Consider the following 115343-nt stretch of genomic DNA (forward strand, 5'->3'; position numbering starts at 1 on the left):
CCGGCCAACCCGCCCTCGGGCTGCCGGTTCCGCACCCGGTGCTGGAAGGCCCAGGACAAGTGCGCCGAGGAGGTGCCGCTGCTGGCCGTGCCCGAGCGCTTCCAGGGCAGCGACACCCCGGCGGCCCACGAGTCGGCCTGCCACTTCGCCGAGGAGAAGGACGTGGTCCACGCCTGACCCGCCCCCCGCCCCCCGGCCCGCCGGGTTCCCGGTGCCCTTCCGCGTGGAGGGTGCCGGGAACTCGGCGTTTCCGGGGCCCTGTGGGGTCATGCTCACGCGGTCACCTGTGCGTGCACCCAGTGGCAGGCCGCCTGGGCGGTGGGGCCCGCGTCGAGGACGGCCGGGTCCTCGGTACGGCACGCGCCGGCCACGCCCGCCCGTTCCGCCTCGCCGCTCGCCAGCACCGGGCAGCGGGCCCGGAAGCGGCAGCCGGTGGGGATGCGGGAAGGGTCCGGGGGCTCACCGGTGAGGATCACGGGGTCGCCGGGCGCGTCCGGGAGGACGGACAACAGGGCCTGGGTGTACGGGTGCCGGGGCGCCGTGAGGACCTGCTCGACCCGGCCCGTCTCCACGATCCGGCCCAGGTACATCACCGCCACCCGGTCCGCGATGTTCCAGGCGAGGCCCAGGTCGTGGGTCACCACCAGCGCGGCCAGGCCCAGTTCGGTGCGCAGCCGCAGCAGCAGGTCCAGGATCTCGCCGCGCACCGAGGCGTCCAGGGAGGCCACCGGCTCGTCGGCGACGAGGAGTTCGGGCTCCAGGACCAGCGCGCCCGCGATCACCACGCGCTGGCGCTGGCCGCCGGACAGCTCGTGCGGGTAGCGCAGGAAGAACCGCTCCGGGGGCCGCAGCCCGGCCCGGGAGAGGGCGCCCGCGACCGCCGCCCGCTCGTCGCCGGAGTGCCCGTGGATGCGCAGCCCCTCCGCCACCGCCTCGTACACCGTGTGCCGGGGGTTGAGCGAGCCGATGGGGTCCTGGAGGACCAGCTGCGCACGCCGGCGGTAGGCGCGCAGGGCGCGGGTGGAGTACTCCAGCGGGCGTCCGGCGAACGACACCTCGCCCGCCGTCGGCTTCACCAGGCCGAGCAGGGCGCGGGCGAGCGTGGACTTGCCGCAGCCGGACTCGCCGACCAGCGCGACGATCTCGCCCGGGCGGATCTCCAGTTCGACCTGGTCGACGGCGCGTGCGGGGGCGGCCCCGGAGCGGCCGGGGAAGACCACCCGCAGGCCGTGGGCGCCGAGCAGGGCGGGCGGCTCGGTGGCCGGCATGGGGTGCTCACCGGTCGTCGTCATGAGGTGCTCCCGGTGTTCTCCGGCTCCGTCGCGTGGTCGGCGGCCGCGTCGTCCCGTACGGTCCCGTCGTCTCGTACGGCCGTGTCGTCCCGTACGGTCCCGGCGGTCCGTACCGGCCCGGCGGCCCCGTCCGGCGCCCTCACATGGACGCACGCCGCCACCCGTCCCGGCTCCGCCGTCCGCAGCGGCTGGTCCTCGGTGGCGCACTCGGGCAGCGACACCGGGCAGCGCGGGTGGAAGGCGCAGCCGGCGGGCAGCGCGAACGGGTCGGGCGGGTCGCCGGGCAGGCCGCGCGGGGCGAACCGGGAGGCCGGGTCGCCGATGCGCGGGAAAGCCCCCGACAGGGCCTGGGCGTAAGGGTGTTGAGCGTTCTCGTGGACGGCGCGGGCGGGGCCCTCCTCCACGACCCGGCCCGCGTACATCACCGCGAGCCGGTCGCAGGTGTCCGCGAGGACCGCGAGGTCGTGGCTGATCATGACCAGGGCCACGTTCTGCTCGCTGACGAGCCGTTCGATCAGCCGCAGGATCTGTGCCTGGATCATCACGTCCAGGGCGGTGGTCGGCTCGTCCGCGACGACCAGCCGGGGGTCGCAGGCCAGCGCCATGGCGATCATGACGCGCTGGCGCTGGCCGCCGGAGAGCTCGTGCGGGTACGCCGACGCGCGGGCGGCGGGCAGGCCGACCTGCTCCAGGAGTTCACCGGTCCGCTTCCTCGCGGCGGCCGGGGTCGCCCCGTTGTGCAGCAGGATGGGCTCGGCGATCTGCTCGCCCACGCGGTGCACGGGGTTGAGCGAGTGCATGGCGCCCTGGAACACGATGGACGCGCCCGCCCAGCGCACCGCGCGCACCCGGCCCCAGCGCATCGTGAGGATGTCCTCCCCGTCGAGGAGGATCTGCCCGCCCACCTCGGTGCCGACGGGCAGCAGCCGCAGCGCGGCGAGCGCCAGCGTGGACTTGCCGCAGCCGGACTCCCCGGCGATGCCGAGCTTCTCGCCCGCCGCCACCGACAGGTCCACCCCCCGGACGGCGGCGGCACCGCCCGGGTACGTCACGGTCAGGTTCCGCAGTTCGAGCAGGCTCAACGGGCCACCCCCAGCCGGGGATTGAGGACGGACTCCACGGCGCGCCCGCACAGCGTGAACGCCAGCGCCACCAGGGCGATGGCGACGCCGGGCGGCACCAGGTACCACCAGTCGCCCGCGCTGACCGCGCCCGCCTCGCGCGCGTCCTGGAGCAGCCCGCCCCAGGAGACGACCGACGGGTCGCCGAGCCCGAGGAAGGCGAGGGTGGCCTCGGCCAGGATGGAGGAGGACACCATCAGCGTGGTCTGCGCGAGCACGAGCGGCATGACGTTGGGCAGCACGTGCCGGGTCATGACGTGCCAGTGGCCGCCGCCGAGCGCCCGGGCCCGCTCGATGTAGGGGCGGGACTCCACGGCCAGCGTCTGGGCCCGCACCAGCCGGGCGGTGACGGGCCAGGTCGTGACGCCGATGGCGAGGATCACCGTGCTCAGGGAGCGGGACATCACGGTGGCCAGCGCGATCGCGAGCACCAGCGTGGGCATCACCAGGAACCAGTCGGTGATCCGCATCAGCACGGTCGACCAGGCCCCCCGGAAGTGCCCGGCGACGATCCCGACGACGGTGCCGATCGCCACCGACAGCACGGCCGCGAGGAGTCCGACCAGGAGGGAGACCCGCGCGCCCCAGACGACCAGGCCCAGCAGGTCGCGCCCGAACCGGTCGGTGCCGAGCGGGAAGTGGCCGCTCGGCGCCTCCAGCGGGTTGCCCGGCGCGTCGGTCACCCGGGCCACGTCCGGGCCGACGGTCAGCGGCGCGGTGAGGGCGATCAGCGCGAACAGCACGAGGGCGGCGAGCCCGATCACCCCGGCGCGGTGGGTGCGGTACTGCCGCCAGAACCGCAGGGCCGAGCGGCGGCGGCGCTGCCAGGCGAGCGTCCGGGGGCCGGGGCCTGGGCCGGCTCCGGTGCCGGGTCCGGTGCCGGGTCCCGGCTCGGCGACGGTGGAGGTCATCGGCCCACCCGGGGGTCGAACAGCGGGTAGACCAGGTCGGCCAGGGTGTTCATGACGATCACCGCCGAGGCGAAGAGGAGGAACAGCCCCTGCACCAGGGGCAGATCGGGCACGCTGAGGGCCTGGTAGAAGAGGCTGCCGAGGCCCGGCCAGGAGAAGACGGTCTCGACCAGGATCACGCCCGCGACGGTCCGGCCGAGGTTGACGAAGACCAGGGTGACGGTGGGCAGCAGCGCGTTCGGCACCGCGTGCCGGCGGCGCACCAGGTCGTCCCGCAGGCCCTTGGCGCGCGCCGTCGTCAGATAGTCGCTGCCCATCTCGTCCAGCAGGGCCGAACGGGTGACCAGCAGCGTCTGGCCGTACTCGACCGCGATCAGGGTGAGCACCGGCAGGACCATGTGGTGGGCGACGTCGAGGACGTACGCGAAGCCGCTCGTGTCGCCCGACTCCATGCCGCCCGTCGGGAAAAGCCCCGGGATCGGGCCCATGCCCACCGAGAGCACGATGGTGAGCAGCAGGCCGAGCCAGAAGGACGGCAGCGAGTAGAGGGTGAGCGCCAGACCGGTGTTGATCCGGTCGCCGAGGCCGCCGTGCCGCCAGGCGGAGCGGGTGCCCAGGTACATGCCGAGCGCGGTGTAGAGCACGAACGCCGTGCCGGTGAGCAGCAGGGTGTTCGGCAGTGCCTCGCCGATCTTGTCGGTGACCGGGGTGTGGAACTGGTACGACGTGCCCAGATCGCCGCTGAGCGCCTTGCCGCAGTACTGCGTGAACTGCTGCCACATCGGCAGGTCGAGCCCGAACTCCCGCCGGTAGGCGGCGAGTTGCTCCGCCGAGACCCGGCGGCCGCCGGTCATGGCCTTGACCGGGTCGCCGGGGATCAGCCGGAACAGGAAGAAGCCGGTGACGAGCACGGCGAACAGCGAGACGACGGCGCCGCCGAGCTTGCCCGCGACATAGCGGGCGTACCCGGGCCAGGTGCGCGCCCGGGGGCCGCCGATGTCGGGTGCGACGGCGGCGGGACCCGGGGCGCCGGCCTCGGCGGGGGAGAGGTCAGCGGCCATCGGGCACCGCCCGCCGCCGGGCCGGGTGGTTCATCGGTTCCATGGGCTACTCGCGGTCGTCGGCGGAGGCGCGGCGCCGCCGGGTGAGCAGGAAGGCGGCACCGGCGAGGACCACCACGCCGACGACGATCCCGATCACGACACCGGTCGAGTCCGACCCCTTGGACTTGGCGGAGGCGGCCGGGACCGCCGACCACCAGCTCCAGTAGCCGTCCTGGCCGTAGATGTTGCCCGCCGCCTTGGGCATGGTCTCGATGGACTTGATCTGGTCGGTGCGGTAGGCCTCCACCGCGTTCGGGTACGCCATGACGTTCATGTACCCCGTGTCGTACAGCCGCGACTCCGCCTGCTTGACGAGTTCAGCCCGCCGGGCGGGGTCGTACTCGGCCAGCTGCTTCGCGTACAGCTCGTCGAACTTCTTGTCGCAGATGAAGTTGTCGGTGAGCCCGGTGTCCTTCGGGGTGGCGGGCAGGGCGCCGCAGGTGTGGATGGCCAGGACGGCGTCGGGGTCGGGGCTGACCGACCAGCCGTCGAAGGCGAGGTCGTACTTGCCGGCGAGCCAGGGGTCGGTGACGTTGTCGAGGCAGTCGAGCGACATGCCGACGCCGAGCTTGCCCCACCACTCCTTGAGGTACTGGCCGACCGCCTTGTCGTTGGGGTCGGTGGCGTGGCACAGCACGCGGTAGTCCAGCGGCTTGCCGTTCTTGCCGGTGCGCTTGCCGTCGGCGTTCTTCTTGTACCCGGCCCGGTCGAGCAGCCGGCCCGCCTCGGCGGGGTCGTAGGCCCGCTCCTGGCCGCCGGAGGGCTTCCAGAAGTACGAGGAGAAGCGGGGCGGCAGATAGCCCTGGCCCTGGACGGCGTGGCCCTGGAAGACCTTGTCGACGAGGGCCTTGCGGTCGACCGCCATGAAGAGGGCCTGGCGCACCCGGGGGTCGAGCAGCGAGGGGTCGCCGTCGCCGAACTTCTCGCCGTTCTTCGCGCGGGCGCCGGGGTTGACGGCGAGGGCGTAGAAGCGGCGGCCCGGTGCCTCGTTCAGGTGAATGTTCGGCTGGCCCTTGAGGGAGGCGGCCTGGGCCGGGGTCAGGGAGGGCGACCCGGCGACGAAGGAGACCTCGCCCTTGCGGAGGGCGGCGACGGCGGCGTCCTGGTCCTTGTAGTACTTGAAGACCAGGTTGTCGAACTGGGGGGCACCGCGCCAGAAGGTCTTGTTGGCCTTCAGCCGGACGTAGCTGTCGGCCCGGTAGGAGGTGACGGTGAAGGGGCCGTCGCCGACGAGGGGGAAGTCCTTGGCGTTGGTGAACTTGCCGATGTCGCCGACGTTCTTCCAGATGTGCTCGGGCACGATCGGGACGTCCAGCGCGGTCATCGTGGCCTGCGGCTTCTTCAGCTCGATGACCAGCTTGTCGGGGCCGGGCGCCGACACCTTGCGGAAGTTGGTGACGAAGCCGCCGTTGGCGGTGCCGGCCGCCTCGTCGGTCATCATCTTGTTGAAGGTCCAGGCCGCGTCCTGGGCGGTCACCTTCTGCCCGTCCGTCCACTTGGCGTCGGAGCGGATGGTGTAGGTCCAGGTGAGCTTGTCGGCCGAGGGCTCCCACTTGGTGGCGAGGCCCGGGACCGGGTGGCCGTCGGCGGGGTCGTAGTCGTTCAGGTACTCGTACGTCAGCCGCATGACGCTCGTGCTGAGCAGGCGTATGGCCAGGAAGGGGTTGAGCGAGTCGACGCTCTGCGCGACCGCCACGGTGAGCGTCCTGTCCGCCGGAGCGGCCTCGGCCGGCTGGGGCGCCGGGCCGAGCGGCGTGACGAGTCCCGCCGTGACCGTCAGGGCGGCCGCCGCGGCGGCGCCCAGCCGGCGGCCCGGGGACCACGGGCGTCTTGGCGTCAACTTTCGTCCTCCGTACTGGCCGTGTGTGCTCATAGGTCGTGACCTCACGTCATCGCTCGCACGGAAACCGCTTGTTGGACTGCCCGGTCACGGCCGTCGGTATGCCGTCGGCCGAAAGTGATGAGCTTGTCTATCAGGGTGATCTGCACGCGTCAACGGTGGTGAGAACCGCTGTGGCCTGCGGAAAAGCCCAGGTGAGCGGGGGTCTCGCGGACATTGGTCCAGTCCTGTGAAGACCTGCTGGTGAGGGGCTGGCGGCACACGCGTACGACACGGTTCGCCCGGTCGGAGCCGGCGTGCGACGGCTCGGAGCAATCGCGCAACCCGAACGAGCTAAGCGGCACCGCAGACGGGCGTCTGCGCGTGCGGGGGGTGCGGTATGTGCCGATATTCGAATCCGAGACGGCACCCGCGGAGTCCGGGACGGCACCCGCAGGTTCCGGGACGGCACCCTCAGGAGGAGGCATCATGCGCCCATCCGCGCGCCCCCGGCTGGCCGCCGGTGTTCTCGCGCTGGCGTTCACCGCCACGGGCTGCGCGGGCGGCGGCAGCGGCGCCGGGAGCGGCGGGGTGCTCAGCTCCTCCTGGGGCGACCCGCAGAACCCGCTGGAGCCCGCCAACACCAACGAGGTGCAGGGCGGCAAGGTGCTCGACATGATCTTCCGGGGGCTGAAGAAGTACGACCCGAAGACCGGCGCCGCCACCGACATGCTCGCGCAGAGCATCGACACCAGCGACTCCCGGCACTTCACCGTCAAGGTCAAGGACGGCTGGACCTTCTCCAACGGCGAGAAGGTGACCGCCCGCTCCTTCGTGGACGCGTGGAACTACGGCGCGAGCCTGAAGAACAACCAGAAGAACGCGTACTTCTTCGGCTACATCGAGGGCTACGACAAGGTCCACCCCGAGAGCGGCAGGCAGAGCGCCGACACCCTTTCCGGGCTGAAGGTGGTGGACGACCACACCTTCACCGTCGCCCTCGGCCAGAAGTTCTCCGGCTTCCCCGACACCCTCGGCTACGCGGCCTTCGCCCCGCTGCCGCGCGCCTTCTTCACCGACCACGCGGCCTGGGTGAAGCGACCGGTGGGCAACGGCCCGTACACGATCGAGGCGTACACCAAGGGCTCCCAGATGAACCTGAAGAAGTGGGACGCCTACCCCGGGCCCGACAAGGCGCTCAACGACGGCGTGGACCTCAAGGTCTACACCGACAACAACACCGCCTACACCGACCTGATGGCCGGCAACCTCGACCTGGTCGACGACATCCCCGCCGCCCAGCTCAGGAACGTCAAGACCGACCTCGGCGACCGGTACATCAACACGCCCGCCGGGATCATCCAGACGCTCGCCTTCCCGTTCTACGACGCCCGCTGGAACACGCCCGGCGCCGAGAAGGTGCGCACCGGGCTCTCCATGGCGATCAACCGCAAGCAGATCACCGACACGATCTTCCGGCAGACCCGCACCCCCGCCACCGACTGGACCTCACCGGTGCTCGGCAAGGAGGGCGGCTTCAAGGAGGGGCTGTGCGGGCACGCCTGCGAGTACGACCCCGCCGAGGCGAAGCGGCTGGTCAAGGAGGGCGGCGGCATCCCCGGCGGCCAGGTGAAGATCACGTACAACGCCGACACCGGCTCCCACAAGGAGTGGATCGACGCCGTCTGCAACTCCGTCAACAGGGCGCTGGGCAAGGACGACGCCTGTGTCGGCAACCCGGTCGGCACCTTCGCGGACTTCCGCAACCAGCTCGGGCAGCACAAGATGACCGGCCCCTTCCGCGCCGGCTGGCAGATGGACTACCCGCTCATCCAGAACTTCCTCCAGCCGCTCTACTACACCGACGCCTCCTCCAACGACGGCAAGTGGGACAACGCCGAGTTCGACCGGCTCGTGGACCGGGCCAACGCCGAGACGGACACCGCCACGTCGGTCGCCACCTTCCAGCAGGCCGAGGAGGTGGTGCGGGACCACATGGCCGCCATCCCGCTCTGGTACCAGAACGGCAGCGCGGGCTACTCCGAGCGGCTCTCCGGTGTGGAACTCAACCCGTTCAGCGTGCCCGTCTACAACGAGATCAAGGTCGGCTGACCCGCCATGGGGCGCTATGTCGTCCGGCGACTGCTCCAGATGATCCCGGTGTTCTTCGGCGCCACCCTGCTGATCTTCCTCATGGTCAACGTGATGGGCGACCCCATCGCCGGACTGTGCGGGGAGCGCGCCTGCGATCCGGCCACCGCCGCCCAGCTGAAGGCGGAGTTCGGCCTCGACCGGCCGCTGTGGCAGCAGTACGCGACCTACATGGGCAACGTCTTCACCGGCGACTTCGGCACCGCCTTCAACGGCCAGCCCGTCACCGAGCTGATGGCGGCCGCGTTCCCGGTGACGATCCGGCTCACCCTCGTGGCGATCGTCTTCGAGATCGTCGTCGGCGTCACCCTCGGCGTCCTCACCGGGATGCGGCGCGGGCGGCCCGTGGACACCGCCGTGCTGCTGCTCACCCTGGTCGTCATCTCCGTGCCGACCTTCGTCACCGGCCTGGTGCTCCAGCTGCTGCTCGGCGTCGAGTGGGGCTGGATCAGGCCCTCCGTCGCCCCCGAGGCGCCCTTCGGCCAGCTCATCGTGCCCGGACTGGTCCTCGCCTCCGTCTCACTGGCGTACGTCACCCGGCTCACCCGCACCTCCCTCGCCGAGAACCGCCGCGCCGACTACATCCGCACGGCCGTCGCCAAGGGCCTGCCACGGCACCGGATCGTCGTCCGGCATCTGCTGCGCACCTCGCTGATCCCGGTCGTCACCTTCATCGGCACCGACATCGGCGCGCTCATGGGCGGCGCCATCGTCACCGAGCGGATCTTCAACATCCACGGCGTCGGCTTCCAGCTCTACCAGGGCATCCTGCGCCAGAACACCCAGACGGTCGTCGGCTTCGTCACCGTGCTCGTGCTGGTCTTCCTCGCCGCCAACCTGCTGGTCGACCTGCTCTACGCCGTGCTCGACCCGAGGATCCGCTATGCCTGAGCAGGGGTACGACAACGGCGGCGCCATCGCCGGGACCGGCATGGGCGGCGCGATGGACCTCGCGGCGGGCGAGGCGAGCGCCCTGGAGCGGGGTGCGGGCGGCGGACCCGGGGGCGCCGGACCGGGCGGCAGACCCCGCTCGCTGTGGTCCGACGCCTGGCGCGACCTCAGGCGCAACCCGGTGTTCGTCGTCTCCGCGCTCGTGATCCTCTTCCTGGTCTTCATCTCCCTCTGGCCCTCCGCCATCGCCTCCGGCAACCCCCTCGACTGCGACCTCGCCGACGCCCAGCGCGGCTCCGCGCCCGGCCACCCCTTCGGCTTCGACGGCCAGGGCTGCGACGTGTACACGCGGACCGTGTACGGCGCCCGTACGTCCGTCACCGTCGGCGTGTGCGCCACGCTCGGGGTCGCCCTGCTCGGCTCGGTGCTCGGCGGGCTCGCCGGGTACTTCGGCGGGGCGGGGGACGCGGTGCTGTCCCGGATCACCGACATCTTCTTCGCGATCCCGGTCGTGCTCGGCGGACTCGTGCTGCTGTCGGTGGTCACCAGCAACTCGGTCTGGCCCGTCGTCGGGTTCATGGTGCTGCTCGGCTGGCCGCAGATCTCCCGCATCGCGCGCGGCTCGGTCATCACCACCAAACAGCACGACTACGTGCAGGCGGCGCGCGCGCTCGGTGCCTCCGACACCCGCATCCTGCTGCGGCACATCGCGCCCAACGCCGTCGCGCCCGTGATCGTCGTCGCCACCATCGCGCTCGGCACCTACATCTCCCTGGAGGCCACGCTCTCGTACCTCGGCGTGGGGCTGAAGCCGCCCAGCGTCTCCTGGGGCATCGACATCTCCGCCGCCTCGCCGTACATCCGCAACGCCCCGCACGCCCTGCTCTGGCCCTCCGGGGCGCTCGCGGTCACCGTGCTGGCGTTCATCATGCTCGGCGACGCGGTGCGCGACGCCCTCGACCCGAAGCTGAGGTGACGGCGCGATGCTGCTCGACGTCCGGGATCTGCGCGTGGAGTTCCGTACGCGGGACGGGGTGGCGAAGGCGGTCGACGGGGTGTCGTACACCGTGGACGCGGGGGAGACCCTGGCGGTGCTCGGGGAGTCGGGCTCCGGCAAGTCGGTCACCGCGCAGGCCGTGATGGGCATCCTCGACACCCCGCCCGCGCGGATCACCGGCGGGCAGATCCTCTTCCAGGGCCGCGATCTGCTCACCCTCAAGGAGGACGAGCGGCGCCGGATCAGGGGCGCCCGGATGGCGATGATCTTCCAGGACGCGCTGTCCGCCCTCAACCCCGTGCTCACCGTGGGCGACCAGCTCGGGGAGATGTTCGTCGTCCACCGGGGCATGTCGAAACGGGACGCGCGCGCCCGTGCCGTCGAGCTGATGGACCAGGTGCGCATTCCCGGCGCGGCCCAGCGGGTGCGCGACTACCCGCACCAGTTCTCGGGCGGGATGCGCCAGCGCATCATGATCGCCATGGCGATCGCGCTGGAACCCGCGCTCGTCATCGCGGACGAGCCCACCACCGCCCTCGACGTCACCGTCCAGGCTCAAGTCATGGATCTGCTCGCGGAGTTGCGGCGCGAGTATCGCATGGGGCTCGTGCTCATCACCCACGACCTCGGCGTGGTCGCGGACGTGGCGGACCGGATCGCGGTGATGTACGCCGGCCGGATCGTGGAGTCCGCGCCCGTCCACGACCTCTACAAGGCCCCGGCCCACCCCTACACCCGCGGCCTGCTGGACTCCATCCCGCGCCTGGACCACAAGGGCCGCGAGCTGTACGCGATCAAGGGCCTGCCGCCGAACCTCACCCATGTCCCGGCCGGCTGTGCCTTCCATCCGCGCTGCCCGATGGTGCGCGACATCTGCCGTACGGATGCGCCGCCGCTGTACGAGGCGGGTGAACTGCGGCGCAGCGCCTGCCACTTCTGGAGGGAGTGCCGGGATGACCTCGGTGACGTCGGGGGTACGGGGGCCGGCGGGGGTGCCGGGGGCCTCGGTGGCCTGGGTGGCCTCGATGGCTGAGCCGGTCCTTGAGGTCCGCGACCTCGTCAAGCACTATCCGCTCACGCGCGGAGTCGTCCTGCGCCGCCAGATCGGCGCCGTACGGGCCGTGGACGGCGTGGACTTCACCCTCGGCCGGGGCGAAACCCTGGGTCTGGTGGGCGAGTCGGGGTGCGGCAAGTCGACGGTCGCGCGGCTGCTGTGCCATCTGGAGCGGCCGACGGCCGGCACGATCCGCTTCAAGGGTGAGGACGTGACCCGGCTCTCCGGGCGCGCGCTGAAGGCCGTGCGCCGCTCGGTGCAGATGGTCTTCCAGGACCCGTACACCTCGCTCAACCCCCGCATGACGGTGGGCGACATCGTGGGGGAGCCGTACGAGATCCACCCCGAGGTGGCACCGAAGGGCGAACGGCGGCGCCGGGTGCGGGAGTTGCTGGACGTGGTGGGTCTGGACCCGGACTTCGTGAACCGCTACCCGCACCAGTTCTCCGGCGGCCAGCGCCAGCGCATCGGCATCGCCCGCGCCCTCGCGCTGCGCCCGGAGGTGATCGTCGCCGACGAGCCGGTCTCCGCGCTCGACGTGTCGGTGCAGGCGCAGGTGGTGAACCTGCTGGAGCGGTTGCAGGCGGAGTTCGGTCTGTCGTACGTGTTCATCGCGCACGACCTCTCGGTGGTGCGGCACCTCGCGGACCGGGTCGCGGTGATGTACCTCGGGCGGATCGTGGAGACCGGCACGGACACCGAGATCTACGAGCACCCCACGCATCCCTACACGCAGGCGCTGCTCTCGGCGGTGCCGGTGCCCGATCCGGAGGCCAGGTCGCGCCGCGAGCGGATCATCCTCACCGGGGACGTGCCGTCGCCGGCCGACGTGCCCTCGGGGTGCCGCTTCCGGACGCGGTGTTTCAAGGCGCGGGAGCGGTGCGCGCGGGAGGTGCCGGAGCTGGCGGTGCCGGAGGAGTTCCGGTACGCGGCGGGGCCTGCGGCGCATCCGTCGGCGTGTCTGTTCGCGGCGGAGCGGGGGGTGGTACCGCACGGCAACGGGCCGGGGTGACATGGCCACCCCGGCCCGTACACGGCACCCGCACGGCCGTACGTTCTTCAGTCTGGCGCGTCCGTATATCGGTGCCACTTCCGTGGAGTTGCTGGAGTGTTAAACACCGTTCACTCGGGTTGAGCGGGCGTCAGGGCCCGCTTGAGGAAGTCGACCTGGAGCAGCAGCAGGTTCTCCGCGACCTGTTCCTGCGGGGTCATGTGGGTGACGCCGGACAGGGGCAGCACCTCGTGCGGGCGGCCCGCGGCCAGCAGGGCCGAGGACAGCCGCAGGGTGTGTGCGGCCACCACATTGTCGTCGGCCAGACCATGGATGATCATCAGCGGGCGGTGCGGCTCGGCGGGCTCGGACAGGCCGTCGTCGGTGACGAGGGCGCTGCGGGCGTAGACCGCCGGGTCCTCGGCGGGGTCGCCCAGGTACCGCTCGGTGTAGTGGGTGTCGTACAGCCGCCAGTCGGTCACCGGCGCGCCCGCGATGCCCGCGTGGAACACGTCCGGGCGGCGCAGCACGGCGAGCGCGGAGAGGTAACCGCCGTACGACCAGCCCCGGATGGCGACCCGGCCGAGGTCGAGCGGGTAGCGCTCGGCGAGGTCGTGCAGGGCCTCGATCTGGTCGTCGAGGGTGAGCGTGAAGTCGTGGTGGACCGCCTTCTCCCACGCGGGGGAGCGGCCCGGGGTGCCCCGGCCGTCCGCGACGATCACCGCGAAGCCCTGGTCGGCGAACCACTGCGAGGTCAGATACGGGTTGTGGGCGGCGGTCACCCGCTGGCCGTGCGGGCCGCCGTAGGGGTCCAGGAGGACGGGGAGCGGTGCGTCACCGGGGTAGTCCGTAGGCATAAGCACGGCGCACGGAATTCTCTGTGCGCCCCCCTCGGTGAGGGTCACGCGGGGGGACATACCGGGATCTTCGGCGTACGAGGTGACAGTGGCCGCCGCTTTTCCGTCACGCAGCACCTGGATACGGGTGCCGGGGCTGGCGAGCGTGGCGGAGAGCAGCACGGTGGTGTCGCCGCCGCGAACCGCCGTGTGGACACCGGGCACTTGGGACACCCGCTCCACGCCGAGTTCGTTCACCCGGTACACATGGATCTCGCCGATTTCCGGGTCCTCGGCGGCCTCGCCGGCGGAGGCCGAGACGAGCACCTCGCCGTCCGCCACATCGAGTACCGAACGGATGTGCAAATGCGGTCCCGTCAGCGGACGTTCGCCCACGACGAGGACCCGCGCACCGCCCTCGTCCGCGATCCGGACCAGCTGTCCGGAGGGGGTCCAGCACGGCACGGAAGGGAAAAGATCAAGCCAAACTGGATCATCGTCGGCGTGCACCGTGCGGGTGGTGCCGGTGTCCGGGTCCACGGCCAGGACGAGCTGGGAACGCTGGTCCCTGGACTGCACGAGCAGCAGCGGCGCACCCGCCGCTGACCAGTGCACTCGCGCCAGATAGGGGTACCGCTCGCGGTCCCAGGCGACCTCGGTGCGCTCGCCGCCGAGCCCGATCACGAACAGCTGTACGTCCGCGTTGGCCGTGCCCGCCGCCGGATAGCCGACGTGGTGTGGCTCACGCTCCGGGTGGGCCGGGTCGGCGATCCACCAGCGCCGTACCGGCGTGTCGTCCACGCGCGCGACCAGCAGCCGGTCGGAGTCCGGGGACCACCAGAAGCCTCGCGAACGGTCCATCTCCTCGGCCGCGATGAACTCCGCGAGGCCGTAGGTGACGTGGCCGGACTCGGGGGTGGCGAGGGCGCGGTCGTCGGCGTCCTCCGTGCCGACCACGCGCAATCGCCCCTCCGCGACGTACGCGATGTGCCGGCCGTCGGGGGAGGGGCGGGGGTCGATCACGGGCCCGGGAACGGGGAGTTCACGTGCCGTCCCCGCCCGCAGCTCGGCCGCGAAAAGCCGCCCCGACAAGGCGAAAGACGCCAACTCCACCGCCGCGTCGGTCGCGTAGCCGACGATGCCCGCACCGCCCTCCCGGCTGCGCTCGCGCCGGGCCCGCTCCTCGGGCGACAACTCCTCGTCGCCGCCCGCGAGCAGCGCGCGGGGGTCCGCCGCGAGGCGCTCGGTGCCGTCCGAAGTATCCAGTACCCAGAGCGAGTTGGTCCGGTCGGTGCCGGACTCCGACCGGAGGAACACGACACGCGAACCGTCCGGCGCCACGGTGAAGGCGCGCGGCGCGCCGAGCGTGAACCGCTGGGTACGGGCGTGCCGTCGGGGGAAGGACTCAGCCTCGGTTGTCATACCCCGACCATATTGGCCATGCGCCCCCTTGTGCGGCCGTGCGCCGAGCGATGCGCGAGCACGGATAGTTATGATCACTGTCGCAGCGTGGGTATGAACCAGGCGGCGTCCGCGTGGACTTGCTCCACCGGTGCAGAACCCGAACGACAACCCCCATAGTCCGAACCCCCCGCGTCCCCGGGACCCTTTGGAGGTGAGCCGCCGTGGCACTCTCGATTTCGGCGGTGGTGCTGCTGGCGATCATCGTCTTCCTCCTGATCAAAAAGTCAGGCCTGAAGGGCGGTCACGCGGCGATCTGTATGCTCCTCGGCTTCTACCTCGCCTCCTCGACGATCGCCCCGACGATCAGCGAGCTGACGACGAACGTGGCGAGCATGATCGGGAGCATCAAGTTCTGACGGGCCCCTGCGGGGCACCGAGTGGACCGCCGGCCTGCTGAACGAGGGCTGCCGTAGGGCCGACATGGCGACGGAGCGGCGGGATCTGGCTGCGCGGCTGGAGCGGGGTGGCGTGCTCGTCAGTCCGGGGCGGCGAAGGTGCCGCCGACGGTGCTGGACGAGTGGATGCCGGCGGTCCTTGCCCAATTTGCCTCTCCGGGGGCTCAGTTCGTACGGGCCGTCGCGGGTGACGGGAGCCCGCTGCTGTACCTCTTCGACCCCGAGCGGGAGTCGTTCGCCCGGTTCACTCCGGGAGGGTCACTTCTGTGACTCCTCCAGCAGCAGGTCGTGCAGTGCCGTTGCCGGGGCCGTCGGGGCGGGCGGGGTCAGGAGGATCTGGTCGGCTGTGGTGGAGGGGCCGGTGAGGGGGATGAGGCGGAGGCCGGGGAGGGGGGTGGGGAGGGCCGGTTCGAGGGTGATGCCGATGCCCGTGCCGGCGGCCACGTGGGCGGCGATCGCGTGGACGTCGTCGGCGGTGCGGATGATGCGGAGGTCGGCGCCGTCGCTCTGGAAGGCGGCCAACAGGCGGTCACAGAGGCCGCTGTTGAGCTGGTGGGGCCAGGTCAGCAGGTCGGCGGTGGAGAGCTCGGACGCGGTCAGCGCGGGGCGCCCGGCGAGGGGGTGGGTCGCGGGGACCAGGGCCATGAACCGCTCGGTGGACAGCACCCGCGCGCGTACGCCGGTGATGCCGTCGCTCGCCCAGCCGATGCCCAGCCCGACCGTCTCCGCCCGCAGCGCGCTGAGCTGGGCCGTCGTCGGCATCGCCGCCGGCACGATCGTCACGTCCGGGAAGCGCTCGCGCAGCTGCGGCAGGCAGCGCAACAGCAGCTGACGGTCGGTGTATTCGGCGTGCGCCACGGCGAGCGTCGTACGGGCCCGGTCCCCGGCCGCCAGCGCGCGGCCCCGCTGCTCGAAGCGGCGCAGCTGGGCCAGCGCGGCGCGGGCGTCCGGCAGCAGCGCCTCGCCGAGTTCGGTCAGGGAGACCCGGCGGCTCGTACGGTGGAACACCCGCCCGCCCACGGTGGTCTCCAGCCGCCGGACGGCGTCGCTGACGGTCGGCTGCCCCCGGTGCAGACGTACGGCCGCTCGCCCGAAGTGCAGTTCCTCCGCGACGGCGACGAACGCCTCCAGCTCCATCCTGTCCACGGCCCCAGGCTAACGCGATCGATCGGTGCGACCGATCGCTGCGTGCCGAAGTTCGGCGTTGATGCCCCGGCGCGCGGCGGGTGGGATGGAACTCGTGAGCAGGGATCCCCCTACGAGGTCCCCGCACCCGAACCCTCTACCACCGGAAGCAGTGAACACACATGGCAATCAACGGCGTTGACGCCCCCCAGGCCACCGTGACCGTCGTCCACCACTCCGTGCACGGCCACACCCGGGTCCTCGCCGAACACCTCGCCGACGGCGCGCGCGTCGTCCCCGGCGCCGAGGTGCACCTCGTCGAACTCCGCCCCGAGGACGTCGTCGAGGGCCGCTGGCGCAACGCGGAGGTGATGGCACTGCTCGACCGCTCCGACGCGATCGTCCTGGGCTGCCCGACGCTGATGGGCAGCGTGTCGGCGGTGTTCAAGGCGTTCATGGAAGCGGCGTTCACGCCGTTCGTCACGCAGGGCTGGAAGGACAAGCTGGCCGGCGGCTTCACCATGTCCGCCTCGCAGAGCGGGGACAAGCTGACGGTCCTCCAGCAACTGTCCGTGTTCGCCGCACAGTTGGGCATGCAGTGGATCGGCGTCGCCGACATGCCGGGCAACAACTGGAGCGGCGGCTCCCGCGACGACCTGAACCGGCTCGGCTCCTGGCTCGGCCTGATGAGCCAGAGCCACGCGGACCTCGGCCCGGACCAGGCCGGCTCGCGCGGCGACCTCCTCACGGCGGAGCGGTACGGCGAGCGGATCGCCCGGCTGACCCAGCGCTGGGTCAACGCCGTCCCGTACGAGACCTCCCGGATGACCGAACACGAGGCCCGCGCCCTGTCGGCGTCCCTCAGGGAGAAGGACGGCGCCCCCGCATCCCTGTGACGAAGGCGGTCCAGGTACGGCGCGTGAGGGCGAGGCCGGCGACTCCCCCGCCACGCCCCGGCCGCCGGTCTCCCCGACGGCCCCCTCCACCGCCCGGCCGCCCTGCTCCCGCCCCACCCCGCCGACACCCCGCCCCCGAACCCGCCTCCTGAGCCCCGCCGCCCGGGCTCGTACGCTGGACCCATGACGGATCTCCCCGCCCGGCGGCTGCTCCTGGTGCACGCGCACCCGGACGACGAGTCGATCAACAATGGCGCGACCATGGCGAAGTACGCGGCCGAGGGAGCGGGGGTGACGCTGGTCACCTGCACGCTCGGGGAGCGGGGGGAGGTCATTCCGCCGGAGCTGGGGCAGCTGAGCGGGGAGGCCCTCGGGGAGTACCGGCGGGGTGAGCTGGCGGCCGCCATGGGCGAGCTGGGGGTCACCGATGTGCGGGTGCTCGGGTACGGCGACTCCGGGATGATGGGGCTGCCCGACAACGACGAGCCCGGGGTGTTCTGGCAGGCCGACGTCGAGGAGGCCGCCCGCGCGCTGGCCGACGTGATTCTGGAGGTACGGCCGCAGGTCGTCGTCACGTACGACGACAACGGCGGGTACGGCCACCCGGACCACATCCAGGCCCACCGCGTCGCCATGCGGGGCGTGGAGGTGGCCGCCGAGCGCGGGTACGAGGTGGCCAAGGTGTACTGGAACCGGATTCCGAGGTCCGTCGCCGAGGAGGGCTTCGCCCGGCTCGCCGAGGAACTGCCGAACCTGCCCTTCCCCAAGAGCGCCGCCGTCGGGGACCTGCCCGGTGTCGTGGACGACGCCCGGATCACGACCGCCGTCGACGGCACCGCGCACGCCGCCGCCAAGGCCGCCGCCATGCGGGCCCACGCCACCCAGATCACCGTGGCCGGACCGTACTTCGCGCTCTCCAACGACCTCGCGCAGCCGCTGTTCACCACCGAGTACTACGAGCTGGTGCGCGGCGCGGGCGAGCCCGGGGAGAGCGACCTGTTCGCCGGGACCGAGGAGGCGTCGTGAGCGGGGACGGACGCGGGCCGATGCTCGCCCAGCCGCTGCGGCCGCCCTCCGCGGGGCGGGCCGTCGCGCTGTTCGGGCTGTTCGTGCTCGGTGCCATCGTGGGGCTCGCCGGATCGCTCATCCAGGACGCCTGGTTCCCGGGCGGCCTGCTGCTCGCCCTCGCGGGCGCGGCCGGCGCGTTCCTCGGCGGGGCGTACGCGATGGGCGCCCGCTCCGGCGCCGTCGCCCCGGTCATCGGCTGGGTCGTCGCCGTCATCCTGCTCACCGCCAGCCGCCCCGAGGGCGACTTCCTCTTCGGCGCGGGCGGCGGTTCGTACTTCTTCCTGCTCGGCGGCATGGCCATCGCTGTGATCTGCGCCACCCTCGCGCCGGGGCGGCAACCCCCGGGCGGCTCCAGTCGACTTGGCAAGTGACGTACCACTTCGTGCCGCAAGCGTGCGGGTCCGTGCGGGTCCCGTGCGGGTTTCCCCGACGGTCGTGGGATACGCGCCAGAAGTGGCCAGTATGGTGGTGCGCGCCGCCGAGAAGCCCGCTGAGGTCATGACGGGCGGCGGAGCCAACCGGGAGAACCTGCCTTGAGTCGTGAAACTGACACTCCGTCCTCCGGGAGCAACGGGCGCGGCGGAGCCGCATATCCCTCCGGAACGCCGCCGTACGGGACCTCCTCCGCCGCCGACGGCGGTACGGACGCGAGCCGTTCGGGCGCGCGCTCCGAGGAGCGCAAGACGGAGACCACGCTGACCACCCGCATCCGGATCAACATCCCCGGATCGCGGCCCATCCCGCCGGTCGTCGTGCGCAAGACCGTCGGGGACGGCGAGAGCGCCGGGGACGAACCGGCCACCGAGGCCCGGCCCGAGGCCGTCGCCGCGCCGGACACCAGCGCCCCCGAACCCGCTCCCGAGCCCGCCGCGCCGCAGGCCGAGGAGAAGACCAGCGACTGGTTCGCGCCTCGCAAGTCCGGCGGAAAGGGCGGCGGTACGAACGGTGCCGGGATGCCCGGCGGTGCCGCCGCCGGTGTCGCCCCCGGCGCCGGTGGTGCCGGTGGTGCTGGTGGTGCCGGCGGTGCCGCTGGTACCGCTGGTTCCGCGCCCGCGCTGCCGTCCGGCGGCCAGGCCGCGCTGCCGACCCGTCCGGCCGGTGGTGCCTCCGGCACGCCCCCGCTGCCGACCCGTCAGAGCGGCGGCAGCACGCCTCCGCTGCCGACCCGGCCGGGTGCCGGCGCCGGTGCCGGCCGTCCCGGCGGTACGAACGGTGCCGGGCTGCCCGGTGCCACCGGCGGTCCGGTCGCGCCCGGGCACGGCGGCGGCACCGGTTCCTTCGACGTGACCGAGGCGCTGGCCTCCGGCCCGCTCGGCGCCGGGTCGCGGCCCGGCGCTTCCGGCGGGCCGGGTGCCTCCGGTGGTCCCGGTGCTTCCGGTGGTCCCGGCGGCGAGCCCACCCGGGACGACCTCCCGTACTTCTCCGACGGTCCCGCCCGTGGCGGCGCCGCCGGTGGTGCGAGCGGCCGCGGTCCCGGCGGCACCGGCGGCTTCAACGGCCCCGGCGGCCCGGGCGCGCCCGGGCCCAAGGGCCCCGCGGGCCCGACCGGCGGCCCGGTCACCGGCGACGCGCCCCTCGGCGGCCGCCCCGGCCGCCCCGGTGGTCCCGGCGCCCCCGGCACCCGTGGCATGGAGCCCGGCGAGCCCTTCGCCGGCGAGCCCTTCGACGGACCGCCCGCCTTCCGCGCCCCCGGCGCCTCCGGCAACGGCCCGTTCGCGCCCGCCGGTGCCCTCGGCGAGGACACCGCGGTCCTGACCCCGCAGCCCCAGGCGGCCCTCGGGGCCCGTCCGCCGGGTGTCTCCGGACCCACCGTCAACAGCGGCGCCCCGGCCACCGCCGGCACCCCCTTCGCGCCCGGCGCCCGCCCCGGCGGCCCGGCCGCGCCCCAGCCGGCCGCCCCCGCCCCGCAGTCCAAGGCGGCGGCCAAGCCGAAGAAGAAGGGCCGCAGCAAGCTCGTCCTGCTCGTCGCCGCCGTGGTCGTCGTCGCGGGCGGTGCCTACGGCGCCGGGCTGCTGATGAACCGCAGCGACGTGCCCAGCGGCACCACCGTGCTCGGCGTCGACATCGGCGGCGGCACCCGCGACGACGCGGTCAAGAAGCTGGACGACGCGTTCGGCAGGAACGGCCTCAAGCCGCTCCGGCTCGAGGTGGGCGGCAAGACCGTGACCCTCACGCCGGACAAGGCCGGGCTCCAGTTCGACTACCAGGCGACCGTGAGCAAGGCCGCCAAGAGCGACTACAACCCGGTCTCCGTGATCGGCTCGCTCTTCGGCCAGAAGCGCGTCGTCGAGCCGGACATGCCGGTGGACGAGGAGAAGCTCCAGGCCGCGCTGGCGAACACCGGCGGCGGTTCCGGCTCGGTCGTCGAGGGCGGCATCAAGTTCGAGGCGGGCAAGGCGGTGCCGGTGTACGGCAAGGCGGGCCGGGCCATCGACGTGGCCCGCTCCACCGACGCCGTCCAGCGGGCGTACCGCACGCTGGTCGAGACCGGCGACGCGATCCCGGTGACCGTGCCGACCATCGAGAAGCAGCCGACGGTCTCCAACGCCGAGGTCGACCGGGAGATGAAGGAGTTCGCCAAGCCCGCGATGTCGGGCCTCGCGACCGTCCGCACCGACGCCGTCCACCAGGTCACCTTCAGCCCGCAGAACTCCCTGTGGAAGTTCCTCAGGGTCAAGGCGGTCTCCGGCGGCAAGCTGGTCGACGCCCCCGACCAGGCGGCCCTGACGGAGCTGTACGGCAAGACCTTCGACGGCGTCCTGATCACCCGGGCCACCGGCCAGAAGACGCCGGTCACGGTCCAGGACGTCTACGGCGCCCTGCGCCAGGCCCTGCTGAGCACCGGCAACCGGACCGCGGTCATCGAGAAGAACCCGAGCTAGCGGCCACGGCCGAAGAGGGGGCCGTCCGGCAGAGCGCCGGGCGGCCCCCTCGCCGTATCCACATGGGCGGCTCGCACATGGGCCGGCCCTATACGTGCGGTTCGCACATGGGCTGGTCCCATACGTGCGGTTCACACACAGGTTGGCCTCATGCGTGCGGCTCCCACATGGGTCGGCCTCATACGTGCGGCCCCCACATGGGTCGGCCCCACATGGGCCGGCCCCACACGTGCGGCCCCCACACGTGCCAGCCCCACACATGCCGCCCCCGCACCCCCCGCCCCCACCCGCCCCGTCACAGCATCCGCATGACAGATGTCATCCCGCACCATGGACCCCCGACACTGCCCCGCCCCCACCCCCTCCCGCCACCATGGTCGGCATGACGACGACAGCGGCACCCCCGGCCACCGCCCCCGCGGCGGTGGCCGGGTTCGACCAGGTGACCAAGACCTACGGCAGCGTCCGGGCCGTCGACGGCCTCTCGCTCACGCTGCACCCCGGCGAGACCGTCGCCCTGCTCGGCCCGAACGGCGCGGGCAAGTCCACCACCCTCGACCTGCTCCTCGGGCTGAAGAACCCCGACGGCGGCACGGTCCGCCTGTTCGGTACCACCCCGCGCGAGGCGATCACCGCCGGGCGGGTCGGCGCCATGCTGCAGAGCGGCGGGCTCATGGAGGACGTGACGGTCGCCGAACTGGTCCGCCTGGCCTGCTCGCTGCACCCGAGGCCGCACCAGCCCGCCGACGTCCTCGCCCGCGCCGGAGTCGCGCAGATCGCGGACCGCAAGGTCAACAAGCTCTCCGGCGGCCAGGTCCAGCGCGTCCGCTTCGCGCTCGCCACCGCCGGGGACAGCGACCTGATCGTCCTGGACGAGCCCACCACCGGCATGGACGTCTCCGCCCGCCAGGCCTTCTGGGCCACCATGCGCGAGCAGGCCGACCAGGGCCGTACCGTCCTCTTCGCCACCCACTACCTCGAAGAGGCCGACGCCATCGCCGACCGCGTGCTCGTGCTGCACCGCGGCCGTCTCCTGGCCGACGGCACCGCCGCCGAGATCAAGGCCCGCGCCGGCGCCCGCCGGATCGCCTTCGACCTGGAGGGCGAGATCGACGAGACCGCGCTCGCCGGACTGCCGTTCATGAGCGCGTTCGACGTGTCCGGGCAGACCGTGCGCATCCAGTCCACCGACGCCGACGCCACCGTGCACGCGCTGTACGGCCTCGGCCTCTACCCCCGCAATCTCGAAGTGGCCGGACTCGGCCTGGAGCAGGCGTTCGTCGCCCTCACGGCGGCCGAGGAGGCCAAGCAGGCATGAAGTCGCTGATCAAGCTGGAACTCACCCGCGCCCTGCGCAACCGCAAGTTCCTGTTCTTCTCCGTGCTCTACCCCTCGGTCATCTTCCTGATCTTCTCCAGCAGCGGCGGCCCGAACGCCAAGGTCGACGGCAGCGGCGGCCTGACCGTGGCCACCTATCTGATGGTCTCCATGGCCTCCTTCGGCGCCCTGACCGCCGTCCTCATGGGCAACAGCGAGCGCATCGCCAAGGAGCGCGAGAGCGGCTGGGTACGGCAGCTGCGGCTGACCTCGCTGCCCGGCCACGGCTACGTCCTCGCCAAGACCGCCAGCGCGGCCGTGGTGAGCCTGCCCTCCATCGTCATGGTGTTCGTGGTCGCCGCCGCCGTGAAGGACGTACGCCTCGACGCCTGGCAGTGGCTCGCCCTCACCGGGGTCATCTGGGCCGGCAGCCTGGTCTTCGCCGCGCTCGGCGTCGCCATCGGCTACCTCGCCTCCGGCGACGCGGTACGCCCCATCACGATGATCGTGTACTTCGCGCTGTCGCTGCTCGGCGGCCTGTGGATGCCCTCCACCGGGTTCCCGAAGCTCCTCCAGGACATCGCCGACTGGCTGCCGACGCACGCGTACGCTGCCCTGGGACGCGCGATCGAGCAGAGCCAGGCCCCGCACGCGCGGGACGTCGCCGTCCTCGCCGCCTACTTCGTCCTCTTCGCGGGCGGGGCGGCCTGGCTGTACCGGAAGGACACGCTGAAGGCGTGAGCGGCATGACGGAAGACCGGCAGACGTACGACGCGCTGGACACCCCCATGGGCCGTCCGCCGCGCACCCGGCGCGAGCTGTGGGTGAAGCTGCTGTGGATCGGCGTCTGGCTGGTCTTCCTCAGCTCACCCGTCCAGGACCTGGCCGACGGCCACCACGGCACCGCCGCCACCTGGGGCGGAGCACTCGGTCTGACCGCCTTCGTCGGGGTCTATCTGGGCCTGGTCTTCCGCACCATGGGCCGACCGTACTCCGGGCGCGTCGTGATCGTGCTCCTCCTGGTCCTCGCCGTCCTCGCCCCGCTCCTCGCCTACACCCTCGGCGGCGCCTGGCTCGGCCTGTTCGTCTATCTGTCGGTGGCCTGCGGCGCGACCCTGCCGCCCCGGGCCACCTACTGGGCGATCCCGGCGTCGGCGGGCCTGATGTACCTGGTCGGACTGCACACCGACAAGGCCGAGGCCCGCGATCTGCTGCTCCTGGTGGTGCTCATCGGGTTCGCGATGGTCGGCGTCGGACAGCTGGTCCGCACCACCGTCGAGCTGCGCAAGGCACGGGCCACCGTCGCCCAGCTCGCCGCCAACGAGGAACGCCTCCGCCTCGCCCGCGACCTGCACGACCTGCTCGGCCACTCCCTCTCGCTGATCACCCTGAAGAGCGAGCTGGCCGGGCGGATGCTGCCCGGAGAGCCAGAGAAGGCCGCGCAGCAGGTCGCCGACATCGAGCGGGTCAGCCGGCAGGCGCTGGTGGACGTGCGCGAGGCCGTCACCGGGTACCGGCGCCCCCGGCTCGCCGCCGAACTCGCCGGCACCCAGGTCGCCCTGACCGCCGCCGGAGTGGTCTGCGAGGTCCCCGCCGAACCCGACCTCACCGGCGTCCCCGAGGACGCCGAGGCCGCGCTCGCCTGGACCCTGCGCGAGGCCGTCACCAACGTCGTACGGCACAGCGGCGCCGACCGGTGCGCCGTAGAGCTGCTGCGCCGCCAGACCCTGGACGGCCCGGTCCTCGAACTCACCGTCCAGGACAACGGCTCGGGCGGCTCCGGCGCGGTGCCCGGCAACGGGCTCACCGGGCTCACCGAGCGCCTGGAGACGGCCGGCGGCACCCTGGAGGCGGGCCGGGCCGGGCGCGGTTTCCGGCTGGTCGCCCGCGTCCCCGCTGCTTCTGTGGCGGACGTAGGATCCGGGGCATGACGCGCACGATCAAGGTCCTCCTCGCCGAGGACCAGTCGATGGTCCGCGAGGCGCTCGCCGCCCTGCTCGGCCTGGAGGACGACATCGAGGTCGTGGCCCAGGTGGCACGCGGCGACCAGGTGCTGGCCGCCGTCGCCGAGCACGGGGTGGACGTGGCCCTGCTCGACATCGAGATGCCCGGCTGCACCGGCATCGAGGCCGCCGCCCAGGTGCACCGCGCGCACCCCGGCGTGAAGCTCGTCGTCCTCACCACCTTCGGGCGCCCCGGCTATCTGCGCAGCGCCATGGAGGCCGGCGCCGACGCCTTCCTCGTCAAGGACGCCCCCGCCGCCCAACTCGCCGCCGCCGTAAGGAAGGTGCTCGGCGGGGAGCGGGTCATCGACCCCACCCTCGCCGCCGCCGCGCTGGCCGAGGGCGCCAATCCGCTCACCGACCGCGAGCGCGAGGTGCTGCGCGCCGCCGCCGACGGCTCCACCAACGCCGAGCTGGCCCAGGCCCTCCACCTCTCCCAGGGGACCGTGCGCAACTACCTGTCCACCGCGATCCAGAAGCTGGCGGTACGCAACCGGGCGGAGGCGGTACGGATCGCGCGCGAGAAGGGGTGGCTGTGAGCGGTGCCTTCAGGGGCCCTCGGCCGTGAAGCCCGCGCCCGCCCCCGCCCCCGCCCCCACCCCCGCGCCCGCCCCCGTCGTCAGTTGAGCAGCGCCCGCGCCGCCCGCGCCTGCGCCCGCGCCCGTTCCTCCGCCACCGGATCGACCACCGCCACCAGCTCCGCGTACGCCTCCAGCTCCGCCGCGCCCTCCGTGAACGCGCCCCGCTGCACGAGCAGCCGCGCCCGGTCGTAGCGCAGCCGCGCCGGATGCGCGGGCAGCAGCAGCCCCAACTCCACGGCCAGCAGGGCGATGTCGGAGCGCTCGGGGCGGGCGGCGGCCCACGCCCGCACGTTGTTCAGAATCCGCTGGACCACCTCGACGGGCGTCGCGGGCACCAGCGCGGCCGGGTCCAGCGGCGCCCCCGTCGCCCCCACCACCAGCAGCTCGGCGTCCGCCCGGGTCAGCAACCGGCCCCCGTCGAACGGGTCCGCCAGCACCATCTCACCGCCCGAGGGCCCGAACCCCACCACGAAGTGCCCCGGCAGCGACACGCCGTACACCGGCGCGCCCGCCCGCCGGGCCACCTCCAGCCACACCACCGACAGCAGGATCGGCAGCCCGCGCCGCCGCCGCAGCACCTCGTGCAGCAGCGAGGACTCCAGCCGCTCGTAGTCCCCGGCCGTGCCCCGGAACCCGCACTCCTCGCCGAGCAGCCGGGCCAGAGCCCCGGCCCACGCGCGTGGACCGCCGGGGCGGTACGGCACCCGTCCGGCCAGCTCGTCCAGCGCCAGCTGGGCCGCGTCGAGCCCGGCCTCGTCCAGCGAGCCGTCCGCCTCCGCGCCGAGCAGCAGGCACAGCGCGGACAGGTCGGGGCGGGACGAGCGGGCCTCCTCGGCGAACCTGCGCCGCAGCTCCGCCGACCGCTCGGCGGGCGGCGGGTACGGGGGCGGGAGATAGGGCGGGCGCTTCGCCGGTTCCTGGCCGTCCACGGCGCCTCCTACGGCTCCCCGGCGCCGGAGCCGTCCGGTGCCCGGTAGTGGTGGTAGGCGTGGTGCGGGGCGAAGCCCAGGCGCTCGTACAGCGTCCGCGCGCCCGCGTTGGACTCCTCCACCTGGAGCCAGGCCGCCGAGGCGCCCTCGTCCAGGGCGCGCCGGGCCAGCGCGGCCATGACCTCGGTGGCCAGCCCCTGCCGCCGGCGGGCGGGATCGACCTCGACGGCCGCGAAACCGGCCCAGCGGCCGTCCACGACACACCGCCCGATCGCGGCAGGTGCCTCACCCGCCGCGCCGGGCACCGTCGCGAACCACACCGAGGCTCCTCGGCCGAGCACCCGCAGGGCCACGTCGCTCACTCCCTTGCGCTGGTACCGCGCGAGCCACGCCTCGTCCGCCTCGCGGGAGAGGACCGCACCGGCGCCCTCCGCCCGGTCCGCGACCGGCGCCAGGCCCCCGGTCCACAGCTCCGCCGTGACCTCCCGGCTCCAGCCGCGCTCCGCCAGCTCCGCGCACAGCGGCTCCGGCACGCCGTCGGGGCCGCTCGCGGTCTGGACGTAGGCGGGCAGGCCGCGCTCGTCGTACCAGCGTCTTACGGCGAGCAGGGCCGCGTCGAGCGGAAGCCCCGGATCACCCAGGGGAAGCACACTGTTCGCCCGCCGGGTGAACCCCCCGGCAGCACGCAGCTCCCACCGCCCCAGCCACTCGCTCTCCACCGGCCGCCACGCCCGCGCGGCGACCTCGGCCAGCTCCGCGTACCCGGCCGCCGGACCGCGCCGACGTGCGGGAACGGCCGGTACGACCTTGCCCGCCACGAGCACGGACTCCTCGATCCGCACCGTTCGGCCGTCCCGCTGTGTGATCATGAGCACGCCGTTGTCCCATGATGTGAGAACACCCACCGTGTCGGTGAACTTCTCGCCCGGCCTCCCGGTCTGCGTCAACCGTCGTACCGATACCCGTTTGCCCACGTCAGCAGGGGCAATTCGGACTTCGAGGCGTCCTGGCGCCGATATTTCCACTGGTCGGTCCACCCCTCCTGTTCGGATCACGTCCCGGAACGGAGATACTAGGGGCGGGCATCGACGACGCCGCGCTCCCGCGCGCCAGGCGGCGGAGCCTGAGGAGGCCCGCCAGCGCCCTATCGAGGAGGAACGACAGCGTGACCTACGTCATCGCGCAGCCTTGTGTCGACGTCAAGGACAAGGCGTGCATCGAGGAGTGCCCGGTCGACTGCATCTACGAGGGCCAGCGGTCCTTGTACATCCACCCGGACGAATGCGTCGACTGTGGTGCCTGTGAGCCGGTCTGCCCGGTCGAGGCGATCTTCTACGAGGACGACGTCCCGGACGAGTGGAAGGACTACTACAAGGCGAACGTCGAGTTCTTCGACGAGCTCGGCTCGCCCGGCGGTGCCAGCAAGCTGGGCCTGATCGAGCGCGACCACCCCTTCGTCGCCGCGCTGCCGCCGCAGGGCGAGTGACGCCGGGGCCGCTCCCGCGCGGCCCGCACGAAGACAGCACCGCCTCGGTCCCGTACGGCCCGGCCCCTCGGGGGGCACCGCCGTACGGGACCGAGGCGTTCGCCGTATCCACGAAAGCGAGCAAGCCCCGTGTCCGCAGTCTCCGACCGGCTCCCCACCTTCCCCTGGGACAAGCTGGAGCCGTACAAGAAGACCGCCGCCGCGCACCCCGGCGGCATCGTCGACCTCTCGGTCGGCACGCCGGTCGACCCGGTCCCCGAGCAGATCCGGAAGGCGCTGATCGACGCGGCCGACTCGCCCGGCTACCCGACCGTGTGGGGCACGCCCGCGCTGCGGGACGCGATCACCGGCTGGCTGGAGCGCCGCCTCGGCGCCCGCGACGTCACCCACCGGCACGTCCTGCCGGTCGTCGGCTCCAAGGAACTCGTCGCCTGGCTCCCCACCCAGCTCGGCCTGGGCCCCGGCGACCGTGTCGCCTACCCCCGCCTGGCCTACCCCACCTACGAGGTCGGCGCCCGGCTCGCCCGCGCCGACTACGAGGCCTACGACGACCCGCGCGACCTCGACCCGGAGGGCCTGAAGCTCCTCTGGCTGAACTCGCCCTCGAACCCCACCGGCGCGGTCCTCTCCACGGAGGACCTCAAGGGGATCGTCGCGTGGGCCCGCGAACACGGCGTGCTGCTCGTCTCCGACGAGTGCTACCTGGAGCTGGGCTGGGAGGCCGACCCCGTCTCGGTGCTGCACCCGGACGTCAACGGCGGCTCCTACGACGGCATCGTGGCGGTCCACTCGCTGTCCAAGCGGTCCAACCTGGCGGGGTACCGTGCGGCCTTCCTCGCGGGTGACCCGGCGGTCCTGATGCCGCTGCTGGAGATCCGCAAGCACGGCGGCATGATGATTTCGGCGCCTACGCAGGCGGCGATGGCGGCGGCGCTGTCCGACGACGAGCATGTGCGCTTGCAGCGGGCTCGCTACGAGGGTCGGCGTACGCGGCTGCGGGAGGCTCTGCTCGCGTACGGGTTCCGTATCGACCACAGTGAGGCGAGCCTGTACCTGTGGTCCACGCGGGGGGAGTCCTGCTGGGACACGGTGGCTCGGCTCGCGGAGCTGGGGATTCTGGTGGCGCCCGGGGACTTCTACGGGGAGGCCGGGGCGGAGCATGTGCGGGTGGCTCTCACGGCCACGGACGAGCGGATCGACGAGGCGATCCTCCGGCTGAAGGCGTAACCAGCCGGGCCCGGCTGCCGCCATGCCTGTGCCCACCCGTTCCGCCCTGCGGAACGACTGCCCACAGGCATGGCGGCAGCCAGCCGGTGCGGTGTCGGTCAGCCGAGCGGCAACCCGCTCTTGGAGACGTTGCCCAGGAGGCCGCCGGCGGTGCCTGTCGCCTTGGTGGCGGTGGGGGCCGCGTTCTTGATCGCGCCTGCCGCCGGCACGGCGTCCTGGACGACCTTGTTCCCGGCGAGGTGGGACACCCCGTCCAGCGCGCTGAGCCCACCGAGGCCCGGCGCCGCCGAGGGGTGCTGGGCCGCCGCTCCGGCGGTTCCGGCGACACCGACCCCGGCCACCGCACCCACGGCGGTGAGAAGCACGGCACGGGCAATCCGACGGCTCACAGGCAAAGACATGGTCGCTCCAATCGACGGCGATGAACTCCGCCGTGACTACCGCGCGAACCCGCCGAAGGTTGCGGACACCCAAGGTAAAAAGACAATAACTACGGCCCGGTGACGATCCGTACGCTCGCCGGAGAGGACTCGGAGCCCGCCGTCCCGCCACCCGGCGCCGGATGCCAGTCGCCCCCGCCGTTGGACGCCGTCCACTCCCGGCCCGCGTACGTCACCCGGGAGATCCGCAGCGCGGAGGAGTTGGCCACCGCCCACTGCGCGAGCTGCCACCCCCGCGCCCGCTCGTCCCGCCCGCCGGCGTCCGTCTTCGTGCCCTGCGGCACCGGGACCGTCACCGTCCGCCCGTGCGCGGTCGCGGTCACGCTCGGGGACGGCGAGGGCGAGGGAACGGCCGTACCGCCCACCTCCGCGCCGGTCTCCTGGAGCGCGTCGCGCCCGAAGTCCCGTACCAGCGCGGTCCGTACGGCGTCGGGGTCCACCGGTCCCGCCGCCTGCATGGAGCGCCCGTCGCAGGTCAGGGTCGCCGCCGAGTAGCCGGTGAGCGCGTTGGCCAGCAGCGTGGCGTCCGTCTCGTGCTTGGCGTACGCCTCCGGGAAGCCGCTGCGCTGGACCTTCTGCGCCGCGACGGTGAGGGGGAGTTCGGTGTAGTCCGGCACGCGCGCGAGGTGCGCGTAGAAGATGCCGGCCGCGTACGCCGGGTCCATGATCTGCTGCTGGGAGCCCCAGCCCTGCGAGGGGCGTTGCTGGAAGAGGCCGAGCGAATCGCGGTCGCCGTGCTCGATGTTGCGCAGCCCGGACTCCTGGAGCGCGGTGGCCAGCGCGATCGTCACCGCCCTCAGCGGCATCCCGCGCCCGGTGCCGACGGCGGCGATGGTGGCCGCGTTGACGGCCTGCTCGGGCGTGAACGCGTACGACACCCGTTCGTCGGTCGCCGAGACCACCTTGCAGCCGCGCGCGGTCCCGCCTCCGGTGACGTACTGCACCACGAGGTAGGCGGCGACGCCGGACAGGACGAGCAGCGCCGCACAGATGCGCACGACACGGCCGCGGCGCCTGGGACGGGAGGGGGACGGCTCTGACACGCGTACAAGGTACTGGAGTGCGCAACCCCGTTCGCACGGGGACGGCGGCGGAGCCCGCGTTAGGGTCGGGAGCATGGCCGAAACCTCGCTTGACCTCACGCTGGACGCAGCCGAGCTGACCGCGCGGCTCGTGGACATCCCCTCCGAGAGCGGCACCGAGAAGCCGCTCGCCGACGCGATCGAGGCCGCGCTGCGCGCCCTGCCGCATCTGACGGTCGAGCGGTTCGGCAACAACGTGGTCGCCCGGACCGCCCTCGGCCGCGCGCAGCGGGTGATCCTCGCCGGGCACATCGACACCGTGCCGATCGCGGACAACGTGCCCTCCCGGCTCGACGAGGACGGCGTGCTGTGGGGCTGCGGCACCTGCGACATGAAGGCCGGTGTCGCGGTCCAGCTGCGCATCGCGGCCACCGTGCCCGAGCCCAACCGCGACCTGACCTTCGTGTTCTACGACAACGAGGAGGTCGCCGCCGAGCTGAACGGGCTGAAGAAGCTGGCGGAGGCTCACCCGGAGTGGCTTCAGGGGGACTTCGCGGTCCTGCTCGAACCGTCCGACGGGCAGGTCGAGGGCGGCTGCCAGGGCACGCTGCGGGTCCTGCTGAAGACCAAGGGCGAGCGGGCGCACTCCGCGCGCGGCTGGATGGGCTCCAACGCCGTCCACGCGGCCGCCCCGATCCTGGCCCGCCTCGCCTCGTACGAGCCCCGCTGGCCGGTCATCGACGGGCTGGAGTACCGCGAGGGCCTGAACGCGGTGCGCATCGGCGGGGGAGTGGCGGGCAACGTCATCCCCGACGAGTGCGTGGTCACGGTCAACTTCCGTTACGCGCCCGACCGCACCGAGGAGGAGGCGATCGCGCACGTCCGCGAGGTGTTCGCGGACTGTGGCGTCGAGGAGTTCGTGATCGACGACCACAGCGGCGCCGCACTGCCCGGCCTCTCCCACCCGGCGGCGGCCGCCTTCATCGACGCGGTGGGCGGTGTCCCGATGCCCAAGTACGGCTGGACGGACGTCTCCCGCTTCGCCGCGCTCGGCATCCCGGCCGTCAACTACGGCCCCGGAAACCCCCACTTGGCCCACAAGCGGGACGAGCGCGTGGAGACGGCGAAGATCCTCGCGGGCGAGGAGCGGCTGCGCGGCTGGCTCACGGCGTGACGCCCGCATCACACGGCGCCGTATCCCGGACATGCTCACGTCCCCCCGCCGTAACGGATGCGGATCTAGGCTGAGGACGGAATACCGGCAAGTGGAGGGAGCGCACATGGCCACGGGAAACCCCGAGGGGAAGAAGCGCCCGCCGGACGAGCAGCGGCTCGGCCCGGTCCTCAGGCGGCGCGGCCAGGTGCAGGCCAGCACCACCGACCAGCGGCTCCTGGACGAGCGCGCCCCCACCGACTGGGTGCACACCGACCCCTGGCGGGTACTGCGCATCCAGTCGGAGTTCATCGAGGGCTTCGGCACGCTCGCCGAGCTGCCGCCCGCGATCAGCGTGTTCGGCTCGGCGCGCACCCCGGTGGACTCGCCGGAGTACGACGCCGGTGTACGGCTCGGACGCGGCCTGGTGGAGGCCGGCTGGGCGGTGATCACCGGAGGCGGCCCCGGCGCCATGGAGGCGGCCAACAAGGGCGCCCTGGAGGCGGGCGGACTCTCGGTCGGCCTGGGCATCGAGCTGCCCTTCGAACAGGGGCTGAACCCGTACGTCGACATCGGCCTGAACTTCCGGTACTTCTTCGTACGGAAAATGATGTTCGTGAAGTACGCCCAGGGCTTCGTCGTCCTGCCCGGCGGGCTCGGCACCCTGGACGAGCTGTTCGAGGCGCTCACCCTGGTGCAGACCCAGAAGGTGACCCGCTTCCCGATCGTCCTGTTCGGCAGCGCGTACTGGGGCGGCCTGGTCGACTGGCTGCGGGGCACCCTGGTCGCCCAGGGCAAGGCGTCGGAGAAGGACCTGATGCTCTTCCACGTCACGGACGACGTGGACGAGGCGGTCGCGCTGGTCTCCAAGGAGGCGGCCCGCTGAACCCCGCCCCGGGGACGGCCGCGCGCCGTCCCCGGGGCGCCTTCCTCAGGCCAGGCCCCGCCGCGCCACCGCCGGCGGGCGGTGCCCGGCGATCGACGCGACCATGTCGAGCACCTGGCGGGTCTCCGCGACCTCGTGCACCCGGTACACCTGCGCGCCCAGCCAGGCCGACACCGCCGTGGTCGCGAGCGTCCCGATCAGCCGCTCCTCGACCGGCTTGTCCAGGGTCTCCCCGACGAAGTCCTTGTTGGACAGCGACACCAGCACCGGCCAGCCCGTCGCCACCATCTCGCCCAGGCGGCGCGTGGCCTCCAGGCTGTGCCGGGTGTTCTTGTCGAAGTCGTGCCCCGGATCGATCAGCACCGACTCACGCGGCACCCCGAGCGCCACCGCCCGCTCGGCGAGACCCAGGGTGACGTCCAGGATGTCGGCCATGACGTCGTCGTACGCCACCCGGTGCGGGCGCGTACGCGGCTCGGCACGGCCCGCGTGCGTGCACACCAGGCCCACGCCGTAGCGCGCGGCGACCTCCGCGAGGCCGGGGTCGGCGCCGCCCCACGCGTCGTTCAGCAGATCGGCGCCCGCCGCGCACACCGCCTCGCCGACCTCGGCGCGCCAGGTGTCCACGCTGATCACCACGTCCGGGAACCGGCGCCGCACCTCGGCCACGAAACCGACCGTGCGCCGCGCCTCCTCCTGCGCGGTGACCTCCTCGCCGGGGCCCGCCTTCACCCCGCCGATGTCGATGATCGCGGCGCCCTCGGCCACCGCGCGCTCCACGCGCGCGAGCGCGGCCTCGTCGGAGAACGTGGCGCCCCGGTCGTAGAAGGAGTCCGGGGTCCGGTTGACGATCGCCATCACCACCGGCTCGTGCGGCCCGAATTCCCGTGTGCCCAGCCTGAGCATCCCCTGTGACCTCTCCTCACCCGCCCACGGCGATCCCGTCCGTGGGCCCTGACTGTCAGCGTCGCATGGCACGATCGGACCCAGACACATTGGGCCACCGGCACCGCGCCGGGCACATCGAGCTTGGGGAACCCTGGCGATGCTGATGTTCTTGTTCCTGGTCGTCGCACTGGCCGTCGTGGTGGCCGCGGTGACGCTCGCCGTGGTGGGCGGCGGGGAGAGCACCCCGCTGCCGGAGGCGGCGCCGGAGCGGCTGTCGGACCCGCTGCCCGCGGACCGTCCGGTCGGCGGCGCCGACGTGGAGAGCCTGCGCTTCCCGCTGGCCCCGCGCGGCTACCGCATGGCCGAGGTGGACGACGCGCTCGGCCGCCTCGCCGCCGAACTCGCCGAGCGCGACGCCCGGATCGCCGACCTGGAGTCCGCCCTCGCCGGTGCCCGCGGCACCGGTCCCGGCCTGGACGAGCCGGGCCCCGAGGAGGCGTGATGAGCGACGGCAGCGCACGCGCGGGCTCCGACGGCAGGCTCCGCTGCCCCTGGGCCCTGTCCGCCGAGGAGTACGTGGCCTACCACGACGAGGAGTGGGGCCGCCCGGTCCACGGCGACGACGCCCTCTTCGAGCGGCTCAGCCTGGAGGCCTTCCAGTCCGGGCTGTCCTGGATCACCATCCTGCGCCGCAGGCCCGGCTTCCGCGCCGCGTTCGCGGGCTTCCACATCGAGAAGGTCGCCGCCTTCACCGACGAGGACCGCGAACGCCTGCTGGAGGACACCGGGATCATCCGCAACCGCGCCAAGATCGACGCCACGATGGCCAACGCGCGCGTGCTCGCCGGCTGGTCCGAGGGCGAGCTGGACGAGCTGATCTGGTCCCACGCCCCGGACCCGGCCGGACGCCCGGTGCCGAAGGTCCTCGGGGACGTGGCCGCCGTGACGCCCGAGTCCACCGCGCTGTCCAAGGCGCTGAAGAAGCGGGGTCTGCGCTTCGTCGGCCCGACGACCGCGTACGCGCTGATGCAGGCCTGCGGGCTGGTCGACGACCACCTGGAGGCCTGCGTCGGCAGAGGGGGCGCACCGGGCGCCTGAGGGGGTTCTCCGGGGCGGCCGGCGGTCAGCGGCCCAGGTACTCCGGCTTCCGCTTCTCCACGAACGCCCGGACCGCGATCGCGTGGTCCTCGGAGGTGCCCGCGCGGCTCTGGAGCTCGTCCTCCTTCTCCAGGGTCTCGGCGAGGGAGTGCGTCAGGCCGTAGGCCACCGACTCCTTGAGCGCCGCGTACGCCACCGTCGGGCCCTCGGCCAGCCTGCGCGCCACCCGTTCGGCCTCGGCGCGCAGCTCGGCGGCGGGCACCAGGCGGTTCGCGATGCCCAGCTCCAGCGCCTCCTGGGCGGTCAGGGAGCGCGGGAAGAGCAGCAGGTCGGTGGCGCGCCCGGGGCCCACCACGCGGGGCAGCGTCCAGGAGACGCCCGAGTCGGCGGTCAGCGCGACCCCAGCGAAGGAGGTGTTGAAGGACGCCGTGTCCGCGACCAGCCGGTAGTCCGCCGCGAGCGCGAAGCCGAAGCCGGCCCCGGCCGCGACCCCGTTCACCGCCGCGACCACCGGCTTCGGCGCGTCCACCAGGGCCCGCACGATCGGGTTGTAGTGCTCCTTGACCGTGCTCATCGTCTGCCCCGAGCCGGACTCCCGGTCGGCGGCGAGCAGCCCGATGTGCTCCTTGAGGTCCTGGCCCACGCAGAAGGCCCGCTCGCCCGCCGCCGTCAGCAGCACCGCCCGTACCGCCGGGTCGGAGCCGGCCGCCTCCGCAGCCTCGCGCAGGGCGTTCTTGGTCGCGATGTCCAGGGCGTTCATCGCCTCGGGACGGTTCAGCTCGATCGTCGCGAGCCCGTCGTTCACCTCGTAGAGCACGGTGTCGGCCATGGCGCGTCCCCTCCGGTGTCGCGGCTGTGACGTACCGGTCGGTACGCCCCTGTCCGAGGACAGCATGGCGGAGATCGCCGTCCCCGGGCCCGGGTGTCCGTGTGACCTGCGTCAAAGAAAACCGGTACGGAGTCGCCCGGTCACCGTCCGCGCGGCGGCGAAGTATCGCAGGCACATCCCCGAATTGGGTGGTTTTGCTCGCGCGCGTTGCCCAAGCGATGCCGACCGATGTTGGTCATCGGGTCCTGCGATGCGGGATAATGGCTGGGAAGCAATGTGTTCGATGCCGGTGTCGCGTGTCCCTCCTGGACCGCGGGTGCCCTCCGTGGGGTCGTCGGCAGACGATGAGCCTGGTTTCAGGAAGGGGTACGAGCATGGCGGCCATGAAGCCGCGGACGGGTGATGGCCCGCTCGAGGTGACCAAGGAGGGGCGGGGCATCGTCATGCGCGTTCCGCTCGAAGGCGGCGGTCGACTCGTCGTCGAGCTGACCCCTGACGAGGCCGAGGCGCTCGGCGACGCCCTCAAGAAGGTCGTCGTCTGACGCGTTCCCGATCTCCTGATGGCCCCGGTACCGTTCGCGGTGCCGGGGCCATCGCGTTCGGCCCCCGGCCTCGGGGACGGTTCAGCGCTTGACGGCGCAGAGCAGCCCGTCGCCCACGGGCAGCAGCGAGGTCACCAGCTCCTCGCTCTCGCGCACCGTGCGCAGCAGCTCCCGCAGGCGCAGCACCTCGGTCGGCTGCGGGCCGGAGCCGACCGTACGGCCGCCCGCGAAGACGCCCTCGAAGACCACCAGTCCGCCGGGGCGCAGCAGCCGCAACGATTCAGCGAGGTAGCTGGAGTACTCCAGGCGGTCGCCGTCGCAGAAGACGAGGTCGTAGCCCGCGTCCGCGAGGCGGGGCAGTACGTCGAGGGCGGGGCCGGGGATGAACCGGGCCCGGTTGCTGGCGAAGCCGCAGGCGCGGAAGGCCTGCCGGGCGAACTGCTGGTGCTCCGGCTCCGGATCGACCGTCGTGAGCACCCCGTCCGGGCGCATTCCGTACAGCAGATGGATGCCGGACACGCCGCAGCCGGTGCCGATCTCGGCGACCGCCTTCGCGTCCACCGAGGCGGCGAGCAGCCGCAGCGCGGCACCCGTGCTGGGCGTCACCGAGCGCAGCCCCGCGTCCCGGGCCCGGTCGCGGGCCCAGAGCAGCGGCTCGTCCTCGGCGACAAAGGCGTCGGCGAACGCCCAGCTCGTCTGCCGGTTGCCGGTAATGGCCCTCTCCTGTCCCCGTGATTGCCTCGGCGTGACTGTATCCGTTGGGGGCGGGAACCCGCAGATGGGACCGAGCGTTCAACAGGAAGAGCCGGCACGCGGCCGGACCGGTGGAACGCGACGGGGGGCGAACGGTGACGCAGGGTGCGGAACACGTGCGCACGCAGCCGGATGACCCGGGGCGGCGCGCGTCAAATTCTCGTAAAACCGCTTATCCGGAGCTAACGGGCGAGGTGGCTATGGTAGGGGCTCCACTGGACACCACCAGAGCCGACAGGGGAGGTGCGGCCGCGCCCGGGGACCGGGGAGGAGTGCTGCGGCGCTTTCTCGGGTCGGGCAGGCCGAAATCCGTGACCGACACCGCTGCTGACCGTCCCGCCGGAATCGCCGCGGGCGACTCCCAGACCGCGACCTTCGCCACCGACGCGGACGCACAGGCGTGGACTCCGCCCAGCTGGGAGGAGATCGTCAGCACCCACAGCGGCCGGGTCTACCGGCTCGCCTACCGCCTCACGGGCAATCAGCACGACGCGGAGGACCTCACCCAGGAGGTCTTCGTCCGGGTCTTCCGCTCCCTGTCGACGTACTCGCCCGGCACCTTCGAGGGCTGGCTGCACCGGATCACCACCAACCTGTTCCTGGACATGGTCCGGCGCAAGCAGCGCATCCGCTTCGACGCCCTCGGCGAGGACGCGGCCGAGCGACTGCCCAGCCGTGAGCCCACCCCCCAGCAGGTCTTCAACGACGCGCACTTCGACGCGGACGTGCAGCAGGCCCTGGACACCCTCGCGCCCGAGTTCCGCGCGGCCGTCGTGCTGTGCGACATCGAGGGGCTGTCGTACGAGGAGATCGCCGCGACGCTCGGCGTGAAGCTCGGCACCGTCCGCTCCCGTATCCACCGCGGCCGCTCCCAGCTCCGCAAGGCGCTGGCCCACCGCTCGCCCGAGGCGCGCCGGGCCGAGCGCCGCTCCTTCATGGCCCCGGTGCCCGCACTGGGGGGAGGGGGCACGCCCGCGTGAGCGCATCCCGGCCCGAACCCGCGACGGCACACCTCGCGGAACAGCATCTGGGGGACCGGCTCTCCGCCCTGGTCGACGGAGAACTCGGTCATGAGACGCGTGAGCGCGTCCTCGCGCACCTGGCCACCTGTGGCCGGTGCAAGGCGGAGGCGGAGGCGCAGCGGCGGCTGAAGAACGTGTTCGCGCAGGCGGCCCCGCCGCCGCCCTCCGAGAGCTTCCTCGCCCGTCTCCAGGGACTGCCCGGCGGCGGACCCGACACCGGGGACCGGCTGCCCGGCGGCACCTTCGGCACCGGCCCCGACACCGGGGTCTTCGGTGTTTCCGACCCCGACCGGTTCGCCTTCGGTTACGTCCCGGCCCATGCGGCCGCCCCCGAGGAGCAGGGCTTCCGTATCCACCCCGTGGGCGAGCGGTCCGCCTCGCGCGGGCTGCGCTTCGCGGTCGCCGCCGCCGGTGCGGTCTCCCTCGCGGCCGTCGCCCTCGGCGGTGTGGGCGGCGCCCTTCCCGGCGACCTCACGGCCGACGCGCGGGGCGGCTCCGGCGCGGGCAGCAACGTGGCGCCGGCCCGCTCGGCGGGCACCGGCACCGGCACGCCGGGTACGGGCAGCGCGCCCGACACCCAGCGCCGTCGCGCCACGGCCCCGTTGCTCGCCCAGGGCGCCGGACAGCTCGGCCAGGCCCCCGCGGTGCCCACCTCCGTCTCCGCGCCCCTGCTGCCCGGCGTACCGTCCCCGGCCGACGGGCGGGTCCAGGACACCGCGCGCGCCCTCGCCCTGCCGCAGGCGCCCTCGGCGGCCGGCACCCCGCTGATACGCCCGCTGGACGAGATCACCCCCTTCTCCGCCAACTCGGCCGCCCCCACGGCGAGCTGGGCCGCCGTCCCCGGCCCCTCGGCCGCCCCCGCCCCCGTCCAGCAGACCCCCTGACCACCCCCTGCGCGCCCTGCGGCGAACCTGGTTGAATCCTGTGAAGCCGTGCCCGGACCGCTTCACCCCGGGCACCGCCAGGGGATCGACTTCCGCGGCCACCACCGACACGCGGCCGCGACCAGCCGTGGGGAGAGCATGAACGAGGGCAACCCGCCGTACGTCCCGAAGGACGAGCGGGAGGAACGGCCGACGCCTGCGGCTGGGCTTGACGGTGCGGAACCCGAGGCTTCTCCGGCCGCCGGGCCGGATACCGGTGGCGTGGTGGGGGGCGCGGCCCGCCGGGAGGACTTCCTGACCGGGGCGCCTGCGGCTGGGCTTGACGGCGCGAAACCTGAGGCTTCTTCGGCTGCCGGGCCGGGTGCCGGGGGCGTGGTGGGGGGTACGGAACGGCTGGGGGGCTCTCCGGTCGGGTCCGCGCGGGAGGCGGAGCCGGTGGATGGGCTGGTCGTGCCGGCGCGTGGACCGGAGCCCGTGGACGGGCCTGACGGGCTCGTGCGGGAGGCGGCGCTGGTGGATGGGCCGGTTGTGCCGGGATGGGAGCCGGTGGACGGGCCGGCCGGGTCGGCGCGTGCGGCGGAGTCGCCGGATGGGCTGGTCGTGCCTACGCGTTCGGCAGAGCCGGGGGACTTCCCGGTCGTACCGGCGTGTGCGGCGGAGTCAGGGGACTTGGTCGTGCCGGGGCGTGGACCGGAGACGCTGGACGAGCGCGCGTACGCGCCGGCCCGTACCGCGCCCGTCCGTCCCACCCCCCTGCACGACCCCGACCCCTACAGCACCCCGCCCTACGGCGAACCCGGCCCCTGGGCGCCTGCTCCGCCCTTCCAGGGCCCCGGAGTGACGCCCGCCCACGGGACGCCCCTCGTGCCCCCGCAGGCGCCGTACACCGCCGCCGAGGCCCTGCCGGACCCGGCGGTCCAGGCCCAGCCGCACGCCGGCGCCGAGCCGTACCCCCGTGCTGAGCGGTACGCCGGCGTCGAGCCGCTCGCCGGTACCGATCCCTACGCCCACGCCGAGCCCCCCGCCCCCACCCAGCCCCACCCCCAACCGCCCCACCCCGACCCCTGGGCCCGTTACGACCCCTGGGCCGTACCGCACGCGCCCCTTCAGCAGACCGGTGCTGGCGGGCCGGGGCCGCGGTGGCGGGGGTTGGTTGGGTGGGGGGTTGTTGTCGCGCTGGTGGCCGGGGGGCTCGGGGGGTTCGCGGGGGCGGCGTTGGAGCGGGCCGGGATCGGGGACGTGCATCTGCCGGGGGCGGGGAAGGTGCCTGCCGGGCGGGCGGCGGACAGTGTGGCCGGGATAGCCGCGCGGGCGCTGCCCAGTGTCGTCACCCTGCATGTCAGCGGCGACCACGAGGCCGGCACCGGCACCGGGTTCGTGCTCGACACCCGGGGGCACATCCTCACCAACAACCACGTCGTCGCGCCCGCCTCCGCCGGCGGCGAGATCACCGTGACGTTCAGCGGCGGCCAGACCGCCCGGGCCCGCGTCGTCGGCCGGGACAGCGGATACGACCTCGCCGTGGTCCAGGTCAGCGGGGTCAGCGGCCTCACCCCGCTGCCGCTCGGCGACTCCGACGACGTCCGCGTGGGCGACCCGGTCGTGGCCATCGGCGCCCCCTTCGACCTGGCCAACACCGTCACCTCCGGCATCATCAGCGCCAAGGAACGCCCCATCACGGCGGGCGGCGAGAAGGGCGACGGCAGCGACATCTCCTACGTCGACGCGCTCCAGACCGACGCGCCGATCAACCCCGGCAACTCCGGCGGCCCGCTCCTCGACGCCCACGCCCAGGTCATCGGCGTCAACTCCGCCATCCGCTCCGCCGACAGCGACACGGACTCCGGCGGGAGCCAGGCCGGCTCCATCGGCCTCGGCTTCGCCATCCCGGCCAACCAGGCCCGACGGGTCGCCGAGGAGCTGATCGACAAGGGGCACGCCACCCACCCCGTCATCGGCGTCACCCTCGACATGGACTACACCGGCGACGCCGCCCGCGTCTCCGCCAGGGGCGGCACCGGCGGCCCCGCCGTGCAGCCGGGCGGACCCGGCGACCGGGCCGGGCTCAAGGCGGGCGACCTCGTCACGGCGGTGGACGGCCACCGGGTCCACTCGGGCGAGGAGCTGATCGTGAGAATCCGCGCCCACCGCCCCGGCGACCGGCTCCGTCTCACCGTCGAACGCGCCGGGGCCCGGCACACCGTGTCCCTCGTCCTGGGGGCGTCAGGGCGGAACTGACCGAAGTCTCACCCGGCGCGGTACCGGACCGCCGACCGCGCCGGGTACCGTTGAGCGACCGAGGACATCCCAAGGAGCTTCAGGTGTTCAATGACATAGGGCCGCTTGAGCTGGTCACGCTCATCGTCCTCGCCGTGCTCGTCTTCGGTCCGGACAAGCTCCCCAAGCTCATCCAGGACGTCACGCGGACGATTCGCAAGATCCGCGAGTTCTCGGACAGTGCCAAGAGCGACATCCGCAGCGAGCTGGGCCCGGAGTTCAAGGACTTCGAGTTCGAGGACCTGAACCCCAAGACCTTCCTGCGCAAGCAGCTGGAGAACGACGACCTGGGGCTCCAGGAGATCCGCAGCGGCTTCGACCTCAAGCGCGAGATGACCGACCTCACGGACTCGGTCAACGGCCACGGCGCGGCCGTACCCGCCGCCCCGCAGGCATCCTCGGCCGGGCGGATCGACATGACCAAGCGGCCCGACATGACCAAGCGTCCCGACACGCCGGCCCCGGACGAGCGCCCGCCCTTCGACGCCGACGCCACCTGACCCGTACGGCCCACCCGTAGCGAGCCCCGTCTCACCCGTACGGCCCACCGCGCGACACGCGGCCGTATCCGCCCCGCGAGGCCCGTTCCACGGCGTGTACCTGCCGCCCATCGCGTCGGCCCGTTTCCCGCACGCCCCGGGAGCAGGGCGGTTTCCCGGCGGCTCCCGGTGGTGTGGATATGCTGCCGAGTTGTTGTGCGGACCGGGCGCGTACGCCCGAAGGGGGGCGGGCAGCCCCGGTCCGACGAGAGCGAGGAGGCGTCCGGGCATGGAGACGACGAGTCGGGTGGGCGCGAAGACGCCGGCCGCGGCGGGCGGACAGCGGGGCCCGTCCGGCCACCGATCGGTCGACGGCTATCTGCGGGCGCCCTTCCCGTGGTACGGCCTGGACGAGGCGTTCACGGGCGCCCGCTGGCTGATGCAGGTCGGCACGGCGGCCGACGGGGCCGTGGAGCACGGGTCGATCGGCCACGGCGACGAGCCCTCGGTGCTGGGCGAGTACAGCGCCTCGGCGGCCGACGAGGCCAGGGAGAAGTTCGCGGTCGTGGTGACCGTGCCGGTGAACCCCTCCCGGCGCAGCGCGGACGGCACCGGGCTCCTGGAGGCCACCTCGGTCTCCTCGGCGGCCTGGCTGGCCGGTGTGGGCCTGCTGTCGGTCACCTGGCCGGGCCAGATGGACCACACCCTGCGCGACGACTGGCTGGACCAGCAGACCGAGACCGCCTGGGCGCTCGCCGACGACCTCCAGGGCGAGGAGTGGTCCATGCTCTCCCTGCCCGTGGACGGCGTGGCCACGCCCTTCCACTACCGGGAGTCGGAGTTCGGCTGGGTGCTGGCCGGCTCCACCGGCTCCGGCGTCCACCTGGGCGCCTACGGGCGGGGCATGAGCGCGTACGGCCTCGGCTTCGCGGTGGTCAAGGACATCGGCGCGTACGCCTGACCCGCGACACGCCGTACGCGACACGCCGTACGCGTGACGGCGCCGGCCGCGTGACGTGACACGGCCGTACGCATGACAAAGGGGCGCCGATTCCTTCCCGGCGCCCCCGTCGCTTCCCGCGGTCTAGAACTTGTTGCGGGGCGTGATCCCCAGCGACAGCCCCGCCAGGCCCCGCTGGCGGCCGCCCAGCTTGCCCGCGATGGAGCGCAGCGCCGAGCCCGCCGGGGACTCGGGGTCGGTCAGGACGACCGGCTTGCCGTCGTCGCCGCCCTCGCGCAGCCGTACGTCGATCGGGATGCTGCCGAGGACCGGCACCGTCGCGCCCGTGGTGCGGGTCAGGCCCTCGGCGACGCTCTGGCCGCCGCCGGTGCCGAACACGTCGACCATCTCGCCGCAGTGCGGGCAGGGCAGCCCCGACATATTCTCGACCACGCCGACGATCTTCTGGTGCGTCTGCACCGCGATCGAGCCCGCGCGCTCGGCCACCTCGGCCGCCGCCTGCTGCGGGGTCGTCACGACCAGGATCTCCGCGTTCGGGATCAGCTGGGCCACCGAGATCGCGATGTCACCGGTGCCCGGCGGCAGGTCGAGCAGCAGGACGTCCAGGTCGCCCCAGTACACGTCCGAGAGGAACTGCTGGAGCGCGCGGTGCAGCATCGGGCCGCGCCAGACGACCGGCGCGTTGCCCGGGGTGAACATGCCGATCGAGATGACCTTCACGCCGTTCGCCGACGGCGGCATGATCATGTTCTCGACCTGGGTGGGACGGCCGTCCGCGCCCAGCATGCGCGGCACGCTGTGGCCGTAGATGTCGGCGTCCACGACACCGACCTTCAGCCCGTCGGCGGCCATCGCGGCCGCCAGGTTCACCGTCACGGAGGACTTGCCGACACCGCCCTTGCCGGAGGCGACCGCGTACACCCGGGTGAGGCTGCCCGGCTTGGCGAAGGGGATCTCGCGCTCGGCCTGGCCGCCGCGCAGCGCGTTGGCCAGCTCCCGGCGCTGTTCGTCGCTCATCACGTCCAGGGCGACGTCGACGCGGGTGACCCCGGCGACACGGGAGACCGCCGTCGTCACGCGCTCGGTGATGGTCTCGCGCATCGGGCAGCCGGAGACCGTCAGGTACACCGTGACCGCGACCGCGCCGTCCGCGCCGATCTCCACCGATTTGACCATGCCGAGTTCGGTGATCGGTCGGTTGATCTCGGGGTCGTTCACCGTCGCCAGTGCCTCGCGCACCGCGTCTTCCATAGCCATAAGGTCGATGGTACGGCGCGGGGTGGTGCCGTCGCGTAGCGCCTCAGCGGTCGTCTGCGTCACGTCCGGACGGCCGTTCCGCCCGTTCCGCCGGGAATGCGATACGGGACGGATGGCCGTCGTGGCGCCGCTCCTCCTCCAGGTCCCGGATCAGGTCCTGCAGCTCGGAGCGGATCCAGTCGCGGGTGGCGACCTCGCCGAGACCCATGCGCAGCGCGGCGATCTCCCGCGTCAGGTACTCGGTGTCCGCGATCGACCGCTCGTTCTGCTTGCGGTCCTGCTCCAGGTTGACCCGGTCGCGGTCGTCCTGCCGGTTCTGCGCGAGCAGGATCAGCGGGGCCGCGTAGGACGCCTGGAGGGAGAGCATCAAGGTCAGGAAGATGAACGGGTACGGGTCGAAGCGCACCACCGCCGGCGCCGCGATGTTCCACAGCACCCAGACGATGATGACGACCGTCATCCAGACCAGGAAGCGGCCCGTGCCGAGGAACCGGGCGATCCGCTCCGAAAGCCGGCCGAACGCCTCCGCGTCCCACTCCGGCAGCAGCCGGCGGCGCGGCGGGCGCGGCTGGTCCAGGCGGGGCACGCGGGGGCGCGCGGTGGCCGTGGCGCCCGCCGGGGAGCGCTCGCGGCCGCCGTCCCGGCTCCCGTCGCGCTCAGCCCCCATGGCTCGCGGCTCCCTGCTCCACCGCGCCGTCCAGATGGAACTCCGTCTCGCGCCAGTCGTCGGGCAGCATGTGGTCCAGTACGTCGTCCACGGTGACCGCGCCGAGCAGTGAACCGGACTCGTCCACCACGGGCGCGGCGACCATGTCGTACGTGGCGAAGAACCCGGCGATGACCGGCAGCGTGGCGTCCGGCTCCAGGGACTGCAGATCGTCGTCGATGAGCGAGCTGACCAGGGTGTACGGCGGGTCGCGCAGCAGCCGCTGGAAGTGCACGGTGCCCAGGTACTTGCCGGTCGGCGTCTCGTCGGGCGGGCGGCAGACGTAGACCTGCGCGGCCAGCGCGGGGGAGAGGTCGGGGTTGCGGACCCGGGCGAGGGCGTCCGCGACGGTGGCGTCCGGGCGCAGCACGATCGGCTCCGTCGTCATCAGACCGCCCGCCGTGTGCTCCTCGTACGACATCAGGCGCCGCATGTCGGCCGCGTCGTCGGGCTGCATCAGGCTCAGCAGGCGCTCCTTGTCCTCCTCGGGCAGCTCGCCGAGCAGGTCGGCCGCGTCGTCGGGGTCCATGGCCTCCAGGACGTCGGCGGCGCGCTCCTCCTTGAGCTTGCCGAGGATCTCGATCTGGTCGTCCTCGGGCAGCTCCTCCAGGACGTCCGCGAGCCGGTCGTCGTCCAGGGCGGCGGCGACCTCGGCACGGCGCTTGGGGGAGAGGTGGTGCAGCACGTTGGCCAGGTCGGCCGGGCGCAGCTGCTCGAAGGTGGCGAGCAGGCTCTCCGCGCCCTGCCCGTGCTCCTCCAGGGAGAACCCGGTGACGTCCGACCACGGCACGGTCAGCGTCTCGCCCTTGGCCCGCCGGAAGGCGCCGCCCTTCCTGCCCTTGCGTACGAAGACGCGGTCGACCTCCCAGTCCCGGCGGGCCGGGAGCTGCTGCACGGACAGGTCCAGGACGGTGACCTCCTCGCCGGTCTCCACCAGCGTCACCCGCCGGTCCAGGAGTTCCCCGAAGACCAGCCGTTCGGTGGGCCGCTGCTCGAAGCGGCGCACGTTGACCACCCCGGTGGAGATGACCTGGCCGGAGTCGAGTCCGGTCACCCGGGTCATCGGCAGGAAGATACGGCGCCGGTTGGACAGTTCGACGACCAGACCGAGGACGCGCGGGGGCCGCCGCCCGACGCGCAGCATGACGACGAGGTCGCGGACGCGGCCCACCTGGTCGCCGGTCGGGTCGAACACGGGAGCCCCGGCCAGGTGCGAGACGAAGATCCGGGGAGCACCGGCTGCCATGGCTTCGCTTCCTTTGCGTGGGGATGCGTGGGGATGCGGGGGGACGCGGGGAAGAGGCGGGGAAGTGGCGGGGGAGGGTGTGCGGAACGGGGTCTGAATTGCTCGGTTTTGCCGACTCGCGTGCGCTTCAGGCTAGCCCGTACCGATCGGACACGCCTTGGCGGACGGTCCGGACGGACTCGCTCCGTCGCCGCCCAAAGCCCCCGGTACGCTGCCGTACGCCGTTCGGAACGTCAGAGAGGCAGCCCCACCTGTGACCGCGATTTCCCGGACCCCCGCCCGCCGCCGTACCGCGCTCGGCGCGTGCGTCCTGGCCCTCGCGGCCATGGTGCTGACGGGCTGCGGCGACGATCCGGACGCGGGCACGAACGGCGTCGGCAAGCTGCCCCCGGACACGATCCAGTCGCGTGCCCGCGCGGCGGCGGACGCGGCGAAGGACGTCCACCTGGCCGGCACGGTGGTCACCGGCAAGGACACCTACCGGCTGGACGTCCGGCTCAAGGCGGGCGGCGCCAGCGGCTCGGTCACCGCCAAGGGGTCGGCGTTCCGGCTGCTGCGCGTCGGCGAGGAGCTGTATCTGAAGGCCGACGCCGGCTTCTGGAAGCGGGCCGGGGACGCCTCGGCGGCCTCCAAGCTCCAGGGCAAGTACGTGAAGGTCCCTCAGACGGACGCGGCGTACAAGAAGTTCATCGGCTTCACCGAGAAGGACGTGCTGATGTCGGGGCTGCTGCCCCTGCACGGCAAGCTCGCCACCGCCGGACACCACGAGCAGGGCGGCATCCGCACCATCCGGGTCACCGGTGACGGCGGCCTCGGCGGCACCCTCGACGTGTCGCTGGAGGGCACCCCCTATCCGCTGCGCCTGGTACGCGCCGGCCGGGCGGGCACGCTCACCTTCTCCGAGTGGGGCAAGGACTTCCGGCTCTCCGAACCGCCCGCGTCGGAAACCGTGGACTACGGCAGCAGCCTGCCCGCGTCCTAGGGGGTGTCGTCACCTTCCCGTCTGCGGGGCCTCCGGGCGGACGACGGGAAGGTGACGGCAGGCCCTAGCCCTTCCTGCGGCGCCGCGACAGCAGCTTGGGCAGCGCGGCCGGGATCGGCTGCCGGGTGGTCGCCGGGGTGGGCAGCGGAGGGGCGGCCAGGCTGCCGGTGGGCGGCGGCTCCACGGCGCCGGTCGGCACCAGGCGCACCACACGGCACTCGCGGGCCCAGCGCTCCGTCATCGTCTCGCTGTCGGGGGCGTTGAGCCGCTTGCCCTTCAGCTCGGCCACCGTCGCCTCCCACTCGGGCGAACCCGGGGCGAGCGCGTGCACGGTCGCGGGCCAGCTCACCAGCCGGCCCCCCTTGTCCTTGCTCCGCACCGTCACCTCGGCCCGGCCGCCGTCGGTGAGACCGGGCAGCGGCTGCTCACCGGGACCGTCCCCGATCAGACAGGCGGCGCCCTCGTGCCACACGTGCCACAGCGGGCGCGCGGCGGCGACCTCGGCCCCCCGGACCCAGATCAGCCCCGACTTCTTGGTGGCCTCCTCGATGAGGGCCTGGTCGAAGAGGTCCTGGCCGGGCAGCTCGCTAGTCATGCGCCCAGGTTAACCAGGGGCGGAGACGGCCCCGGCCGGGCGCGGGCACGGCGGCCCCGGCGCGCTCACCGCACGCCGGCGCGCCTCACAGCCAGCCGTTGCGCTTCAGCGTGCGGTGGATGCCGAGGCAGAGGACGGCCGTGACGGCCATGACCACCGGGTAGCCGTACCGCCAGTGGATCTCGGGCATGTACTCGAAGTTCATGCCGTACACCCCGCACACCATGGTGGGCACGGCGATGATCGCGGCCCAGGCGGTGATCTTGCGCATGTCCTCGTTCTGCGCGACGGACGCCTGCGCCAGGTTGGCCTGGAGGATGGAGTTCAGCAGCTCGTCGAAGCCGACCACCTGCTCGTGCACCCGGGCCACGTGGTCGGCGACGTCACGGAAGTACTTCTGGATGTCGGGGTCGATCAGCCGCATCGGCCGCTCGCTCAGCAGCTGCATCGGGCGCAGCAGCGGGGCGACCGCGCGCTTGAACTCCAGCACCTCGCGCTTGAGCTGGTAGATGCGCGCCGAGTCGACACCGCGCGAGACGCCGCCGCCCCGGCCGGGGGAGAAGACCTCGGTCTCCACCTCGTCGATGTCGTCCTGCACGGCGTCCGCGACCGCGAGGTAGCCGTCCACCACGTGGTCGGCGATGGCGTGCAGCACGGCCGAGGGGCCCTTGGCGAGCAGCTCCGGGTCGTCCTGGAGGCGGTGGCGCAGCGCCCGCAGCGAGCCCTGGCCGCCGTGCCGGACGGTGATGAAGAAGTCCCGGCCGGTGAAGCACATGACCTCACCCGTCTCGACGACCTCGCTGTTGGCGGTGAGGCGGTCGTGCTCGACGTAGTGGATGGTCTTGAACACCGTGAACAGGGAGTCGTCGTAGCGCTCCAGCTTCGGGCGCTGGTGCGCCTGCACCGCGTCCTCCACGGCCAGCGGGTGGAGCCCGAAGACGTTCGCGATCCCGGCGAACTCGGCCTCGTTCGGCTCGTGCAGACCGATCCACACGAACCCGCCGTCGCGCCGGACCTGACGCATCGCCTCCTGCGGGCCGAGCGGCTTGTCGCTCTCCACGCGGGTGCCGTCGCGGTAGACCGCGCAGTCGACGATGGCCGACGGGGTGGCCGGGTCACGCGTGGTGTCGTACGCGGGCGTCGTCTCCTTGCGCAGGGTCGGACGGGACGACGGGCGGACCACGGCGCGCAGGTCGCGGATCATCGACATGGGCAGGCTCCTTCGCGGGCAGGCAGCGCAAGCGCGGCTCGCGACGGCTGGAACTACCCGGAATGGGGACGTCCTGACTCCGTTGGTGTGGCACGTCCACAAAGCGGGGAGCACCGCACCGTCGCGGTGGCGACTTCGCTACTGATGCAGAACTGATGCGGATCAGGCAGATCAGGCAAAGCGAAACGAAGTGCTCTTCCGAACGGCGAGGCGAACGTGAAGGTGGCAGCCGGCCAGGAATGACATCAACGGCCGGAAGAGCGAGTGGTACTGCACGGTCGACTTCGATCCATGACAGCCCCACCTCCTCCGGCCGGTCCCTCGTAAGGGAGTCTCATCGGCGTCGGGACTCGACAGCGTGCTTCTGCACGCGGCCCCGAACCACCGGCTCAGCGTAGCAGCCGCCTGTGGTGTCAAGGCGCGGCTTTGCCTCCCGGTGACGAGTTCTATGCTCACGGCATGGTTGATGTTCTTCCTCTGGTCGAGGCCCGGTTGACCACCGCCCTGGGCGAACCGGACGCGCGCGCCTCGGTCACCTTCCTCGGCGCCGACCGCGTCGAGGTGCTCCGCTTCGTGGAGGGAGACCTCGTCCGCTACGCCAGCCTCGGTATGTCCGCGCACCCCATGACCGACCCCACGGCGATGGTGGCCGACCCCATTAAGGGGCCGCGCGCCGAGCTGGTCCTCACCGTCCGCGCGGGGCGCGCCGGCACCGACCAGGTGCTCAGGCCGCTCGCCGTGCTCGCCGCGTCCCCGCAGGTCGAGGGCGTGGTCATCGCCCCCGGTGCCTCCCTGGACGTCGGCGAGCCGCTGTGGCCCGGCGCGCCCTTCACCTCCGTCCTGGTCGGCGAGCCGGGCGGCCTGGTGGAGGACCTGGACCTCGACGCCCCGCTCGACCCCGTACGGTTCCTGCCGCTGCTCCCCATGACCCCCAACGAGGCCGCCTGGAAACGCGTCCACGGCGCACAGGCCCTCCAGGAACGCTGGCTGACCCACGGCACGGACCTCCGCGACCCGCTGCGCGCGGGCGTTCCGCTGGACTGAGCGCCGGGGTGAGCAACCTCACCAAGCTGCCGGAGCCGCACTGGAGTTGACCCGCACGGGCCGCAGTCGTACGGACCGGGTCCCCTCGGGGTACCGCCCGGGCACGGGGCTGTCGGCGGGGACCCGGGCCGCCCGGCCCCGGCCGTCGGTGGCTGCTCCGCCTCGGGCCGTTGGCCGCCGCGCCGCCTCGGGCCTTGGCGACTGCCCCGCCCCGGCCCCTCGGCGGCCACGCCGATCCGGCCGTTGGCCGCCCCACCCCGCCCTGGCCGTCGGCGGTCACCCCGACCCGGGTCTTCGGGGTGCGGGCCGGGCCCCCCGGGCGTCGCCCGGGCACGGGGCTGTCTGCGGCGGCCCGGGTCCTCGGCCGCCTCCGGCCCGGTCCTTCGGTCCGCCACCTCCGACCTGCGTCCTCGGCCCGCCACTCCGTCCCGGGCGCTGGGCCGTCATCCCGGCCGGGCCGTCGGTGGCGGGCGGGGTGCGACGGTCGCGGCCCCTTCCGTGGAAGCGGTGGCGGCGCCCGCCGGGCGTGCTGCCGGGGCCTTCGCGGCAGCGGTGGCCGCTGGCCGCCGGGTGCGATGCCCTTCGTGGGAGGGGTCGCGGCGGGCCGGCAGGGTGTGATGGCGGGCCCTGTGCGGCAGTGGGTGCGGCGGGCCCGCCAAGCCGCGATGCCGGGCCGTGCGGCGGTGGGCGTGTGGGGCCGTCAGGGTGTGATGCCGGGCGCCGTGTGGTGGTGGGTGTGTGGGGCCGCCAAGCCGCGATGCCGGGTGCCGTGCGGCGGTCGGCGTCGGGGGCCGCCGGATGGGTGATCGTCCTTGACGTGGGGCGGTGGGGGTAGGACCGTGGGGCTCTATGAGGGGCGAACCCAGTTGCCCGAGGTGTGGTGGCCGGGTCAGGGCTCCCGGTCTCTTCGCCGACTCGTGGCAGTGTGCCGCGCACGGGTCGGTGCAGCCGCTCCAGCCCGTGATCCCGCCGAGTGTCGAGGCGCTCACCGCCGTCGTCCAGCGCACGCACGTCCCGGTGTGGATGCCGTGGCCGCTGCCGGTCGGCTGGCTGTTCACCGGCATCGCCTACGCCGGTGACGACCGGGGCGGGGGCCGCGCGAGCGCCGTCGCCTGCTCGGGTCCAGGACCGCTCGGCGGCCCCGGCGAGCTGATCCTCGTCGCCGAGGAACTGGGTGTGGGACTCGGCGCGCGGTACGCCGGCCTGGAGGGCCCCGACCCCGGCTCGTATCTGAACGTGGAGAAGCCGCCGCAGACCAAGGTGCTCGCCGCAGGCCGCCCGACCCCGCTCTGGCATGTCTCCGGCACCCCCACCGACCGCGCCGCCTTCGCGGGCGAGGCGCTCGGGATGTGGCTGTGGGCGGTGATGTGGCCCGAGCAGTCGAGCCTGCTGATGTACGAGGAGCTGGTGCTCACCGACCTGAGGGACGCGGGCGCGGAGATCGACCTGGTGCCGTGCGGGGCGCTGTCGCCCCGGCTGATGCGGCCCTGAAGGACCCCAGATAAGGACCCCATAGGACCCCACATAGGGCGGCGCCACATGTGGAGCGGGCCCATGTGGTCCCCGCACACTGTAGGGGGCGCCCGGCCCGTGCGGGTGTGACAGGGCATCGGGTGCGCGCGGCTATCCTTAGGTGTTCCCTCCACCCCCGTCATCGTCTGGAGTCGCCGTGCGCATCGACCTGCACTGCCACTCCACGGCCTCGGACGGTACGGACACCCCGGCCGAACTGGTGCGCAACGCGGCCCGCGCCGGGCTCGACGTCGTCGCGCTGACCGACCACGACACCACCCGCGGCTACGCCGAGGCGACCGCCGCGCTGCCCGAGGGGCTCACCCTCGTCCCCGGCGCCGAGCTGTCCTGCCGTACCGACGGCGTCTCGATGCATCTGCTGGCGTACCTCTTCGACCCCGAGGAGCCCGCCCTGCTCGCCGAGCGCGAGCTGGTCCGCGACGACCGGGTGCCCCGCGCCCAGGCGATGGTCGCCAAGCTGGCCGCCCTCGGCGTGCCGGTGACCTGGGAGCAGGTGGAGCGGATCGCCGCCGGAGGCTCGGTGGGCCGGCCGCACATCGCGTCCGCGCTGGTCGAGCTGGGTGTCGTCGCCACGGTGAGCGACGCGTTCACGCCCGAGTGGCTGGCCGACGGCGGCCGGGCGTACGTCCCCAAGCACGAGACCGACCCGTTCGAGGCGGTCCGGCTGGTCAAGAACGCGGGCGGGGTGACCGTCTTCGCGCACCCGGCCGCCGTCACGCGCGGCCGCACGGTCCCGGAGGCCGCGATCGCCAAGCTGGCCGAGGCCGGTCTCGACGGCATCGAGGTCGATCACACCGACCACGACCCGGCGGCCAGGACCCGGCTGCGGGACCTCGCGGGCGAGCTGGGGCTGCTGGTCACGGGCTCCTCCGACTACCACGGCGGCCGCAAGACCGTCGCGCTCGGCGCGAACACCACGGACCCCGAGGTCTACGGGGAGATCATCCGCCGAGCGACCGGCGCGTTCCCCGTCCCGGGCACCGGCGGAGTCTGACCCACCGGGCCCCCTCAGCCCTTCCCTTCCCCCAGCAATTCCGCACGTCCGCCGCGCGCAGCGCCGTGGCCGGGGCTCTTCACGGCCCGGTCCCGGACGCCCGCGCGCGGTGGTGGCTCGTCATGCAAGGCACACAAGGCACCCCATGTTCGACCTCGCCGTCTTCGGCTCCCTGTTCCTGACCCTCTTCGTGATCATGGACCCCCCGGGAATCACCCCGATCTTCCTCGCCCTGACCGCCGGACGCCCGGCCAAGGTCCAGAAGCGGATGGCCTTCCAGGCCGTCTGCGTGGCGGGCGGGGTCATCACGGTCTTCGGCCTGCTGGGCCACCAGATCCTCGACTATCTGCACGTCTCGGTCCCGGCCCTGATGATCGCGGGCGGACTGCTGCTCCTGCTGATCGCGCTGGACCTGCTCACCGGCAAGACCGACGAGCCCCAGCAGACCAAGGACGTCAACGTCGCCCTGGTGCCCCTCGGGATGCCGCTGCTCGCCGGACCCGGAGCCATCGTGTCCGTGATCCTGGCCGTGCAGAAGGCCGGCAGTGTCGCCACGCAGGTGTCGGTCTGGTCGGCGATCCTCGCCATCCATGTCGTGCTGTGGCTGGTGATGCGTTACTCGCTGCACATCATCAAGGTCATCAAGGACGGGGGCGTGGTCCTCGTGACGCGGCTCGCGGGCATGATGCTCGCGGCGATCGCCGTGCAGCAGATCATCAACGGAATCACTCAGGTGATCCGGGGGAGCTGAGGCGGGGCCTCGGCTCCCCCGGAAGGCTTGAGTGCCGTGCGTACGCCCTACGAGGCCGTGGTGTCGGCCGGGCGGATCCACAGGCGCTGCCCGATGGCGGCGGCCTGCTGCACGATCCGATTGACGGAGGCGGCGTCCACGACGGTGGTGTCCACGGTCGTGCCGTCCACCTCGTCGAGTCGCATGATCTCGAAGCGCATGGCTTCTCCCTTCGTCTGGTCATCCTCCTGCGGAGAACTACTGGGTGCGACGTGTGGTGTCGCGGTGTTGCATACCTAGACAACGGACTGCGTGTTACAAACATTCCCTACGCTAAAGAAAATTTTCGAACGACTAATTACCCAACGGTAAGAACCCGCCCGGCACAGCGCTTTGATGGACTGAACGAGACCGGTTGTGTTCGCAGCGTGACGGCCGGGACAATGGACGTGATGAACGACGACCTGGCGGACCTGGGCGCCCGCATCGACCACACCAACGAGCTGCTCCAGCGGATGCTCGCCGAGGTGGCGAAGACGCCCTCCACCCACGCGATCTTCGTCGACGCGGGCTATCTGTACGCGGCCGCGGGCCGGCTCGTGGCCGGTACGGAGGACCGGCGCGCCTTCGACCTCGACGCCGAGGGCCTGATCGACGCGCTCATCGACAAGGCCCGCTCGATCTTCGCCGACAGCCGGCTGCTGCGCGTCTACTGGTACGACGGCGCCCGCCGCCGTATCCACACCGGCGAGCAGCAGTCCATCGCGGAGCTGCCGGACGTCAAGGTCCGCCTCGGCAACCTCAACGCGCACAACCAGCAGAAGGGCGTCGACTCCCTCATCCGCACCGACCTCGAATCCCTCGCCCGGCACCGCGCCATCAGCGACGCGGCGCTGCTCGGCGGCGACGAGGACCTGGTCTCCGCGGTCGAGGCCGCGCAGGGCTACGGCGCCCGCGTCCATCTGTGGGGCATCGAGGCCCCCGAGGGCCGCAACCAGGCCGAGCCGCTGCTGTGGGAGGTGGACAGCCAGCGCACCTTCGACCTGGAGTTCTGCAAGCCGTACGTCTCGCGCCGTACCGCCGCCGCCTTCGAGGCGACCGGGAACCGGCCCTCGCGGGAGGACGTGCGCTTCGTCGGCGCCCAGATCGCGGCCAAGTGGCTGGCCTCGCGGGGCCGGGACAGCCTCGGCGAACTGCTCCCGGGCCACCCCTATCTGCCCGGCTCCGTCGACCAGGACCTGCTGGTCGAGGCCGAGAACCTGCTCCAGTACTCCCTGCGCGGCCAGGCCGACCTGCGCCGGGCGCTGCGGGACGGCTTCTGGGCGCACCTGCAGACGCAGTACTGACCCGCGTACGCGAAACGGCCCGGCCCCCTTCAGAAGGGGACCGGGCCGTTTCGTACGACCGGTGAGGATCAGGCCTCGGTGGCCGCCGTCGTCTTGCGGGTGCGGCGGCGCGGCTTGGCCTCCGGCTCCTCGGTGGCCTGCGCCGGGATCTCCGCGGCCTCGGCCACGGCCTTCCGGGTACGGCGCGCCTTGGGCGCGGGGGCCTCGTCCCCGTCGACCGCCGTGGCGGTCGCCTTGCGGGTGCGGCGCGGCTTGACCTCCGCGACGTCACCGGCCTCGGGGGCGGTCGCGGCGGCCTTGCGGGTCCGGCGCGGCTTGGCCTCGACGGCCTCCTCGGCCGTGTCCACGGCGGTCGCGGCGGCCTTGCGCGTGCGGCGCTTGGGGGCCTCGGCCTCGGGGGCGTCGGTGGTCTCCACGGCGGCGGCCGTCTTGCGCGTACGGCGCTTCGGGGCCTCGGCCACCGGCGCCTCGGCCGGCGTCTCCACCGCGTCCACGACCGCCTCGGCGGCCTTACGGGTGCGGCGGCGCGGCTTGGCCTCGGCCTCGGTGCCCTCGACGGTGTCGACGACGGCCTCGGCGGCCTTGCGGGTGCGGCGCTTGGGGGCCTCGGCCTCGGGGGCCTCGACGGCCTCCGGGGCGACGGCGGCCTTGCGCGTACGGCGCTTCGGGGCCTCGGCCACCGGCTCCGCGACCGGCGTCTCCACCGTCTCCACCGCGTCCACGACCGCCTCGGCGGCCTTACGGGTGCGGCGGCGCGGCTTGGTCTCCGCGACCGGCTCGGCCACGACCGGCTCGGCCACCGGCGCCTCGGCGACGGGGGCCTCCACGGCCTCCGCCTGCTTGCGCGTACGGCGGCGGCGCGGCTGCTCCGGGGCGTCCACGACGGTGTCCACGGGGGTGTTCACGACAGCCGGGCCCTCCGCCGTGTCCACGGCGGTCTCGGCGGCGGTCGTCACCGGCTGCACGGCCGCGTCCGACGCGCCGTTGCGCGTGCGGCGACGGCGGCGCGGCGTACGGGTCGCCGGCGCCTCCTCGGTGGCGGCGGTCTCGACGGCCGGAGCCGCGGCACCGGACTCCAGCGGAGCACCGTTGCGCGTACGACGGCGGCGGCGCGGGGTGCGCGCCGGACGCTCCTGCTCGGCGGCGACGGCCTCACCGCGGCCACCGCGGTCGTCACGGCCACGGCCACCGCGGTCGTTGCGGTCGTTGCGGTCACCCCGGCCGCCCCGGCCGCGCGGCGCACGGCCACCGGGCTCGCCCAGGTCCTCCAGGACCTCCGCGTCGAGCCCGGCGCGGATGCGCTCCGAGCGCGGCAGGGTGCCCTTGGTGCCCTCGGGGATGCCGAGGTCGGAGAACAGGTGCGGGGACGTCGAGTACGTCTCCACCGGGTCGTTGAAGTCCAGCTCCAGCGCCTTGTTGATCAGCTGCCAGCGCGGGATGTCGTCCCAGTCGACGAACGTGATCGCCGTACCCTTGGCGCCCGCGCGGCCGGTGCGGCCGACCCGGTGCAGGTACGTCTTCTCGTCCTCCGGGGACTGGTAGTTGATGACGTGCGTGACGCCCTCGACGTCGATGCCGCGCGCGGCCACGTCGGTGCAGACCAGCACGTCCACCTTGCCGTTGCGGAAGGCGCGCAGCGCCTGCTCGCGGGCGCCCTGGCCGAGGTCGCCGTGGACCGCGCCCGAGGCGAAGCCCCGGCGCTGCAGCTGCTCGGCGATGTCGGCAGCGGTGCGCTTGGTACGGCAGAAGATCATCGCCAGACCGCGGCCGTCGGCCTGCAGTATGCGCGCGACCATCTCCGGCTTGTCCATGGAGTGACCGCGGTAGACGAACTGCTTGATGTTCGCGACCGTGACGCCCTCGTCGTCCGGCGCGGTGGCGCGGATGTGCGTGGGGCGGGACATGTAGCGGCGGGCGAGACCGATGACCGCGCCCGGCATGGTGGCCGAGAACAGCATGGTCTGGCGCGTGGCCGGCAGCAGGTTGATGATCTTCTCGACGTCGGGCAGGAAGCCCAGGTCGAGCATCTCGTCGGCCTCGTCGAGGACCAGGCACTTCACGTGCGAGAGGTCCAGCTTCTTCTGGCCCGCGAGGTCCAGCAGCCGGCCGGGGGTGCCGACGACCACGTCGACGCCCTTGTTGAGGGCCTCGACCTGCGGCTCGTAGGCGCGGCCGCCGTAGATGGCGAGGACGCGCACGTTGCGCACCTTGCCGGCGGTCAGCAGGTCGTTGGTGACCTGGGTGCACAGCTCGCGGGTGGGCACGACGATGAGCGCCTGCGGCGCGCTGGTCAGTGCCTCCGGGGCGGCGCGGCCGGCCTCGACGTCGGCGGGGACGATCACGCGCTCGAGGAGGGGGAGGCCGAAACCGAGGGTCTTGCCCGTACCGGTCTTGGCCTGGCCGATGACGTCCGAGCCCGAGAGGGCGACGGGGAGGGTCATCTCCTGGATGGGGAAGGGGTTGATGATGCCGACGGCCTCGAGGGCTTCGGCGGTCTCGGGAAGAATGCCGAGATCACGGAACGTGGTAGTCAGGGGAATGCCTCTTCTGTGTGCGCGGTGCGAGGCGAGCGCGGGGTCCGGATCGACCGTGCCGGGGGCGTAGGCCGCCGTACGGGCCCACCACTGGGGCGAGCCGTGGACAGAGGACCTCTGCCGACGCTCTAGCGCTCGTACCGCTGAGGGTTCCCTCCGGTCGTCGTACGTACACGGTCGTACGGCCACGGAGGGCTGTCAGGTCGGAGCCGATCGGGCCACCGACCGGGCATCCTCATGCGTGCGGCCTGGCAGGACACGCCGAATACGTCGACGCGCTCCAGCAGGCGCATTACCACCATACCCCGGATTGCCGCACTCGCGATGGCCGATTTGGTCACGTAGTCGTCGTCACACCGCTCTGCCGGGGGGTGGAGAGGCAGGACAAGCGGGCTATTGTGCGCCTCATGACTAGCTCTGACAAGCCTGAGAACGTGGTCCCGGCTCCCGCCGAATCCGCCGAGACCACCGGTCCCACCGGGGTCGCGGCCAAGGACTGGGCGTCGGCCGCGGCCGACCCGCAGTACCGCGCGGCGGTCGTGGACCTGCTCGGCGCGCTGGCCTACGGCGAGCTGGCGGCGTTCGAGCGCCTCGCGGAGGACGCCAAGCTGGCGCCGACCCTCGCGGACAAGGCGGAGCTGGCGAAGATGGCCTCGGCCGAGTTCCACCACTTCGAGCGGCTGCGGAACCGGCTGACCGAGATCGGGCAGGAGCCGACGGCCGCGATGGAGCCCTTCGTCGCCGCCCTGGACGGCTTCCACCGGCAGACCGCGCCCTCGGACTGGCTGGAGGGTCTGGTCAAGGCGTACGTCGGCGACTCGATCGCGAGCGACTTCTACCGCGAGGTCGCGGCCCGCCTCGACTCCGACACCCGCGAACTGGTCCTCGCCGTCCTGGACGACACCGGGCACGCGGGCTTCGCCGTGGAGAAGGTGCGCGCCGCCATCGACGCCGACCCGCGCGTGGGCGGACGGCTCGCGCTGTGGGCGCGGCGGCTGATGGGCGAGGCCCTGTCCCAGTCGCAGCGGGTGGTCGCGGACCGCGACGCGCTCTCCACCATGCTGGTCGGCGGCGTGGCCGACGGCTTCGACCTCGCGGAGGTCGGCCGGATGTTCACCCGGATCACCGAGGCGCACACCAAGCGGATGGCCGCACTCGGCCTCGCCGCCTGACGTTCCGTCGCCCCTGCGGCTCTCTCCCTACGGGCGGCTACGCCGGCGCGGACCGTCGGCGCAGCCGCCCGGCCGGGCGCAACAGCAGCGACAGCGAGGCGGCCGAGACGACCGCCGCGCCGAGCAGCGTCACCAGAACGGGCGCCGCGCCGAGCGCGCTGTGCGTGACGAAGTCACCGAAGAGGGCTCCCGCGAGACCCGTCGCGAACACCAGTGCGCGTGAGGGCAGCCGGTGCGGCAGACGGCGCGCCGCCGCCCAGGCCAGCGCCGCCCCGAGCGCGGCCGATACGAGCACTTCCAGGATCATCGCGAGGTACCTCCACGGTCGGGCGTGCTCTTGAGGTCGTAGCCCGTCTTACCCGTGACCTGCGGATTCCAATCACCCTGTGCGCCGGTTGTGGGCGGTTTCGGGTGTCTGTACGACGAAGGGCCCGGTGGCGCCAAGCCACCGGGCCCTTCTCGTCGGCTTTCGCCGACGCGTGTCCTACAGCGTGCCGAAGCCCACCTTGCGGACGGTCGGCTCGCCGATCTCCACGTACGCGAGGCGGTCCGCCGGGACCAGGACCTTGCGGCCGCGCTCGTCCACGAGGCTCAGCAGCGCCGACTTGCCGGCCAGCGCCTCGGCCACCAGGCGCTCGACCTCGTCCACGCTCTGACCGCTCTCCAGAACGATCTCGCGGGGCGCGTGCTGCACGCCGATCTTGACCTCCACGGCTATGTCCCTCCGACGGTCAGTGATGTGCGCGATCTGCCGCGCCGTACGCTGCACACATTAGCCCGGTGAGGGGACGAGTACGCCGCGCGCACGAACGCCAACAGCGAACACGGCGCGTCCGGGCCGCCTCAGTGGTGGTCGGTGCCGTGCAGCGGGAAGCCCGCGATGCCCCGCCACGCCAGCGACGCCAGCAGCTGCACCGCCTGGTCGCGCGGCACGCTGCGGTCGCTGTGCAGCCAGGAGCGCGCGACGACCTGGGCGAGTCCGCCGAGCCCGGAGGCGAGCAGCATGGACTCCGCGCGCGAGAGGCCGGTGTCCTCGGCGATGACCTCGCAGATGGCCTCGGCGCACTCGGTGGTGACCTTGTCGACGCGCTCGCGCACGGCGGGCTCGTTCGTCAGGTCCGACTCGAAGACCAGACGGAAGGCGCCGCCGTCGTCCTCGATGTAGGCGAAGTAGGCGTCCATGGTCGCGCGGACGCGCTGCTTGTTGTCCGTCGTCGAGGCCAGCGCGGTGCGCACGGCGTGGATCAGGGACTCGCAGTGCTGGTCGAGCAGTGCCAGATACAGGTCGAGCTTGCCGGGGAAGTGCTGGTAGAGCACCGGCTTGCTGACTCCGGCGCGCTCGGCGATGTCGTCCATCGCCGCCGCGTGATAGCCCTGCGCGACGAACACCTCCTGGGCGGCGCCCAGGAGCTGGTTCCGCCGGGCGCGGCGCGGCAGACGGGTGCCGCGCGGGCGTGCCGCCTCTGTTTGCTCGATGGCTGTCACGCCGCCTCCCAAGGTCGTCCTCTTGCGGTACAGGCCGCGCGGCCATCGTACTTTTCGGTAATCGTGGTGTGCGCGGTGCGAGCGCAGAATTTCACGTACCGGACGGCGGGCGGAAGGCGCGGAACGCGGCGCCGTGCGCCGGTCGCGGGCGCGGAGGGGCTCCGGCGGGGCTCCGGCGGGGTCCGGTGAGCATCCGGTGAGGTCAGCGGTAGTCGTCCTCGTCGAGGGTGACCACGCGCGCCTGTTCGATCAGATCGGCCTCGTTGGCCTTGGCCGGGTCCACGTCGGTCAGGGGCTCGTCCCGGTCGTCCGCGAGGCCGGCCTGCTGCTCGGCGGCGTCGTTCTCGGGCTCCTCGACACCGATCTCCGCGACCGTGCCGCCCGCGGCCTCCTGCTCCTCGATCGCGTCCGGCTCGGTGGGGTCGTAGGCCATGGCGGGCTCCCTTCCTGAGGACGTCGGCTTCCTGAGAGCGTCGGTCGAGGCGGCACCGGGGGCAGCGGGCACCGCGCGGCTTCCCGCTGTACGAGCCTAGGAGACACCTCGACGGGACGCCATGCCATCTGCCCGCCGCACGGCGGACCTCACCTGTGAACGCCGGGACGCGTGCTGTGACGGCGAACACATGAATAGCGGTGTGATCGTCTCGTAACATTGCCGCATGTCTTCGACCGAGTCGCCGTCGCTCCCGGCCGCCAGCGTCCTGCCGAGGGTCGCGCCCGTCAGGGTCGGCGAGGGCGAGCGGATGCGGTCGGTGGGGCTGCCGGGCGTCACGCTCTCGGTCCGCTCCCGCCCCGGCGCCCGCGAGGGGCTGCCGCCCGCGCTGTACGTCCACGGGCTCGGCGGTTCCTCGCAGAACTGGTCGCTGCTGATGGCCGAGTTGGACGGCGTCGTGGACAGCGAGGCGCTCGATCTGCCCGGCTTCGGCGACTCCCCGCCGCCCGACGACGGCGACTACTCCGTCACCGGGCACGCGCGCGCCGTCATCCGCTATCTCGACGCCGCCGGACGCGGTCCGGTCCACCTCTTCGGCAACTCCCTGGGCGGCGCCGTCTCCACGCGGGTGGCCGCCGTACGCCCCGACCTGGTGCGCACGCTCACCCTGGTCTCCCCGGCCCTGCCCGAACTGCGCGTCCAGCGCAGCGCCGCGCCCACCGGACTGCTCGGGGTGCCGGGCATCGCCGCGCTCTTCAACCGGCTCACCCGCGAGTGGACGGCCGAGCAGCGGGTGCGCGGTGTCATGGCGCTCTGTTACGGCGACCCCGCGCGCGTGTCGCCCGAGGCGTTCCAGTACGCGGTCGAGGAGCTCGAACGGCGGCTGCGGCTGCCGTACTTCTGGGACGCGATGGCCCGCTCCGCGCGCGGTATCGTCAACGCGTACACCCTGGGCGGTCAGCAGGGGCTGTGGCGCCAGGCCGAACGTGTCCTCGCGCCCACGCTGCTGGTCTACGGCGGCCGTGACCAGCTCGTAGGCTTCCGCATGGCCGCCAAGGCCGCCCGCGCCTTCCGCGATTCCCGTTCGCTGTCCCTCCCGGACGCCGGGCACGTGGCGATGATGGAATACCCGGAGGTCGTCGCGACCGCATTCCGTGAACTCCTCGGCGAGCAAGGCGGATCGGCCGCGAAAGAAGTGAACTCCGGCGCACACGAAGCCGGTTCGGATTCAGAGAGCTGAGGTCAGGGGTGGGACGTCACAGCCGCCGGGGCCCGACCCCGAGGGACACGGCCGCCCCTGCGCAGACGCAGCGGGCCGAGGGCACGGCGGCGGAGGCCGGCGGAGGGATTCCGGGCGCGCGGGACGGGTGGGACGGTTTCGCGGGGCAGCAGGGTCCGGCGGCGCCGGCGGCGGGTGCCGCCCATGGCTCCGCCCCGTCCTACGGCACCGGTCCCATGACCGGGGGCGCCGGGCGCGGTCCCGGTGGTCCGGCCGCGCGGAGCGGTCCCCCGTTCGGGGACGGGCAGACCCGCGGCGGTCACCCCGAGGTGCGTGAAGAGGGCGGCGGCTGGGGCGTGTTCCACCCGCCCGGGCGGGACGGGGCCGGTGCGGCCCCGGGTCCGCGGCGGCCGTTCCCCCGGCAGCGGCGGGCCGAACCGGCCGCTGCCGCGCCACCGGCCGGCGGGTCCGGGCGCGGACCCCGGCAGGACTATCTGGACGCCTTCGAGGCGGAGTCGGCCGCCGCCGCGCCGCGCGTCACCGCGCCCGTCGAGCCCGCCGGCGCCCCCACCGAGCCGTTCGGGCCGCCCGTGCGGCGGCACGGCACCAAGGGGCGTACGTTCACCGGCGTCGCGGCCGCCGCCGTGACCACCGTGCTCGCGGTCGTCGTCGCCGGACAGGTGGCCGACGGCCGGGCGGACGGCCAGTCGCGCACCGCCGCCGACGGCACCGAGGGCGCGCGCACCGCCGCCCAGGCCGCCCCCTCGGCCGCGCCGAGCGCCGTCCCGCTGACGTACGAGCAGAAGATGGGCCGCCTCTATCCGCTGGGCGCGAAGCTCAAGGGCTCGGGGAAGTTCGAGGCCGTGCCCGGCTTCGCCAAGGCCCCCGGCACCGGACAGAAGCTGACCTACCGCGTCGACGTGGAGCAGGGGCTCGGCCTGGACGGCGCCCTCTTCGCCGACGCCGTGCAGAAGACGCTCAACGACGACCGCAGCTGGTCCCACGACGGCGCCCGCACCTTCGAGCGCGTCTCGAAGGGCAAGCCGGACTTCGTGATCACGCTCGCCAGCCCCGGCACCACCGCCGTCTGGTGCGCCAAGTCGGGCCTGGACACCACCGAGGACAACGTCTCCTGTGACTCGGCGGCCACCGAGCGCGTGATGATCAACGCCTACCGCTGGGCGCAGGGCAGCGTGACCTACGGCGACGCGAAGATCCACGCCTACCGGCAGATGCTCATCAACCACGAGGTCGGCCACCGTCTCGGCCACGGCCATGTCACCTGCCAGAAGGACGGCGAACTCGCGCCGGTCATGCAGCAGCAGACCAAGTTCCTCGATCACGACGGAATCCACTGCCTGCCCAACCCCTGGCCGTACCCGGTGAGTTGACCGCCGCCCCTTACGTCACATTGACATGAGTCGCATGTTCGTTCATATTTCTGCGCATGTGGTCCCGTCCCGCCGTCTGCCGTAGCGCCGCCATCGAGCTGGCGCTCATCGGCGTGACCGCGCTCTGCGTGGCCGACATTCACTGTCGCTGACGCCGCCGCTTCGGCGTTCGCGTCGGGATATCCCTTTTCCTCCCTGTTTGCGCCCCCTTGGGGTCGCGGACCTCTCGACGATCGACGCCGGGGCCGACATCCGTCCGCGGATGTCTCATTCCTCGTCCCTGTGTCTCACCCTTCGGGAAATTCCCGGGGGTTCCCCCGAGAGGTCGTCTATTCCGATGCGTCAACCGTCCCTCATAGCGCGCCGCGTGGCAGCGGCATCCGTCGGCCTGGTCGTGGCAGCGGGCGCCGCCGCCTGCGGTCCGAAGGACAACGATGCCAAGGGCGCCGGCGGCGACTCCACGCCCCACAAGGGCGGCACCCTCACCGTGCTGAACTCCCAGCCCCAGTCGGACTTCGACCCGGCCCGCCTCTACACCTCCGGCGGCGGCAACGTCCCCTCGCTGGTCTTCCGCACCCTGACCACGCGCAACCGCGAGAACGGCGCGGCGGGCGCCAAGGTGGTCCCCGACCTCGCCACCGACACCGGGCGTCCCAGCAAGGACGCGACCGTGTGGACGTACACCCTGAAGCCCGGCCTGAAGTACGAGGACGGCACGCCGATCACCTCGGCGGACATCAAGTACGGCATCGAGCGCTCCTTCGCCCCCGAACTCTCCGGCGGCGCCCCCTACTTGCGCGACTGGCTGACCGGTGCCGCCAAGTACCAGGGCCCGTACAAGGACAAGAAGGGCCTGGCCGCGATCGAGACGCCCGACGCGCGGACCATCGTCTTCCATCTCAACAAGCCCGAGGGCGAGTTCCCCTACCTGGCCACCCAGACGCAGTTCGCGCCGGTGCCCAAGGCCAAGGACAAGGGCACCAAGTACGAGGAGCACCCGGTCTCCTCCGGCCCGTACCGCGTCGTGCGCAACGACAACGACGGCGAGCACGTCCTGCTCAAGCGCAACGCGCACTGGAGCGGTGACGACGAGCGCAAGGCGTACCCCGACACCATCGACGTGCGCTCCGGGCTCGACTCCTCCGTGATCAACCAGCGGCTCTCCTCCTCGCAGGGCGCGGACGCCGCCGCCGTCACCACCGACACCAACCTCGGCCCGGCCGAACTCGCCCGCGTCAGCGGCGACAAGAAGCTCGCCGACCGCGTGGGCACCGGCCACTTCGGCTACACGAACTACATCGCCTTCAACCCGAAGGTGAAGCCGTTCAACAACCCCAAGGTGCGCGAGGCCATCTCGTACGCCGTGGACCGCTCCTCGGTGATCAACGCCGCCGGCGGCTCCGCGCTCGCCGAGCCGGCCACCACCTTCCTGCCGGACCAGAAGTCCTTCGGCTACACGCCGTACGACCCGTTCCCGGCCGGTAAGTCCGGCAACCCGGCCAAGGCCAAGGAGCTGCTGAAGGAGGCGGGTTACGCGAAGGGTCTCACCGTGACCCTGACCCACTCCAACAGCAAGGACTTCGAGACCAGCCCGGAGATCGCCACCGCGCTCCAGGACGCGCTGAAGAAGGCGGGCATCACCGTCAAGCTCCAGGGCCTGGAGGACAACGACTACCGGGACAAGATCCACAACGTGAAGACCGAGCCCGGCTTCTTCCTCGCGCACTGGGGTGCCGACTGGCCCTCCGGCGGTCCCTTCCTCGCCCCGATCTTCGACGGCCGCCAGATCGTCCGCGACGGCTCCAACTTCAACAACGGCCTGCTGAACGACAAGTCGGTCAACGACGAGATCGACGCCATCAACAAGCTGACCGACCTGAACGCCGCCGCCGCCCGCTGGGGCGCGCTCGACAAGAAGATCGGCGCGCAGGCCCTGACCGTCCCGCTGTTCCACCCCGTCTACAAGCGCCTGTACGGCTCGGACGTCAAGAACATCGTGATCAGCGACTGGACCGGCGTGCTCGACATCTCCCAGGTCGCGGTGAAGTGACCCCGTGAGTGACGCCCTCGTCGCCGTCGAGGCCGCCGGGACGGACCTTTCCGTCCCGGCGGCCTCGGGGGCCCGTCTGTTCTGGCGACGGCTGCGCACCCGGCGCGCCGCCCTGGCCGCCGCGGCCGTCGTCGCCCTGCTCGTCCTGATCGCGCTCGCCGCGCCCCTGCTCACCGCACTGGAGGGCCAGGACCCGACCACCTACCACCCCGCGCTCGTGGACTCCGCGCGCGGCGGCGTGCCCGTCGGGCCGCTCGGCGGGATCAGCGCCGAGCACTGGTTCGGCGTCGAACCGCAGACCGGCCGCGACCTGTTCGCGCGCATGGTCTACGGCGCCCGCGTCTCGCTCGGCGTCGCCCTCGCGGCCACCGTCGTCCAGGTCGCCGTCGGCGTCACCATCGGTGTCGCCGCCGCCCTCGGCAACCGCTGGGTCGACCAGCTCCTCAGCCGCGTCACGGACATCATCGTCTCCCTGCCGCTGATGATCATGGCGCTCGCGCTGCTGGCCATCGTGCCCACGAGCTTCCCGCGCCCGGTCCTGGTCGCCTTCGTCATCGGCCTGGTCGCATGGGGCAACCTCGCCAAGGTCGTCCGCGCGCAGGCCCTCGCCCTCAAGGGGCTCGACTACGTCGCCGCCGCCCGGCTCAGCGGCTGGGGCGCCGTCAGCGTCGCCCGCCGCGAGCTGCTGCCCGGCCTCGCCGCGCCCGTCATCACCTACGCCGCGCTGCTCATGCCCACCAACATCTCCACCGAGGCCGCCCTGTCCTTCCTCGGCGTCGGCGTGAAGCCGCCCACGCCCTCCTGGGGACAGATGATCACCTCGGCCGACATCTGGTACCAGTCCGCGCCGCAGTACCTGCTCTTCCCGGCCGGCGCCCTCTTCGTCACCGTCCTCGCCCTCACCGTCTTCGGCGACGGCGTGCGTACGGCTCTCGACCCGCGCGCGGCGTCGCGGCTGCGGGTCGGTACGGGGCGCGGGAGCGCGAAGAAGGCTTCCGCGGCGCGGGTTTCCGCGAAGCAGGCGTCCGCGGCACAGGATTCCGCGAAGCGGGCGGGTACGACTGAGGAGGACGCCCAGTGAACGGCTTCGGCGGATTCCTGCTGCGCCGCGCGGTGGGCACGGTCATCACCCTGCTCGCCGTCTCGGTCCTCGTCTACGTGGTCTTCTACGCCACCCCCGGCAACGTCGCCCAGATCACCTGCGGCCCGCGCTGCTCCCCGGAACAGGTCCACCAGGTCGCCGGCCAGCTCCACCTCGGCGACCCGCTCTACGTGCGCTACTGGCACTTCCTGGAAGGCATCTTCGCCGGCCAGGACTACTCCACCGGCACCTCCGTCGAGCACTGCCCCGCGCCCTGCCTCGGCCTGTCGTACCAGACCGACCAGCAGGTCATGGACATCATCCTGACCCGCCTTCCGGTCAGCCTCTCGCTGGTCGCCGGGGCCATGGTGCTGTGGCTGATCATCGGCGTCGGCACCGGCGTGCTCTCCGCCTGGCGGCGCGGCCGGCTCTCCGAGCGGGTGCTGACCGTGCTCACCCTCGCGGGCTGGGCCACCCCGGTCTTCGTGCTCGGACTGGTCCTGGTGATCGTCGTCTGCGGCGAACTCCAGCTGCTGCCCTTCCCGCAGTACGTGAAGCTCACCGACGACCCCGAGCAGTGGGCGTGGGGACTGCTGCTGCCCTGGCTGTCCTTCGCCCTGATCGAGTCGGCGCCCTTCGCCCGGCTCACCCGCTCGGCGATGCTGGAGACCCTCGCCGAGGACCACATCCGCACCTTCCGCGCCTACGGCGTCAGCGAGCGGGCCATCGTCGGACGGCACGCCCTGCGCGGCGCGCTCGCCCCGGTCATCGCCCTGAACGCGAACAACCTCGGCTCGGGCATCGGCGGCGCCGTCCTCACCGAGACGCTGTTCGGGCTGCCGGGCATCGGGCAGGAACTGGTGCGCGCGGTCAAGGTGGTGGACCTGCCGGTGGTCGTGGGCATGGTCCTGGTCGTCGCCTTCTTCGTGATCGTCGCCAATGCCGTCGCGGACGTCCTGTACGCCGTGGCCGACCGACGGGTGGTCATCGCATGAGCCTGGTCGAAGTCACCGATCTCACCGTCGACTTCGGCGGCCTGAGGGCCGTGGACGGACTCTCCTTCAGCCTGGAGGCCGGGGCCGCGCTGGCCCTCGTCGGCGAGTCCGGCTCCGGCAAGTCCACTGTCGCGAGCGCCCTGTTGGGCCTGCACCGGGGCACCGGAGCCGAGGTCGCGGGGGCGGTCCGGGTCGCCGGGACCGACGTGGAGGCCGCCACGGAGGAGGAGTTGAGGCGGCTGCGGGGCGCGAAGGCCGCCATGGTCTTCCAGGACCCGCTGTCCTCGCTCGACCCGTACTACGCGGTCGGCGACCAGATAGCGGAGGTCTACCGCGTCCACACCCGCGCCTCCCGGCGGGCCGCCCGCGCGCGGGCCGTCGAGGTGCTCGACCGGGTCGGCATCCCGGACGCGCTCCGGCGCTCCCGCTCGCGCCCGCACGAGTTCAGCGGCGGTATGCGCCAGCGCGCCCTGATCGCCATGGCGCTGGCCTGCGAGCCCGAACTGCTCATCGCGGACGAGCCGACCACCGCCCTCGACGTCACCGTGCAGGCCCAGATCCTGGACCTGCTGCACACCCTGCGCGAGGAGACCGGCATGGGCCTGCTCCTCGTCACGCACGACGTGGGCGTGGCCGCCGAGAGCGTGGACGACGTGCTGGTGATGCGGCACGGCAGGGCCGTCGAACGCGGCCCGGTCGCCCAGGTGCTGGGCGCGCCCGCCGAGCCGTACACCCGCGAACTCCTGGCCGCCGTACCCAAGTTGGAGGTGCGTCGCGAGGCGCCCGCCGAGAAGCCCGGGGACGTCGTCCTGGAGGCGAGCGGGCTCGGGCGCCGATTCGGGCGCGGGAAGCGGGCGTTCACGGCCGTGGACGACGTGTCGCTGACCCTGCGCCGGGGCGAGACCCTCGGCATCGTGGGCGAGAGCGGCAGCGGCAAGACCACGCTCGGCCGGATGCTGGTCGGGCTCCTGGAGCCGACCGCAGGGACGATCACCTACCAGGGGCGCCCGCACACCGGGGTCGACCCCTCCGTGCAGATGGTCTTCCAGGACCCCGCCTCCTCCCTCAACCCCCGCCGCACGGTGGGCGATTCGATCGCCGACCCGCTGCGCGCGCAGGGCGAGCGGGACGAGGCCCGCATCCGGGAGCGCGTGACCGGACTCCTTGAGCGGGTCGGTCTGGACGCCTCCCAACGCGACCGCTACCCGCACGAGTTCAGCGGCGGCCAGCGCCAGCGCGTCGGCATCGCGCGGGCGCTCGCGGCCGACCCGCGCGTCCTGGTCTGCGACGAGCCGGTCTCCGCGCTGGACGTGACCACTCAGGCCCAAGTGGTGGCGCTGCTCGACGAGTTGCGCCGCGAACTCGGCCTGGCGCTGGTGTTCGTCGCGCACGACCTCGCCGTGGTCCGCCAGGTCAGCGACCGGGTCGCGGTCATGCGCCGGGGCCGGATCGTGGAGGCGGGCCCGGCCGACGAGGTGTACGACAGCCCGAGCGACCCGTACACCCGTGAACTCCTGGCCGCCGTACCGGCCCTGGACCCGGAGCTGGCCGCCGAGCGGCGGGCGGCCCGGCGGGAGCCCGCGGCCGCCTGACGCGGACGCGCGGCGGCGCACCGGGCTTCGCACCCGTCTTAGCGCGTCGGAACGCGCCCCGCACGCGAAAGTTACGACCGTTCACCCCTTTTGGTGGCGCGATGGACAACCGTCCGTCGCGCCACCGCCTTGTCCGCATACGTTCGTCCCGCTGCGAGCCGCCGGGAGGACGGCGGCTCCCACACACGGGAGATCGGGGGTGCACGCGTGCGCATCGGACTGCTTACGGAGGGTGGCTATCCGTATGTGAGCGGTGACGCCGGGATCTGGTGCGACCGGCTCGTGCGCGGGCTCGGGCAGCACGAGTTCGACGTCTACGCGCTCAGCCGGGACCACGACCAGGAGCGGGCGGGCTGGGTCACCCTCCCCCCGCAGGTCCACCGGGTGCGTACGGCCCCGCTGTGGACCACCGAGGACGAGGGACCCGCCCTCGGCCGGCGCGCCCGCAGGCGTCTGGCCGAGTCCTACGGCGAACTCCTCGCGGCCGTCTGGAGCGGGCCCGGTGCCGGTCAGGCGCCCGCGTCCGGGGAACTGGCGGACCGTTTCGGCAACGCGCTGTACCGCCTGGCCGAACTCGCCCGCGAGGAAGGCCCGCTGACCGGCGCGCTCCGCTCCGAGACCGCCGTACGCGCCCTGGAGCGTGCCTGTCGCGCACCCGGCGCACCGCACACCGCCCGCGAGGCCCGGGTGCCCGATCTGCTCACCGTCACCGACCACCTGGAGCGCGCCCTGCGCCCGCTCTCCCTCGGCTGGTACGGCGACGACGCCCTGGCCGCCGCCGACCTCTGCCACGCCGCCTCCGGCGGCACCGCGGCCCTGCCCGGGCTGCTCGCCCGGCACTTCTCCGGGGTGCCCCTGCTCGTCACCGAGTACGGCGTCCAGCTGCGCTCGCGCTACCTCGCCCTCGGGCCCGACGCCGCCGCCCCCGCCGTCCGCGCGCTGCTCGCCGCCTTCCACGGCAGGCTGGCCGCCGAGGTCTACCGCAGGGCCGAGATCCTCACCCCGGGCAACGCCCACGCCCGCCGCTGGCAGGAGCGGTGCGGAGCCGACCGGGCCCGGATCAGGACCGTCCACCCGGGGATGGACGCCGCCCGCTTCACCGAGGTGGGGGAGGGGCCCGACCGCTCCGACCCCGGCACGCTGGTGTGGGTCGGGCGGATCGAGCCCGCCAAGGACCTCATCTCGCTGCTGCACGCCTTCGCCGAGATCCGCCGGGAGGAGCCCGCCGCGCGGCTGCGCATCGTGGGCGTACCGGCGGACGCCGAGGGCGAGGCGTACCTCGGGCACTGCCGGGCGCTCGCCGCCCAGCTCTTCCCGGACGAGGCGGAGGGCGTGCACGAGGTCGGGGACAACCCCGTCTCCTTCGACGGGATCGGCGGCCCCGAGGTGCCGAGCCTGGCGGAGGCGTACGCGTCGGGGGCCGTCGTGGTCCTCTCCAGCGTGGTCGAGGGCTTCCCGGTCAGCCTGGCCGAGGCCATGTTCTGCGGCCGGGCCACCGTCTCCACCGACGTGGGCGCGGTGGTGGAGGTCATCGGCGGCACCGGGCTCGTCGTACCCCCGCGCAACCCCCGGGCGCTCGCGGAGGCGTGCGTGACGCTGCTGCGCGACCCCGAGCGGCGGGCCCGCCTGGGCGCCGCCGCCCGGGCCCGCGCGGTCGAACTGCTCGGCGTCGAACAGAACATCACGGCATTTCACGGCATTTACCTGGAGATCGTCTCGCACTGTCCGGTCCACCGCGACGACACCGGCGAGCCCCTGCCCTTCGCCACCCCGGCCGAGATCCACGCCCCCGGCCGCCTCACCGCCCCCGCGGCACGCCCGGCCCCGGCCTGGGCGGACCCCGATCCGTCCCGCCCGGTGGCGGCGACGGCAGGGAAGGGGACGCGATGAGCGGCGGCAGAACGGCGGGAGAGCGGGGCGGTACGACGATGAGCGCGCGCGTGGACGGAGACGCCGGGTCCGAGGGCATCGGACCGGCCGAGACGGTCGCCCCCGAGGCACCCCAGGTGTCGGCGGGCCCCGCGAAGACCACCCCCCGGCGCGGCACCGCCGACCCCGTGAAGTCCCTGCTGCACCAGCACCGGGACCTGTGCGAGAGGGCCGTCGACGCGCTGGAGATCGCGGCAGGTCTTGAGGCGCACGGTGTCACCGACCGCACCGCCGCCCGCTTCCGGCACCGCGACGTCTTCTCGCTCGCCGAGGAGCTGTACGCCCGCGTCCCCCGCGACGACGAACCGCAGCCCCCGGCGGACCCCGGCCCCGGCCCCCGTATCCGTACCGACTGGGTCCTGCTCACCCTGCTGCCCGGCGCGCTCGCCGCCGCGGCCGCCGCCGGGCTGCTCCTCACCCACGGCCAGGCCCGGCTGCTGACCGGACTCGGCGCCCTGCTCCTCACCGGCGGTGCCGTCGCCGCCGCGCTGCGCCGGGGCCCGCTGGCCACCCGGCCCGGCACGGCCGTACGGCAGCCCTCGCTCGGCACCCGCGCGGCGGTCCTCTGCCTCCTCGCCCACGCCCTCCTCGGCGACGGCTTCCTGAGCGCCGTGATCAGCGGCGGCCCCGACGACGCGCCGACCCTCGCGCCGGACGGAGCGTGGCCGGTGGCCCTCGCGCCCGTCCTGGCCCTGCTGCTGTCCCTCGCCCCGGCCGCCTGGTGCGCCCACCTGCTCGCGGCCGCCGCCCACCGCAGGCTCGCGGGCAGCCGGGGCCTGGAGGACTTCACCGCAGCCGCCCGGCCCCTGCTGCTCGGCGCCCTCGCGCTGTACCTGGCCGCGCTCGCCGCCCTGCTGGCCGTCTCCGCCGCCGTACTGCGCGAACCCTCGGCCGCTTGGCAGGCCCTCACTCTCGGCGCGCTGCTGCTGCTCGCCCGGCTGCTCACCGCGTACCACCACCGGCACGCCCCCGCCGTGGTGCTCGGCGCGGCGGCGATCGCCGAACTGGCCTCGCCCGCCCTGGTGTTGACCGGCCGGCTGCCCGGCTGCGGGTTCGCCGCCGTCCCCGTCCAGCGGCTGGTGGACGCCGGGGGACCGGCCGCCGTACCCGTCCTCGTCTGTGGCGCCGGCGCGGTGGCCCTGCTGGTCCACGCGCTGCGCACCCTCACCCGCGCCTCGGCCCACGCCCCCACCGGAGCGGCCGAGTGAACCCCCCACCGCCGTCCCCGACCGGTCCCGCCGCAGCCCGTCCAGGGCAGGGCGGCACCCGGCGGGCGGTGCCCGGCCCCGCGCCGGGACACATCCCGCCCCTCAGACCCCGCGAAGGAGAACACCAGATGACCACCTCCCGACACGGAACGCCCGGAGCGTCCGGGTCCTTGGGAGCTGCCACACCGCGCACCCCGGGAGCCGCCCGATGAGGGTCCTGCTGATCGGAGCCAACGGATACATCGGCCGCTTCGTCGCCGACCGGCTGCTCGCCGACCCCGCCGTCCAGCTCACCGCGCTGGGCCGGGGCGACGACGCCGACGTCCGCTTCGACCTCGCCACCGGCAGCCCCGGCGCGCTCACCCGGTTCCTGGACGCCGTCCACCCCGGAGTCGTCGTCAACTGCGCGGGCGCCACCAGGGGCGGCGCCCGTGAGCTGACCCGGCACAACACGGTCGCCGTGGCCACCGTCTGCGAGGCGCTGCGGCGCAGCGGCTGCGGGGCCCGGCTGGTGCAGATCGGCTGCGGCTCCGAGTACGGTCCCAGCCAGCCCGGCTCCTCCACGGCCGAGGACGCCGTACCCCGCCCCGGCGGCCCGTACGGCGTCAGCAAGCTCGCCGCGACGGAACTGGTCCTCGGCTCGGGCCTCGACGCCGTCGTCCTGCGGGTGTTCTCGCCCGCAGGTCCAGGCACCCCGGCCGGCTCCCCGCTGGGCAGGCTCGCCGAGGCCATGCGCCGTGCCATGCAGTCCGGCGACGGCGAACTGAAGCTCGGCGGCCTCGGCGTCCAGCGCGACTTCGTGGACGTACGCGATGTCGCGCGCGCGGTGCACGCGGCCTCGCTCTCCGCCGCCCAGGGCGTCATCAACATCGGCTCGGGCCGCGCGGTCCGGCTGCGCGACGCGGCCGCCGTGCTCGCCCGGGTCGCAGGGTACGGCGGCTCCCTGCACGAACTCGACGCCCCGCCAGGCCCGTTGCGCGGCCCGCTCGGCCATCCGCGCGGCGACGCCGACCACGCGGGACCGGTCGCCTTCCCCTACCCGGACGGCTGCGGCAGCTGGCAGCAGGCCGATGTCCGCACGGCGCGGGACCGGCTCGGCTGGCGCCCCCGGATCAACCTGGAGGAGTCGCTGGCCGACATCTGGATGGAGGCGGCGTGCCGAATCTGACGGGTGGCGGCGGCGTGCCGCATCTGACGGGTGGTGGTGGGGGCTCGGACCTGACGGGTAGCGGCGGGGGACCGGATCTGATGAAGGCCGGGGGCGCCGGCAGTACCGCGGTGCGTACCGGCCTCGGGATCTACGACTACGCCCACCCCCTGGTCGCCCCGTCCCAGTGGGCGGAACTCACCCGCCCGGGCACCCCGCTCGACTGGGTCGTGCTCAACGTGGCGGCGGGCCCGGGCGTCCGCCCCGACCCGCACTGTCTTCAGGCGGCGGGCCGGCTGCGCGACGGCGGCGTGCGCGTCCTGGGCCATCTCGACCTGGCCCACGGCACGCGCCCGTACGCCGACCTGCTCGGCGACGCCCACCGCCACCTCGACTGGTACCGGGTGGACGGCTTCCTCCTGGAGCGCTGCCCGGCCGACCGCGCCGCGCTCCCGGAGGTCCGCCGCCTGGCCACCACCCTGCGGGCGCTGCGCGAGGACGCGTACCTCGTGCTCGGCCACGGCTGCCATCCGCACCCGGGGTACGCGGAGAACGCCGACCAGCTGCTCACGTTCCGGGGCCCCTGGACCGAGTACCGCTGGTCGCAGGTCGCGGAGTGGACGGCCGACTACCCGGCCGACCGGTTCTGTCACGTCGTCCACGGCGTGCCGCGCGGCCATCTGGAGGAGGCGCTGCGCATCGCCCGCTGGCAGGGCGCGGGCACCGTCTACCTCACCGACCGCACCGACCGGGGCGGCCAGGAGAACCCCTGGGAGACCATGCCCGGCCACTGGGACGACATCGTCTCGCGGGTCGGAACGGGTGTCTCGGAATGAAGAAACGCGTGGCAGTGTTACGGGAAGAACAACCGTAGTGAACGACCGACCAACGGAGTCCCCGTGTCGCTGCCACCCCTGGTCGAGCCCGCCGCAGAGCTCACCGTAGACGAGGTCCGCCGGTACTCCCGCCACCTGATCATCCCGGACGTCGGGATGGACGGGCAGAAGCGGCTGAAGAACGCCAAGGTGCTCTGCGTGGGTGCCGGCGGCCTGGGCTCGCCCGCGCTGATGTACCTGGCGGCGGCGGGTGTCGGCACGCTCGGCATCGTGGAGTTCGACGAGGTCGACGAGTCGAACCTCCAGCGCCAGATCATCCACAGCCAGGCCGACATCGGCCGCTCCAAGGCCGAGTCCGCGCGGGACACGGTCAAGGGCATCAACCCGTATGTGAACGTGGTCCTGCACGAGGAGCGGCTGGAAGCCGAGAACGTGCTGGAGATCTTCGGCCAGTACGACCTGATCGTGGACGGCACGGACAACTTCGCCACGCGCTACCTGGTCAACGACGCGTGCGTGCTGCTGAACAAGCCGTACGTCTGGGGCTCGATCTACCGCTTCGACGGCCAGGCCTCCGTCTTCTGGTCCGAGTACGGCCCCTGCTACCGCTGCCTCTACCCGGAGCCCCCGCCGCCCGGCATGGTCCCCTCCTGCGCCGAGGGCGGCGTGCTCGGCGTGCTGTGCGCGTCCATCGGTTCCATCCAGGTCAACGAGGCGATCAAGCTCCTCGCGGGCATCGGTGACCCGCTGGTGGGCCGCCTGATGATCTACGACGCCCTGGAGATGCAGTACCGCCAGGTCAAGGTCCGCAAGGACCCGAACTGCGCGGTGTGCGGCGAGAACCCGACCGTCACGGAGCTCATCGACTACGAGGCGTTCTGCGGCGTCGTCTCCGAGGAGGCCCAGGAGGCCGCCACCGGCTCCACGATCACTCCCAAGCAGCTCAAGGAGTGGATCGACGACGGCGAGAACATCGAGATCATCGACGTCCGCGAGCCGAACGAGTACGAGATCGTCTCCATCCCGGGCGCCAAGCTGATCCCGAAGAACGAATTCCTCATGGGCTCCGCCCTGGAGACCCTCCCGCACGACAAGCGGATCGTCCTGCACTGCAAGACGGGCGTCCGCAGCGCGGAGGTCCTCGCGGTGCTGAAGTCGGCGGGGTTCGCCGACGCGGTGCACGTGGGCGGCGGCGTGATCGGCTGGGTGAACCAGATCGAGCCGGAGAAGCCGGTGTACTGAGTTTCTTGCTTGAGGGAGGCCCACGGCGCCGCATTGTGCGGGCGCGGTGGGCCTCTGTCGTTGTTGCGGGGGGTTGTGCGGGCGGGGAGTGCCGGCCCGGGGGTGCCGCTTCCGAAGCGTGTAAAGGCTCCCTTGACAGGGCGCCCTGCTGGCGGGGCACGCCTCCGCGCTGGCCGGGGCGGTGGGCAGTCCGCTGAGCGCCCCCGCGTATCTGGACCTGGTCCGCCGGTCCCGGGACGTGGACGCGCTCGCGGAGCAGGTGCTCAGGCTGTGCGTGCGGCAGTGCCGGGACGCGGGCCACACCTGGCAGGAGATCGGTGACCTGCTGGGCGTCACCCGCCAGGCCGCCTTCCAGCGGTTCGGCAAACCCATCGATCCCCGGACGGGAGAACCCATGGACAAGACGGTGCGCATGACGGACGCGGCCGAACGCGCGACGCGGATCGTGCGGGACGTCCTGGAGAACCGCATGGACGAAGCACGGCGCTCCTTCAACTCCCAGGTCCTGGAGGCCTTCACCGACGAGGTCCGCGGCAACGGCCTCGCCGCCGTCGCCGGCCTGGTCGGCGCCTTCGAGTCCTACCCCGACACCGCCCCCTTCGTCCGCCGCGTCGGCGATCACACGGTCGTCGACGTCCCCCTCCGCTACGAGGCCGGCGACATGAAGGCGCGGGTCGCCTTCGACGACGACGAGAAGGTGGCGGGGCTGTTCATCTTGCCGCCGGAGGCGCCGTAGGGCTGCGGCCGGGCGCGTAGGCGGGCTTCATCAGCCCGCGCGCTCGGGCGCCTCGACCCCTTCGGCGAACAGACGCCGAAGCTGCCCGACCAGCAGCCCGGGAGCGACCCAGGGGGCGACGGGCAGCCACGTCACGGCATCGAGCGCGGGACCGCCCGCCGCGTCGAGGGGCGCGCACCCCCAGCCCCGACGCCCACCCCTGACCCCCCAGAACACCACGACCCCGTGCCCCCAGGGCCCCTGACGAAGCGCCCGATCCCCCTCGGTCCAGTAGAAGGCCGTCCCCCCGGCCTCGTCCCACCGCTCTCCCGGCGGCATCCCCGCGTCTTCGAGAGCCTGCGCCGCGGCCGAGCAGTACTGCCGGATCTCGGCGTAGCCGGTCGCGGCGGAGCCGCCATCCCGAACAGCCACAGCTCCCCCCTTCAGCCGGCGTAGCGCGCCGCGAGCGACGGTATCGCCGGGCAGACACTACGGGCGCGCGAAGGCCGCCGTCCGGAAACCGTTCCGTACGGCGGTGATCGGGCCCCGGTCCCGGTTGTAGAAGAGCTTGTTGGTGAGGAGGAGTGCCCAGCGGCCCTGTTTCGGGCTGATCCACATGCCGGTTCCCGTGAAGCCGTAGTGCGTCCAGATGTCGTCGGCGGGGGCGGTGCCGGGGGCCGGGTGCCAGAAGAGGCCGCGGGGTGGGGTGAGTTGGGCTGTCCGGACGCGCAGGGAGTTCTTCACCCAGGACGGTCCGAAGGTGTCCGCGCCCGGGGCGAGAAGGTGGCGCAGGAAACGGGCCAGGTCGTCGGCGACGGAGAAGACGCCGGAGATGCCGCACACTCCGCCGAGCAGGCGGGCGGAGAAGTCGTGGACGGTTCCCCGGAGATGGGCGCCGGTGGCGTCGTCGTACTCGGTGGGTGCGCACAGGGCGGCGGTGTCGGCGGGGAGCGGGCCGAAGCGGGTGCGGGTCATGCCGAGGGGGAACCAGACGCGTTCGGCGGCGAGTTGGCGCAACGCCCGGCCCGAGAGGTGTTCGGTGAGGTAGCCGAGGACGAGGGCGGCACGGTCGGTGTACTCGACGGCTTCGCCCGGAGGACGGTGCAGGGCTTCGTGGAGCACGCCGTCGCGGACGTCCTGACGGTCGGCGCCGTAGAGATTCCTGAGGTTGGCCCGCAGGGGAAGTCCCGCCGTGTGGGTGAGCAGGTGGTGCGCGGTGACCGACCCGAGGGGATGCCCGGCGACCTCGGACCAGAAGCTCCCCAGCGGCGCCCGCGTGTCCAGCTTCCCGGCCTCCACGAGGGTGCCGACGACGGACCACACGGCGAGGATCTTGGTGAGGCTGGCGAGATCGAAAGGGGTGTCCACTCGCATGGGCTCACCAGGACGCCCGGGGTCCAACAGCCCTACGGCACCACTGCTTTGGATGCCACCGGCATCACCCACGGCCCACACCGCACCGGGAAAGACCTGCTGGTGCACACCGGTTCGCAGCAGCTCCGCGATCCGCCGCCCCTCGTCGGTCATGGTCGTCCTGTCGCGTCGGGAGTCCACTCGTTCCCCATGAATCCTCGCGCCAACCGGGCCTGTCCGCAGCCCGGTCGAGAACAACGGGCTCAGGAGCACACCGTGTTCGCCTTCGGGACCGCGCCGTTGAGCAGGTAGCCGTTCACCGCGCCCTGTACGCAGCGGTTCTTGCTGTCGTACGCGCCGTGGCCCTGGCCCTTGTAGGTGAGTTCGACGCCGACACCCTCGCCCAGGGCGTCGGCCATCGCGCGGGCGCCCTCGTACGGGGTGGCGGGGTCGCCGGTGTTGCCGACGACCAGGATGGGGGCGGAGCCGGGGGCGTGGACGTCGGGGTGGTCGGCGGCGCCGGGGACGGCCCAGTCGGTGCAGCCGACCATGCCCCAGGCGAGGTAGTCGCCGAAGACGGGGGAGGCGGCGCGGAAGTCGGAGAGCTTGCCGCGGACGTAGGCGGCGTCGTAACGGGGCTTCTCGTCGGCGCAGTTGATGGCGATGTTGGCGGCGGTGATGTTGCTGTACTCGCCGTTCTCGCCGCGCCCGTTCATGGAGTCGGAGAGCAGCATCAGGATTCTGCCGTCGCCCTCGTAGGCGTCCTCCAGGCCCTCGGTCAGGTACTCCCAGAAGTCCTTGGAGTACAGGGACTGCGCGATGCCGTTGGTCGCGGCGGTCTGGGTCAGCTTGCGCGGGGGGAGGCCCGGAATGGGCTGTTTCTCAAGGGACTTGAGGAGCGCGGCGATGCGGTCCTTCACGTCCTCGGGCGTGTCCCCGACCGGGCAGTCCTCGATCTTCGACGTGCAGTCGTCCGCGAAGTTGTCCAGCGCCAGCTGGAAACCGCGGGCCTGGCCCAGGGCCCCCTGCTCCGGTGTCTGGGTGGGGTCCACGACCGCGTCGAAGACGGCACGGCCGACCCGCTTGGGGAACAAGTGCGCGTACACACCGCCGAGTTCGGTGCCGTAGGAGATGCCGAAGTAATGCAGCTTGGAGTCCCCGAGGACCTGGCGCATGAGGTCCATGTCGCGGGCCGCGTCGGTGGTGCGGACGTGGGGCAGGACCTTCTTGGAGTTCCGCTCGCAGGCGTCGTTGAACTTCCGCGTACGGGCGACGAGTTGCTTCTCCTCGGCCGTCGTGTCCGGCGTCGCGTCCTGCTGGAAGTACGTGTCCAGCTGGGCGTTGCTCTCGCACGTCACCGGGTCGCTGCGGCCCACCCCGCGCGGGTCGAAGCTCACCAGGTCGTACCGGGTGCGCAGGGCCGCGTAGTCCTCGCCGAACGCGGGCAGCGTGGTGACGCCGCTGCCGCCGGGACCGCCGAAGTTGAACACGAGGGAGCCGATGCGCTCGCTCGCCGGACCGCTGGCCTTGGCGCGGATCAGGGCGATGCCGATCGTGTCGCCCTTGGGCTTGGCCCAGTCCAGCGGTGCCCGCATGGTCGCGCACTGCCACTCGGCGCCGCCGGGCAGCGGGGAGGGCGCGGTGCCGCCGCCCTCCGCCTCGGAGGGGGCCGGGCAGTCCTTCCACGTCAGCTTCTGCTTCGTCAGATCCCCGGTCGACGGCGAACTGTCGCAGCCGGCCAGCAGGGCGCCCAGGAGGACGACGCTGGTGGTCAGGGCGGCGGCGCGCAGCCGGGAGGGGGTCACCATGTCCCCATCCTCAGGGCGCGCACGCCACCGCGCGCGGGGCACGGGCCGTACGAGGTACGGCCCCGCCCCGGGCCGCCGCGGCGTCCCCCGCGGCGCGCCCTTACGGGGCGGCTACAGCGCCCCCTTACGGGTCAGCTGGTTGAACGACAGCCACCCCGGCAGCACCGGCAGCCACAGCGTCAGCAGACGGAACAGCAGCACCGCAGGAGCCGCGACCTCCTTCGGCAGGCCCACCGCGATCAGACCGACCGTGAGCGTCGCCTCGACCGCGCCGACACCGCCCGGCGTGGGAGCGGCGGAGCCCAGCGCGTTGCCCGCGAGGAAGACCACCGCGACGCTGGCGATGCTGAGGTGCGCCGACTCGTCGCCGAACGCCCGGATCGAGGCGTCCAGGCACATCACGAAGCAGCCGGTCAGCAGCAGCATGCCGCCGATGCCGGTGACGAGCTTCTGCGGCCGCTGGAGGACGTCCAGCATGCGCGGTACGACCCCCGCGAACAGCGAGCGCACCCGCGTCACCACGAACTTCCGCAGCAGCGGCACCGAGGTCACCACCAGCACCAGCACCGCCACCGTCAGCAGCCCCGCGATGACCGTGCGGGACGGCGACAGCGAGGGCGTCTTCTCGGTACCGGTCAGATAGCCGAAGGACAGCAGCATCAGGATGTGACAGCCGAGCCCGAACAGCTGCGAGGCACCGACACTCGCCACCGCGAGACCCGGGCGTACGCCCTGCCGCTGGAGGAAACGCGTGTTCAGCGCGACACCGCCGACCGCCGCCGGGGCGACGATCTTCACGAAGGAGCCGGCCACCTGCGCCGCCACCGTCCGCAGGAACGGCACCCGCTCCGGCACGAACCCGAGCAGCGCCATCGCGGCGGCCACGTAGCTGAGCGCGGAGAAGCCCACCGCCGCCGCCACCCAGCCCCACTGGGCCTGCGCGAACAGCGTGCCGAACTCGATGTGGGTGAGCTGGGTCAGCAGGAAGTACCCGCCGATCGCGCCCGCGATGAAGCTGATCAGGGTGCGCGGCCGCACTCGTTCCAGGCGGGCGGGCTCCACCGGGGCCTGCGGCCTGATCCGCAGCACCTGGTGCCGGATCTGGGTGAGCAGGTCCTCCTCGCGGGCCTCGTCGATCGCCTCGTCGATGGCCCGCTTCTCGGCCCGCTGCTCGGCGCGGACGGTCTTCTTGTCGGGCTTCTCGGGAAGGGCCGTACCCTCCTGCGACGCCGCATCGAGCCGCGCCTGCTTGGCCAGCCGGGAGGACTCAAGCACCGCCTCGCGTTCGCGCTCGGCCCGCTCACGGGCCAGCCTGCGCAGGGTCGCGCGGGTGGAGCGGGTGAGCGCGATGGGCTGGAGCATCGGCAGACAGCCGGCCACCGCGTCCGGGCCGAGCACCTTGACGGCCGAGGCGACGGCCCGCTCGGCGCCGACCCGGAGGCCGAGCGTGGTGAGCATCTGGGCGACGTCCATGCGCAGCAGCAGATCGCCCGCCGCGATCTCGCCGCCGCGCAGCTCGGTGAGGATCACCTTGCCGGAACGATCCACCAGTACGGCGTCGCCCGCGAGCCTGCGGTGCGCGATGCGCCGGGACTGCAGCGCCCGCACCTGGTGCCAGACCTTGTGCAGCAGGTCGTCGGTGATCTCGTCGTCGGGCAGGGAGTCCAGGGTGCGGCCGCCGGTGTGCTCGTAGACCAGCATCACGGCGTCGGGGCCCAGCTCGGAGGTGGCGATCAGCTGGGGCACGTGGGCGCCGGCGGCGGCCGTCGCGTAGGCGAGCAGGGCCTCCTGCTCCAGGGCCTGTCTGAGCGACTGGAGGCTGGAGCGGGTGGCGAAGCCGCGCAGGGTGAGGTTGCGCCAGGCGCGGTAGAAGAAGCCCTGGGCCTGCTGCTCGCGGTCGACGACCGTGACGTCCAGCGGGGGGCCGTCCTCCAGGGTGACGAAGTAGCGCCGCCCCCGGTCGCCGTTCTCCGACTCCGGGGTCTCCTCGCGGACCGCGCTGACCGGGTGGAAGCCGACGGTCCTGAGGCCCGCCATCAGGGTGCGCCCGGTGGGCCGTACGTTCGGCGAGCCGACCGCGTAGAGCGTGCCGTAGGCGATGGTCCAGCCGATCAGCACCGTCAGGATGATCGCGAACGGGGTGGTGTAGCCGGTGACCAGCATCGAGAACGCGTCGAGCAGCAGCACGATCCACAGCACCGCGCGCCAGCGGGGTCTGCGGGACATGCCGACGGCCGTCATGTACGCGATGACCGGCGCGAGATAGCCGTGCACCGGGTCGGTCAGCGCGTGGATGTCGCCCGGCGCGGGCTGGGTCAGCGCCTCCTGGATGGAGGCGGGGGCGGCCCGCGCGACCCACAGGTCGGTCGCCAGCGTCACCCCGTGCGCGAGGACGGCCGCGAGCACGCCGTCGGCGATGCGCAGACCGTCGCGTTTGATCAGCCGCTCGATGGCGAAGGCGACCGGGACGAGCAGGATCGCGATGCTGGACGCCAGCCCCGCGATCTTGATCAGCAGGTCGGGCGCCTGGCCCGTGCCCTTGTGGATGTCCTGTTCGAGACCCGAGGTGGTGCCGTGCGCGAACGCGGCGAGCGCGAGCAGCAGCGCGATGGCCAGCAGGCCGATCCCGAGCCGCATGAGGTCGGAGGGGCGGTGCACGCGCGCGGGAAGCAGCGGTTCGTCGCCCTCGACCTCACCGTGGTGCGCGTCGTCGGTACCACTGGAGTGGCGCTGGCGGGCGGGGATCTGCGGGGGCCAGAAACGGCGGCCCTCCGGCCCGGCCGGGTCGCGTCCCGGGCTTCCGTCGTCGTGGCCGTCGTGGCCCTTACGGGGGTCGTCCGGACCCTTACGGGAGTCGTCCGAACCCTTACGGGAGGTGCCTGGACGCGCGGCCGCGCCAGGGGTGCCCTCCGCGTCCTCGGGGTGCACACCCTGCTGCTTCATGGTCTCTTCTTGGTCTCGTATCACCGGTCACCGCCCGCACGATGGTGGCACGTCCGGCCGTCGCAAGGGGGCATCAGGGGGTGAATCAGGGGGTCGGTGGTCTTCCGTACCCGTTGTCGGTGCCGTGCGGCAGGATGGGGCGGATGAGCGAGCAGAGCCCCGCCGGTGCCGCCCAGGACGGGCCAGGCGACGCGCTTCCCGAGTACGCCGAGCGCGTCCTGGAGGTGGCCGAGCTGATCCCGCCCGGCCGGGTCATGACCTACGGCGACGTCGCCGAGTGGCTGGAGGACGAGCGCCGGGAGCGTACGGGCGGCGCCGGGCGCCCCGAGGGCGGGCCGCGCCAGGTGGGCCGCGCGATGGCCCTCTACGGCGGCGCGGTGCCGTGGTGGCGCGTGGTGCGGGCCGACGGCGCGCTGCTGCCGGGCCACGAGCGGCGCGCCCTCGACCACTACCGGGCCGAGGGCACCCCGCTGAAGGAGCCGGGCGGGAGCGGGCGCGGCCGGATGCCCCGGCTCGACATGCGGCGGGCGCGGTGGGACGGCGAAGCGGGCACGGAAGGTCACACCTGACAGCTTCCGGCATCCCGGGCCACCTGCGGGAACGCGCGGCTCCGAGGGGGCACACGAACGGCGCACCGGAGCCGGGGCGAGACCCCTGACCGGGCGGTCGGCGGGCCCTACGGGACGCGCCGGACCCCCTACGGGACGTACCCGCCCCCCTACGGGACGTACCCGCCCCCCTACGGGACGTACCCGCCCCCTTACGGGACGTACCCCCCGAGTCCGGGAGGCACCGGGCACGTCCGAGGGATGGCGTACGTTCGTGGGGCGGGGGCTCCGCGCGTCGCGCGCGCCGCGTGCCTCCGCCCATCCGTACGACCACCAGGACCACCAGGACCGGCGAACCACTTGAGCTCCTCTTCCTCCACCGGGCGCCTGCCGCACCCCCAGGGGCGGCAGGCGGTCCGTGGCGCCTACCGACTGGTGCGTACCCCGCCCGCGCGGTTCGACCCCCCTCGCCTGGACGCCGGACAGCGCGCCGTGGTTGAGCACGACGCGGGACCGCTGCTCGTGCTCGCCGGGCCCGGCACCGGCAAGACCACCACCCTGGTCGAGTCCGTCGCCGCGCGCGTGGCCCGGGGCGGCGACCCCGACCGCGTCCTGGTGCTCACCTTCAGCCGCAAGGCCGCCGTAGAGCTGCGCGACCGGATGGCCCGGCGCATGGGTGCCGCCCGCGCGCCCCGCGCCACCACCTTTCACTCGTACTGCTACGCCCTCGTCCGCGCCCACCAGGACGCCGACCGCTTCGCCCAGCCGCTGCGCCTGCTCTCCGGACCCGAGCAGGACGTCACCGTGCGCGGACTGCTGGCCGGGCAGCCCGAGCTGGAACGGCTCGGCCTCGCGCACGTGCGCTGGCCCGACGACCTGCGCGCCTGCCTGACCACGCGCGGCTTCGCCGACGAGGTGCGCGCCGTCCTCGCGCGCACCCGCGAGCTGGGCCTCGGCCCCGACGCGCTGGACGCCTTCGCGCGCGGCATCGGCCGCCCCGACTGGCGCGCGGCCGCCGCCTTCCTCGCCGAGTACCTGGACGTCATCGACCTCCAGGGCGTCATCGACTACGCGGAACTCGTCCACCGCGCGGTGCTCCTCGCCGACCGCCCGGAGTACGCGGCGGACCTCGCCGCGCGGTACGACGCGGTGTACGTCGACGAGTACCAGGACACCGACCCCGCGCAGGTACGGCTGCTGCGCGCGCTGGCCGGCGGCGGGCGCACGCTGGTCGCCTTCGGCGACCCGGACCAGTCGATCTACACCTTCCGGGGCGCCGACGTGAACGGCATCCTCGACTTCCCCGAGGCCTTCCCGCGCGCGGACGGCGGCCCCGCCCCCGTCCAGGTGCTCGGCACCTCCCGCCGCAGCGGCGCGGACCTGCTCGCCGCGACCCGCCGCATCACCCAGCGGATGCCGCTGCGCCGGCTGCCCGCCGACAAGGTGCGCGCGCACCGCGAGCCGACGGCGGCGCGCGCGGGCGGCGGCGTCGAGGCGTACACCTACCCGACGCCCGGCACCGAGCTGGACAACATCGCCGACATCCTGCGCCGCGCCCACCTGGAGGACGGTGTCGCCTGGAGCGACATGGCCGTCCTGGTCCGCGCGGGCGCCAGCATCCCGGTGCTGCGCCGCGCCCTGACGGCGGCGGGCGTCCCCCTGGACACCGACGGCGACGACGTACCGCTGCGCCATGAACCGGCGGTGGCTCCGCTGCTGACGGCACTGAAGGTGGTGGCGACGGCGGAGGCGGGGTCGCCGTCCGGCGGGTCGGCGTCCGGCGGCGGAGCCGTGGCGGCCGCCGTCGACGGGGAGCAGCTTGCGGACGCGGCCGGGCGGCCCGTGACCGACGCCATGGACGCGGCCGGCGCGGCCGGCGTGGCCGACCCGGCGGAGCCGGCCGCCGCCCGCCCAGAGCCCGACGCGTCGGCGCGCACGGACGCGGGGGGACCGGCCGGTACGGCATCCGGCGCCGAAGCGGACCAGCCCGAGAACCCCCCCACCCCGGCGGCCCCAGCCCACCAGACCCCGCAAGCCCCCGGCGGGACCTGGCTGGACGCCGAGACCGCCCTCACCCTCCTCACCTCCCCCCTCGCCGGCATGGACGCCGCCGATCTCAGGCGGCTCGGGCGGGCGCTGCGGGAGGAGGAGCGGGCCGGCGGGAACCCCGTGCCGCCGCCCTCCGACGAGCTGCTGGCGCGCGCGCTCGCGGAGCCGGAGCGGCTGGCCGTGCACGACCCCGCGTACGCGCGCGGGGCGCAGCGGCTCGGCGCGCTGCTGCGCAAGGCGCGCACACGGCTCGCCGAGGGCGGTACGGCCGAGGAGGCGCTGTGGGACCTGTGGAACGGCACCCCGTGGCCCAGCCGTCTGGAGCGCGCCGCCCGGCGCGGCGGCGCGGCGGGCCGTAACGCCGACCGCGACCTGGACGCGGTGTGCGCGCTGTTCGCGACCGCCGCGCGCGCGGAGGAGCGCGTCGGCGGACGCGGCGCCCTCAACCTCCTGGAGGAGCTGGCGGCCGAGGACATCGCCGCCGACACGCTCACGCGCCGCGCCGTACGCCCCGACGCCGTGCGCCTGATGACCGCGCACCGCTCCAAGGGCCTGGAGTGGCGCCTGGTCGTCGTCGCCGGGCTCCAGGAGGGCGCCTGGCCCGACCTGCGCCGCCGCGGCTCCCTCCTGGAGGCCGACCGCATCGGCCGCGACGGACTCGCCGAACCGCTGACCCCCGGCGCGCTGCTCGCGGAGGAGCGCAGGCTGTTCTACGTCGCCGCCACGCGCGCGCGTGACCGGCTCGTCGTCACCGCGGTGAAGGGCGCGTCCGACGACGGCGACCAGCCCTCCCGCTTCCTGACCGAACTCGGCGCCGAGCCCCGCGACGTCACCGGGCGCCCGCGCCGCCCGCTGGCCGTGTCCGCGCTCGTGGCCGAGCTGCGCGCCACCACCGTCGACCCGGACGCCTCGCCCGCGCTCAGGGAGGCGGCCGCGCGCCGTCTGGCCCGCCTGGCGGCGCTCAGCGACGACGAGGGGCGCCCCCTGGTGCCCGCCGCGCATCCCGACCGCTGGTGGGGCATGTACGAGCCGACCGAGAGCAAGGTGCCGCTGCGCGACCGGGAGCAGCCCGTCGTGCTCTCCGGCAGCGCCCTGGACCAGCTCGCCAACACCTGCGCGCTCCAGTGGTTCCTGGGCCGCGAGGTGAAGGCCGCCGCGCCCGCGACCGTCGCCCAGGGCTTCGGCAACGTCGTGCACGTCCTGGCCGACGAGGTCGCCTCGGGCCGTACGCCCGCCGATCTCGACGTCCTCATGGAGCGCCTGGACTCGGTGTGGAACGCGCTCGCCTTCGACGCGCCATGGAAGTCCGCCCAGGAGAAGGACACCGCGCGCGCGGCCCTCGAACGCTTCCTGAACTGGCACGTCCTGGACCGCGCCACACGCACCCCGGTCGCCAGCGAGCAGGACTTCGACGTCACCCTGGAGGCGGGCGCGTACAAGGTCCGCATCCGGGGCCAGATGGACCGCGTGGAGGCGGACGGCGCGGGCCGCGCCTATGTCGTCGACTTCAAGACCGGCAAGAACGCCCCCACCTCCGCCGAGGTCGCCCACCACCCCCAGCTCGCCGTCTACCAGCTCGCCGTGGCCGAGGGCGCCGTGGACGACGCCTTCGGCGGCACCCGGCCCGAACCCGGCGGCGCCGAACTCGTCCAGCTCCGCCAGGGCGCGGCCAAGAAGGACGGCGGCGAGACTCAGCCCAAGGTGCAGACCCAGGAGCCGCTGTCGGGGGAGTGGGTCGGGGACCTGCTGGCCACCGCCGCCGGAAAGGTCCTGGACGAACGGTTCACCCCCGCCACCGGCCGCCAGTGCACCCACTGCGACTTCCGCGCCTCGTGCAGCGCCCGGCCGGAAGGGCGGCACGTGATCGAGTGACGGCGGCGCGCGTGACGACGGCAGGGCGAGCGAGGGCGCGTGAAGTGACGTACGGCACTCCACGCACCCCCTGAACTGCGCATACGTCGTCCCGCGCGCCCGGCTGTCGGTGTCCGCCGCTAGCCTCTGACGAATGTCCGCGCGCATCACCGACCCCGAGCAGCTCAAGGAGCTGCTCGGCATCCCCTTCACCCCGGAGCAGCTGGCCTGCATCATCGCGCCGCCCGCCCCGCAGGTGATCGTGGCCGGGGCCGGTTCGGGCAAGACGACGGTGATGGCCGCGCGCGTGGTCTGGCTGGTCGGCACCGGACAGGTCGCCCCCGAGCAGGTGCTCGGCCTGACCTTCACCAACAAGGCGGCCGGAGAACTCGCCGAGCGCGTCCGCAAGGCGCTGGTCAAGGCCGGGATCACCGACCCCGACGCGATCGACCCGGACAACCCGCCGGGCGAGCCGGTCATCTCGACGTACCACGCCTTCGCCGGACGGCTGCTCACCGACCATGGTCTGCGACTCGGCCTGGAACCCAGCTCCCGGCTGCTCGCCGACGCCACCCGCTACCAGCTCGCCGCGCGCGTGCTGCGCGAGGCGCCGGGCCCGTACCCCGCGCTCACCCGCTCCTTCGCGGACCTGGTCAGCGATCTGCTCGCACTCGACTCCGAGCTGTCCGAACACCTCGTGGACCCGGCGGACCTGCGCGCCTGGGACGCCGGCCTCCTGGAGACGCTCCAGGGGGTCAAACTCAGCAACGCCGACCTGCGCAAGGTCCCCGAGACCCTCGCCGCCCGCCGGGAACTGGCCGGGCTCGTCGAGCGCTACCGCGCCGCCAAACGCGAACGCGACCTGCTCGACTTCGGCGACCAGATCGCCCTGTCGGCCCGCCTCGCCGGCATCCCCGAGGTGGGCCGCGTGCTGCGCGAGGAGTTCCGGGTGGTCCTCCTGGACGAGTACCAGGACACCTCCGTCGCCCAGCGCGTGCTGCTCGCCGGACTCTTCGGCGCGGGCACCGGGCACCCCGTCACCGCCGTCGGCGATCCCTGCCAGGCCATCTACGGCTGGCGCGGCGCCTCCGTCGCCAACCTGGACGACTTCCCCGAGCACTTCGCCCACGCCGACGGCACGCCCGCGGGGCGCCGGGCGCTCAGTGAGAACCGCCGCAGCGGCGGCCGGCTGCTCGACCTCGCCAACGGTCTCGCCGAACCCCTGCGCGCCATGCACGAGGGCGTGGAGGCCCTGCGCCCGGCCCCGGGCGCCGAACGCGACGGCATGGTGCGCTGCGCCCTGCTGCCCACCCACGCCGAGGAGATCGCCTGGCTCGCGGACTCCCTCGCCCATCTGGTGCGCACCGGCACCCCGCCCGGCGAGATCGCCGTCCTGTGCCGCACGGCGGGCGACTTCGCGGAGATCCAGGGCGCGCTGGTCGCCCGGGACGTGCCGGTCGAGGTCGTCGGCCTCTCCGGGCTGCTGCACCTGCCCGAGATCGCCGACCTGGTCGCCGTCTGCGAGGTCCTCCAGGACCCCGGCGCCAACGCCGCCCTGGTCCGTCTGCTGACCGGCCCGCGCTGGAGCATCGGCCCCCGCGACCTCGCGCTCCTCGGCCGCCGCGCCCGGCTGCTCGTCGCCCACACGGACGCGGGCGGCGACGACCCCGACCGCAGGCTCGCCCAGGCCGTGGAGGGCGTGGACCCCGCCGAGGTCACCTCGCTCGCGGACGCGCTGGACACCTTCCTGGACGCGGGCGCCGACGACGACGGGCTGCCGTTCTCGCCGGACGCGCGCGTACGCTTCGCCCGGCTCGCCGCCGAACTGCGCGACCTGCGCCGCTCCCTGTCCGACCCGCTCATGGACGTCCTGCACCGGGTCCTCGCCGTCACCGGCCTTGAGGTGGAGCTGTCGGCCTCCCCGCACGCGCTCGCCGCCCGCCGCCGCGAGACCCTGGCCAACTTCCTCGACGTGGCCGCCTCCTTCGCCGCAGGCGACGGCGAGGCCACCCTGCTCGCCTTCCTCGGCTTCCTGCGCACCGCCGCGCAGTACGAGAAGGGGCTCGACAACGCCCTCCCCGGCGGCGAGAACACCGTCAAGGTGCTCACCGCGCACAAGTCCAAGGGCCTGGAGTGGGACGTGGTCGCCGTCCCCGGCCTGGTCACCGGCACCTTCCCCAGCGCCCAGGGCCGCGACAAGTGGACCGCACAGGCCAAGGTGCTCCCGCACGCCCTGCGCGGCGACACCGACACGCTGCCCGACGTGGACTCCTGGGACGCGAAGGGCATCAAGGGTTTCCACGAGTCCATGAAGGCGCACCAGCACACCGAGGAGCTGCGCCTCGGCTACGTCACCTTCACGCGCCCCCGCTCCCTCCTGCTCGGCTCCGGCCACTGGTGGGGACCCAGCCAGCAGAAGCCGCGCGGACCCTCCGACTTCCTCCAGGCGCTGCACGACCACTGCGCCGCCGGGTACGGCGAGACCGAGGCGTGGGCGGAGGAGCCCGCCGAGGGCGAGGAGAACCCCGCCCTGCACACGGCCGACGCCGACCAGGTGTGGCCGCTCCCGCTGGACCGGGCCGCCTTCGCACGCCGCCAGGAGGCCGCCCGGATCGTCCGCGCCCACCTGGACGCGCCGGCCGGGCCGCCGCCCGCGTACGAGGACCCCGAGTGGCCCACGGCGCCGGAGGACGAGGAACCGTACGAGCCCGCGTACGACGACCCGCCGTACGAGGAGGACCCCTACGGGCCGGGCCCTGAGGACCCCGAGAACCCCGGCGACTGGGAGCGGCTGAGCACCGAGCGCCCCCTGATCCCGCACCAGGCCCCCGCCCCCGAGGACACCGCGCCCCTGGGGGAGATCCCTGAGAAGACCCCGGTTTCCGAGGAGACCCCCGTTTCCGAGGTGACCCGGGTTTCCGAGGCGCCCCCCGCCCCGGAGGAGCCCCCGGCCTTCGACGACCCCCTGACCCCCGAGGAGGCCCGCACCCTCGCCTCCTGGGACCGCGACCTGGACGCGCTCGCCGCCGAGCTGCTGCGCGCCAGGCGCGCCGTCACGGACGTACCGCTGCCCGCCACGCTCACCGCCACCCAGGTGCTCCAGCTCGCGGAGGACCCGGACGGGCTCGCGCAGGAACTCGCGCGCCCCATGCCGCGCCCCCCGCGCCCGGCCGCACGCCGGGGCACCCGGTTCCACGCCTGGGTCGAGGCCCGCTTCGAGGAGCTGACCCTGCCCATGCTGGAGCCGGACGAGCTGCCCGGCGCCGACGCCGAGATCGCGGACGAGGCGGACCTCGAAGAGCTCAAGGCGGCCTTCGAGCGCACCGAGTACGCCCACCGCACCCCCTACCGCGCCGAGGTCCCCGTCCAGCTCTCGCTGGGGGGCCGGGTCGTACGCGGGCGGATCGACGCCGTCTACAAGGACGGCGAGGGTGACGCGGCGACGTACGAGATCCTCGACTGGAAGACCGGCCGCACCCAGAGCGCCGACCCCCTCCAGCTCGCCGTCTACCGGCTCGCCTGGGCCGAGCAGCAGGGCGTCCCGCCCGAGTCGGTCACGGCCGCGTTCCTGTACGTGCGCACCGGCGACGTCGTCCGTCCGGCGGACCTGCCCGGCCGCGCGGAGCTGGAACGGCTGCTGGGCGGGGAGAAGGCCTCCGGCGGCGAGGAGCTCCTCCGTGAGGAGGAGAAAGGGCCGGTCGGGGAAGCCGGGTGTGACGAACCGCCCGGAGAGGATGTCCGCGCGGGCCGATAGGCTCGTGCGTATGAGCCAGACCCCGGACAGCGCCGTCCACGCGTACATCGAGCGGCACCGCGCCGCCTTCCTCGACGATCTCGCCGCGTGGCTGCGCATCCCCTCGGTGTCGGCCCAGCCCGAGCGGGCCGAGGACGTGCGCCGCAGCGCCGACTGGCTCGCGGAGAAGCTCAGGGAGACCGGCTTCCCGGTCGCCGAGGTCTGGCCGACCCCCGGCGCCCCGGCGGTGTACGCCGAGTGGCCCTCGGACGACCCCGACGCCCCCACCGTCCTGGTCTACGGCCACCACGACGTGCAGCCCGCCGCCCGCGAGGACGGCTGGGACAGCGACCCCTTCGAGCCCGTCGTCCGCGACGGAAAGCTGTACGCGCGCGGTGCCGCCGACGACAAGGGCCAGGTGTTCTTCCACACACTCGGCGTCCGCGCCCACCTCGCCGCGACCGGCCGCACCGCCCCCGCCGTCAACCTGAAGCTGATCGTGGAGGGCGAGGAGGAGTCCGGCTCGCCGCACTTCCGCGCCCTGGTCGAGGAGCACGCCGGCCGGCTCGCCGCCGACGCCGTGATCGTCTCCGACACCGGCATGTGGTCCGCCGACACCCCCACCGTCTGCACCGGGATGCGCGGCCTCGCCGAGTGCGAGATCCGCCTGGAGGGGCCGTACCAGGACATCCACTCCGGCTCCTTCGGCGGCGCCGTGCCCAACCCGGCCACCGCCGTCGCCCGCCTGGTCGCCGCCCTCCACGACGACGAGGGCCGGGTGGCGATCCCGGGCTTCTACGACGGCGTGGTGGAGTTGACCGACCGCGAGCGCGAGCTGTTCGCGGAGCTGCCCTTCGACGAGGAGCGCTGGCTGCGCACCGCCAAGTCGCACGCCACCCACGGCGAGGCCGGCTACAGCACCCTGGAGCGGATCTGGGCCCGCCCGACGGCCGAGGTCAACGGCATCGGCGGCGGCTACCAGGGCGCCGGCAGCAAGACGGTCATCCCGTCCTCGGCCATGGTGAAGCTGTCCTTCCGCCTGGTCGCGGGCCAGGACCTCGGCCAGGTCGAGAAGGCCGTCCGCGCCTGGGCCGCCCACCAGGTGCCCGCCGGAATCCAGCTGGACATCCGCTTCAGCTCCGGCACGCGCCCGTGTCTGACCCCGCTGGACCACCCGGCGCTGCGCTCCCTCGTACGCGCCATGGAGCGCGCGTTCCAGGGCCCGGTCCGCTTCACCCGTGAGGGCGGTTCCGGACCCGCCGCCGACCTCCAGGAGGTCCTGGGCGCCCCGGTGCTCTTCCTCGGCATCTCGATCCCGTCCGACGGCTGGCACGCCCCGAACGAGAAGGTCGAGCTGGACCTCCTCCTCAAGGGCGTCGAGACCACCGCCTACCTGTGGAGCGACCTCGCCGAGAACGGGGTTGCCCCCTGACCGGCGGCCACGGCACCGGGCGTCCGCCCGCGCCGGGCACACTGGAAGGAACGCCCCGACCGCCCCACCGCACCCCAGCCGGTGCCCGCCGCCCTATGTCCCGCCGAACCGCCCGCCGAACCGAACCGTTCCATTGGGGGAGTTGGAAGCACCCGTGACCACCTGGACCGACCACACCGCCGACCGACCCATCTCGCTGACCGCCCCGAGCGGCATCGACCGCGCCGCCCACCACCGGCTCGACGAGGCCTGGCTCGCGGCGGCGTGGAGCCACCCCTCCACCCGCTGCTTCGTGGTCTCCGGCGGCCAGGTCCTCATCGACGAGACGCCCGACGGGCGCACCGAACTCGTCATGACGCCCTCCTTCGAGGCGCCGCTCACCGAGGCCCACCGCTACTTCCTGGGCGAGGACGAGGACGGCGTCAGCTACTTCGCCCTCCAGAAGGACTCCCTGCCCGGCCGCATCGACCAGTCCGCCCGGCCCGCCGGGCTGCGCGAGGCGGGGCTGCTGCTCTCCCCGCGCGACGCCGGGCTCATGGTGCACGCGGTCGGCCTGGAGAACTGGCAGCGCACCCACCGTTTCTGCTCCCGCTGCGGCGAGCGCACGGTCATCGCCGCCGCCGGGCACATCCGCCGCTGCCAGGCCTGCGGTGCCGAGCACTACCCGCGCACCGACCCGGCCGTGATCATGGCCGTCACCGACGAGCAGGACCGCATCCTGCTCGGCCGCCAGGTCCACTGGCCCGAGGGCCGCTTCTCCACGCTCGCCGGGTTCGTGGAGCCGGGCGAGTCCATCGAGCAGTCGGTGCGCCGCGAGGTCTTCGAGGAGGCGGGCATCACCGTCGGCCGCGTCGAGTACGTCGCCAGCCAGCCCTGGCCGTTCCCGTCCAGCCTCATGCTCGGCTTCTTCGCCCACGCCACCTCCACCGAGATCGACGCCGACGGCGACGAGATCGAGGAGGCCCGCTGGTTCTCCCGCGAGGAACTGGGCGAGGCCTTCGAGTCCGGCGAGGTCCTCCCGCCGTACGGCATCTCCATCGCCGCCCGCCTGATCGAGCTGTGGTACGGCAAGCCGCTGCCGACGCGGAGCGCGTTCTAGAAGGTCCGCGGACATACGAGAACCCCGGCCGCCCTCTGCGGGGACGGCCGGGGTTCTCGTATGTTTTTACGACTCCGTTTTTACGACTCTCACGCCCGGGTCAGGCGCCGAGCGCCTGCTTCACCTGGGCGAGGCTCGGGTTGGTCATCACGACCTCCTCGCCACCGGCGGCCGGGACGACGCGCACGGTCGGCACCGTCTGGTTGCCCCCGTTGGCCTTCTCCACGAACGCGGCGGACTCCGGGTCCTGCTCGATGTTGATCTCGGTGTAACCGATGCCCTCGCGGTCCAGCTGGCTCTTCAGCCGACGGCAGTAGCCGCACCACGTCGTGCTGTACATCGTCACAGTGCCCTGCATGGTCTCTCGCGCTCCTCAGGCAGCTCGGGAAGGGGTTCGTGCAGTGGGGCAACGCGCGAAAGCGGAGCGTAATTCCCGGCACCCCGGCGGCCACTGTGACACCCGCCGCATTAGTACGACCGCAGGGCCCCGCCTGTGGACAACGGACGCGGTCGTCCCGGGCGACCTGGCAGCATGGCTGTGTGACAGCAGCAACGCACTCCCCCCTCTTCCCGCGGACACCGGACTCGGCCGACGCGGTGCTGGAAGGGCTCGACCCCGAGCAGCGCGAGGTCGCCACCGCACTGCACGGGCCGGTGTGCGTGCTGGCCGGAGCGGGCACCGGCAAGACCCGCGCCATCACCCACCGCATCGCCTACGGGGTGCGCGCGGGCATCCTCCAGCCCTCCAGCGTGCTCGCCGTCACCTTCACCAACCGCGCCGCGGGCGAGATGCGCGGCCGGCTCCGCCAGCTCGGCGCCCAGGGCGTGCAGGCGCGCACCTTCCACTCCGCAGCCCTGCGCCAGCTCCAGTACTTCTGGCCGAAGGCGGTCGGCGGCTCCCTGCCCCGGCTGGTCGAGCGCAAGATCCAGCTCGTCGCCGACGCGGCCACCGCCTGCGGGCTCCGCCTGGACCGCAGCGAGCTGCGGGACGCCACCGCCGAGATCGAGTGGTGCAAGGTCACCCAGACCGTCCCCGCCGACTACGCGTACGCGGCCGCGAAGTCCGGCCGTGACACCCCCCGCGACCCCGCCGAGATCGCCCACCTCTACGCGGCCTACGAGAACCTCAAGAGCGCCCGCTCGGTCATCGACTTCGAGGACGTGCTCCTCCTGACCGTGGCCGTGCTCCAGGACCGGCACGACATCGCCGACCAGGTGCGCTCCCAGTACCAGCACTTCGTGGTGGACGAGTACCAGGACGTCAGCCCCCTCCAGCAGCGCCTGCTGGAGCTGTGGCTCGGCGACCGCGACAGCCTGTGCGTCGTCGGGGACGCCAGCCAGACCATCTACTCGTTCACGGGAGCAACGCCGGACCACCTCCTCGACTTCCGCGAGCGCCACCCCGGCGCCACCGTCGTCAAGCTGGTCCGGGACTACCGCTCCACGCCCCAGGTGGTCCGCCTCGCCAACGGCCTGCTCGCCCAGGCCCACGGCCGCGCCGCCGACCACCGCCTGGAGCTGATCTCCCAGCGCGGAGCGGGACCCGAGCCCGTCTACGTCGAGTACACCGACGAGCCCGCCGAGGCCGAGGGCGCCGCCCGCCGCATCCGCGAGCTGATCGACGCGGGCGTCCCGGCCGCCGAGATCGCCATCCTGTTCCGCACCAACTCCCAGTCCGAGACCTACGAGCAGGCCCTCGCGGACGCCGGGGTCCCCTACCAGCTGCGCGGCGCCGAGCGCTTCTTCGACCGGCCCGAGGTGCGCCGGGCCGGGACCGCCCTGCGCGCCGCCGCCCGCTTCGGCGGCAACGACTCCCTCCTCGACGAGGCCGTCGACCTGCCCTCCCAGGTGCGCGCCGTGCTCTCCGGCGAGGGCTGGACCGCCCAGCCCCCGGCCGGCTCCGGCGCCACCCGCGAGCGCTGGGAGTCGCTGGCCGCCCTCGCCCACCTCGCCCAGGACTTCGCCGCCGCCCACCCCGGCGCCGCCCTCTCCGACTTCGTAGCGGAGCTGGACGAGCGGGCCGGCGCCCAGCACGCCCCCACCGTCCAGGGCGTCACCCTCGCCTCCCTGCACGCGGCCAAGGGCCTGGAGTGGGACGCCGTCTTCCTGGTCGGCGTCGCCGAGGGCATGATGCCGATCACCTACGCCAAGACGGACGAGCAGATCGAGGAGGAACGCCGTCTCCTCTATGTCGGCGTCACCCGCGCGCGCGAACGGCTCCATCTCTCCTGGTCCCTCTCCCGCGCCCCCGGCGGCCGTGCCAACCGCAAGCCCAGCCGCTTCCTCGACGGGCTGCGCCCCGGCACCACCCCCACCGTCGGCCGTCCGGGCGCCGGCGCCCTCGGCGGTGTCGAACGCGGCACCGGCGGCACGGGAAGCGGTGGCGGCGGCGGTGTCCTGGCCGTCCCCCGGCGCACCCAGCGCTCCCCGGCCCGCTGCCGGGTCTGCGGCCGCACGCTCACCGACGCGGGCGAGATGAAGCTGATGCGCTGTGAGGACTGCCCCTCCGACATGGACGAGGGACTGTACGAACGGCTCAGGGAATGGCGCGCGGCCGAGGCCGGGCTCAGCGGACAGCCGGACTTCTGCGTCTTCACCGACCGCACCCTCATCGCCATCGCCGAGACCTGCCCGGACACCCCGGCCGAACTGTCCCGCATCCCCGGCGTCCTGGACCGCAAACTGCGCCGCTACGGCGCCGACGTCCTGGCCATCTGCGCGGGCGCCGACCTGGCGCCGGAGCCGGGGCGAGACCCCCTCGACGGCCCGGAGAACACGGCGGATGACGCGCGTTGACGACTGATACGAACTCGTCGAAAAAATAGTTTGCGCACGCCCCGCGAATCCCCATAGGTTCTAGACACGGAAACGGCGGCCTTCTCGAAGGCTGTGATTCCGTGCTGTACTTACATATCCGACGGACCGGTTCACCGGTCCCCCAAGGCGCCGAAAGGAGGCGAGTCCCGTGATCAGCATCAACACCAGCATCCTCAGCAGCTCGGCCAAAATGACCGATCGCTCGACCGTCTCCCTGTGCATGTTCGGCGCCTTCACCCAGGGCACCGGTGTGTCCGGCATTCCCGCCGGTCGCCCCGCCTCCGCCCTGTCCCTCGCGGGTCTCCCTGTCCGCGAGCGCAATGAGCGACCGACCAAGGCACTGGAAGCGGTAGAGGCACAGGCACACGCCTATGCCTTCGCGGCCGGTGCCGGATTCCAGCAGCAGACGACGCAGCACCACCTGATGTGGGCCTTCCGTGGGCCAGAACCCTGGAGTGATCCAGCCTGACAGTCGATCAGGCCGGCGCCTTCAGGGCCGCGGAACCCCACCCGGGTACCGCGGCCCTTCTGTTTTCCCCGAACGGGGTCGACGGAGCGAAGGGGCCTCGGGACAAGGAACGACCCGGTACCCAGCCGACAACCGGTCAACCGGCCGGAACGAAAAGACGAGGAAGACACCCCGTGCAACTCGAAGCGCACGCCCCGTCCGTACCGCCCTCACAAACGCTCCCCCCGCCCGGCTCCACGGAGGACCCCGCTTTGTTCCCCCTCACCGCGCTCACCACGCTCACCGCGCTCGACGACGCCATCGAGAGCCTCGGCACCCCCGTCCCCTGCCGGTCCTACGACCCGGAGGTCTTCTTCGCCGAGTCCCCGGCGGACGTGGAGTACGCCAAGTCCCTCTGCCGCACCTGCCCGCTGGTCGAGGCCTGCCTCGCCGGCGCCAAGGAGCGTCGCGAGCCCTGGGGCGTCTGGGGCGGGGAGCTGTTCGTCCAGGGTGTCGTCGTGGCCCGCAAGCGCCCCCGTGGCCGTCCGCGCAAGAACCCGGTCACGGCATGAACACCCCAGGAACGATCGACCGCCCCCTCACGCACGACCCCATGAAGCAGGCCCCGATGAAGACGTCCGCAGACGAGCCCATGCGCTCCGCGACCCCAGACCTCAGCACCCACGGCGTGACCGGTTCGCGCCAGAAGAACAGGACCCGAGAGATGCAACTCATCCCAGAAGCCCTCGCCCGTGCGCATATGCACGAGCGCCTGCAGGAGGCCGAGCGGCAGCGCCAGGCCGCGCGCCTGGCCACCGCCCGGCGGATGCAGCGCCGGGCCGAGCGCGCCTCGCTGCGTGCCCGGCGGGCGCTCGCCATGGCCGTCATGCAGTAGGCGCACACCCCAGGCAGCACACCCGAAGTGGTGGCCTCCCCCTCCCGGGGAGGCCGAGCCTTCCGCCCCGCGGGGGCCGGTCCGTCCGACGGACCGGCCCCCGCGGCGCGTCCGTCACGCCTCGTCCGCGGTCTCCTCCAGGGCCTCGTCCACAGGCTCGTCCTCCATCTCCACGAACCCGGGCAGCCAGTCCTCCAGCTCCTGCCGCAGCCGCACGGTCGCGCCCAGCTGGCAGAGCACGCCGATGGTGCTGAGGGTCACGCGGTGTATCAGGAGGTAGGCGGGCGGCAGGTTGAGCCGCTTGCCGAGCTGGTAGGCGGGGGAGCGGGGGTCGGCGACCCGCCCCGCCTGGCCGCGCATCCAGGAGCGGGTGAAGGTGAAGGCGTCCACCCGGGCCGGCTCGATGATCGGCAGCAGATAGTCGAGCACCGCGTCGGGGTCCAGGTCGATGGACTCCTTGATGAACCCCTCGCCGCACAGCAGCCGGTAGACACGGTCGGCGTCACCGTCGAGCGTCAGCCGCAGCGAGATGCCGATCGGCAGGGGCAGCCCGCCGGAGAGCCGGTCGACCGTGCCGAAGTCCAGCACGCCCAGGCGCCAGTCGTCCTCGCCCTCCGGGCCGCCCGGCAGCAGCCGGAAGTTGCCCGGGTGCGGATCGGCGTGCAGCAGACCGGTGCGGGCCGGGCCGGAGAAGAGAAAACGGGCCAACAACTGCCCGGCGCGGTCGCGCTGCTCCGGGGTGCCGTCCGAGATGATCTCCGACAGCGGGATGCCGTCGATCCACTCGGTGACCAGCACCTGCTCGCACTGGTGCACCACCGCGGGAACCAGCACGTCGGGGTCGTCCGCGAACTCCGCCGCGTGCGCGGCCTGCGCCTGGGCCTCCAGCGCGTAGTCCAGCTCCTCGGAGACGCGGTCCCGCAGCTCCGTGATCAGCGGCTTGATGTCCATGCCCGGGATGAGCGGCCCCAACAGCCGCGCGAACCGGCTGAGTTGGCTCAGGTCGGAGAGCAGCGCCTCGCCCGCGCCCGGGTACTGCACCTTGACCGCCACCTCGCGGCCGTCGTGCCACACCGCCCGGTGCACCTGGCCGATGGAGGCCGCGGCCGCCGGCTTGTCCTCGAATTCGAGGAACAGCTCCCGCCACTGCTCGCCGAGCCGCTCCTCGAGCACGGCGTGCACCGTGCGGGTCGGCATCGGCGGGGCGGCCTCCTGGAGCTTGGTCAGCGCGGCACGGTAGGGACCGGCGACCTCCTCGGGCAGCGCGGACTCGAAGACGGACAGGGCCTGCCCGAACTTCATCGCGCCGCCCTTCAGCTCGCCGAGCACCTTGAAGAGCTGTTCGGCCGTGCGCTGCTGGAGCTCGCGGCCGACGATCTCCGCCGACTCGCCCACGATCCGCTTGCCCAGCCCCCACGTCGCCCGGCCGGCGAAGCCGAGCGGGAGCGCGGCGAGCTTGGCGGTCCGGGTGACCGCCTTCCGGGGAAGATCAGACATGCGCCCTCCAAGTCCCTGTCGGCCCCGCCGCGCCCGACTCGCGTCGTCGCCCGGCCGACGGCCGTTGCACCGCCATTGTCGCGCGCGGCACCCCGCCGGCTGAGGAGTGCTCCCCCTTTGCGGCTCCCTTTCCCTTCCCTTTTCCTTTCTCCACCGCGCCGCACGCGCATGCCGGGTGCGCGGGGACCGGCCGAGAGTGCCAGGTCAGAGCGGGCAGGGACGCCTCCCAGCGGGTCCCGGCGCTGGACGGGGACCCGCCGTCGAGGAAAGTCAGGGCGTGCGCCGCGGCGAGTCCGGCCACCGCGACGGCCAGCGTGAGATCACAGGCGCCCACCCGGCGCGCCGCACCGCACCGCCACTGGGTGACCAGGCGCGGCCACGCGGGGTCACCGTCCGTGCGCTCCTCGTGCAGACAGCCCGCGCAGCTCGTCTCCCCGGGCAGGACCAGCGGACCGACCACACCCGTGCCCTCCACCACCCCGGCATACAGGTGCGGTGTCCCGGAGGCCATCAGCCGCTCGGTGGTGAACGGGTCGGGGGCGTGCACGGCCACCTCGTCGCGCGGCGCGACGATCACCAGGGACAGGCCCGCCTCCGCCGTCGCGGGCCCGGCCGACGGGGAGGCGCGGGACCGGCGCGGCGGGCGGTCCGGGGCCGCGCGGCGTACGGCAGCCCGCGCCGCCTCGTCCCGGCGCTCGCCCACCGACTCGGCCGGCAGCCCGCCCGGCGCCACGTCCCACGGCTCCACGCGCCCCACGTCCCGCACGTCGACCTCGCCCACCCCGGCACCGGACAGCAGCGCGGCCAGCACCGCCCCGACCCTGCCCGCCCCGTGCACCCGCACCCGCAGCGAACGGCGGGCGGCGAGCAGTCCGAGAGCGGCGCCGGGACGTGAGGTGGACAGCGACAGCGAGGCGAGGTCGGGACGCAGCCGGTCCAGCGCGTCCCCTCTCTCCCGCAGCGCCTCCGCGTCCGCCGCACCGCCCCGGGGGTCGTCGAGCAGCCCCGCCCGGCCGAGCCTTCGCAGCAGGGCGTCCACATGCCCCTCGGACAGCTCCATGCGGCGCCCCTCCTCGCGCAGCAGCGGCAGCCCCCGGGTGCCGTTGAGCAGCCGCAGGAAGCTGCCCGTGGCCGGGTCCACCGGGCCCAGCGTGATCGCGTGGGCCGGCGTCATGCCGAACTGCACGGTGTTCAGATCGCGCCAACCCTGGCGCAGTGCCGGCTTCACCATCGGATGCATCACAGTCCCCCGTCGCCCTTCGCGTCGCACACGTCCGTCCCGGCGGGGCCGGCCGGGCTCCGCCTTCGAACGCCAGCATGGCCGGATTCCCGGAAACGTGACGGGAGTTGTCCACAGGCGCGGGGTGATGGTCGTACAAGCATTCCGCAAGCGGATCATCCGTCACCCCGAACGGGCATAATGCGCATATAGGATTTCAGGTCTTTGGGAGTCCGGTATCCGGCCGCCGGGAGGGGGACTTCGGCGGGGCCCAGCGGGTACCGTCGAGGCGTGCCCGCCGAACCGTCCCCCCGTGCCGGACAGCCGCCGCGCGGCGCGCCCGACCCGTCGCCGGACGGCCCCGCGGCGCGTGCGATCGAGGCGCGTGCGATCGAGGTCCGCCGGAGCGCCCGGCGCCGCCGCACGGTCTCCGCGTACCGCGAGGGCGACCGCACCGTCATCCTCATCCCCGCCCGGATGTCCGAGGCGGAGGAGCGGCGCTGGGTGACCGTCATGCTCGACAAGCTCGCCGCCCAGGAGAACAAGCGGGTGCCGGGCGACGCCGAACTGACCGCGCGCGCCGAGCGGCTGTCGGCGCAGTACTTCGACGGCCGGGCCCGCCCCGCCTCCGTGCGCTGGGTCACCAACCAGAACACCCGCTGGGGTTCGTGCACCCCGGCCGAGGGCAGCATCCGGCTCTCGCACCGGCTGAAGGGGATGCCGGAGTACGTCGTCGACTACGTCCTCTGCCACGAGCTGGCCCATCTGCTGGTGCCCGGTCACGGCGCCGACTTCTGGCGGCTGTTGGAGTCCTACCCGCGCACCGAGCGCGCCCGCGGCTACCTCGAAGGAGTCGTCGCGGCCGCCCGGCTGCCGCACGTCCCCGGCGCGCGCGGTGAGTGAACGGCGCGTGTGAGAACCGCGCCGCGGTTGTGTACCGGGTCGGTACCGGCTACGCCCATTGTCGGTATTTGCCGTTAGCCTGGCGCGACGCACTCGCTTCGGGATGGGGGACGGTCGTTACGCATGGCCAGGGAATTCCAACGCGGCCACAAGGCCAGGATCAGTGACCTCACGGCGGGCACGGATCTGTACGTGGGTGTGCAGATCTCCGCTCCCGGACTGACCTTCGACATCAGCTGCTTCGGACTGGACGCGGACGAGCGCCTCTCCGACGACCGGTACTTCGTCTTCTTCAACCAGCCGAAGTCACCGGAGGAGTCCATCCAGCTCCTCGGCGCCCAGGCGGGCGACACCGAGTCCTTCCGCGTCACGCTCGACCGGATTCCGGCCGGCGTCCACAAGCTGTCCTTCACCGCGACCATCGACGGCGACGGCCGGATGTCCCAGGTGGCCCCCGGCTATCTGCGCATCGTGGCGGGCGGCGAGGAGGTCGCGCGGTACTCCTTCACCGGCGCCGAGTTCTCCACCGAACGCGCCGTGATGCTCGGGGACATCTACCTCAAGGACGTCTGGCGGTTCGCCGCGGTCGGCCAGGGCTTCGACGGCGGCCTCGACGCGCTGCTGAAGAACTTCGGCGGCGAGGTGCTGGAGGAGGAGACCCCGGCCGCGCCCGCGCCGCCGGCCGCCGCCCCCGGCTTCGCCCCGCCCGCCTTCGCCGTCCCGTCGGCCCCGGCCCCCGCCGCGGCTCCGGCACCGGCTTCGGCGCCCGCGCCCGCCCCGGCCCCGCCGGCCCCCGCGCCCCAGGGCTTCGCCCCGCCCCCGGCGCCCGAACCGAACGTGCACGGCGCCCCGACGGTCGTCGCGCCCCTGACGGCCCCGCCCGCCGGCACGGTCCCGCCGCCCGCCCCGGCCCCCGCGCCCTACGGCGCGCCGCAGCAGCCGTACGGCACCCCGGGCGCCCCGGCCGCCCCCGGCGCCCCCCTGCCCCCGGGCTACGGCACCCAGCCCGGCGCCCCCCAGCCGCCCGGCCACGCGCAGGTCCCCGGCCAGCAGACCGCCCCGTACGGCGTGCCGCAGGGCGCTCCGCGGGGCGGCGCCGGAGTCGGCGCGGCCCTCCAGATGTACAAGGAGGCGCCCACCGGGCAGCGCTGGACCCAGCAGAACAAGAAGCTGGTCCGTGTCGACCTGGGCGTCGCAGGCCAGCCGGTGCTGGCCCGCCAGGGCAGCATGGTGCTCTACCAGGGCAAGGTCGACTTCGCCTACAAGGGCGCCGGATTCGCCGGCCGTATCGTCGGCAACGCCACCGGCCAGGAGATGCAGCTGATGCGCTGCACCGGCCAGGGCCAGGTCTTCCTCGCCGACGACTCCACCTATCTCCACCCGGTCGAGCTCCAGGGCGACGCGATCTGCGTCTCCGCCGAGAACGTCCTCGCCTTCGACGAGAGTCTCCAGTACGAGGTCCGCCGCATCGAGGGCCACGGCATCCCCGGCGGCGCGCTGTTCACCATGCAGTTCCAGGGCACCGGCACCATCGTCGTCAAGACGCACGGCGTCCCGGTCGTGCTGCCGGTGACGCCCACGACCTTCGCCGACTGCCACGCGGTGGTCGCCTGGTCGGCGGGCGCGCAGGTGATCGTCTCCAGCCAGGTCCGGATGCGCCGCAACGCCTACGCGGGCGACACCGGGGAGAGCGTGAACCTCCAGTTCCGGGGCGCCCCCGGCAACTTCATCGTCGTCCAGCCGTACGAGGTCTGAGGGAGCCCGACATGTACCAGCCGCTCGCGGGCCACGCCCCCGCACCCGTCACCGCCCGCATGGAGAACCACGGCGGCCAGATGCTGAAGGTCGCCATGCAGACCGGCAACGACCTTCTCGCGCGCGTGGGTTCGATGATCTCCTACGAGGGGTTCATCCAGTACGAGCCCAACCCGCCCGCCGTCCGCCAGATCGCCCGCGACTGGATGACCGGCGAGGGCGCTCCGCTGATGAAGTGTTCCGGCGACGGACTGCTCTACCTCGCCGACTACGGCGCCGACGTGGTCGTCGTCAACCTCGACGGCGACGGCATCTCCGTCAACGCCACCAATCTGCTCGCCTTCGACGCGCATCTGACGTGGGGCGTCGAACGGGTCAAGGGCATGGCCAAGTTCGCCGGACAGGGCCTGTGGAACACCCGGATCTCCGGCCAGGGCTGGGTCGCGCTCACCTCGCGCGGCACGCCGATCGTCGTCGACTGCGGCGGCGGCGAGGACGAGACCTACGTCGACCCGGACGCGCTCGTGGCCTGGTCCCCGAACCTCAAGGTGAAGGGCAAGCGCAGCTTCAAGGCCCAGTCGCTGATCGGCCGGGGCAGCGGCGAGGCCTACCAGCTGGCCTTCTCCGGCCAGGGCATCGTCGTCGTCCAGCCCAGCGAGGACAGCACCGACCGCCTCCGGTTCCGGGGCTGAGGGGGAGCAGACACACCATGCAGAGCCCGCTTTTCGCGTACAACGACGTCCAGACCCAGGAGCGCTGGAGCCTGCAGAACCAGCAGATGCTCCGCGTCACCCTGGAGGGCCACGACGACCTCCTCGCCCGCAAGGGCTCCATGGTCGCCTACCAGGGCCTGGTCGAGTTCGACGCCGAGTACCGCACCCAGGGGCAGCGCCGCGCGCGTGCCCACACCGGCGAGGGCCTGGACCTGATGCGCTGTCACGGCCAGGGCACGGTCCACCTCGCCAACCTCGCCCAGCACGTCCACCTCCTGGACGTCGAGCCGGAGGGCCTGACGGTCGACAGCGCCTACGTCCTCGCCATGGACTCCACGCTGCACCACGAGATCATCGCCGTGGACAGCCTCTACGGCATCTCCGGCTCGGGGAAGTACCAGCTCAACATCACCGGACGCGGCAAGGTCGCCCTCATGACCTCCGGCGCGCCGCTGCTGATGCAGGTGACACCCGACAGGTACGTCAACTGCGACGCGGACGCCATCGTCGCCTGGTCCACCTCGCTGCGGGTGCAGATGCAGGCCCAGACGCACTCCTCCGGGGTGTGGCGGCGGCGCGCCAGCACCGGTGAGGGCTGGGAGCTGAGCTTCATGGGCTCCGGGTTCGCGCTCGTGCAGCCCAGCGAGCTGATGCCGCCGCAGCACGCGCGGATCGGCGGCGGGGTCGCCGCCCAGTTCGGCATGGGCCAGCAGGGCGCGCGCGGGCAGAACCAGGGCAACGTCTGGGGCTGACCGCGGCGGCGGAAATGCGGTCGGCACGAACGTAAGGGGCTCCCGCCATAGCGGGCGCCCCTTACACGTTCACCCGGTCACCGTCGTTCAGAGCCGGGCGCGGGTCGCCTCAAGGAGGCGTACGACCGAGTCGTCGGCCACCTCGGCCACCTCGTCGTAGCCGAACCAGCGCAGGTCCAGCGACTCGTCGCTGATCGCGTGCTCGGCACCGCGCGGGGCGAGGAACGCGTACTGCACGTCGTAGTGCCAGTGGCAGGGGGCCGGGATCGGATGCCGGTCCAGGCGCACCGGGCCGCCGGGCAGCAGGGTCAGGCCCTCGACGCCGGACTCCTCGGTGGCCTCGCGCAGGGCCGCCTCCGCCAGGGTCGCGTCGCCCGGCTCGCAGTGGCCGCCCATCTGGAGCCACATCCGCAGCTTCCTGTGCAGCGTGAGCAGCACCCGGTCGTGCTCCGGGTCGATCACCAGGGCGCTCGCCGTCACATGACCCGCGTGGCAGGCCTTCCACATGCCGTCCGGGTGGGCGGCCAGATGCTCCAGATAGGCGTCGCGCAGCTCGCCCTGGTCCGCGTACTCCTTGAGGACGTGGACCGCGTCGTCGTACAGGCTCACTCGGTCTCGTCGCCCTTGCTCTCGCCGTTCTCGTCCTTCTTGAGGTCGGGCTTCGGCGCGCCGCCGCCCGCCGCCTCGCCGAGCATCTTGTCCAGCTCGGAGAAGTCCAGCTGCTCGCGGTGGACGAAGCCGTCCGGGTCGTCCAGGTCGGTCGCCGTCGGCAGCATGTCCGGGTGGTGCCACAGGGCGTCCCGGCCGTCCACCCCGCGCGCGTCCGTGAGCGAGGCCCACAGGCGGGAGGCGTCGCGCAGCCGGCGCGGCCGCAGCTCCAGGCCGATCAGCGTGGCGAAGGTCTGCTCGGCCGGACCACCGCTCGCGCGGCGGCGGCGCAGCGTCTCGCGCAGCGCGTCGGCGGACGACAGACGCGGCTTGGCGGCCGTGTGGACCACCGCGTCCACCCAGCCCTCGACCAGCGCCAGCGCGGTCTCCAGACGGGCCAGGGCCGCCTTCTGCGCGGGCGTGTCCTCGGGCTGGAACATGCCCTGCTGCAGCGCGTCCTGCAGCTGCTCGGGGTTCTGCGGGTCGAACTGGCCGACCACGTCCTCCAGCTTGGCGGTGTCGACCTTGATCCCGCGCGCGTACCCGTCGACCGCGCCGAACAGGTGCGAGCGCAGCCACGGCACGTGCGCGAACAGCCGCTGGTGGGCCGCCTCGCGCAGGGCCAGGTACAGCCGCACCTCGTCCTTGGCGACGCCCAGGTCCTTGCCGAACGTCTCCATGTTGACCGGGAGCAGCGCGGCCTGGCCCACCGGGCCGAGCGGCAGGCCGATGTCGGTCGAGCCGACGACCTCGCCCGCGAGCACGCCGACGGCCTGGCCGATCTGGGTGCCGAACATCGCGCCGCCCATGGAGCGCATCATGCCGATCAGCGGGCCCGCCATGGCCTGCATCTCCTCCGGCAGGACGTCGCCCATGGCCGCGCCGACCCGCTCGGCGACCGGGTCGACCAGTTCCTTCCAGGCCGGGAGCGTGGCCTCGACCCACTCCGCGCGCGACCAGGCCACGGCCGTGTTCGCACCGGAGGGCAGCGAGGTCGCGTCGTCCAGCCACAGGTCGGCCAGGCGCACGGCCTCCTGCACGGCGGAGCGCTCGGCGGGGCCGACGCTCGCGTCCTTGACGCCGTCAGGGGTGCCCTGGGCGACCGTCTGGCGGGCGATCTGCTTGGCCATGTCCCAGTTCACCGGGCCGCCCTCGTACGAGAGCATCTGGCCCAGCTGCTGGAAGGCCGCGCCCAGGTCGGTGGGGTTCAGGGAGCCGAACATCGCGGCGAGCGGATTGTCGGCGCCGGGGCCGCCAAAGCCACCGGCTCCCGGCAGGCCGCCGAAACCGAAGGGGTTGGCCGGTCCCTGCCCACCACCGCTCTGCTGGTCCTTCTTCTTGCCCTCGTCGCCGTCTTCCGGCTCCTCCGGCGGAAGGCCGAATCCGAATGGGGTGTCACTCACGGGGTTCCTCGGCTGGTAAGGCCACCGGTTTCCTCCGGCGGCGCGGCTGCCCGACTTCACCACCCAGCGTAGACACCCGGACCGGATTGGGCCTCGGTGCTTCGCCCACGCAAGGGCTGCGGCAGGATGGATGCACCTGGTACGCGCGCGTCGTCCGCGCCCGTACTGAAGACAACCGCTGGAGACGCCCGGTGAGTTCCCCAGATCCGCAGGTTCGCGCAGCGCGAAACCCGTCCTCCCCGTCCGCCGTGCGCGGTCCCGTCGTCGCGGTCACCGGCGCGGCGGGCGGGGTCGGCGCGCTGCTCACGGAGCGGCTCGCCGCGAGCGAGGAGGTCCGGCAGGTCGTCGCCATCGACGAGCGGCGCGGGGAGTGCGCGGACGCGGTGTGGCACATCCTCGACGTGCGCGACCCCGCCATCGCGGACAAGCTGCGCGGTGTCGACGTGGTCGTGCACCTCGCGCTCGACCTGGACCTCGGCAGCGATCCGGCCGCCCGCACCGCCTACAACGTCCGGGGGACGCAGACCGTGCTGACGGCCGCCGCCGCGGCCGGTGTCCGCCGGGTGGTGCTGTGCACGTCGGCCATGGTCTACGGCGCGCTCCCGGACAACGAGCTGCCGCTGTCGGAGGACGCCGAGCTGCGCGCGACGGCCGAGGCCACCGGCGTCGCCGACCTGCTGGAGATCGAGCGTCTGGCCCGGCGCGCGCCCCGGGCGCACCCCGGCCTCAACGTCACCGTGGTCCGCCCCGCCGTCCTGGTCGGTGGCACCGACACCGCGCTGACCCGCTACTTCGAGTCGCCCCGGCTGCTGGTCGTGGCCGGGTCGCGGCCCGCGTGGCAGTTCTGCCACGTCGAGGACCTGTGCACGGCGCTCGAATACGCCGTCCTGGAGAAGGTGGACGGGGAACTCGCCGTCGGCTGCGACGGCTGGCTGGAGCAGGAGGAGGTCGAGGAGCTGAGCGGCATCCGGCGCATGGAGCTGCCCTCGGCCGTCGCGCTCGGCGCCGCCGCCCGGCTGCACCGGATCGGCCTCACCCCGTCCCCGGCGGGCGACCTGGCGTACACGATGTACCCCTGGGTGGTCAGCGGCAGCAGGCTGCACGCCGCCGGGTGGCGGCCGCGCTGGACCAACGAGGAGGTCCTCGCGGAGCTCCTTGAGGAGGTCGCCGGGCGGCACACGGTCGCGGGCCGGCGGCTCGGCCGCAAGGACGCGACGGCGGCGGGCGCCGCGGGCGCGACGGTCGCCCTCCTGGGCGCGGCGGCGGTGGTCCGCCGGGCCCGCAGGGCACGCCGCCTCCTCTGACGGCACTTCCTCCGTAAACCCCTCCCCGGCATCGCCTGCTCCCATCGGCCGAGCCTCGCGTTCCCGCATGTCCGGGCCGTGCGGCACCATGGATACATGGCACCCACGAACGATCACCCCGGCGAGCAGGCCGCTGAGAACCCCGTCAAGCTGACCGGCATCCGGGACACCCCGCTCTCGGTCGACGAGGTGTACGCGGCGGTCGGCGACGCGGCCGCCGGCGGCATCTCGCTGTTCGTGGGCACGGTGCGCAATCACGACCAGGGCGCCGACGTGGACGCGCTCGGCTACTCCTGCCACCCCAGCGCCGAGGACGAGATGCGGCGCATCGCCGAGAAGGTCGCCGCCGAGTACCCGGTGCGGGCGCTCGCCGTCGTCCACCGGGTGGGTGACCTGGGCGTCGGGGACCTCGCGATCGTCGCCGCCGTGTCGTGCCCGCACCGCGCCGAGGCGTTCGAGGCGTGCCGCCGGCTCGTCGACGACATCAAGCACCAGGTGCCGATCTGGAAGCACCAGAGGTTCTCCGACGGCACCGAGGAGTGGGTCGGCGCCTGCTGATCATCGTCGCGCGCCTGCTGATCATCGTCACATTGGGCCAACCGGGTCCTCCGCTTGCGTAACCGGTGCCCTGGCGTGAGCGTTATGAGTGCGAACGGTTAATCTGCTGATCACTCAGTTCGCGGACACTCATGGGGTTGGGAGGTCGGCATGGCGGCGCTCGCCTGGTTGCTGATTCCGGTTGTCGCCGCTGTCGTGGCGAGCCTGTGGGGAAGCTGGGCCAACCGGACCCGCAGGGCCCGCAGCGACGGGCCCGAGCTGGACGGATACGCCCGTTTCCGCGAGGCCATGGAGAAGTCCCGTACGGGTGCCCGCGGCGCCTGACAGGGGTGCCCTGACGGTGCGCTGACAGGCCGGTCCCGTACTGTCGTGCCATGCCACGCCGCACCGCGACGATGCTCGCCTCCACCCTGATGCTGATCGCGCTCCTGTGCGCGGGGGTGCTCATCCCCGTGCCGTACGCGGAGATGTCGCCGGGGCCGACCGTGAACACGCTCGGGGAGCACGACGGCGAGCCGGTCCTCCAGATCGCGGGGCGCAAGACCTATCCGACGGACGGTCATCTGAACATGACCACCGTCCGGGTCACCAGTGCCGACTTCCGTATGAACCTGGTGCAGGCGGTCTACGGGTGGCTGGCGCACGACAGCAAGATCGTGCCGCACGACACGCTCTACCCGGACGGCAAGACCGAGGAGCAGTCCACCCAGGAGAACGCCGAGGAGTTCAGCCAGTCGCAGGAGAGCGCCAAGGTCGCCGCCCTGGAGGAGCTGAAGGTCCCGGTCAAGTCCTGGGTGATCGTCTCCACGGTGATCAAGGACTCCCCGGCCGAGGGCAGGCTGCACGCCGGTGACGTGATCAAGGCCGTGGACGGCACCGCGGTCAAGCAGCCCTCCGACGTCGCCAAGCTGGTGACCCGGCACAAGCCCGGCCAGAAGGTCGTCTTCACGGTCGTCCCGGCCAAGGAGCAGGCCGCCGCGGAGAAGGCGCACAAGGACGCGACCAAGACGCAGGACGTCACGATCACGACGGCCACGTCCGACGACACCGGCACCAAGCGGGCCATCGTCGGCATCTCCGCCGGGACCGACCACACCTTCCCGTTCAGCATCGACATCAAGCTGGCGGACGTCGGCGGTCCCAGCGCCGGTCTGATGTTCGCGCTCGGCATCTACGACAAGCTGACCCCGGGCAGCCTCACCGGCGGCCGGTTCGTCGCGGGCACCGGCACGATCGACGACTCCGGCACGGTCGGGCCGATCGGCGGCATCGAGATGAAGACGGTCGGCGCCCGCGACAAGGGCGCCCGCTACTTCCTCACCCCCGCCGACAACTGCGCGGCCGCCGCCGCGGACACCCCGAGCGGTCTCACCCTGGTCAAGGTCAAGACCATCCACGACGCCCTCGCCGCCCTGAAGGACATCCGCACCGGCGACACGGCCGCGCTCCCGAAGTGCACGACAAAGGGCTGACCGGGAGCCGCCGACGCCCGAACCCCCGCAACTGACGTCCCGAGGACCGACCCACCGAGGCCGGCGTGCGCGTCCGCGGTGCCGGGACCGGGTACGCCAAGATCGCGGCGCCGGGGCGACCTACCGGGGCCGCCCCGACGTGCCCCGAACCCCGTACCGGGGCCGCCGCGCTGGAGCCGACGCCTTCGCGCTGGCCCCGTGCCCGGGTCGACGTGCTGAGGCCGCCGTACTGACTGCCGGCCGCGCTGGGCTCCGCCTCGGGGTCGGCGTCCTCGTGCCGGCCTCGTGGCCCGTACCGGGGTCGGTCGCCGTGCTGGGGCCGCCGTACTGACTGTCGGCCGCGCTGGGCTCCGCCTCGGGGCCGATGTCCTCGTGCCGGCCTCGTGGCCCGTACCCGGGTCGCCGTGCTGGGGCCGCCGTACTGATTGCCGGCCGCGCTGGTCCTCGCCTCGGGGGGCAACGTCCTCGTGCCGGCCTCGTGGGCCCCGTATCGGGGGGGGCGCCGTGCTGAGGCCGACGTGCCGACTGCCGGCCGCGCTGGGCTCCGCCCCGGGTTCGATGTCCTCGGGTCGGCCCCGGGGCCCCGTACCGGGGTCGGTTGCCGTGCTGAGGCGGACGTTCTGACTGCTGGCTGTGTTGGCCCCGCCCCGGGGCCGACGTCCTCGCGTCGGCCTCGGGCCCCGTATCGGGGGGTCGCCGTGCTGGGGCCGACGTACCGACTGCCGGCCGCGCTGGGCTCCGCCCCGGGTTCGATGTCCTCGGGTCGGCCCCGGGGCCCCGTACCGGGGTCGGTTGCCGTGCTGAGGCGGACGTTCTGACTGCTGGCTGTGTTGGCCCCGCCCCGAGGTCGACGTCCTCGGGGCGGCCTCGGGCCCCGTACAGGGGGGGCGCCGTCCTGAGGCCGACGTACCGACTGCCGGCCGCGCTGAGCCCGCCCCGGGGCCGACGCCCTCGCGCCAGCCCCGTGCCCCGTACGCGGGTCGCCGTGCCCCGGGCTGCCGTGCGGGCGATGCGTCGAGCACTCGTATCGAGGCCCCCGGGATCGGCGCCCCGCACCGGCCTCCGCCCTCCCGCCGGGGCCGCGTTGCCGGAGGCGACCGCTGGGGCTGACGCGCCCGGACGCCATGCCACGACGCCCCGAGCACCGCCGCAGAACCGACGCCCCCCGGAAGCGCCGCAGGTAAGCGGCACCGCAGGCAAGCCGCGTCGCCGTGGAACCGACGCCCCCGGAAGTGCCGCAGGCGAGCGGCACTGCCGTGGACCCTCCCCGAGGCGCCGCAGGCAAGCTGCACCCCCGTGCCCCCCGAGGCGCCGCAGGCAAGCGGCGCCGCAGGCAAGGGGCGCCGCCGTGGAACCGACGCCCCCGGAAGCGCCGCAGGCAAGCTGCACCCCCGTGGCCCCCCGAAGCGCCGCAGGCAAGCCGTGCCGCAGGCAAGCCGCGTCGCCGTGGAACCGACGCCCCCGGAAGTGCCGCAGGCGAGCGGCACTGCCGTGGACCCTCCCCGAGGCGCCGCAGGCAAGCTGCACCCCCGTGCCCCCCGAGGCGCCGCAGGCAAGCGGCGCCGCAGGCAAGGGGCGCCGCCGTGGAACCGACGCCCCCGGAAGCGCCGCAGGCAAGCCGTGCCGCAGGCAAGCCGTGCCGCAGGCAAGCCGTGCCGCAGGCAAGCCGTGCCGCAGGCAAGCCGCACCGCCGTGGGCCGCCGAAGCGCCGCAGGCAAGCCGCGTCGCCGGTGGCCCCTCAGTCCTCGAACGTCGCCGTCAGGGCCTCCGCCAGGCCCGGGACCAGGTCGGGGCCGGTCAGGACCTCGGTGGGGGAGTCCTTTTCGCGGAGGCGGATCGCGGAGTCGCGGGTGCCGTCGCGCAGGACGGCGACCGTCATGCGGACCTCCTGGCGCTCGGGGTGGGAGGCGACCCACTTGGCGAGCTTGGCGCCGGTCAGCCCCTGGGGGACCTGGTTCTCGGCGGAGGGCGGAAGCATCTGGCGTTCGACCGTGAGCGCGCAGCCGGTCACGGCGCCGGGCCAGGCGATGGTGGCGAGGAACTCGTCGAGCGGACGGTCGGCGGGCACCTCTTCCTGTTCGATGGGCGTGAGCCCCGTCTCACCGGTGTCGTCGGCCAGGCCCAGCTGGGCCGCGAGCGCGGGTTCCGAGGTCCGCAGCCGTGCGGTGTCGACGAGGGCGAAGAGGCGGGCGGGCTGGTCCCAGCCGAGGCCGGAGGCGTACTCGTCGATCTCAAGGACGGCCCGGGTGAGCGGGTTCGCCGCCATGGGAGTGTTGGACATGGTCACAATCCTGCCTCGTTCCCGGCCGGAATCGGGAACCGAGCAAACCGTGAGTAAGTTGCATAGGTGGGGGCCCGCGATCACGGGGGGCCGCCAAGGGCCCGCGAACACGAGGGTCTGACGGATCGACAGCGACTTCGAGGTGCGCACCTTGGCTTTCCAGATGCCGGACCGCGGCGGAGGCCCGACAGGGCCGCGGACGAGAGGGGACCGCCCGTCCCGGCGGGTGAGGACCCTGCTCGTGACGCTGGGCGTCCTGGCCGCACTCGGCATGGCCTTCACCATGTTCGCGGGCTTCTGGACGGACTGGCAGTGGTACCGCTCGGTGCACTACGCGTCGGTCTTCACCACCACCCTGTGGACCAAGACCGGCCTGTTCTTCGTCTTCGGCCTGCTGATGGCCCTCGCGGTGGGCTTCAACATCTGGCTCGCACACCGGCTGCGTCCCCCGCTCAGCGCCATGTCCATGGAGCAGCAGAGCCTCGACCGCTACCGGATGGGCATCGCGCCGTACAAGACCTGGCTGCTGCTCGCCATCACCGCGCTGGTCGGCCTGATCGCCGGCGCGTCGGCGGCCGGCCAGTGGCGGACCTGGCTGATGTGGGTCAACGGCGTGCCCTTCCACGAGCGCGACCCGCAGTTCCACCTCGACGTCTCCTTCTACGCCTTCGAGCTGCCCTGGTACCGCTTCCTGCTGGCCTTCGGCTTCGCCGCGACGGTCCTGTCCCTGATCGCCGCCGCGCTCACCCACTACCTGTACGGCGGCCTGCGCGTCACCAGCCCCGGCGCGCGCGCCTCGGGCGCGGCGACCGGCCATCTCTCCGTGCTCCTCGGCGTGTTCGTGACCCTGAAGGCGGTCGCCTACTGGCTCGACCGGTACGGCCTCGCGGTGAAGTCCAGCGGCTTCAAGGCCACGGACAACTGGACCGGTCTGCGCTTCGTGGACGCCAACGCCTATCTCCCGGCCAAGACGATCCTGTTCTGCATCGCCGTGATCTGCGCGCTGCTGTTCTTCGCCACCCTGTGGCGGCGCACCTGGCAGCTGCCCGTCATCGGCTTCGGCCTCATGGTGCTCTCCGCCATCCTGATCGGCGGTCTCTACCCGGCCATCGTGCAGAAGTTCCAGGTCCAGCCCAACGAGCAGGCCAAGGAAGCGCCGTACGTCCAGAAGAACCTCACGGCGACCCGCAAGGCGTACGGCATCGACCGCACCGACGTCACCGGGTACCCGGGCAAGGCCGCGACCTCCGACAAGACCCTGCTGCGCGACCAGGTCGGCGACACGGCCAGCATCCGCATCATGGACCCGAACGTGGTCTCGCCGACCTTCCAGCAGAGCCAGCAGATCTGGGACTACTACGGCTTCCCGAAGAACCTGGACGTCGACCGGTACACCACCAAGGACGGCAAGGACCAGGACACCGTCCTCGGCCTGCGCGAGCTGGACCTGAGCGGCATCCCGAAGCACAACTGGATCAACGACCACTTCCGCTACACCCACGGCTACGGCGTGGTCGCCGCCAAGGGCACCGCGGCCGACGACAAGGGCCGCCCGGTCTTCATCGAGAAGAACCTGCCCTCCACGGGCGAGCTCGGCGAGTACCAGCAGGAGGTCTACTACGGCGAGAAGACCACCACGTACTCCATCGTGGGCGGTCCGCAGAAGGAGATCGACTACTCCGACGCCAAGGGCGAGAAGGACACCAGCTACCGGGGCGACAGCGGTGTCTCCCTCGCCGGCCCGCTCAACCGGGCCGCGTACGCGGTGGCGTTCAACGAGCCGCAGATCCTGTACTCCGGGGCCATCGGCAAGGGCTCGCGCATCCTGTACAACCGCACGCCCAAGGACCGCGTCGAGGCCGTCGCCCCCTGGCTGACCATCGACGGCGACGCCTACCCGGCCGTGGTCGACGGACGCATCCAGTGGATCGTGGACGCCTACACGACCTCCAACGGCTTCCCCTACGCCTCGCGCACCACGCTCGGGGACACCACGGCCGACTCGCTGACCGCCACCAACAACTCCCGCGCGGTGGTGGCCCAGCAGAACCAGGTCAACTACATCCGCAACTCGGTCAAGGCGACGGTGGACGCCTACACCGGCGAGGTCAAGCTGTACCAGTGGGACACCGAGGACCCGGTGCTCAAGACCTGGATGAAGGCCTTCCCGCACACGGTCGAGCCCCGCGCCGACATCCCGGCCGCGCTGATGGCCCATCTGCGGTACCCGCAGGACCTGTTCAAGGTCCAGCGCGAACTGCTGAGCCGCTACCACGTGACGGACGCGAAGACCTTCCTCAGCGGCAACGAGGTGTGGCAGGTCCCGAACGACCCGACCAACGACTCCCGCAGCGCGGTCCCGCCGTACTACCTGACCATGAAGATGCCCGACCAGAAGGACCAGGCGTTCTCGCTGACGACCACCTTCACGCCCAACGGCCGGGACAACCTCAGCGCGTTCATGGCGGTGGACTCCGACCCGAGCTCCGGTGACTACGGCCGGATCAGAATCCTGAAGCTGCCCACGAGCACCACTGTGGACGGTCCCGAACAGGTGCAGAGCCAGTTCAACTCCGAGCCGAGCATCGCCGAGCAGATCGCCCTGCTCAGCAAGGGCCACTCGCAGGTCGAGTACGGCAACCTGCTCACGGTCCCGCTCGACGGCGGCCTGCTCTACGCGGAGCCGGTCTACGTGCGCGGCGGCAAGCTGAAGTACCCGCTGCTGCGCAAGGTGCTCGTCACCTACGAGGGCAAGACCGCCTTCGAGGACACGCTGGACAAGGCGCTGGACAAGGTGTTCGGGGTGAAGGGGAGCGCGGAGCCGCCGGGCAGCGGCACCACCGAGCCGCCGAAGTCGGAGAACCCCACGGTCCGGCAGGCCCTGGACGACGCCCAGAAGGCGTTCGACGCCGGACAGAAGGCGCTCAAGGACGGCCCCGACTGGGATGCGTACGCCAAGGCGCAGAAGGATCTCCAGGAGGCGCTGCGCAAGGCCGAGGAGGCCCAGGCCGCGCCCGTGAAGCCCGCCAAGCCGGCGAGCTGACCGGCACCGCCCCGCGTCGTGGTACGGTTGCAACACAACGACGCGGGGTGGAGCAGCTCGGTAGCTCGCTGGGCTCATAACCCAGAGGTCGCAGGTTCAAATCCTGTCCCCGCTACTGAAGACGAAGGCCCGGATCTCACACGAGATCCGGGCCTTCGTGGTGTGCGAACCCATGTACGGGGGGCCGAACCGGCCCTGTCGCCATGGGGAGTTGGCGGAACTGTGTTTGACTTGTCTCTCTGTGGGCATGTCGACAAAACGCTGAAGTGACCTCACGGACTGCGGTACACCGGGTGTACCCAGGTTGCAGGTGGTGCGACGATGGACGTTATGGGGGACAAGGCAACTCTGTTCGGAACGGGGCGATTTGCACAGCCTTCGGGCGAGGAGCCGTCCATCGACGAGACGGGGGAAGCCGCCGAGGAAGTGCGCCTGCGCATGGCGGCGCGCACCGGAGACGCCGAGGCGGCCAGCCTCCTCGGGGCCATCCTGCTGCGCCGGGGCGATCTGGACGGCGCCGAACCGCAGCTGAGAGCCGCGAGCGCGGCCGGTGACCGGGCCGCCGCCAACAACCTCGGCGTCCTGCTGCACCAGCGCGGCTATCCCGACGAGGCCGCCGGCTGGTGGCGTATCGCCGCCGTGGCCGGCTCGGCCGCCGCCGCGCACGCGCTCGGCCGTCACCACCGCGAGCGCGGCGACGAGCCCGCCGCCGAGTACTGGCTGCGCCAGTCCGCCGAGCAGGGCCATGTGCTGGGCGCCTACGCGCTCGCCGATCTCCTGGAGCACCGGGGGGACGCCGACGCCCGGCGCTGGATGCGGGCCGCCGCCGAACGCGGCCACCGCGAGGCCGCCTACCGTCTCGCGCGCGCCCTCGACCTCAAGGCCGACCTCGGACTCGGGCGCCCCGGCACGGACCGCGAGGACCTCGCCGAGGCCGAGCAGTGGTACCGGCAGGCGGCCGCGCGCGGCCACCACCTCGCCGCCCTGCACCTCGGCGGCATCCTGGAGCGGCGCGGCGAGCTGAAGGAGGCCGGCCGCTGGTATCTGACCGCCGCCAAGGAGGGCGAGTCCCGCGCCGCCTGCGCGCTCGCCTTCCTGCTGCGCGACGCGGGCGACACCGAGGGCGCCGCCATGTGGTGGCTGCGCGCCGCCCAGGGCGGCGACGGCAACGCGGCCAACGCGCTCGGCGCACTGCACGCCGAGCGCGGCGAGACCCAGACCGCCGAGCGCTGGTACCGGGCCGCCCTGGACGCCGGCGACGACAACGGCGCCTACAACCTCGGCCTGCTCTGCGCCGAGCAGGGCCGCACCGCCCAGGCCGAGCAGTGGTACCGGCGCGCCGCCTACGCCGGGCACCGGGAGGCCGCCAACGCGCTGGCCATCCTGCTGCTCCAGGTCGGCGACACCCGGGGCGCCGAGCCCTGGTTCTCCAAGGCCGCCGAGGCCGGCAGCGTGGACGCCGCCTTCAACCTCGGCATCCTGCACTCCGGGCGCAGCACCGAGGAGGACGCCGCGAGCGCCCTGCGCTGGTACGAGCGGGCGGCCGCGGCGGGGCACACCGAGGCCGCGCTCCAGGTCGGCATCGCCCGGCTGCGCGAGGGCGACGAACAGGCCGCAGAACGGTATCTGCGCTGCGCCGCGGGGGGCGGCAGCGCCGAGGCCGCCTACCGGCTGGCCGCCGTGCTCGACGCCCGCCGGCCGCCGGAGCCCGCGCACGAGCTGGGCGAGATCACGCACGACAAGACCGAGTGCGAGGAGTGGTACGAGCGGGCCGCCTGCCTCGGGCACCGGCGCGCGCAGGTACGGGTCGGCATGCTCGCTGCGGCCCGGGGCGACGTCGTCGAGGCCGCGCGCTGGTACCGGGAGGCCGCCGAGGCGGGCTCCCGCAACGGCGCCTTCAACCTCGGCCTGCTGCTGGCCCGCGAGGGCAGCGAGCCGGAGGCCGCGGTCTGGTGGGAGCGTGCCGCCGGCGCGGGCCACGGCCGCGCGGCGCTGCGCCTCGCGTTGGTCTGCGCCCGGCGCGGTGAGCTGGACGCGGGTCAGCGCTGGGCCGACCGGGCCGTGGAACTGGGGCCGGAGGAGGTCGCCCGGCGCGCGGCGCGGCTGCGGGACGCGCTGCGGGAGGAGCTGTCCGCGTGACCTGGGCGAACGGCCTCGCCGAGGGGTCGTGCGCAATGGATTTGCCTCACCGGGCAGGTCTCGCGTAGTGTCATATTCATCGACGCGGGGTGGAGCAGCTCGGTAGCTCGCTGGGCTCATAACCCAGAGGTCGCAGGTTCAAATCCTGTCCCCGCTACTGAAGCCCGAGGGCCGGAATCCAGAGATGGATTCCGGCCCTCGGTCGTTGTGCGTGCGGACATGAGTGCGCCGCCCC

General features: G+C 73.1%; 101 protein-coding genes and 2 tRNA genes (1 of these 103 cut by a window edge). 68 read left to right on the top strand and 35 right to left on the bottom strand.

Annotation, left to right across the window (positions count from 1 at the left end; all coding sequences use genetic code 11):
- Window positions 1-177, top strand: partial view of a dipeptide ABC transporter ATP-binding protein gene (locus AB0898_RS03295; protein ID WP_366801104.1) — the 3' portion only. 969 nt of this gene lie to the left of the window's left edge; the window shows 177 of its 1146 coding nt (coding positions 970-1146); its start codon lies off the left edge, out of view; the stop codon is at window positions 175-177.
- A 95-nt stretch (window positions 178-272) separates the two neighbouring features.
- Here AB0898_RS03295 and AB0898_RS03300 read toward each other — a convergent pair whose 3' ends face one another.
- The 5 genes from AB0898_RS03300 to AB0898_RS03320 are packed head-to-tail and all read right to left on the bottom strand — an operon-like array spanning window position 273 to window position 6300.
- Complete coding sequence (locus AB0898_RS03300; RefSeq protein WP_407078283.1) at window positions 273-1292, bottom strand: ABC transporter ATP-binding protein; 1020 nt, start codon at window positions 1290-1292, stop codon at window positions 273-275.
- Window positions 1289-2374 (bottom strand): ABC transporter ATP-binding protein, encoded by a 1086-nt coding sequence (locus AB0898_RS03305; protein ID WP_366801105.1) that lies wholly within the window; start codon window positions 2372-2374, stop codon window positions 1289-1291. The genes AB0898_RS03300 and AB0898_RS03305 overlap by 4 nt, the downstream gene beginning before the upstream one ends.
- The gene (locus AB0898_RS03310) at window positions 2371-3324 is read right to left on the bottom strand and encodes an ABC transporter permease (RefSeq protein ID WP_366801106.1); all 954 of its coding nucleotides are present in this window, start codon (window positions 3322-3324) and stop codon (window positions 2371-2373) included. The genes AB0898_RS03305 and AB0898_RS03310 overlap by 4 nt, the downstream gene beginning before the upstream one ends.
- Window positions 3321-4385 carry an ABC transporter permease gene (locus tag AB0898_RS03315; RefSeq protein ID WP_366801107.1) on the bottom strand — a complete coding sequence of 355 codons (1065 nt, stop codon included), beginning with the start codon at window positions 4383-4385 and terminating at the stop codon, window positions 3321-3323. The genes AB0898_RS03310 and AB0898_RS03315 overlap by 4 nt, the downstream gene beginning before the upstream one ends.
- 46 nt (window positions 4386-4431) lie before the next feature.
- On the bottom strand, window positions 4432-6300 hold the full coding sequence (locus AB0898_RS03320; RefSeq protein WP_366801108.1) for an ABC transporter substrate-binding protein: 1869 nt from the start codon (window positions 6298-6300) through the stop codon (window positions 4432-4434).
- 435 nt (window positions 6301-6735) lie between these two features.
- Here AB0898_RS03320 and AB0898_RS03325 point away from each other — a divergent pair, with 435 nt between their 5' ends.
- Genes AB0898_RS03325 through AB0898_RS03345 form a run of 5 tightly spaced genes read left to right on the top strand, consistent with a single transcriptional unit; the run spans window position 6736 to window position 12351 of the window.
- Window positions 6736-8358 (top strand): ABC transporter substrate-binding protein, encoded by a 1623-nt coding sequence (locus AB0898_RS03325; protein ID WP_366801109.1) that lies wholly within the window; start codon window positions 6736-6738, stop codon window positions 8356-8358.
- 6 nt (window positions 8359-8364) lie between these two features.
- Window positions 8365-9288, top strand: coding sequence for an ABC transporter permease (locus AB0898_RS03330; protein WP_366801110.1), 924 nt, complete (start codon window positions 8365-8367; stop codon window positions 9286-9288).
- A complete protein-coding gene (locus tag AB0898_RS03335; protein WP_366801111.1) occupies window positions 9281-10264 on the top strand; it encodes an ABC transporter permease in 984 nt (327 codons plus the stop codon). The genes AB0898_RS03330 and AB0898_RS03335 overlap by 8 nt, the downstream gene beginning before the upstream one ends.
- A 7-nt stretch (window positions 10265-10271) precedes the next feature.
- Window positions 10272-11318, top strand: coding sequence for an ABC transporter ATP-binding protein (locus AB0898_RS03340; RefSeq protein ID WP_366801112.1), 1047 nt, complete (start codon window positions 10272-10274; stop codon window positions 11316-11318).
- A complete protein-coding gene (locus tag AB0898_RS03345; RefSeq protein ID WP_366801113.1) occupies window positions 11311-12351 on the top strand; it encodes a dipeptide ABC transporter ATP-binding protein in 1041 nt (346 codons plus the stop codon). Before AB0898_RS03340 ends, AB0898_RS03345 begins: the two co-directional genes overlap by 8 nt.
- Window positions 12352-12461: 110 nt before the next feature.
- Here the strand turns inward: AB0898_RS03345 and AB0898_RS03350 are convergent, their stop codons facing one another.
- On the bottom strand, window positions 12462-14588 hold the full coding sequence (locus AB0898_RS03350) for an alpha/beta fold hydrolase (protein WP_366801114.1): 2127 nt from the start codon (window positions 14586-14588) through the stop codon (window positions 12462-12464).
- A 203-nt stretch (window positions 14589-14791) separates the two neighbouring features.
- Here AB0898_RS03350 and AB0898_RS03355 point away from each other — a divergent pair, with 203 nt between their 5' ends.
- Complete coding sequence (locus AB0898_RS03355; protein ID WP_018544306.1) at window positions 14792-14986, top strand: hypothetical protein; 195 nt, start codon at window positions 14792-14794, stop codon at window positions 14984-14986.
- Window positions 14987-15283: 297 nt separating this feature from the next.
- Here the strand turns inward: AB0898_RS03355 and AB0898_RS03360 are convergent, their stop codons facing one another.
- A complete protein-coding gene (locus AB0898_RS03360; RefSeq protein WP_366801364.1) occupies window positions 15284-16162 on the bottom strand; it encodes a LysR substrate-binding domain-containing protein in 879 nt (292 codons plus the stop codon).
- A gap of 170 nt (window positions 16163-16332) precedes the next feature.
- On the opposite strand from AB0898_RS03360, the gene AB0898_RS03365 reads away from it, so the two are divergent.
- The 8 genes from AB0898_RS03365 (at window position 16333) to AB0898_RS03400 (ending at window position 24855) form a co-directional block, all read left to right on the top strand.
- The gene (locus tag AB0898_RS03365; RefSeq protein WP_366801116.1) at window positions 16333-17046 is read left to right on the top strand and encodes a flavodoxin family protein; all 714 of its coding nucleotides are present in this window, start codon (window positions 16333-16335) and stop codon (window positions 17044-17046) included.
- 183 nt (window positions 17047-17229) lie between these two features.
- Window positions 17230-18072 (top strand): N-acetyl-1-D-myo-inositol-2-amino-2-deoxy-alpha-D-glucopyranoside deacetylase, encoded by an 843-nt coding sequence (gene mshB, locus AB0898_RS03370; RefSeq protein WP_366801117.1) that lies wholly within the window; start codon window positions 17230-17232, stop codon window positions 18070-18072.
- 20 nt (window positions 18073-18092) lie between these two features.
- On the top strand, window positions 18093-18485 hold the full coding sequence (locus tag AB0898_RS03375) for a DUF6113 family protein (RefSeq protein WP_366801365.1): 393 nt from the start codon (window positions 18093-18095) through the stop codon (window positions 18483-18485).
- Between the two features lie 162 nt (window positions 18486-18647).
- The gene (locus tag AB0898_RS03380; protein ID WP_366801118.1) at window positions 18648-20996 is read left to right on the top strand and encodes a hypothetical protein; all 2349 of its coding nucleotides are present in this window, start codon (window positions 18648-18650) and stop codon (window positions 20994-20996) included.
- A 382-nt stretch (window positions 20997-21378) separates the two neighbouring features.
- Window positions 21379-22314, top strand: a complete 936-nt coding sequence (locus tag AB0898_RS03385) for an ABC transporter ATP-binding protein (protein ID WP_407078284.1) — start codon at window positions 21379-21381, stop codon at window positions 22312-22314.
- Entirely contained in the window at window positions 22311-23054 is a 744-nt protein-coding gene (locus tag AB0898_RS03390) for an ABC transporter permease (protein ID WP_366801120.1), read from the top strand. The genes AB0898_RS03385 and AB0898_RS03390 overlap by 4 nt, the downstream gene beginning before the upstream one ends.
- A gap of 5 nt (window positions 23055-23059) precedes the next feature.
- Window positions 23060-24244 carry a sensor histidine kinase gene (locus tag AB0898_RS03395; protein ID WP_366801366.1) on the top strand — a complete coding sequence of 395 codons (1185 nt, stop codon included), beginning with the start codon at window positions 23060-23062 and terminating at the stop codon, window positions 24242-24244.
- Window positions 24241-24855: a response regulator transcription factor gene (locus AB0898_RS03400; RefSeq protein WP_366801121.1), complete on the top strand. Its 615-nt coding sequence runs from the start codon at window positions 24241-24243 to the stop codon at window positions 24853-24855. The genes AB0898_RS03395 and AB0898_RS03400 overlap by 4 nt, the downstream gene beginning before the upstream one ends.
- Window positions 24856-24935: 80 nt before the next feature.
- On the opposite strand, the gene AB0898_RS03405 is transcribed toward AB0898_RS03400, so the two are convergent.
- Window positions 24936-25826, bottom strand: a complete 891-nt coding sequence (locus tag AB0898_RS03405) for a transglutaminase-like domain-containing protein (RefSeq protein ID WP_366801122.1) — start codon at window positions 25824-25826, stop codon at window positions 24936-24938.
- A gap of 8 nt (window positions 25827-25834) precedes the next feature.
- Complete coding sequence (locus tag AB0898_RS03410) at window positions 25835-26851, bottom strand: GNAT family N-acetyltransferase (protein ID WP_366801367.1); 1017 nt, start codon at window positions 26849-26851, stop codon at window positions 25835-25837.
- 140 nt (window positions 26852-26991) lie between these two features.
- Here AB0898_RS03410 and fdxA point away from each other — a divergent pair, with 140 nt between their 5' ends.
- Window positions 26992-27312, top strand: a complete 321-nt coding sequence (fdxA, locus tag AB0898_RS03415; protein WP_018544323.1) for a ferredoxin — start codon at window positions 26992-26994, stop codon at window positions 27310-27312.
- A gap of 129 nt (window positions 27313-27441) precedes the next feature.
- Complete coding sequence (gene dapC, locus AB0898_RS03420; RefSeq protein ID WP_366801123.1) at window positions 27442-28539, top strand: succinyldiaminopimelate transaminase; 1098 nt, start codon at window positions 27442-27444, stop codon at window positions 28537-28539.
- Between the two features lie 98 nt (window positions 28540-28637).
- On the opposite strand, the gene AB0898_RS03425 is transcribed toward dapC, so the two are convergent.
- A complete protein-coding gene (locus tag AB0898_RS03425) occupies window positions 28638-28928 on the bottom strand; it encodes a hypothetical protein (protein ID WP_366801124.1) in 291 nt (96 codons plus the stop codon).
- A 101-nt stretch (window positions 28929-29029) separates the two neighbouring features.
- Window positions 29030-30022 carry a heavy metal transporter gene (locus AB0898_RS03430; protein ID WP_366801125.1) on the bottom strand — a complete coding sequence of 331 codons (993 nt, stop codon included), beginning with the start codon at window positions 30020-30022 and terminating at the stop codon, window positions 29030-29032.
- 73 nt (window positions 30023-30095) lie between these two features.
- On the opposite strand from AB0898_RS03430, the gene dapE reads away from it, so the two are divergent.
- A complete protein-coding gene (gene dapE, locus AB0898_RS03435; protein WP_366801126.1) occupies window positions 30096-31175 on the top strand; it encodes a succinyl-diaminopimelate desuccinylase in 1080 nt (359 codons plus the stop codon).
- Between the two features lie 106 nt (window positions 31176-31281).
- Entirely contained in the window at window positions 31282-32040 is a 759-nt protein-coding gene (locus AB0898_RS03440; protein ID WP_366801127.1) for a TIGR00730 family Rossman fold protein, read from the top strand.
- 45 nt (window positions 32041-32085) lie between these two features.
- Here the strand turns inward: AB0898_RS03440 and folP are convergent, their stop codons facing one another.
- Window positions 32086-32946: a dihydropteroate synthase gene (gene folP / locus AB0898_RS03445; protein ID WP_366801128.1), complete on the bottom strand. Its 861-nt coding sequence runs from the start codon at window positions 32944-32946 to the stop codon at window positions 32086-32088.
- 139 nt (window positions 32947-33085) lie between these two features.
- Between folP and AB0898_RS03450 the strand changes: the two genes are divergently transcribed.
- Window positions 33086-33430, top strand: coding sequence for a DivIVA domain-containing protein (locus AB0898_RS03450; RefSeq protein WP_366801129.1), 345 nt, complete (start codon window positions 33086-33088; stop codon window positions 33428-33430).
- A complete protein-coding gene (locus tag AB0898_RS03455; protein WP_366801130.1) occupies window positions 33430-34026 on the top strand; it encodes a DNA-3-methyladenine glycosylase I in 597 nt (198 codons plus the stop codon). Before AB0898_RS03450 ends, AB0898_RS03455 begins: the two co-directional genes overlap by 1 nt.
- 25 nt (window positions 34027-34051) lie before the next feature.
- On the opposite strand, the gene AB0898_RS03460 is transcribed toward AB0898_RS03455, so the two are convergent.
- Entirely contained in the window at window positions 34052-34855 is an 804-nt protein-coding gene (locus AB0898_RS03460) for an enoyl-CoA hydratase-related protein (protein ID WP_366801131.1), read from the bottom strand.
- Between the two features lie 374 nt (window positions 34856-35229).
- Here AB0898_RS03460 and AB0898_RS03465 point away from each other — a divergent pair, with 374 nt between their 5' ends.
- A complete protein-coding gene (locus AB0898_RS03465) occupies window positions 35230-35397 on the top strand; it encodes a DUF3117 domain-containing protein (protein ID WP_018544333.1) in 168 nt (55 codons plus the stop codon).
- An 81-nt stretch (window positions 35398-35478) separates the two neighbouring features.
- On the opposite strand, the gene AB0898_RS03470 is transcribed toward AB0898_RS03465, so the two are convergent.
- Window positions 35479-36177 carry an O-methyltransferase gene (locus AB0898_RS03470; protein WP_366801368.1) on the bottom strand — a complete coding sequence of 233 codons (699 nt, stop codon included), beginning with the start codon at window positions 36175-36177 and terminating at the stop codon, window positions 35479-35481.
- Window positions 36178-36350: 173 nt separating this feature from the next.
- Here AB0898_RS03470 and sigE point away from each other — a divergent pair, with 173 nt between their 5' ends.
- From sigE to AB0898_RS03495, 5 genes are all read left to right on the top strand, one after another.
- A complete protein-coding gene (gene sigE / locus AB0898_RS03475) occupies window positions 36351-37130 on the top strand; it encodes an RNA polymerase sigma factor SigE (RefSeq protein WP_366801133.1) in 780 nt (259 codons plus the stop codon).
- On the top strand, window positions 37127-38056 hold the full coding sequence (locus AB0898_RS03480) for a zf-HC2 domain-containing protein (protein WP_366801134.1): 930 nt from the start codon (window positions 37127-37129) through the stop codon (window positions 38054-38056). Before sigE ends, AB0898_RS03480 begins: the two co-directional genes overlap by 4 nt.
- 138 nt (window positions 38057-38194) lie before the next feature.
- Window positions 38195-40294, top strand: coding sequence for a trypsin-like peptidase domain-containing protein (locus tag AB0898_RS03485; protein ID WP_407078285.1), 2100 nt, complete (start codon window positions 38195-38197; stop codon window positions 40292-40294).
- An 83-nt stretch (window positions 40295-40377) separates the two neighbouring features.
- A complete protein-coding gene (locus tag AB0898_RS03490) occupies window positions 40378-40833 on the top strand; it encodes a sec-independent translocase (protein ID WP_366801135.1) in 456 nt (151 codons plus the stop codon).
- A 268-nt stretch (window positions 40834-41101) separates the two neighbouring features.
- On the top strand, window positions 41102-41773 hold the full coding sequence (locus AB0898_RS03495) for a hypothetical protein (protein ID WP_366801136.1): 672 nt from the start codon (window positions 41102-41104) through the stop codon (window positions 41771-41773).
- Window positions 41774-41896: 123 nt separating this feature from the next.
- Here AB0898_RS03495 and AB0898_RS03500 read toward each other — a convergent pair whose 3' ends face one another.
- Genes AB0898_RS03500 through AB0898_RS03510 form a run of 3 tightly spaced genes read right to left on the bottom strand, consistent with a single transcriptional unit; the run spans window position 41897 to window position 44982 of the window.
- Window positions 41897-43030 carry an Mrp/NBP35 family ATP-binding protein gene (locus tag AB0898_RS03500; RefSeq protein WP_366801137.1) on the bottom strand — a complete coding sequence of 378 codons (1134 nt, stop codon included), beginning with the start codon at window positions 43028-43030 and terminating at the stop codon, window positions 41897-41899.
- 43 nt (window positions 43031-43073) lie between these two features.
- Window positions 43074-43697: a DUF1003 domain-containing protein gene (locus AB0898_RS03505; protein ID WP_366801138.1), complete on the bottom strand. Its 624-nt coding sequence runs from the start codon at window positions 43695-43697 to the stop codon at window positions 43074-43076.
- Window positions 43687-44982, bottom strand: a complete 1296-nt coding sequence (locus AB0898_RS03510) for a magnesium transporter MgtE N-terminal domain-containing protein (protein ID WP_366801139.1) — start codon at window positions 44980-44982, stop codon at window positions 43687-43689. Before AB0898_RS03510 ends, AB0898_RS03505 begins: the two co-directional genes overlap by 11 nt.
- A gap of 253 nt (window positions 44983-45235) precedes the next feature.
- On the opposite strand from AB0898_RS03510, the gene AB0898_RS03515 reads away from it, so the two are divergent.
- Window positions 45236-45964 (top strand): hypothetical protein, encoded by a 729-nt coding sequence (locus AB0898_RS03515; protein WP_366801140.1) that lies wholly within the window; start codon window positions 45236-45238, stop codon window positions 45962-45964.
- 64 nt (window positions 45965-46028) lie between these two features.
- On the opposite strand, the gene AB0898_RS03520 is transcribed toward AB0898_RS03515, so the two are convergent.
- A complete protein-coding gene (locus AB0898_RS03520; RefSeq protein ID WP_366801141.1) occupies window positions 46029-46559 on the bottom strand; it encodes a hypothetical protein in 531 nt (176 codons plus the stop codon).
- A gap of 85 nt (window positions 46560-46644) precedes the next feature.
- Entirely contained in the window at window positions 46645-47769 is a 1125-nt protein-coding gene (locus AB0898_RS03525; RefSeq protein ID WP_366801142.1) for a magnesium and cobalt transport protein CorA, read from the bottom strand.
- Window positions 47770-48228: 459 nt separating this feature from the next.
- Between AB0898_RS03525 and AB0898_RS03530 the strand changes: the two genes are divergently transcribed.
- The 4 genes from AB0898_RS03530 to AB0898_RS03545 all read left to right on the top strand — a co-directional run bounded on the left by AB0898_RS03530 (window position 48229) and on the right by AB0898_RS03545 (window position 52091).
- Window positions 48229-48813, top strand: coding sequence for a suppressor of fused domain protein (locus tag AB0898_RS03530; RefSeq protein ID WP_366801143.1), 585 nt, complete (start codon window positions 48229-48231; stop codon window positions 48811-48813).
- A gap of 849 nt (window positions 48814-49662) precedes the next feature.
- The gene (locus tag AB0898_RS03535) at window positions 49663-50304 is read left to right on the top strand and encodes a DUF6758 family protein (RefSeq protein WP_366801144.1); all 642 of its coding nucleotides are present in this window, start codon (window positions 49663-49665) and stop codon (window positions 50302-50304) included.
- Between the two features lie 178 nt (window positions 50305-50482).
- Window positions 50483-51340 carry a PHP domain-containing protein gene (locus AB0898_RS03540; RefSeq protein ID WP_366801145.1) on the top strand — a complete coding sequence of 286 codons (858 nt, stop codon included), beginning with the start codon at window positions 50483-50485 and terminating at the stop codon, window positions 51338-51340.
- Window positions 51341-51485: 145 nt separating this feature from the next.
- Window positions 51486-52091, top strand: coding sequence for a MarC family protein (locus tag AB0898_RS03545; protein ID WP_366801146.1), 606 nt, complete (start codon window positions 51486-51488; stop codon window positions 52089-52091).
- A gap of 47 nt (window positions 52092-52138) precedes the next feature.
- Here AB0898_RS03545 and AB0898_RS03550 read toward each other — a convergent pair whose 3' ends face one another.
- Window positions 52139-52291, bottom strand: a complete 153-nt coding sequence (locus tag AB0898_RS03550) for a hypothetical protein (RefSeq protein ID WP_018544351.1) — start codon at window positions 52289-52291, stop codon at window positions 52139-52141.
- A 231-nt stretch (window positions 52292-52522) separates the two neighbouring features.
- Here AB0898_RS03550 and AB0898_RS03555 point away from each other — a divergent pair, with 231 nt between their 5' ends.
- Complete coding sequence (locus AB0898_RS03555) at window positions 52523-53416, top strand: NYN domain-containing protein (protein ID WP_366801147.1); 894 nt, start codon at window positions 52523-52525, stop codon at window positions 53414-53416.
- A 68-nt stretch (window positions 53417-53484) separates the two neighbouring features.
- Here AB0898_RS03555 and AB0898_RS03560 read toward each other — a convergent pair whose 3' ends face one another.
- Window positions 53485-55857 (bottom strand): DEAD/DEAH box helicase, encoded by a 2373-nt coding sequence (locus AB0898_RS03560; RefSeq protein WP_366801148.1) that lies wholly within the window; start codon window positions 55855-55857, stop codon window positions 53485-53487.
- Window positions 55858-56357: 500 nt separating this feature from the next.
- On the opposite strand from AB0898_RS03560, the gene AB0898_RS03565 reads away from it, so the two are divergent.
- A complete protein-coding gene (locus AB0898_RS03565; RefSeq protein WP_366801149.1) occupies window positions 56358-57122 on the top strand; it encodes a ferritin-like domain-containing protein in 765 nt (254 codons plus the stop codon).
- 37 nt (window positions 57123-57159) lie between these two features.
- Here the strand turns inward: AB0898_RS03565 and AB0898_RS03570 are convergent, their stop codons facing one another.
- From AB0898_RS03570 to AB0898_RS03585, 4 genes are all read right to left on the bottom strand, one after another.
- Window positions 57160-57429, bottom strand: coding sequence for a hypothetical protein (locus AB0898_RS03570; protein ID WP_366801150.1), 270 nt, complete (start codon window positions 57427-57429; stop codon window positions 57160-57162).
- A gap of 177 nt (window positions 57430-57606) precedes the next feature.
- Window positions 57607-57834 carry a DUF3107 domain-containing protein gene (locus tag AB0898_RS03575; protein WP_366801151.1) on the bottom strand — a complete coding sequence of 76 codons (228 nt, stop codon included), beginning with the start codon at window positions 57832-57834 and terminating at the stop codon, window positions 57607-57609.
- A gap of 131 nt (window positions 57835-57965) precedes the next feature.
- Window positions 57966-58607, bottom strand: a complete 642-nt coding sequence (locus tag AB0898_RS03580; RefSeq protein WP_018544357.1) for a TetR/AcrR family transcriptional regulator — start codon at window positions 58605-58607, stop codon at window positions 57966-57968.
- Between the two features lie 202 nt (window positions 58608-58809).
- Window positions 58810-59040 carry a hypothetical protein gene (locus tag AB0898_RS03585; protein ID WP_366801152.1) on the bottom strand — a complete coding sequence of 77 codons (231 nt, stop codon included), beginning with the start codon at window positions 59038-59040 and terminating at the stop codon, window positions 58810-58812.
- A gap of 226 nt (window positions 59041-59266) precedes the next feature.
- Between AB0898_RS03585 and AB0898_RS03590 the strand changes: the two genes are divergently transcribed.
- From AB0898_RS03590 to AB0898_RS03650, 13 genes are all read left to right on the top strand, one after another.
- Window positions 59267-60280: an alpha/beta hydrolase gene (locus tag AB0898_RS03590; protein WP_366801153.1), complete on the top strand. Its 1014-nt coding sequence runs from the start codon at window positions 59267-59269 to the stop codon at window positions 60278-60280.
- 215 nt (window positions 60281-60495) lie between these two features.
- On the top strand, window positions 60496-61650 hold the full coding sequence (locus AB0898_RS03595; protein ID WP_407078286.1) for a DUF3152 domain-containing protein: 1155 nt from the start codon (window positions 60496-60498) through the stop codon (window positions 61648-61650).
- A gap of 56 nt (window positions 61651-61706) precedes the next feature.
- On the top strand, window positions 61707-61802 hold the full coding sequence (locus AB0898_RS03600) for an Ms4533A family Cys-rich leader peptide (protein WP_018544361.1): 96 nt from the start codon (window positions 61707-61709) through the stop codon (window positions 61800-61802).
- 185 nt (window positions 61803-61987) lie between these two features.
- Window positions 61988-63700 carry an ABC transporter substrate-binding protein gene (locus tag AB0898_RS03605; RefSeq protein ID WP_366801155.1) on the top strand — a complete coding sequence of 571 codons (1713 nt, stop codon included), beginning with the start codon at window positions 61988-61990 and terminating at the stop codon, window positions 63698-63700.
- Between the two features lie 4 nt (window positions 63701-63704).
- A complete protein-coding gene (locus tag AB0898_RS03610; RefSeq protein ID WP_366801156.1) occupies window positions 63705-64781 on the top strand; it encodes an ABC transporter permease in 1077 nt (358 codons plus the stop codon).
- A complete protein-coding gene (locus AB0898_RS03615; protein WP_366801157.1) occupies window positions 64778-65776 on the top strand; it encodes an ABC transporter permease in 999 nt (332 codons plus the stop codon). Before AB0898_RS03610 ends, AB0898_RS03615 begins: the two co-directional genes overlap by 4 nt.
- A complete protein-coding gene (locus tag AB0898_RS03620; RefSeq protein WP_366801158.1) occupies window positions 65773-67368 on the top strand; it encodes an ABC transporter ATP-binding protein in 1596 nt (531 codons plus the stop codon). The genes AB0898_RS03615 and AB0898_RS03620 overlap by 4 nt, the downstream gene beginning before the upstream one ends.
- 207 nt (window positions 67369-67575) lie before the next feature.
- Window positions 67576-69258, top strand: coding sequence for a DUF3492 domain-containing protein (locus AB0898_RS03625; protein ID WP_366801159.1), 1683 nt, complete (start codon window positions 67576-67578; stop codon window positions 69256-69258).
- Window positions 69255-70505: a hypothetical protein gene (locus AB0898_RS03630; protein ID WP_366801160.1), complete on the top strand. Its 1251-nt coding sequence runs from the start codon at window positions 69255-69257 to the stop codon at window positions 70503-70505. Before AB0898_RS03625 ends, AB0898_RS03630 begins: the two co-directional genes overlap by 4 nt.
- A gap of 208 nt (window positions 70506-70713) precedes the next feature.
- On the top strand, window positions 70714-71673 hold the full coding sequence (locus AB0898_RS03635; protein WP_366801161.1) for an NAD-dependent epimerase/dehydratase: 960 nt from the start codon (window positions 70714-70716) through the stop codon (window positions 71671-71673).
- 80 nt (window positions 71674-71753) lie between these two features.
- Window positions 71754-72488: a spherulation-specific family 4 protein gene (locus AB0898_RS03640; RefSeq protein ID WP_366801370.1), complete on the top strand. Its 735-nt coding sequence runs from the start codon at window positions 71754-71756 to the stop codon at window positions 72486-72488.
- Window positions 72489-72551: 63 nt separating this feature from the next.
- A complete protein-coding gene (gene moeZ / locus AB0898_RS03645; RefSeq protein ID WP_366801162.1) occupies window positions 72552-73730 on the top strand; it encodes an adenylyltransferase/sulfurtransferase MoeZ in 1179 nt (392 codons plus the stop codon).
- Window positions 73731-73911: 181 nt separating this feature from the next.
- A complete protein-coding gene (locus AB0898_RS03650; protein ID WP_366801163.1) occupies window positions 73912-74466 on the top strand; it encodes a DUF3887 domain-containing protein in 555 nt (184 codons plus the stop codon).
- Between the two features lie 30 nt (window positions 74467-74496).
- On the opposite strand, the gene AB0898_RS03655 is transcribed toward AB0898_RS03650, so the two are convergent.
- From AB0898_RS03655 to AB0898_RS03670, 4 genes are all read right to left on the bottom strand, one after another.
- Entirely contained in the window at window positions 74497-74877 is a 381-nt protein-coding gene (locus tag AB0898_RS03655; RefSeq protein ID WP_366801164.1) for a hypothetical protein, read from the bottom strand.
- 57 nt (window positions 74878-74934) lie between these two features.
- Window positions 74935-75972 (bottom strand): serine hydrolase domain-containing protein, encoded by a 1038-nt coding sequence (locus AB0898_RS03660; RefSeq protein WP_366801165.1) that lies wholly within the window; start codon window positions 75970-75972, stop codon window positions 74935-74937.
- An 89-nt stretch (window positions 75973-76061) separates the two neighbouring features.
- Entirely contained in the window at window positions 76062-77606 is a 1545-nt protein-coding gene (locus tag AB0898_RS03665) for an alpha/beta hydrolase (RefSeq protein ID WP_366801166.1), read from the bottom strand.
- A gap of 111 nt (window positions 77607-77717) precedes the next feature.
- Window positions 77718-80549: a lysylphosphatidylglycerol synthase transmembrane domain-containing protein gene (locus AB0898_RS03670; protein ID WP_366801167.1), complete on the bottom strand. Its 2832-nt coding sequence runs from the start codon at window positions 80547-80549 to the stop codon at window positions 77718-77720.
- 143 nt (window positions 80550-80692) lie between these two features.
- Between AB0898_RS03670 and AB0898_RS03675 the strand changes: the two genes are divergently transcribed.
- The 5 genes from AB0898_RS03675 to nudC all read left to right on the top strand — a co-directional run bounded on the left by AB0898_RS03675 (window position 80693) and on the right by nudC (window position 91261).
- Window positions 80693-81118 (top strand): MGMT family protein, encoded by a 426-nt coding sequence (locus AB0898_RS03675; protein WP_366801168.1) that lies wholly within the window; start codon window positions 80693-80695, stop codon window positions 81116-81118.
- 339 nt (window positions 81119-81457) lie between these two features.
- On the top strand, window positions 81458-85018 hold the full coding sequence (locus AB0898_RS03680; protein WP_366801169.1) for an ATP-dependent DNA helicase: 3561 nt from the start codon (window positions 81458-81460) through the stop codon (window positions 85016-85018).
- A gap of 133 nt (window positions 85019-85151) precedes the next feature.
- Window positions 85152-88751 (top strand): ATP-dependent DNA helicase, encoded by a 3600-nt coding sequence (locus AB0898_RS03685; protein ID WP_366801170.1) that lies wholly within the window; start codon window positions 85152-85154, stop codon window positions 88749-88751.
- A 10-nt stretch (window positions 88752-88761) separates the two neighbouring features.
- The gene (locus tag AB0898_RS03690) at window positions 88762-90162 is read left to right on the top strand and encodes a dipeptidase (RefSeq protein WP_366801171.1); all 1401 of its coding nucleotides are present in this window, start codon (window positions 88762-88764) and stop codon (window positions 90160-90162) included.
- A gap of 154 nt (window positions 90163-90316) precedes the next feature.
- Window positions 90317-91261 (top strand): NAD(+) diphosphatase, encoded by a 945-nt coding sequence (gene nudC, locus AB0898_RS03695; protein WP_366801172.1) that lies wholly within the window; start codon window positions 90317-90319, stop codon window positions 91259-91261.
- Between the two features lie 100 nt (window positions 91262-91361).
- Here the strand turns inward: nudC and AB0898_RS03700 are convergent, their stop codons facing one another.
- A complete protein-coding gene (locus AB0898_RS03700) occupies window positions 91362-91619 on the bottom strand; it encodes a mycoredoxin (RefSeq protein WP_018544379.1) in 258 nt (85 codons plus the stop codon).
- A 182-nt stretch (window positions 91620-91801) separates the two neighbouring features.
- On the opposite strand from AB0898_RS03700, the gene AB0898_RS03705 reads away from it, so the two are divergent.
- The 4 genes from AB0898_RS03705 (at window position 91802) to AB0898_RS03720 (ending at window position 95421) form a co-directional block, all read left to right on the top strand.
- On the top strand, window positions 91802-94057 hold the full coding sequence (locus AB0898_RS03705; RefSeq protein ID WP_366801173.1) for an ATP-dependent DNA helicase UvrD2: 2256 nt from the start codon (window positions 91802-91804) through the stop codon (window positions 94055-94057).
- A 169-nt stretch (window positions 94058-94226) separates the two neighbouring features.
- Window positions 94227-94547 (top strand): hypothetical protein, encoded by a 321-nt coding sequence (locus AB0898_RS03710; protein ID WP_199585007.1) that lies wholly within the window; start codon window positions 94227-94229, stop codon window positions 94545-94547.
- A 173-nt stretch (window positions 94548-94720) separates the two neighbouring features.
- Window positions 94721-95098 (top strand): WhiB family transcriptional regulator, encoded by a 378-nt coding sequence (locus tag AB0898_RS03715; protein WP_366801174.1) that lies wholly within the window; start codon window positions 94721-94723, stop codon window positions 95096-95098.
- Complete coding sequence (locus AB0898_RS03720) at window positions 95095-95421, top strand: hypothetical protein (protein WP_366801175.1); 327 nt, start codon at window positions 95095-95097, stop codon at window positions 95419-95421. The genes AB0898_RS03715 and AB0898_RS03720 overlap by 4 nt, the downstream gene beginning before the upstream one ends.
- A 114-nt stretch (window positions 95422-95535) precedes the next feature.
- Here AB0898_RS03720 and AB0898_RS03725 read toward each other — a convergent pair whose 3' ends face one another.
- Together AB0898_RS03725 and AB0898_RS03730 are read right to left on the bottom strand one after the other, a co-directional pair.
- Complete coding sequence (locus AB0898_RS03725; protein WP_366801176.1) at window positions 95536-96918, bottom strand: AarF/ABC1/UbiB kinase family protein; 1383 nt, start codon at window positions 96916-96918, stop codon at window positions 95536-95538.
- On the bottom strand, window positions 96911-98158 hold the full coding sequence (locus AB0898_RS03730; protein WP_366801177.1) for a ThiF family adenylyltransferase: 1248 nt from the start codon (window positions 98156-98158) through the stop codon (window positions 96911-96913). The genes AB0898_RS03725 and AB0898_RS03730 overlap by 8 nt, the downstream gene beginning before the upstream one ends.
- 270 nt (window positions 98159-98428) lie before the next feature.
- Between AB0898_RS03730 and AB0898_RS03735 the strand changes: the two genes are divergently transcribed.
- From AB0898_RS03735 to AB0898_RS03750, 4 genes are all read left to right on the top strand, one after another.
- On the top strand, window positions 98429-99040 hold the full coding sequence (locus AB0898_RS03735; RefSeq protein ID WP_366801178.1) for a M48 family metallopeptidase: 612 nt from the start codon (window positions 98429-98431) through the stop codon (window positions 99038-99040).
- Between the two features lie 123 nt (window positions 99041-99163).
- Window positions 99164-100795 carry a TerD family protein gene (locus AB0898_RS03740; RefSeq protein ID WP_366801179.1) on the top strand — a complete coding sequence of 544 codons (1632 nt, stop codon included), beginning with the start codon at window positions 99164-99166 and terminating at the stop codon, window positions 100793-100795.
- An 11-nt stretch (window positions 100796-100806) separates the two neighbouring features.
- Window positions 100807-101487 carry an AIM24 family protein gene (locus AB0898_RS03745; RefSeq protein WP_366801180.1) on the top strand — a complete coding sequence of 227 codons (681 nt, stop codon included), beginning with the start codon at window positions 100807-100809 and terminating at the stop codon, window positions 101485-101487.
- 17 nt (window positions 101488-101504) lie between these two features.
- Window positions 101505-102260 (top strand): AIM24 family protein, encoded by a 756-nt coding sequence (locus AB0898_RS03750; RefSeq protein WP_366801181.1) that lies wholly within the window; start codon window positions 101505-101507, stop codon window positions 102258-102260.
- An 87-nt stretch (window positions 102261-102347) separates the two neighbouring features.
- Here the strand turns inward: AB0898_RS03750 and AB0898_RS03755 are convergent, their stop codons facing one another.
- Both AB0898_RS03755 and AB0898_RS03760 read right to left on the bottom strand, forming a co-directional pair.
- Window positions 102348-102869, bottom strand: a complete 522-nt coding sequence (locus AB0898_RS03755; RefSeq protein WP_366801182.1) for an NUDIX hydrolase — start codon at window positions 102867-102869, stop codon at window positions 102348-102350.
- Entirely contained in the window at window positions 102866-104311 is a 1446-nt protein-coding gene (locus tag AB0898_RS03760) for a zinc-dependent metalloprotease (RefSeq protein WP_366801183.1), read from the bottom strand. The genes AB0898_RS03755 and AB0898_RS03760 overlap by 4 nt, the downstream gene beginning before the upstream one ends.
- Window positions 104312-104502: 191 nt before the next feature.
- Between AB0898_RS03760 and AB0898_RS03765 the strand changes: the two genes are divergently transcribed.
- The 4 genes from AB0898_RS03765 to AB0898_RS03780 all read left to right on the top strand — a co-directional run bounded on the left by AB0898_RS03765 (window position 104503) and on the right by AB0898_RS03780 (window position 107645).
- Window positions 104503-105615, top strand: coding sequence for an SDR family oxidoreductase (locus tag AB0898_RS03765; protein WP_366801184.1), 1113 nt, complete (start codon window positions 104503-104505; stop codon window positions 105613-105615).
- A gap of 96 nt (window positions 105616-105711) precedes the next feature.
- Window positions 105712-106173: a molybdenum cofactor biosynthesis protein MoaE gene (locus tag AB0898_RS03770; RefSeq protein WP_366801185.1), complete on the top strand. Its 462-nt coding sequence runs from the start codon at window positions 105712-105714 to the stop codon at window positions 106171-106173.
- A gap of 168 nt (window positions 106174-106341) precedes the next feature.
- On the top strand, window positions 106342-106497 hold the full coding sequence (locus tag AB0898_RS03775; protein WP_366801387.1) for a hypothetical protein: 156 nt from the start codon (window positions 106342-106344) through the stop codon (window positions 106495-106497).
- Window positions 106498-106547: 50 nt separating this feature from the next.
- The gene (locus tag AB0898_RS03780; RefSeq protein WP_366801186.1) at window positions 106548-107645 is read left to right on the top strand and encodes a PDZ domain-containing protein; all 1098 of its coding nucleotides are present in this window, start codon (window positions 106548-106550) and stop codon (window positions 107643-107645) included.
- A gap of 1738 nt (window positions 107646-109383) precedes the next feature.
- Here AB0898_RS03780 and AB0898_RS03785 read toward each other — a convergent pair.
- Window positions 109384-109926: a PPA1309 family protein gene (locus AB0898_RS03785; protein ID WP_366801187.1), complete on the bottom strand. Its 543-nt coding sequence runs from the start codon at window positions 109924-109926 to the stop codon at window positions 109384-109386.
- Window positions 109927-110089: 163 nt separating this feature from the next.
- On the opposite strand from AB0898_RS03785, the gene AB0898_RS03790 reads away from it, so the two are divergent.
- The 4 genes from AB0898_RS03790 to AB0898_RS03805 all read left to right on the top strand — a co-directional run bounded on the left by AB0898_RS03790 (window position 110090) and on the right by AB0898_RS03805 (window position 115265).
- Window positions 110090-112969: a UPF0182 family protein gene (locus tag AB0898_RS03790; protein ID WP_366801371.1), complete on the top strand. Its 2880-nt coding sequence runs from the start codon at window positions 110090-110092 to the stop codon at window positions 112967-112969.
- Between the two features lie 41 nt (window positions 112970-113010).
- A tRNA-Met gene (locus AB0898_RS03795) sits at window positions 113011-113084 on the top strand.
- Window positions 113085-113290: 206 nt separating this feature from the next.
- Window positions 113291-115108, top strand: coding sequence for a tetratricopeptide repeat protein (locus AB0898_RS03800; protein ID WP_366801188.1), 1818 nt, complete (start codon window positions 113291-113293; stop codon window positions 115106-115108).
- A gap of 83 nt (window positions 115109-115191) precedes the next feature.
- Window positions 115192-115265 (top strand) — tRNA-Met (locus AB0898_RS03805).
- Window positions 115266-115343 lie beyond the last annotated feature (78 nt).

It is taken from the genome of Streptomyces sp. NPDC005435, from assembly GCF_040703155.1.
In the GTDB taxonomy this organism is placed as follows: domain Bacteria; phylum Actinomycetota; class Actinomycetes; order Streptomycetales; family Streptomycetaceae; genus Streptomyces.

Coding starts and splice junctions, on each gene's coding strand:
- AB0898_RS03300 (WP_407078283.1), bottom strand. CDS start 1,292: ATGACGACGACCGGTGAGCACCCCATGCCGGCCACCGAGCCGCCCGCC.
- AB0898_RS03310 (WP_366801106.1), bottom strand. CDS start 3,324: ATGACCTCCACCGTCGCCGAGCCGGGACCCGGCACCGGACCCGGCACC.
- AB0898_RS03315 (WP_366801107.1), bottom strand. CDS start 4,385: ATGGCCGCTGACCTCTCCCCCGCCGAGGCCGGCGCCCCGGGTCCCGCC.
- AB0898_RS03320 (WP_366801108.1), bottom strand. CDS start 6,300: ATGAGCACACACGGCCAGTACGGAGGACGAAAGTTGACGCCAAGACGC.
- AB0898_RS03325 (WP_366801109.1), top strand. CDS start 6,736: ATGCGCCCATCCGCGCGCCCCCGGCTGGCCGCCGGTGTTCTCGCGCTG.
- AB0898_RS03330 (WP_366801110.1), top strand. CDS start 8,365: ATGGGGCGCTATGTCGTCCGGCGACTGCTCCAGATGATCCCGGTGTTC.
- AB0898_RS03335 (WP_366801111.1), top strand. CDS start 9,281: ATGCCTGAGCAGGGGTACGACAACGGCGGCGCCATCGCCGGGACCGGC.
- AB0898_RS03340 (WP_366801112.1), top strand. CDS start 10,272: ATGCTGCTCGACGTCCGGGATCTGCGCGTGGAGTTCCGTACGCGGGAC.
- AB0898_RS03345 (WP_366801113.1), top strand. CDS start 11,311: ATGGCTGAGCCGGTCCTTGAGGTCCGCGACCTCGTCAAGCACTATCCG.
- AB0898_RS03350 (WP_366801114.1), bottom strand. CDS start 14,588: ATGACAACCGAGGCTGAGTCCTTCCCCCGACGGCACGCCCGTACCCAG.
- AB0898_RS03360 (WP_366801364.1), bottom strand. CDS start 16,162: ATGGAGCTGGAGGCGTTCGTCGCCGTCGCGGAGGAACTGCACTTCGGG.
- AB0898_RS03365 (WP_366801116.1), top strand. CDS start 16,333: ATGGCAATCAACGGCGTTGACGCCCCCCAGGCCACCGTGACCGTCGTC.
- mshB (WP_366801117.1), top strand. CDS start 17,230: ATGACGGATCTCCCCGCCCGGCGGCTGCTCCTGGTGCACGCGCACCCG.
- AB0898_RS03375 (WP_366801365.1), top strand. CDS start 18,093: ATGCTCGCCCAGCCGCTGCGGCCGCCCTCCGCGGGGCGGGCCGTCGCG.
- AB0898_RS03385 (WP_407078284.1), top strand. CDS start 21,379: ATGACGACGACAGCGGCACCCCCGGCCACCGCCCCCGCGGCGGTGGCC.
- AB0898_RS03390 (WP_366801120.1), top strand. CDS start 22,311: ATGAAGTCGCTGATCAAGCTGGAACTCACCCGCGCCCTGCGCAACCGC.
- AB0898_RS03395 (WP_366801366.1), top strand. CDS start 23,060: ATGACGGAAGACCGGCAGACGTACGACGCGCTGGACACCCCCATGGGC.
- AB0898_RS03400 (WP_366801121.1), top strand. CDS start 24,241: ATGACGCGCACGATCAAGGTCCTCCTCGCCGAGGACCAGTCGATGGTC.
- dapE (WP_366801126.1), top strand. CDS start 30,096: ATGGCCGAAACCTCGCTTGACCTCACGCTGGACGCAGCCGAGCTGACC.
- AB0898_RS03440 (WP_366801127.1), top strand. CDS start 31,282: ATGGCCACGGGAAACCCCGAGGGGAAGAAGCGCCCGCCGGACGAGCAG.
- folP (WP_366801128.1), bottom strand. CDS start 32,946: ATGCTCAGGCTGGGCACACGGGAATTCGGGCCGCACGAGCCGGTGGTG.
- AB0898_RS03450 (WP_366801129.1), top strand. CDS start 33,086: ATGCTGATGTTCTTGTTCCTGGTCGTCGCACTGGCCGTCGTGGTGGCC.
- AB0898_RS03455 (WP_366801130.1), top strand. CDS start 33,430: ATGAGCGACGGCAGCGCACGCGCGGGCTCCGACGGCAGGCTCCGCTGC.
- AB0898_RS03460 (WP_366801131.1), bottom strand. CDS start 34,855: ATGGCCGACACCGTGCTCTACGAGGTGAACGACGGGCTCGCGACGATC.
- AB0898_RS03465 (WP_018544333.1), top strand. CDS start 35,230: ATGGCGGCCATGAAGCCGCGGACGGGTGATGGCCCGCTCGAGGTGACC.
- sigE (WP_366801133.1), top strand. CDS start 36,351: ATGGTAGGGGCTCCACTGGACACCACCAGAGCCGACAGGGGAGGTGCG.
- AB0898_RS03485 (WP_407078285.1), top strand. CDS start 38,195: ATGAACGAGGGCAACCCGCCGTACGTCCCGAAGGACGAGCGGGAGGAA.
- AB0898_RS03495 (WP_366801136.1), top strand. CDS start 41,102: ATGGAGACGACGAGTCGGGTGGGCGCGAAGACGCCGGCCGCGGCGGGC.
- AB0898_RS03500 (WP_366801137.1), bottom strand. CDS start 43,030: ATGGCTATGGAAGACGCGGTGCGCGAGGCACTGGCGACGGTGAACGAC.
- AB0898_RS03505 (WP_366801138.1), bottom strand. CDS start 43,697: ATGGGGGCTGAGCGCGACGGGAGCCGGGACGGCGGCCGCGAGCGCTCC.
- AB0898_RS03510 (WP_366801139.1), bottom strand. CDS start 44,982: ATGGCAGCCGGTGCTCCCCGGATCTTCGTCTCGCACCTGGCCGGGGCT.
- AB0898_RS03520 (WP_366801141.1), bottom strand. CDS start 46,559: ATGACTAGCGAGCTGCCCGGCCAGGACCTCTTCGACCAGGCCCTCATC.
- AB0898_RS03525 (WP_366801142.1), bottom strand. CDS start 47,769: ATGTCGATGATCCGCGACCTGCGCGCCGTGGTCCGCCCGTCGTCCCGT.
- AB0898_RS03530 (WP_366801143.1), top strand. CDS start 48,229: ATGGTTGATGTTCTTCCTCTGGTCGAGGCCCGGTTGACCACCGCCCTG.
- AB0898_RS03535 (WP_366801144.1), top strand. CDS start 49,663: ATGAGGGGCGAACCCAGTTGCCCGAGGTGTGGTGGCCGGGTCAGGGCT.
- AB0898_RS03545 (WP_366801146.1), top strand. CDS start 51,486: ATGTTCGACCTCGCCGTCTTCGGCTCCCTGTTCCTGACCCTCTTCGTG.
- AB0898_RS03550 (WP_018544351.1), bottom strand. CDS start 52,291: ATGCGCTTCGAGATCATGCGACTCGACGAGGTGGACGGCACGACCGTG.
- AB0898_RS03555 (WP_366801147.1), top strand. CDS start 52,523: ATGAACGACGACCTGGCGGACCTGGGCGCCCGCATCGACCACACCAAC.
- AB0898_RS03560 (WP_366801148.1), bottom strand. CDS start 55,857: ATGACCCTCCCCGTCGCCCTCTCGGGCTCGGACGTCATCGGCCAGGCC.
- AB0898_RS03565 (WP_366801149.1), top strand. CDS start 56,358: ATGACTAGCTCTGACAAGCCTGAGAACGTGGTCCCGGCTCCCGCCGAA.
- AB0898_RS03570 (WP_366801150.1), bottom strand. CDS start 57,429: ATGATCCTGGAAGTGCTCGTATCGGCCGCGCTCGGGGCGGCGCTGGCC.
- AB0898_RS03585 (WP_366801152.1), bottom strand. CDS start 59,040: ATGGCCTACGACCCCACCGAGCCGGACGCGATCGAGGAGCAGGAGGCC.
- AB0898_RS03590 (WP_366801153.1), top strand. CDS start 59,267: ATGTCTTCGACCGAGTCGCCGTCGCTCCCGGCCGCCAGCGTCCTGCCG.
- AB0898_RS03595 (WP_407078286.1), top strand. CDS start 60,496: ATGACCGGGGGCGCCGGGCGCGGTCCCGGTGGTCCGGCCGCGCGGAGC.
- AB0898_RS03600 (WP_018544361.1), top strand. CDS start 61,707: ATGTGGTCCCGTCCCGCCGTCTGCCGTAGCGCCGCCATCGAGCTGGCG.
- AB0898_RS03605 (WP_366801155.1), top strand. CDS start 61,988: ATGCGTCAACCGTCCCTCATAGCGCGCCGCGTGGCAGCGGCATCCGTC.
- AB0898_RS03620 (WP_366801158.1), top strand. CDS start 65,773: ATGAGCCTGGTCGAAGTCACCGATCTCACCGTCGACTTCGGCGGCCTG.
- AB0898_RS03630 (WP_366801160.1), top strand. CDS start 69,255: ATGAGCGGCGGCAGAACGGCGGGAGAGCGGGGCGGTACGACGATGAGC.
- AB0898_RS03635 (WP_366801161.1), top strand. CDS start 70,714: ATGAGGGTCCTGCTGATCGGAGCCAACGGATACATCGGCCGCTTCGTC.
- AB0898_RS03640 (WP_366801370.1), top strand. CDS start 71,754: ATGAAGGCCGGGGGCGCCGGCAGTACCGCGGTGCGTACCGGCCTCGGG.
- AB0898_RS03660 (WP_366801165.1), bottom strand. CDS start 75,972: ATGACCGACGAGGGGCGGCGGATCGCGGAGCTGCTGCGAACCGGTGTG.
- AB0898_RS03665 (WP_366801166.1), bottom strand. CDS start 77,606: ATGGTGACCCCCTCCCGGCTGCGCGCCGCCGCCCTGACCACCAGCGTC.
- AB0898_RS03670 (WP_366801167.1), bottom strand. CDS start 80,549: ATGAAGCAGCAGGGTGTGCACCCCGAGGACGCGGAGGGCACCCCTGGC.
- AB0898_RS03675 (WP_366801168.1), top strand. CDS start 80,693: ATGAGCGAGCAGAGCCCCGCCGGTGCCGCCCAGGACGGGCCAGGCGAC.
- AB0898_RS03685 (WP_366801170.1), top strand. CDS start 85,152: ATGTCCGCGCGCATCACCGACCCCGAGCAGCTCAAGGAGCTGCTCGGC.
- AB0898_RS03690 (WP_366801171.1), top strand. CDS start 88,762: ATGAGCCAGACCCCGGACAGCGCCGTCCACGCGTACATCGAGCGGCAC.
- AB0898_RS03700 (WP_018544379.1), bottom strand. CDS start 91,619: ATGCAGGGCACTGTGACGATGTACAGCACGACGTGGTGCGGCTACTGC.
- AB0898_RS03720 (WP_366801175.1), top strand. CDS start 95,095: ATGAACACCCCAGGAACGATCGACCGCCCCCTCACGCACGACCCCATG.
- AB0898_RS03725 (WP_366801176.1), bottom strand. CDS start 96,918: ATGTCTGATCTTCCCCGGAAGGCGGTCACCCGGACCGCCAAGCTCGCC.
- AB0898_RS03730 (WP_366801177.1), bottom strand. CDS start 98,158: ATGCATCCGATGGTGAAGCCGGCACTGCGCCAGGGTTGGCGCGATCTG.
- AB0898_RS03740 (WP_366801179.1), top strand. CDS start 99,164: ATGGCCAGGGAATTCCAACGCGGCCACAAGGCCAGGATCAGTGACCTC.
- AB0898_RS03745 (WP_366801180.1), top strand. CDS start 100,807: ATGTACCAGCCGCTCGCGGGCCACGCCCCCGCACCCGTCACCGCCCGC.
- AB0898_RS03750 (WP_366801181.1), top strand. CDS start 101,505: ATGCAGAGCCCGCTTTTCGCGTACAACGACGTCCAGACCCAGGAGCGC.
- AB0898_RS03770 (WP_366801185.1), top strand. CDS start 105,712: ATGGCACCCACGAACGATCACCCCGGCGAGCAGGCCGCTGAGAACCCC.
- AB0898_RS03780 (WP_366801186.1), top strand. CDS start 106,548: ATGCCACGCCGCACCGCGACGATGCTCGCCTCCACCCTGATGCTGATC.
- AB0898_RS03785 (WP_366801187.1), bottom strand. CDS start 109,926: ATGTCCAACACTCCCATGGCGGCGAACCCGCTCACCCGGGCCGTCCTT.
- AB0898_RS03790 (WP_366801371.1), top strand. CDS start 110,090: ATGCCGGACCGCGGCGGAGGCCCGACAGGGCCGCGGACGAGAGGGGAC.
- AB0898_RS03800 (WP_366801188.1), top strand. CDS start 113,291: ATGGACGTTATGGGGGACAAGGCAACTCTGTTCGGAACGGGGCGATTT.